Source organism: Nocardia sp. NPDC051900, assembly GCF_044452545.1.
GTDB classification, from domain to species: domain Bacteria; phylum Actinomycetota; class Actinomycetes; order Mycobacteriales; family Mycobacteriaceae; genus Nocardia; species Nocardia sichangensis.
In genome coordinates this window covers 373,942-486,646 of the sequence record NZ_JBITBU010000001.1, presented here as the reverse complement: position 1 = coordinate 486,646, position 112,705 = coordinate 373,942, and the positions used below count along the sequence as shown (strand labels likewise).

108 protein-coding genes and 1 pseudogene (1 of these 109 cut by a window edge) are annotated in these 112,705 nt (G+C 69.3%); 63 read left to right on the top strand and 46 right to left on the bottom strand.

Going from position 1 to position 112,705, the window contains the following annotated elements:
• Both obgE and proB read left to right on the top strand, forming a co-directional pair.
• On the top strand, positions 1–1,041 hold the 3' portion of the coding sequence (obgE, locus tag ACIA5H_RS02280) for a GTPase ObgE (protein ID WP_379254629.1). Its footprint begins 414 nt before the window's first position; 1,041 of the gene's 1,455 nt are visible here — the last part of the coding sequence; its start codon lies beyond the left edge, outside the window; its stop codon occupies positions 1,039–1,041.
• A 121-nt stretch (positions 1,042–1,162) separates the two neighbouring features.
• Entirely contained in the window at positions 1,163–2,305 is a 1,143-nt protein-coding gene (gene proB, locus ACIA5H_RS02275; protein ID WP_379254630.1) for a glutamate 5-kinase, read from the top strand.
• On the opposite strand, the gene ACIA5H_RS02270 is transcribed toward proB, so the two are convergent.
• The 4 genes from ACIA5H_RS02270 to ACIA5H_RS02255 all read right to left on the bottom strand — a co-directional run bounded on the left by ACIA5H_RS02270 (position 2,306) and on the right by ACIA5H_RS02255 (position 5,232).
• Positions 2,306–2,548, bottom strand: coding sequence for a hypothetical protein (locus tag ACIA5H_RS02270; RefSeq protein ID WP_397073290.1), 243 nt, complete (start codon positions 2,546–2,548; stop codon positions 2,306–2,308).
• A gap of 309 nt (positions 2,549–2,857) precedes the next feature.
• A complete protein-coding gene (locus ACIA5H_RS02265; RefSeq protein ID WP_397073288.1) occupies positions 2,858–4,063 on the bottom strand; it encodes a hypothetical protein in 1,206 nt (401 codons plus the stop codon).
• Positions 4,060–4,434, bottom strand: a complete 375-nt coding sequence (locus ACIA5H_RS02260) for a hypothetical protein (protein WP_355072299.1) — start codon at positions 4,432–4,434, stop codon at positions 4,060–4,062. Before ACIA5H_RS02260 ends, ACIA5H_RS02265 begins: the two co-directional genes overlap by 4 nt.
• Positions 4,435–4,527: 93 nt before the next feature.
• Entirely contained in the window at positions 4,528–5,232 is a 705-nt protein-coding gene (locus ACIA5H_RS02255; protein ID WP_355072300.1) for an ESX secretion-associated protein EspG, read from the bottom strand.
• Between the two features lie 241 nt (positions 5,233–5,473).
• On the opposite strand from ACIA5H_RS02255, the gene ACIA5H_RS02250 reads away from it, so the two are divergent.
• Positions 5,474–5,824: a hypothetical protein gene (locus ACIA5H_RS02250; RefSeq protein WP_379254635.1), complete on the top strand. Its 351-nt coding sequence runs from the start codon at positions 5,474–5,476 to the stop codon at positions 5,822–5,824.
• A gap of 40 nt (positions 5,825–5,864) precedes the next feature.
• Here ACIA5H_RS02250 and ACIA5H_RS02245 read toward each other — a convergent pair whose 3' ends face one another.
• From ACIA5H_RS02245 to ACIA5H_RS02220, 6 genes are all read right to left on the bottom strand, one after another.
• Entirely contained in the window at positions 5,865–6,959 is a 1,095-nt protein-coding gene (locus tag ACIA5H_RS02245; protein WP_379254636.1) for a methyltransferase, read from the bottom strand.
• A 39-nt stretch (positions 6,960–6,998) separates the two neighbouring features.
• Positions 6,999–7,781 carry a MerR family transcriptional regulator gene (locus ACIA5H_RS02240; RefSeq protein ID WP_379254637.1) on the bottom strand — a complete coding sequence of 261 codons (783 nt, stop codon included), beginning with the start codon at positions 7,779–7,781 and terminating at the stop codon, positions 6,999–7,001.
• A gap of 95 nt (positions 7,782–7,876) precedes the next feature.
• A complete protein-coding gene (locus tag ACIA5H_RS02235) occupies positions 7,877–9,382 on the bottom strand; it encodes a flavin-containing monooxygenase (RefSeq protein WP_397073284.1) in 1,506 nt (501 codons plus the stop codon).
• Positions 9,383–9,393: 11 nt separating this feature from the next.
• A complete protein-coding gene (locus tag ACIA5H_RS02230) occupies positions 9,394–10,314 on the bottom strand; it encodes a ferritin-like domain-containing protein (protein ID WP_397073426.1) in 921 nt (306 codons plus the stop codon).
• Between the two features lie 10 nt (positions 10,315–10,324).
• Positions 10,325–11,227 (bottom strand): SDR family NAD(P)-dependent oxidoreductase, encoded by a 903-nt coding sequence (locus ACIA5H_RS02225; protein WP_379254641.1) that lies wholly within the window; start codon positions 11,225–11,227, stop codon positions 10,325–10,327.
• Position 11,228: 1 nt separating this feature from the next.
• Positions 11,229–12,215 (bottom strand): alpha/beta hydrolase, encoded by a 987-nt coding sequence (locus ACIA5H_RS02220; protein WP_397073281.1) that lies wholly within the window; start codon positions 12,213–12,215, stop codon positions 11,229–11,231.
• Positions 12,216–12,297: 82 nt separating this feature from the next.
• Between ACIA5H_RS02220 and ACIA5H_RS02215 the strand changes: the two genes are divergently transcribed.
• The gene (locus ACIA5H_RS02215; protein WP_397073279.1) at positions 12,298–12,879 is read left to right on the top strand and encodes a GrpB family protein; all 582 of its coding nucleotides are present in this window, start codon (positions 12,298–12,300) and stop codon (positions 12,877–12,879) included.
• A 35-nt stretch (positions 12,880–12,914) separates the two neighbouring features.
• Here ACIA5H_RS02215 and ACIA5H_RS02210 read toward each other — a convergent pair whose 3' ends face one another.
• Both ACIA5H_RS02210 and ligD read right to left on the bottom strand, forming a co-directional pair.
• The gene (locus tag ACIA5H_RS02210) at positions 12,915–13,865 is read right to left on the bottom strand and encodes a D-isomer specific 2-hydroxyacid dehydrogenase family protein (RefSeq protein ID WP_397073277.1); all 951 of its coding nucleotides are present in this window, start codon (positions 13,863–13,865) and stop codon (positions 12,915–12,917) included.
• 78 nt (positions 13,866–13,943) lie between these two features.
• Entirely contained in the window at positions 13,944–14,912 is a 969-nt protein-coding gene (gene ligD / locus ACIA5H_RS02205; protein ID WP_379254648.1) for a non-homologous end-joining DNA ligase, read from the bottom strand.
• Between the two features lie 111 nt (positions 14,913–15,023).
• Between ligD and ACIA5H_RS02200 the strand changes: the two genes are divergently transcribed.
• The 3 genes from ACIA5H_RS02200 (at position 15,024) to ACIA5H_RS02190 (ending at position 16,376) form a co-directional block, all read left to right on the top strand.
• On the top strand, positions 15,024–15,266 hold the full coding sequence (locus ACIA5H_RS02200) for a hypothetical protein (protein ID WP_356966471.1): 243 nt from the start codon (positions 15,024–15,026) through the stop codon (positions 15,264–15,266).
• On the top strand, positions 15,263–15,571 hold the full coding sequence (locus tag ACIA5H_RS02195) for a hypothetical protein (RefSeq protein WP_355072321.1): 309 nt from the start codon (positions 15,263–15,265) through the stop codon (positions 15,569–15,571). The genes ACIA5H_RS02200 and ACIA5H_RS02195 overlap by 4 nt, the downstream gene beginning before the upstream one ends.
• A 67-nt stretch (positions 15,572–15,638) precedes the next feature.
• A complete protein-coding gene (locus tag ACIA5H_RS02190; RefSeq protein ID WP_397073273.1) occupies positions 15,639–16,376 on the top strand; it encodes a contact-dependent growth inhibition system immunity protein in 738 nt (245 codons plus the stop codon).
• 144 nt (positions 16,377–16,520) lie between these two features.
• On the opposite strand, the gene ACIA5H_RS02185 is transcribed toward ACIA5H_RS02190, so the two are convergent.
• Complete coding sequence (locus ACIA5H_RS02185) at positions 16,521–18,635, bottom strand: RecQ family ATP-dependent DNA helicase (RefSeq protein ID WP_397073271.1); 2,115 nt, start codon at positions 18,633–18,635, stop codon at positions 16,521–16,523.
• 145 nt (positions 18,636–18,780) lie between these two features.
• On the bottom strand, positions 18,781–19,707 hold the full coding sequence (locus ACIA5H_RS02180) for an alpha/beta fold hydrolase (RefSeq protein ID WP_397073269.1): 927 nt from the start codon (positions 19,705–19,707) through the stop codon (positions 18,781–18,783).
• 107 nt (positions 19,708–19,814) lie between these two features.
• On the opposite strand from ACIA5H_RS02180, the gene ACIA5H_RS02175 reads away from it, so the two are divergent.
• Entirely contained in the window at positions 19,815–20,297 is a 483-nt protein-coding gene (locus tag ACIA5H_RS02175; protein WP_397073267.1) for a hypothetical protein, read from the top strand.
• A 49-nt stretch (positions 20,298–20,346) separates the two neighbouring features.
• Here ACIA5H_RS02175 and ACIA5H_RS02170 read toward each other — a convergent pair whose 3' ends face one another.
• The 4 genes from ACIA5H_RS02170 to ACIA5H_RS02155 all read right to left on the bottom strand — a co-directional run bounded on the left by ACIA5H_RS02170 (position 20,347) and on the right by ACIA5H_RS02155 (position 25,044).
• The gene (locus ACIA5H_RS02170; RefSeq protein ID WP_397073265.1) at positions 20,347–21,570 is read right to left on the bottom strand and encodes an RtcB family protein; all 1,224 of its coding nucleotides are present in this window, start codon (positions 21,568–21,570) and stop codon (positions 20,347–20,349) included.
• A gap of 91 nt (positions 21,571–21,661) precedes the next feature.
• A complete protein-coding gene (locus ACIA5H_RS02165; protein WP_397073263.1) occupies positions 21,662–22,741 on the bottom strand; it encodes an amidohydrolase family protein in 1,080 nt (359 codons plus the stop codon).
• A 1-nt stretch (position 22,742) separates the two neighbouring features.
• On the bottom strand, positions 22,743–24,113 hold the full coding sequence (locus ACIA5H_RS02160) for a glutamine synthetase (RefSeq protein WP_397073261.1): 1,371 nt from the start codon (positions 24,111–24,113) through the stop codon (positions 22,743–22,745).
• Positions 24,114–24,165: 52 nt separating this feature from the next.
• Positions 24,166–25,044 carry a ribokinase gene (locus ACIA5H_RS02155; RefSeq protein ID WP_379254660.1) on the bottom strand — a complete coding sequence of 293 codons (879 nt, stop codon included), beginning with the start codon at positions 25,042–25,044 and terminating at the stop codon, positions 24,166–24,168.
• Positions 25,045–25,143: 99 nt separating this feature from the next.
• Here ACIA5H_RS02155 and ACIA5H_RS02150 point away from each other — a divergent pair, with 99 nt between their 5' ends.
• The 15 genes from ACIA5H_RS02150 (at position 25,144) to holA (ending at position 43,228) form a co-directional block, all read left to right on the top strand.
• The gene (locus tag ACIA5H_RS02150) at positions 25,144–26,409 is read left to right on the top strand and encodes a glutamate-5-semialdehyde dehydrogenase (protein WP_379254662.1); all 1,266 of its coding nucleotides are present in this window, start codon (positions 25,144–25,146) and stop codon (positions 26,407–26,409) included.
• 90 nt (positions 26,410–26,499) lie between these two features.
• Positions 26,500–27,381, top strand: coding sequence for an AAA family ATPase (locus ACIA5H_RS02145; protein WP_379254664.1), 882 nt, complete (start codon positions 26,500–26,502; stop codon positions 27,379–27,381).
• A gap of 3 nt (positions 27,382–27,384) precedes the next feature.
• Positions 27,385–28,812, top strand: coding sequence for a VWA domain-containing protein (locus ACIA5H_RS02140; RefSeq protein ID WP_397073257.1), 1,428 nt, complete (start codon positions 27,385–27,387; stop codon positions 28,810–28,812).
• 8 nt (positions 28,813–28,820) lie between these two features.
• Positions 28,821–29,162, top strand: coding sequence for an MmcQ/YjbR family DNA-binding protein (locus tag ACIA5H_RS02135; RefSeq protein ID WP_397073255.1), 342 nt, complete (start codon positions 28,821–28,823; stop codon positions 29,160–29,162).
• Positions 29,163–29,211: 49 nt separating this feature from the next.
• Positions 29,212–31,062, top strand: coding sequence for an HSP90 family protein (locus ACIA5H_RS02130; protein ID WP_397073253.1), 1,851 nt, complete (start codon positions 29,212–29,214; stop codon positions 31,060–31,062).
• A 2-nt stretch (positions 31,063–31,064) separates the two neighbouring features.
• Positions 31,065–33,017, top strand: coding sequence for a hypothetical protein (locus ACIA5H_RS02125; RefSeq protein WP_397073251.1), 1,953 nt, complete (start codon positions 31,065–31,067; stop codon positions 33,015–33,017).
• 115 nt (positions 33,018–33,132) lie between these two features.
• Positions 33,133–33,774 carry a nicotinate-nucleotide adenylyltransferase gene (gene nadD, locus ACIA5H_RS02120; protein ID WP_355072347.1) on the top strand — a complete coding sequence of 214 codons (642 nt, stop codon included), beginning with the start codon at positions 33,133–33,135 and terminating at the stop codon, positions 33,772–33,774.
• A 94-nt stretch (positions 33,775–33,868) separates the two neighbouring features.
• Positions 33,869–34,282 (top strand): ribosome silencing factor, encoded by a 414-nt coding sequence (rsfS, locus tag ACIA5H_RS02115; protein WP_397073249.1) that lies wholly within the window; start codon positions 33,869–33,871, stop codon positions 34,280–34,282.
• Positions 34,279–34,938, top strand: a complete 660-nt coding sequence (locus tag ACIA5H_RS02110; protein WP_397073247.1) for a histidine phosphatase family protein — start codon at positions 34,279–34,281, stop codon at positions 34,936–34,938. The genes rsfS and ACIA5H_RS02110 overlap by 4 nt, the downstream gene beginning before the upstream one ends.
• A 799-nt stretch (positions 34,939–35,737) precedes the next feature.
• Positions 35,738–36,433, top strand: coding sequence for a diglucosylglycerate octanoyltransferase (gene octT / locus ACIA5H_RS02105; protein WP_397073424.1), 696 nt, complete (start codon positions 35,738–35,740; stop codon positions 36,431–36,433).
• A gap of 3 nt (positions 36,434–36,436) precedes the next feature.
• Positions 36,437–37,279, top strand: coding sequence for a DegV family protein (locus ACIA5H_RS02100; RefSeq protein WP_379254671.1), 843 nt, complete (start codon positions 36,437–36,439; stop codon positions 37,277–37,279).
• 82 nt (positions 37,280–37,361) lie between these two features.
• Positions 37,362–37,847 (top strand): GNAT family N-acetyltransferase, encoded by a 486-nt coding sequence (locus ACIA5H_RS02095; protein ID WP_397073244.1) that lies wholly within the window; start codon positions 37,362–37,364, stop codon positions 37,845–37,847.
• A gap of 664 nt (positions 37,848–38,511) precedes the next feature.
• Positions 38,512–39,348 carry a helix-hairpin-helix domain-containing protein gene (locus ACIA5H_RS02090; RefSeq protein WP_397073242.1) on the top strand — a complete coding sequence of 279 codons (837 nt, stop codon included), beginning with the start codon at positions 38,512–38,514 and terminating at the stop codon, positions 39,346–39,348.
• Positions 39,345–42,107, top strand: a complete 2,763-nt coding sequence (locus ACIA5H_RS02085; protein ID WP_397073240.1) for a ComEC/Rec2 family competence protein — start codon at positions 39,345–39,347, stop codon at positions 42,105–42,107. Before ACIA5H_RS02090 ends, ACIA5H_RS02085 begins: the two co-directional genes overlap by 4 nt.
• Positions 42,108–42,256: 149 nt before the next feature.
• Positions 42,257–43,228 (top strand): DNA polymerase III subunit delta, encoded by a 972-nt coding sequence (gene holA, locus ACIA5H_RS02080; RefSeq protein ID WP_379254678.1) that lies wholly within the window; start codon positions 42,257–42,259, stop codon positions 43,226–43,228.
• Between the two features lie 235 nt (positions 43,229–43,463).
• Here holA and ACIA5H_RS02075 read toward each other — a convergent pair whose 3' ends face one another.
• A complete protein-coding gene (locus ACIA5H_RS02075; protein WP_379254679.1) occupies positions 43,464–44,534 on the bottom strand; it encodes an aldo/keto reductase in 1,071 nt (356 codons plus the stop codon).
• 125 nt (positions 44,535–44,659) lie between these two features.
• Between ACIA5H_RS02075 and ACIA5H_RS02070 the strand changes: the two genes are divergently transcribed.
• Positions 44,660–45,649, top strand: coding sequence for a helix-turn-helix domain-containing protein (locus ACIA5H_RS02070; RefSeq protein WP_397073238.1), 990 nt, complete (start codon positions 44,660–44,662; stop codon positions 45,647–45,649).
• A 6-nt stretch (positions 45,650–45,655) separates the two neighbouring features.
• Here the strand turns inward: ACIA5H_RS02070 and ACIA5H_RS02065 are convergent, their stop codons facing one another.
• The gene (locus ACIA5H_RS02065; protein WP_379254682.1) at positions 45,656–45,901 is read right to left on the bottom strand and encodes a hypothetical protein; all 246 of its coding nucleotides are present in this window, start codon (positions 45,899–45,901) and stop codon (positions 45,656–45,658) included.
• 175 nt (positions 45,902–46,076) lie between these two features.
• The gene (rpsT, locus tag ACIA5H_RS02060) at positions 46,077–46,337 is read right to left on the bottom strand and encodes a 30S ribosomal protein S20 (RefSeq protein ID WP_355072365.1); all 261 of its coding nucleotides are present in this window, start codon (positions 46,335–46,337) and stop codon (positions 46,077–46,079) included.
• Between the two features lie 535 nt (positions 46,338–46,872).
• Here rpsT and ACIA5H_RS02055 point away from each other — a divergent pair.
• Positions 46,873–47,661: an aquaporin gene (locus tag ACIA5H_RS02055; RefSeq protein ID WP_355072367.1), complete on the top strand. Its 789-nt coding sequence runs from the start codon at positions 46,873–46,875 to the stop codon at positions 47,659–47,661.
• Positions 47,662–47,715: 54 nt separating this feature from the next.
• Here ACIA5H_RS02055 and ACIA5H_RS02050 read toward each other — a convergent pair whose 3' ends face one another.
• Positions 47,716–48,120 (bottom strand): DUF5360 family protein, encoded by a 405-nt coding sequence (locus ACIA5H_RS02050; protein ID WP_355072368.1) that lies wholly within the window; start codon positions 48,118–48,120, stop codon positions 47,716–47,718.
• Positions 48,121–48,128: 8 nt separating this feature from the next.
• A complete protein-coding gene (locus ACIA5H_RS02045; RefSeq protein WP_356966427.1) occupies positions 48,129–48,683 on the bottom strand; it encodes a type II toxin-antitoxin system PemK/MazF family toxin in 555 nt (184 codons plus the stop codon).
• 666 nt (positions 48,684–49,349) lie between these two features.
• Between ACIA5H_RS02045 and lepA the strand changes: the two genes are divergently transcribed.
• Positions 49,350–51,227 carry a translation elongation factor 4 gene (gene lepA / locus ACIA5H_RS02040; RefSeq protein WP_397073234.1) on the top strand — a complete coding sequence of 626 codons (1,878 nt, stop codon included), beginning with the start codon at positions 49,350–49,352 and terminating at the stop codon, positions 51,225–51,227.
• Positions 51,228–51,231: 4 nt separating this feature from the next.
• Here lepA and ACIA5H_RS02035 read toward each other — a convergent pair whose 3' ends face one another.
• Both ACIA5H_RS02035 and ACIA5H_RS02030 read right to left on the bottom strand, forming a co-directional pair.
• Positions 51,232–52,488 carry a sensor histidine kinase gene (locus ACIA5H_RS02035; RefSeq protein WP_379254686.1) on the bottom strand — a complete coding sequence of 419 codons (1,257 nt, stop codon included), beginning with the start codon at positions 52,486–52,488 and terminating at the stop codon, positions 51,232–51,234.
• The gene (locus ACIA5H_RS02030) at positions 52,485–53,177 is read right to left on the bottom strand and encodes a response regulator transcription factor (RefSeq protein WP_397073231.1); all 693 of its coding nucleotides are present in this window, start codon (positions 53,175–53,177) and stop codon (positions 52,485–52,487) included. The genes ACIA5H_RS02035 and ACIA5H_RS02030 overlap by 4 nt, the downstream gene beginning before the upstream one ends.
• Before the next feature lie 568 nt (positions 53,178–53,745).
• Between ACIA5H_RS02030 and ACIA5H_RS02025 the strand changes: the two genes are divergently transcribed.
• The gene (locus ACIA5H_RS02025) at positions 53,746–55,977 is read left to right on the top strand and encodes a hypothetical protein (protein ID WP_397073229.1); all 2,232 of its coding nucleotides are present in this window, start codon (positions 53,746–53,748) and stop codon (positions 55,975–55,977) included.
• 81 nt (positions 55,978–56,058) lie between these two features.
• On the top strand, positions 56,059–57,864 hold the full coding sequence (locus ACIA5H_RS02020) for a dynamin family protein (protein WP_397073227.1): 1,806 nt from the start codon (positions 56,059–56,061) through the stop codon (positions 57,862–57,864).
• A gap of 18 nt (positions 57,865–57,882) precedes the next feature.
• Here the strand turns inward: ACIA5H_RS02020 and ACIA5H_RS02015 are convergent, their stop codons facing one another.
• Positions 57,883–59,865, bottom strand: a complete 1,983-nt coding sequence (locus tag ACIA5H_RS02015; protein WP_397073225.1) for a glycoside hydrolase family 15 protein — start codon at positions 59,863–59,865, stop codon at positions 57,883–57,885.
• A 110-nt stretch (positions 59,866–59,975) separates the two neighbouring features.
• Between ACIA5H_RS02015 and ACIA5H_RS02010 the strand changes: the two genes are divergently transcribed.
• A complete protein-coding gene (locus ACIA5H_RS02010; RefSeq protein ID WP_355072382.1) occupies positions 59,976–60,254 on the top strand; it encodes a hypothetical protein in 279 nt (92 codons plus the stop codon).
• A gap of 80 nt (positions 60,255–60,334) precedes the next feature.
• Here ACIA5H_RS02010 and ACIA5H_RS02005 read toward each other — a convergent pair whose 3' ends face one another.
• Positions 60,335–61,390: a M48 family metallopeptidase gene (locus tag ACIA5H_RS02005; RefSeq protein ID WP_397073223.1), complete on the bottom strand. Its 1,056-nt coding sequence runs from the start codon at positions 61,388–61,390 to the stop codon at positions 60,335–60,337.
• A gap of 69 nt (positions 61,391–61,459) precedes the next feature.
• Here ACIA5H_RS02005 and ACIA5H_RS02000 point away from each other — a divergent pair, with 69 nt between their 5' ends.
• From ACIA5H_RS02000 to ACIA5H_RS01965, 8 genes are all read left to right on the top strand, one after another.
• Positions 61,460–61,549 carry an Ms4533A family Cys-rich leader peptide gene (locus ACIA5H_RS02000; protein ID WP_321210233.1) on the top strand — a complete coding sequence of 30 codons (90 nt, stop codon included), beginning with the start codon at positions 61,460–61,462 and terminating at the stop codon, positions 61,547–61,549.
• A 206-nt stretch (positions 61,550–61,755) separates the two neighbouring features.
• A complete protein-coding gene (locus ACIA5H_RS01995) occupies positions 61,756–62,802 on the top strand; it encodes a sulfate ABC transporter substrate-binding protein (protein WP_355072386.1) in 1,047 nt (348 codons plus the stop codon).
• Between the two features lie 96 nt (positions 62,803–62,898).
• Complete coding sequence (gene cysT, locus ACIA5H_RS01990) at positions 62,899–63,732, top strand: sulfate ABC transporter permease subunit CysT (protein WP_379254765.1); 834 nt, start codon at positions 62,899–62,901, stop codon at positions 63,730–63,732.
• 67 nt (positions 63,733–63,799) lie between these two features.
• Positions 63,800–64,606 carry a sulfate ABC transporter permease subunit CysW gene (gene cysW / locus ACIA5H_RS01985; protein ID WP_355072388.1) on the top strand — a complete coding sequence of 269 codons (807 nt, stop codon included), beginning with the start codon at positions 63,800–63,802 and terminating at the stop codon, positions 64,604–64,606.
• Positions 64,603–65,598: a sulfate/molybdate ABC transporter ATP-binding protein gene (locus ACIA5H_RS01980; protein WP_379254699.1), complete on the top strand. Its 996-nt coding sequence runs from the start codon at positions 64,603–64,605 to the stop codon at positions 65,596–65,598. The genes cysW and ACIA5H_RS01980 overlap by 4 nt, the downstream gene beginning before the upstream one ends.
• A gap of 578 nt (positions 65,599–66,176) precedes the next feature.
• The gene (locus ACIA5H_RS01975; RefSeq protein ID WP_397073219.1) at positions 66,177–67,283 is read left to right on the top strand and encodes an Hsp70 family protein; all 1,107 of its coding nucleotides are present in this window, start codon (positions 66,177–66,179) and stop codon (positions 67,281–67,283) included.
• A 153-nt stretch (positions 67,284–67,436) separates the two neighbouring features.
• Positions 67,437–68,453: a diiron oxygenase gene (locus ACIA5H_RS01970; RefSeq protein WP_379254702.1), complete on the top strand. Its 1,017-nt coding sequence runs from the start codon at positions 67,437–67,439 to the stop codon at positions 68,451–68,453.
• A gap of 5 nt (positions 68,454–68,458) precedes the next feature.
• Positions 68,459–70,045 (top strand): FAD-dependent oxidoreductase, encoded by a 1,587-nt coding sequence (locus ACIA5H_RS01965; protein ID WP_397073216.1) that lies wholly within the window; start codon positions 68,459–68,461, stop codon positions 70,043–70,045.
• A gap of 62 nt (positions 70,046–70,107) precedes the next feature.
• On the opposite strand, the gene ACIA5H_RS01960 is transcribed toward ACIA5H_RS01965, so the two are convergent.
• Positions 70,108–70,869: an SDR family NAD(P)-dependent oxidoreductase gene (locus tag ACIA5H_RS01960; RefSeq protein ID WP_397073214.1), complete on the bottom strand. Its 762-nt coding sequence runs from the start codon at positions 70,867–70,869 to the stop codon at positions 70,108–70,110.
• Between the two features lie 536 nt (positions 70,870–71,405).
• On the opposite strand from ACIA5H_RS01960, the gene ACIA5H_RS01955 reads away from it, so the two are divergent.
• On the top strand, positions 71,406–73,538 hold the full coding sequence (locus tag ACIA5H_RS01955) for an Hsp70 family protein (RefSeq protein WP_397073212.1): 2,133 nt from the start codon (positions 71,406–71,408) through the stop codon (positions 73,536–73,538).
• A gap of 97 nt (positions 73,539–73,635) precedes the next feature.
• The gene (locus ACIA5H_RS01950; RefSeq protein ID WP_379254709.1) at positions 73,636–74,430 is read left to right on the top strand and encodes an HAD hydrolase family protein; all 795 of its coding nucleotides are present in this window, start codon (positions 73,636–73,638) and stop codon (positions 74,428–74,430) included.
• A 96-nt stretch (positions 74,431–74,526) separates the two neighbouring features.
• Here the strand turns inward: ACIA5H_RS01950 and ACIA5H_RS01945 are convergent, their stop codons facing one another.
• A complete protein-coding gene (locus tag ACIA5H_RS01945; RefSeq protein ID WP_379254710.1) occupies positions 74,527–74,937 on the bottom strand; it encodes a VOC family protein in 411 nt (136 codons plus the stop codon).
• Between the two features lie 98 nt (positions 74,938–75,035).
• On the opposite strand from ACIA5H_RS01945, the gene ACIA5H_RS01940 reads away from it, so the two are divergent.
• Positions 75,036–76,004: a helix-turn-helix transcriptional regulator gene (locus tag ACIA5H_RS01940; RefSeq protein ID WP_397073206.1), complete on the top strand. Its 969-nt coding sequence runs from the start codon at positions 75,036–75,038 to the stop codon at positions 76,002–76,004.
• A gap of 250 nt (positions 76,005–76,254) precedes the next feature.
• Here the strand turns inward: ACIA5H_RS01940 and ACIA5H_RS01935 are convergent, their stop codons facing one another.
• The 3 genes and pseudogenes from ACIA5H_RS01935 to ACIA5H_RS01925 form a co-directional block, all read right to left on the bottom strand.
• A complete protein-coding gene (locus tag ACIA5H_RS01935; RefSeq protein WP_397073420.1) occupies positions 76,255–76,938 on the bottom strand; it encodes an SGNH/GDSL hydrolase family protein in 684 nt (227 codons plus the stop codon).
• Positions 76,939–76,946: 8 nt separating this feature from the next.
• The gene (locus ACIA5H_RS01930) at positions 76,947–77,717 is read right to left on the bottom strand and encodes a hypothetical protein (RefSeq protein WP_397073434.1); all 771 of its coding nucleotides are present in this window, start codon (positions 77,715–77,717) and stop codon (positions 76,947–76,949) included.
• Between the two features lie 94 nt (positions 77,718–77,811).
• A pseudogene (locus tag ACIA5H_RS01925) lies at positions 77,812–78,360 on the bottom strand (MFS transporter); the annotation flags it as partial.
• A 101-nt stretch (positions 78,361–78,461) separates the two neighbouring features.
• On the opposite strand from ACIA5H_RS01925, the gene ACIA5H_RS01920 reads away from it, so the two are divergent.
• On the top strand, positions 78,462–79,094 hold the full coding sequence (locus ACIA5H_RS01920) for a TetR/AcrR family transcriptional regulator (protein ID WP_397073204.1): 633 nt from the start codon (positions 78,462–78,464) through the stop codon (positions 79,092–79,094).
• Here ACIA5H_RS01920 and ACIA5H_RS01915 read toward each other — a convergent pair.
• The 7 genes from ACIA5H_RS01915 to ACIA5H_RS01885 form a co-directional block, all read right to left on the bottom strand.
• A complete protein-coding gene (locus ACIA5H_RS01915; protein WP_397073202.1) occupies positions 79,091–79,777 on the bottom strand; it encodes a hypothetical protein in 687 nt (228 codons plus the stop codon). The two genes, ACIA5H_RS01920 and ACIA5H_RS01915, sit on opposite strands and share 4 nt — an antisense overlap.
• 67 nt (positions 79,778–79,844) lie before the next feature.
• On the bottom strand, positions 79,845–80,699 hold the full coding sequence (locus ACIA5H_RS01910) for a sirohydrochlorin chelatase (protein ID WP_397073200.1): 855 nt from the start codon (positions 80,697–80,699) through the stop codon (positions 79,845–79,847).
• Between the two features lies 1 nt (position 80,700).
• Positions 80,701–81,996, bottom strand: a complete 1,296-nt coding sequence (locus ACIA5H_RS01905) for a GTP-binding protein (protein ID WP_355072416.1) — start codon at positions 81,994–81,996, stop codon at positions 80,701–80,703.
• Position 81,997: 1 nt separating this feature from the next.
• Entirely contained in the window at positions 81,998–82,930 is a 933-nt protein-coding gene (gene cysD, locus ACIA5H_RS01900; protein ID WP_355072418.1) for a sulfate adenylyltransferase subunit CysD, read from the bottom strand.
• On the bottom strand, positions 82,927–83,643 hold the full coding sequence (locus tag ACIA5H_RS01895) for a phosphoadenylyl-sulfate reductase (RefSeq protein WP_379254722.1): 717 nt from the start codon (positions 83,641–83,643) through the stop codon (positions 82,927–82,929). The genes cysD and ACIA5H_RS01895 overlap by 4 nt, the downstream gene beginning before the upstream one ends.
• A gap of 20 nt (positions 83,644–83,663) precedes the next feature.
• Entirely contained in the window at positions 83,664–85,478 is a 1,815-nt protein-coding gene (locus ACIA5H_RS01890; RefSeq protein WP_397073196.1) for a nitrite/sulfite reductase, read from the bottom strand.
• Positions 85,479–85,603: 125 nt separating this feature from the next.
• Entirely contained in the window at positions 85,604–85,696 is a 93-nt protein-coding gene (locus ACIA5H_RS01885; protein ID WP_350356343.1) for an Ms4527A family Cys-rich leader peptide, read from the bottom strand.
• 213 nt (positions 85,697–85,909) lie between these two features.
• Between ACIA5H_RS01885 and ACIA5H_RS01880 the strand changes: the two genes are divergently transcribed.
• The 3 genes from ACIA5H_RS01880 (at position 85,910) to ACIA5H_RS01870 (ending at position 87,900) form a co-directional block, all read left to right on the top strand.
• Entirely contained in the window at positions 85,910–86,317 is a 408-nt protein-coding gene (locus tag ACIA5H_RS01880) for an SgcJ/EcaC family oxidoreductase (protein WP_355072423.1), read from the top strand.
• A gap of 59 nt (positions 86,318–86,376) precedes the next feature.
• Positions 86,377–87,585 (top strand): radical SAM family heme chaperone HemW, encoded by a 1,209-nt coding sequence (gene hemW / locus ACIA5H_RS01875; protein WP_379254726.1) that lies wholly within the window; start codon positions 86,377–86,379, stop codon positions 87,583–87,585.
• A 105-nt stretch (positions 87,586–87,690) separates the two neighbouring features.
• Positions 87,691–87,900, top strand: coding sequence for a hypothetical protein (locus ACIA5H_RS01870; RefSeq protein ID WP_355072425.1), 210 nt, complete (start codon positions 87,691–87,693; stop codon positions 87,898–87,900).
• Between the two features lie 3 nt (positions 87,901–87,903).
• On the opposite strand, the gene ACIA5H_RS01865 is transcribed toward ACIA5H_RS01870, so the two are convergent.
• Positions 87,904–88,863 carry a helix-turn-helix domain-containing protein gene (locus ACIA5H_RS01865; RefSeq protein ID WP_379254727.1) on the bottom strand — a complete coding sequence of 320 codons (960 nt, stop codon included), beginning with the start codon at positions 88,861–88,863 and terminating at the stop codon, positions 87,904–87,906.
• A 189-nt stretch (positions 88,864–89,052) separates the two neighbouring features.
• Between ACIA5H_RS01865 and ACIA5H_RS01860 the strand changes: the two genes are divergently transcribed.
• From ACIA5H_RS01860 to ACIA5H_RS01840, 5 genes are all read left to right on the top strand, one after another.
• Positions 89,053–89,874, top strand: a complete 822-nt coding sequence (locus ACIA5H_RS01860; protein ID WP_397073193.1) for an alpha/beta fold hydrolase — start codon at positions 89,053–89,055, stop codon at positions 89,872–89,874.
• Between the two features lie 14 nt (positions 89,875–89,888).
• Positions 89,889–90,692: an alpha/beta hydrolase gene (locus ACIA5H_RS01855; protein WP_356966377.1), complete on the top strand. Its 804-nt coding sequence runs from the start codon at positions 89,889–89,891 to the stop codon at positions 90,690–90,692.
• A 164-nt stretch (positions 90,693–90,856) separates the two neighbouring features.
• Positions 90,857–91,888 (top strand): heat-inducible transcriptional repressor HrcA, encoded by a 1,032-nt coding sequence (gene hrcA, locus ACIA5H_RS01850; protein WP_397073190.1) that lies wholly within the window; start codon positions 90,857–90,859, stop codon positions 91,886–91,888.
• 139 nt (positions 91,889–92,027) lie between these two features.
• Positions 92,028–93,179, top strand: a complete 1,152-nt coding sequence (gene dnaJ, locus ACIA5H_RS01845) for a molecular chaperone DnaJ (RefSeq protein ID WP_355072435.1) — start codon at positions 92,028–92,030, stop codon at positions 93,177–93,179.
• Complete coding sequence (locus ACIA5H_RS01840; protein ID WP_355072437.1) at positions 93,180–93,920, top strand: 16S rRNA (uracil(1498)-N(3))-methyltransferase; 741 nt, start codon at positions 93,180–93,182, stop codon at positions 93,918–93,920. It begins immediately after the preceding gene.
• Here the strand turns inward: ACIA5H_RS01840 and ACIA5H_RS01835 are convergent.
• The gene (locus ACIA5H_RS01835; protein WP_397073187.1) at positions 93,832–95,118 is read right to left on the bottom strand and encodes an MFS transporter; all 1,287 of its coding nucleotides are present in this window, start codon (positions 95,116–95,118) and stop codon (positions 93,832–93,834) included. The genes ACIA5H_RS01840 and ACIA5H_RS01835 overlap by 89 nt on opposite strands.
• Before the next feature lie 100 nt (positions 95,119–95,218).
• Between ACIA5H_RS01835 and ACIA5H_RS01830 the strand changes: the two genes are divergently transcribed.
• From ACIA5H_RS01830 to ACIA5H_RS01800, 7 genes are all read left to right on the top strand, one after another.
• The gene (locus ACIA5H_RS01830; RefSeq protein ID WP_397073185.1) at positions 95,219–96,121 is read left to right on the top strand and encodes a LysR family transcriptional regulator; all 903 of its coding nucleotides are present in this window, start codon (positions 95,219–95,221) and stop codon (positions 96,119–96,121) included.
• Between the two features lie 154 nt (positions 96,122–96,275).
• Positions 96,276–97,337 carry a PhoH family protein gene (locus ACIA5H_RS01825; RefSeq protein WP_039796813.1) on the top strand — a complete coding sequence of 354 codons (1,062 nt, stop codon included), beginning with the start codon at positions 96,276–96,278 and terminating at the stop codon, positions 97,335–97,337.
• A gap of 62 nt (positions 97,338–97,399) precedes the next feature.
• Positions 97,400–97,954, top strand: a complete 555-nt coding sequence (gene ybeY, locus ACIA5H_RS01820) for an rRNA maturation RNase YbeY (RefSeq protein WP_195077616.1) — start codon at positions 97,400–97,402, stop codon at positions 97,952–97,954.
• Positions 97,951–99,315, top strand: coding sequence for a hemolysin family protein (locus ACIA5H_RS01815; protein ID WP_355072443.1), 1,365 nt, complete (start codon positions 97,951–97,953; stop codon positions 99,313–99,315). The genes ybeY and ACIA5H_RS01815 overlap by 4 nt, the downstream gene beginning before the upstream one ends.
• Positions 99,312–99,698, top strand: a complete 387-nt coding sequence (locus ACIA5H_RS01810; protein WP_379254736.1) for a cytidine deaminase — start codon at positions 99,312–99,314, stop codon at positions 99,696–99,698. The genes ACIA5H_RS01815 and ACIA5H_RS01810 overlap by 4 nt, the downstream gene beginning before the upstream one ends.
• On the top strand, positions 99,691–100,608 hold the full coding sequence (era, locus tag ACIA5H_RS01805; RefSeq protein WP_355072447.1) for a GTPase Era: 918 nt from the start codon (positions 99,691–99,693) through the stop codon (positions 100,606–100,608). Before ACIA5H_RS01810 ends, era begins: the two co-directional genes overlap by 8 nt.
• A 190-nt stretch (positions 100,609–100,798) precedes the next feature.
• On the top strand, positions 100,799–102,367 hold the full coding sequence (locus ACIA5H_RS01800) for a serine hydrolase domain-containing protein (RefSeq protein WP_397073183.1): 1,569 nt from the start codon (positions 100,799–100,801) through the stop codon (positions 102,365–102,367).
• 60 nt (positions 102,368–102,427) lie between these two features.
• On the opposite strand, the gene ACIA5H_RS01795 is transcribed toward ACIA5H_RS01800, so the two are convergent.
• The 5 genes from ACIA5H_RS01795 to ACIA5H_RS01775 form a co-directional block, all read right to left on the bottom strand.
• The gene (locus ACIA5H_RS01795; protein WP_397073182.1) at positions 102,428–103,855 is read right to left on the bottom strand and encodes an amidase; all 1,428 of its coding nucleotides are present in this window, start codon (positions 103,853–103,855) and stop codon (positions 102,428–102,430) included.
• A gap of 260 nt (positions 103,856–104,115) precedes the next feature.
• Positions 104,116–104,574 carry a hypothetical protein gene (locus ACIA5H_RS01790; protein WP_356966361.1) on the bottom strand — a complete coding sequence of 153 codons (459 nt, stop codon included), beginning with the start codon at positions 104,572–104,574 and terminating at the stop codon, positions 104,116–104,118.
• Complete coding sequence (grpE, locus tag ACIA5H_RS01785) at positions 104,574–105,080, bottom strand: nucleotide exchange factor GrpE (protein ID WP_397073179.1); 507 nt, start codon at positions 105,078–105,080, stop codon at positions 104,574–104,576. The genes ACIA5H_RS01790 and grpE overlap by 1 nt, the downstream gene beginning before the upstream one ends.
• Positions 105,077–106,171, bottom strand: coding sequence for a tetratricopeptide repeat protein (locus tag ACIA5H_RS01780; protein ID WP_397073177.1), 1,095 nt, complete (start codon positions 106,169–106,171; stop codon positions 105,077–105,079). The genes grpE and ACIA5H_RS01780 overlap by 4 nt, the downstream gene beginning before the upstream one ends.
• Before the next feature lie 3 nt (positions 106,172–106,174).
• Positions 106,175–107,692 (bottom strand): Hsp70 family protein, encoded by a 1,518-nt coding sequence (locus ACIA5H_RS01775; RefSeq protein WP_379254745.1) that lies wholly within the window; start codon positions 107,690–107,692, stop codon positions 106,175–106,177.
• 638 nt (positions 107,693–108,330) lie between these two features.
• Between ACIA5H_RS01775 and ACIA5H_RS01770 the strand changes: the two genes are divergently transcribed.
• The 7 genes from ACIA5H_RS01770 to ACIA5H_RS01740 all read left to right on the top strand — a co-directional run bounded on the left by ACIA5H_RS01770 (position 108,331) and on the right by ACIA5H_RS01740 (position 112,460).
• Complete coding sequence (locus tag ACIA5H_RS01770) at positions 108,331–109,107, top strand: response regulator (RefSeq protein WP_397073175.1); 777 nt, start codon at positions 108,331–108,333, stop codon at positions 109,105–109,107.
• Positions 109,108–109,531: 424 nt separating this feature from the next.
• Complete coding sequence (locus ACIA5H_RS01765; RefSeq protein WP_397073173.1) at positions 109,532–109,705, top strand: hypothetical protein; 174 nt, start codon at positions 109,532–109,534, stop codon at positions 109,703–109,705.
• Between the two features lie 229 nt (positions 109,706–109,934).
• A complete protein-coding gene (locus ACIA5H_RS01760; RefSeq protein ID WP_355072464.1) occupies positions 109,935–110,198 on the top strand; it encodes a hypothetical protein in 264 nt (87 codons plus the stop codon).
• 80 nt (positions 110,199–110,278) lie between these two features.
• Positions 110,279–111,145, top strand: coding sequence for an alpha/beta hydrolase (locus tag ACIA5H_RS01755; protein ID WP_355072466.1), 867 nt, complete (start codon positions 110,279–110,281; stop codon positions 111,143–111,145).
• Positions 111,132–111,737, top strand: a complete 606-nt coding sequence (locus tag ACIA5H_RS01750; RefSeq protein ID WP_356966346.1) for a TetR/AcrR family transcriptional regulator — start codon at positions 111,132–111,134, stop codon at positions 111,735–111,737. The genes ACIA5H_RS01755 and ACIA5H_RS01750 overlap by 14 nt, the downstream gene beginning before the upstream one ends.
• Positions 111,738–111,849: 112 nt before the next feature.
• Entirely contained in the window at positions 111,850–112,263 is a 414-nt protein-coding gene (locus ACIA5H_RS01745; RefSeq protein ID WP_397073169.1) for a hypothetical protein, read from the top strand.
• A complete protein-coding gene (locus ACIA5H_RS01740; RefSeq protein WP_397073167.1) occupies positions 112,260–112,460 on the top strand; it encodes a DUF6186 family protein in 201 nt (66 codons plus the stop codon). The genes ACIA5H_RS01745 and ACIA5H_RS01740 overlap by 4 nt, the downstream gene beginning before the upstream one ends.
• The last annotated feature ends 245 nt before the right edge of the window (positions 112,461–112,705 follow it).

The window sequence follows — 112,705 nt, the reverse complement described above, 5'->3', positions numbered from 1 at the left end:
GGTTTCGCGCTGCTCGGCGAGGACGGCGAAGAACTCGACTTGGTGCTCGAACTGAAGTCGGTCGCCGATGTCGGGCTCGTCGGCTTCCCTTCGGCGGGCAAGTCCTCGCTGGTCTCGGTGCTCTCGGCGGCCAAGCCGAAGATCGCCGACTATCCGTTCACCACGCTGGTACCCAATCTCGGCGTCGTCGCCAGCGGTGAGACCACCTTCACGATCGCCGATGTGCCCGGACTGATCCCGGGCGCGAGCGAGGGCCGCGGACTCGGGCTGGACTTCCTGCGGCACCTGGAGCGCTGCGCGGTGCTCGCCCATGTGGTGGACTGCGCCACGCTGGAGCCGGGCCGCGACCCCGTGTCCGATGTCGACGCGCTCGAAGCCGAACTCGCCGCCTACCAGCCGGCGCTGAGCGCGGACGCCGGGCTCGGCGATCTGGCCGACCGCCCACGCGTGGTGATCTTGAACAAGATCGATGTGCCCGACGCGGCCGAACTGGCCGAGATGGTGACCGCGGAGTTCACCGAACGCGGCTGGCCGGTGTTCGAGATCTCCGCCGTGAGCCACGTGGGCCTGCGTCCGTTGACCTTCGCCCTCGCGGATCTGGTGCGCCGGTACCGCGAGGAGCATCCGCAGGCAGCGCCGAAGCGCCCGGTCATCCGCCCGATCGCGGTCGACGAGACCGGATTCAGCGTGCTCGCCGACCCGGAGGAGCCGGGCGGCTTCATCGTGCGCGGTACCCGGCCGGAGCGCTGGGTGCGGCAGACCCAATTCGACAACGACGAGGCTGTCGGCTATCTGGCCGACCGTCTGGCGCGCCTGGGCGTGGAAGACGAACTGGTGCGGCTGGGCGCGGAGCCGGGAGCGCCGGTGACCATCGGCGACGTGACGTTCGACTGGGAGCCGCAGATCTCGGCGGGCATCGACATGGTGCCCACCGGGCGCGGCACCGACATCCGGCTGGAACAGACCGACCGGGTCAGCGCGGCCGAGCGCAAGCACGCGTCCCGGGTGCGACGCGGTCTGGTACAGGAAGACGAGGAGTAGACGTGGACCACGGTCGAGTCGCCGTGCGCCCTCGGTGGGCGCCGTGTCCGGCGGACTCGATCGTTCGCGGCTGGGTCCCGACTACCGTGGATTCGATTGTGGTGCAGGGAGTTCGGTGGGGATGCAGGTGAGGTCTATCAGCGCCGAGGCGGATTCCTCGGGCCTGAGCGAGGCGCGGTTGGCGATCGCGGCGGCGCGCCGGGTCGTGGTGAAGATCGGTTCGTCCGCGCTGACCAGCTTGAAAGGCGGCCTTGATACCGCGCGGCTGGATCGGCTGGCCGACGCGGTGGAGGCGCGGATGCGCGCCGGATCCGATGTGGTGGTCGTATCCTCGGGCGCCATCGGCGCCGGCATCGCGCCGCTGGGCTTGACCAGCCGTCCGCGTGACCTGGCGACCAAGCAGGCCGCGGCGAGCGTCGGGCAGCTGGCCCTAGCGCACGCCTGGGGCACGTCGTTCGCCCGTTACGACCGTACGGTCGGGCAGGTGCTCCTGAGCGCCGACGACTTTTCCCGGCGTGAGCACCACCGCAACGCGCAGCGCACCCTCGATCGCCTGCGCTCGCTGGGGGCGGTGGCGGTGGTGAACGAGAACGACACGGTCGCGACGGAGGAGATCCGCTTCGGCGACAACGACCGGCTCGCCGCGCTGGTCGCCCACCTCGTCGGCGCCGACGCACTTGTGCTGCTGTCGGACGTGGCGGGCCTCTACGACGGTGACCCGCGCAAGGGTGCGGCCACGCTGATTCCCGAGGTGCGCAGCAGTGCCGACCTGGACGGCGTCATCGCGGGCAGCGGCGGCGCGCTCGGCACCGGCGGCATGGCGTCCAAGTTGTCGGCGGCGCGCCTGGCCGCGGACGCGGGCGTACCGGTTCTGCTCGCCGCCGCTTCTTCGGCGGATACCGCGTTGTCCACCGGCACCGTCGGCACCGCGTTCGCCGCGCGGCCGGTGCGGTTGTCCGCCCGCAAGTTCTGGGTCCGGCACGCCGCGGACAGCCGCGGCACGCTGCTCATCGATGACGGCGCGGTCCAAGCGGTGGCGCACCGCCGCAGGTCGCTGCTCGCTGCCGGGATCGTGGGCGTCCGTGGCCGCTTCTACGGCGGCGACGTGGTCGATCTGGTGGCTCCGGACAGTCGCGTTGTCGCCCGGGGCGTCGTCGAATACGACAGCACCGAACTGGCGGGCATGCTCGGCCGCTCCACCGCCGAACTCCCCGACACGATGCAGCGTCCCGTCATCCACGCCGACGACCTCGTAAAGGTTTGATCAGGCACCGTTCGACAGGTCACCGGTACGACCGACCGACTGACCCGGGAGCCAGGGGGCGGCGACCGCCAGCACCGCGGAATCGCGCAGCGCGACCACCGCGACGTGATGGTCGTGGTAGGCGATGACTCCTTGGTGGAAGTTCGGGGTCGTATTCCCTGCCAGACGGAACTCGATCACGGTGCCGCCGGTGCGGCGAGCAACCTCGTAGCAGACTTGGCGGAATGCGCGGAGCTCGGTCATGTCTGCGAAGTTATCCCGGTTCGTTCGTGATCGTGCGCGAGCGCGTTGCCATCGGTGCGTGTGGTCGTGCGTGGACGCGTATCGACTCGGCGTCCGCTGGGTGCATCGTCGGGGCTCACGCTGCTCGGGAGTGGCAGCTCGGGGTTCAGTTCTGAGTAGCCGCCGACGGGACGCGGCTCGGGCAGATCCGGACGAGTGACCGTGGTGCCTTGTGGCGGTCGAGGTGCCCGACCGCCACAAGGAGCGCTGTCGACGGTTTCCGAGGTACCGGGGTGTGGCTCGTGTTGCGGAGACTCCGGTGACGGGCCGTCAGGACGGGACGACGCCAGGTTGGTTGGTCGTCGGAATCTGCTGCTGGCTGCCGTCCACCGGCCCGGTGACGCCTGGCTGGCCGTTCGGGTCGGGCATCGGTACGGCTGGAACGGGAGCCGGTGCCGGTGCCTGCGGCGGGCTCGGCGGCAGCGCAGGGGCTGGGGCCGGGGTTGCGGGTGGCGGCGCGGACGAACTCGGCGGCTGCGTTGGTTCCGGGGTCGGAGGTGGGGGTGGTGGGCTCGGCGGCGGGGGTGGCGCGGATGAATTCGGCGGTTGCGTCGGTTCGGTAGTCGGCGGGGGAGGGGCCGACGAACTCGGCGGTTGCGTGGGCGCCGGGGTCTGTGGCGACGGAGCGGGACTCGGCGGAGCGGTCGTGGACGGCGCCTGCTGTGTCGGCTCGGGTGTCGGCGCGGGCTGTGGCGTCTGCGTGGACGGCGCTTGCTGCGGCGGCGGAGCCTGCTGGGTGGGCGGCGCCGAAGGCGTCTGCTGCGGATCCGGCTTCGGCGCGGGCGGCGTCGAATTATGCGACGGCGCGGGCGATTCCGGTGCGGCGGGCGCGGGTTGCGTTGTCCCCGGCGACCATTGGTTGTCCGGCGATGTCTGCTCGGGCGCCGAGTGTCGCGGCGTGCCGGGTGAGACCGCCTGCGGCGCGGACGGCGCCGTGGCGGCGGGTGGTGGCGCCGGCAGCGCGGGCACCGCGGATCCCGCCGTGGAATAGGCGGGTTTGTAGACCATGTTCATCGCTAGCACGGCCTCTTGGCGCAGCGCCTCCTGCGCCATTTGCGCGTCGATGACGTGTGCCGCCTCCAGCAACTGCGCGATCGCGCCGACCGGTCCGGAAGCGCCGGGCGGCACCACGGCGAGTTTCACCGCCTCGGCGGCCGCGGCGACCCCGCCGAGGCGGGCGCCCACTTGACCGAGCACCGCCGCCAGCTCGTCGGCCGACGCCGCGAAGCTGCGTGCGCAAGCCTGAGCGGCGTCAGCGGCGGCGCCTTTCCAGTCCGCCGCGTCCATCACGCGATCAACGCCGCCGTGGGTGAGTGGAAACGACGTGGTGAGCGTGCCCGCCGCGTCGAGCCAGATGGTCGACGCGTGCAGCACCTGCGCGGGATCGATCTGCTGTGCCTTCGCGTAGATCTCGTCGTGCCGCATCGACTCGAAATGCTCCATCGAGTTGATGTAGGTGGGATCGGAACCGGTCATCGGGGCAACCTCGTCCGGACCGCGCGCAGGGCGGCGGCGCTCGCGGCGTCGGCCTCTTCGAACAGTCCTCCGCTGATCAAGAACGCTTCCTTCATGCGGTAGGCCGCTTCGATGTAGTGGTCGAGCAGCGCCGCCGCGTCACGCGCTTTGTGGCTGAATCCCGCCTGCAACTGCTGGGCGGAGACGAATCCACCGAAACCGCCTAGATCCGCCGCGGATTCGAGACTCTGCTGTAGGTGGATCAGCCGATCGGCCTGCCGTTCGTACATTTCGGCGCATTGCCGAGCCGCCGCCGGATCGAACTGGACGGTCCCGGCCTGCGCGGCCTCCTTGAATCGGGCGATATCGGCTCGGCTGGTATCGATCGTCATCGCTCACCCCTGAGATCGGTCGGTCTGCCCCAGACTAACCGGAAGCCCAGCGCCGGGTCAGCAATAGTCGGCGGCAGCGGTCACCAAAGCGGGCTATATCGGTATGCGCTTTTGCAATTGGGTGGCGATCTGATCGGCGGAGGCGGGCGCGATGCGCACCTCGTCGCCCGCTTTGATCAGGTATCTTCCGTCGTCGCGCACATCGATCCAGGTGTAATGGATCGGCGGGGGCTGGGTCGGTCGATCGAGCCGCGATTCGATCCTGATGTGGCCCTCGGCGGTATGCGGCTCCAGCAGCAACTTGCGAATCCGCGGCGCTGCTTGCTGCCGCGCGGTCACGGTCTCTCGGTCGCGCACGGCGGCCCCGGACGCGACGCGAGCGGGTTCGCGGCCCGCGGGGGTCTTCGGCAGCAGGGCCGCGATCCGCCGGCCCAGTTTGGCGCTGTGCCCGATCGAAATGCGCACGCGACCACCGAAATCCGGAATCGCGCCTGGTTCCTGCACCGCGAGCACGGCGCGATCGTAGATGGCGGCGGCCAGCAACCGCAGTTCGCCGCCCGGCTGGTGTGTACCACCGATGGCAACGATCCTGGTATGCGGCCTGGCCAGAATGCGCAGGCAGGCCGAAAGGTCGGGGTCGGAGCCCAGCGGCAGCCGTTCGGCGAGGGCGATGCGCAACTTCTCGGCGTCGTCCTCGGTTCTGGGCGTCTCCAGGATGCGCAGCGGGTAGGGGTGGCGATCCAGGTCGGTCTCGCGCCAGATATGGGCGAACTCGTCCGGAGTGAAGGTCCATTCCACGGCCGAATCACATCCTCACCGAACCAGCCAATGCTGTTCGTAGCCTAGCGGTCTCGACGCCGGACGGGGGAACTCCCGCGGGGAGACGCCACGGCCTCGCCGGATGGGTTCGGTATCCGCCCTGGAGAAACAGTATTCGCGCGGCGGTGTCGTGCTCGACCGTCCCCTTCGATTCTGCTGAAATAGTGGAAGAGCACGGCAGCGACCGGGTAGGGCTGAGATCTGCCGAGGAGGTATTGCGGTGCACACCATGATGCGGCGAGTGGGCGCGGGAACCGTTCTGTTGTTCCTCGCGGGTGGCCTCGCCTGGGTCGGAGCCGGGTCCGCCGGAGCGGAGCCCGCGGGCTGCTATGTCGACCGTGGCGTCACGGACGCGGCCGCCTTGTGCCACAGCGGTGAGGGAGCATCGGTGCTGGAAGCCGAATGCCTCGGTTTCTTCCTGCCGTCGGAGCGCTCCGGGCCGGTGTTCGGCTACTACAGCGGCTTCGAGTCGCGGCAGACGCCGGTTGGCAAGCCGATGCGGGCCACCTGTGTGGCCGACGGCGCCGTGGGGATCGCCACGCTGGCGTTCGTCGTACCGGCCACGTCGTAGCGCCGTCGATCGGCAACGCTTTCGACGAGCGGGTTTTTCATCAGCTCGGCCTGGCCTCGAGCACGTTGTCCGGGGAAGCCGTTGGTACGCGCCGGGTCAGCGTGAATCCGTTCCTGCCGAGGAAGTCGCGGTACTCGGCCTCGGTGCGTTCCCGTCCGCCCGCGTTGACCAGCATCTCCAAGTCGATGTACTTGCTCGGGTGCGGTGCGGTGTGTTCGGGGACGACCAGTTCGACGATCAGCAACCGGGCGTCGGGTTCCATGGCCGCGCGCACGGTGCGGAGGATGCGACCGGCGTCCGGTTCGGCCCAGTCGTGCAGGATGTGCTTGAGGATGTAGGCGTCGCCGCCCCTGGGGACGCTGTCGAAGAAGGATCCGCTCTCCACCGCGCAGCGATCGGCGAGACCGAGCGCGGCGAGCCGAGCGGGGGCCGTGGCCACCACTTCGGGCACGTCGAACAGAATGCCACGCGATCGTGGTGCGCGGCGCAGGATCTCGGTGAGCATCGTCCCTTCGCCGCCGCCGACGTCGACCAGGGTCGCGTAGCGGCCGAAATCGTAGGCGGCGAACAGCGGCTCCATCGACAGGGTGCCGATGCTGGTCATCGCGCGGTCGAACAGTGCGCCGAGTTCCCGGTCGTGCTGGACGTATTCGAAGAACGGCATCCCGTCGAGCTTCACGCCGACCGGTTCGCCGGTGCGCACGGCGTCGACCAAGTGCGACCAGTGGTTGCGGTGCCCGGGCGAACCGAAGAACAGCACCGCGTCGCGCAACGACACGTCCGAGTCGCGGCACAGGGCTCGCGCCATCGGCGTCAGCGCGTACCGTCCGTCGCGCCGCTGGGTGAAGATGCCGTGGCTGATCAGCAGGCGCAGCAACCGCCGCAGCGCGTCCTCGTCGGCGCCGACCGCCGCCGCGAGGTCCGCGCCCGATCGCGGCCCCGCCGCGAGTGCGTCGGCCACGCCGAGCGCCGCGGCGGCGTGGATGGCCTGCGTGATCCATCCGGCGGCGATCAGCTCCATCAGCGCGAGGTGCCCGGGCACCAGCTTGCGGAACGCGAAGGCCAGGGCGGCGCGCACCGATTCGACGGCCCGTACCAGCGGCAGCGGCGGAATTCTCGGTCGGTCGGACGCCACGGCGACTCCATCCGTCGAAGGTCGGCACTCTGCGCTTGTCTAGGAGGGTACGTCGCGTCCGGATTCGCTGCGCTGTTTCTCTCGCTCGGCGGCGGAGGCGAGATAGTCGCCGAGTTCGCGGCGCAGCGTGACGTCCAGCGAGCGGGCGAGCGTGGCGTGCACCGAGGCGACCGCCAGCTCGCGCATCTTGTTGAGCATCGTTGTGGTCTCGGCGATTTCGCCGCTGGTGTCGGGCATCCAGCCGGGACCGTGCTCGTCGATGATGTGCTGTTTGGCGGCGGTGATCATGATGTGCGTGATGTCATCGATCCGGTCGGCCACCTTGGCGTAGATCTCGATGAGCGTGCGCAGTTCCAGACCGTACTCGTGCAGTTCGGCGAACGAGGTGAGCAACTGGGTCTCGGTGAACACCACCGTGTCGCCCTCCAGCCGGACCAGCCGCATCTCGCGCAGCCGGTCGACCAGCTCGTCGGCGTCGGCGCCGAGGATGGTGCCGATCAGCTCACGGGGCACCTCGAAGGTCTCGTCCTTGGCCCAGGACGCCGTCACGGCGTGTTGCAGGCCGAGTACCTCGGTCAGGTCCTTGCCGGTCTCCCAGCTGGTGATGAAGTCGGCGATGTGCGCGGTGGTGAAGCCGCGCTGTAGCAGCGCGTCGATCAAGCGCAGCCGCTCGAGGTGCGCGTCGTCGTAGATGCTGGCCCGGCCGTCCTTGCCGACCGGCGGCGGCAGCAGCCCGCGTTCCTGGTAGGCGCGCACGTTGCGGGTGGTGGTGCCCGCGGCGCGCGCGAGGTCATCGATCCGGTACTCCGGCGTCGACCTCACCTCCCTCGCTGACCACGGCGCCGAAGGACCGGCGGCGCGCTGTAGAACTCCCTGCGGACCGAGTCTATCGTCCGCGCCGCCGGTACCTCCGCCACTCAGGAAACCCGTGCCACTCGCTGTCGCCGCTGGTCGGCGTTCGATTCGACCACGAGGTAGTCGTCCAGATCGACCTTGCGCAATTGATGGACGTACTGGGTGGCGAAGCCCGGATACATGGTCGCGTTGAAGCCGTCCTCGGTGAGATACCAGCTGTGGCATCCCGAGTTCCAGGTGGTGGCCGACAGTCTGCGCTGGATGGCGGCGTTGTAGCGGTCCTGCCGGTCGCGCCGCACGTCCAGCATGCGCAGGTCCCGGTCCAGGATGACGCCGATCGCGCCGACGAGGTAGTCGATCTGGGCTTCCATGTAGACCAGCGCCGAGTTGTGTCCCGGGCCGGAATTGGGGCCGAACGTGAGATACAGGTTGGGATATCCGGAAACCGCGACGCTCTTGTAGGCGTAGGCCCCGCGCGACCACTCGTCCGCGAGAACCCGGCCACCGCGTCCGACCACCGGAACGGGCGTCCCGGTTTTGGAGACGTCGAATCCCGTCGCGAAGACGATGCAATCCGCTTGGTGCTCGATGCCTTCCGCGGTGCGGATGCCGTGCTCGGAGATCCGGGCGATCGGCCAGGTGATCAACTTGCAGTTGTCCCGCTGCAGGGCGGGGTAGTAGTCGTCGGTCATCAGCAGGCGTTTGCAGCCGGCCCTGAAGTCCGGAGTGAGCTGGCGGCGCAGCCATGGATCCTTGACCTGCCTGCGCAGCTGCGCCTTGCCGACCAGCTCGACCACCCTGGTCAGCGGCGTGTTCCAGACCACGCCCAGCGCTACCGACTCGTGGCCGTAGAACCAGGCGCGTCGCGCCAGTTGCTCGGCGGCGGGCAGCCGACGGTAGAGCTCCTTGGTCAAGCCGTTGGTCTGCCGATTGATCCGCGGCAGCACCCAGCCGGGCGTGCGCTGGAACACCTTCACCGAGGCGGCCTTGTCGACCAGTTCCGGGATGATCTGGACCGCGCTGGCGCCCGTGCCGACGACCGCGACCCGTTTGCCCGTGAAGTCGTAATCGTGATCCCAACGGGCGCTGTGGATCTTGTGACCTCGATAGGTCTCGATGCCGCGGATGTCCGGAAGACTGGCATTGGCCAGCGGGCCGGACGCCAGCACGACGGTGCGGGCGAGGATCGGGTCCGCGTGGCCGTCGATCGATATCTCCCACACTCCGGCCTGCTCGTCGAACACCATGCCGGAAACGTTGTGGCCGAACCGGATGTGCGGACCGAGCCGGAACTCCGCGGCCATCGCCTCGATGTAGCCGAGGATCTCGTTGCTCCCGGAGTAGGTGCGCGACCAGTTCGGGTTCGGCGCGAAACTGTAGGAGTACAGCCGCGACGGAATATCGCACGCCGCACCGGGATAGGTGTTGTCGCGCCAGGTTCCGCCGATCGCGGTGCCGCGCTCGAGAATCGCGAAATCACGGATTCCGCGTTGCTTCAGCCGGATGGCCGTGCCGATTCCGGCGAATCCGCCGCCGATGACGGCGACGTCGAGGGTATGCGTACTCATCGAATTCCCTGTCATGCCGCGGGCTCGTAGGTCAGTTCCTTCGACCAGGTCGGGTTGTTGCGCAGCAGCGTCTTCGGCACCAACCCGGTGATCTTCACCAGCGCGTCGGCCACGAGATGGTACGGGTGCCCGCGGTCGATCACCCAGCTGCCGTGCGTCTTGACGATCTGGTACATCGGCAGCCTGCGGGCGAATTCACTGCGTTCGCCGACGTTCGCGTACCGCTTGAGCGCGCCGTAGAGCTTCTCCTCGTCCACGCCCATCGCGACGATGTTGTCGCGCATCTTGTTCAGCAGCGGCACGTAGCTCAGCACGCCGATGATCAGCGAGGGCTTGGCCCAGCCGCCGACCAGGTCGATGAGCAGCTTGCGCATCTCCGCGTGACCCAACAGGTCCATCACGGCGAAATCGACCGCCAGATGGCGGGATTCGTCGGAGTTGATCTTCTTGAACACCTCCTGGCAGACCGGGTCCTCGATCTCGTCCATGATGAACTTGATCAGCGCGCCGTCGAGCGCGACCTCGAGCATCGGGATGACGGTGCCGAGGAACGACAGCGACATGTCGTCGGAGTACTTGTCCAGGAAATCGATCACCAGCTTGACGTTGACGTTCGGCTGCGGGATCTCGTCGCCGTCGAGCATGCCCCACCGACGCATCAGCGCCAGCTCGGCGTTGGCGTGCTTCTGCTCCTCGGCGTGGAAATAGCGGTAGATCTCGCGCAGCGTCTCGTTCGGCGCCTTCTTGGTCATCGCCGCGAAGCCGCGCGCGCCGACGTTCTCGATCCACATCAGATCGGCCATGAACGGCTTGAGCTTGGCGTGCAGTTCCGGCGTGATCGTCTCGGCGCCCGGAGCGTCCCAATCGATGTCGGCCAGTGCCCACTGGCGGTCCTTGATCTTGCGGAGCATGTCGTCGAAGTCCATCGCGATGGCGGCCATGTCAGACTCCTGTCTTGTCGGTGACCGACGTGCGGTCGGTGGTGGTCGAGTCCTCTTGTGGCAGCAGCCGCTCCAGGAGCCCGAGGGCAAAGGTGTATTGCGCGGGGAAGTACCGCTTGAGCAGCCAGACGACGTGCGCGTCCAGCTGGGGCAGGACGTAGAGCTGCCCGCGGTCGTGCGCGTCGAGGGCGGTGCGCGCGACGCGCTCGGGGGAGAATCCCGTCCAGCGCATGAGGAAGTCGGCCAGCTGCGCCGATTCCTTGGTGATCCGGCCGTCGCGCGCGACGTTCGTGCGGACGAACGTCGGGCACAGGACGGTGACCGCGACTCCGGAGCCGCTCAGCTCGGCGGCCATGGTCTCCGATAACGACATCACGCCCGCCTTGGACACGTTGTAGGCGGCCATCGAGGGCGCGGCGGCGAATCCGGCGGCCGAGGCGACGTTGATAATGCCGCCGCGCCCGGCCGTGCGCAGACGCGGAGCGAACACTTCACAGCCGTGCACGACGCCCCAGAGGTTGATGCCCAGGGCCCACTGCCAGTCGTCGAAACCGATGTTTCCCACGGCTTTTCCGCCGATGCCGACGCCGGCGTTGTTGATCACCAGGCTGACCGGGCGGTCGAAAATCGTTTCGGCGAAGCGGGCCAGCAACTCCACGTCTTCCCGTTGCGCCACGTCGCAGCGGAAGGCATGCGCGGCGCCCGGGTGATCGCGTTCGATCAGTGCGACCGTCTCGTCGGCGCGCGCCTCATCGATGTCGGCGCAGATCACCCGTCCGCCGCGGGCCGCGATCTCCAGCGCGAACGCCCGGCCGATGCCGCTGCCCGCGCCGGTGACCACGGCTCGCGCGCCGTGCGTGCGCCGGGTGCGGCCCAGTGCCATCAACTTGTCCAATCCGAACATCTCAGCTCACCTTTTCCGTGCCGGAGGTAGCGACCAGCGCCGCGCGCAGGAAGTCGGCGGCGCGGGCGAGAGCCTGGTCGGCTTCGGGCACCACCATGGGAAGGGCCTGGAAGACATGCAGTTGTCCCGGCCAGATCTCGAGTTCGCAGCTGCCGCCCGCGCGCCGGACCATTTCGCACAGCGCCTGTGCGTCGGCGCCGAGCATCTCCGTGCCGCCGACCTGCACCAGGATCGGCGGCAGCGCGAGACCGTGCGGGATGGCCAGCCGCAGGCGCGCCGCGTCGGCGGCGTGGCCGCTGGTGTAGGCCGCGGGCAGCTTGCTCGCGGCGGCGGCCGAGATCAGCGGATCGGTCCGGACGCGTTCCCGCTCGGCCGCCAGGCTCAGGGTGAGGTCGAGCAGCGGGGAGAACATCGCCACGGCCGCGGGCTGCGGCCGTCGGTGCCGTCCGTTCTCGACCAGCAGGTCCAGTGCGAGATGCCCACCCGCGGAGTCGCAGGCGATCACCAGGTCTTCCGGGGCGATGCCACGGCCGAGCAGCCAGCGGTAGCCCGCTTCGACGTCGTCGGCCGCGGCCGGGAACCGGTGTTCGGGCGCCAGACGATAGTCGGAGAGGAAGACCGGGAGTCCCGTCTCGGCCGACAGCCGGGCCGCGAGCCCGCGATGGGTGCGAGCCGAGCAGATCACGTAGCCGCTGCCGTGGATGTAGTAGACGGCCCGCGTTCCGAACGGCACCCCCGCCGCCCGAACCCATTCACCGCGCACCGCGCCCGACCGGACCTGAGTGACGGAAGTGCCTGCCGGAACCGGACCGCCGACGGCCATCAGGGTGGCGATGAGCTTACGCGCGAACCAGACACCCGGCGGATTCATCGGAACCGCGCAGTTCAGCGGACGCAGGGTGAGCCTGGTAGCTGCCGCGGCCACAGTGGCGCGTGCCGAGGGCGCGGTGGGAACACCGGGGACCGAGGTCCTCGTCGACCTTGTCATGCGCTAAGAATCAGTGATGAATGTGCCAGTTGTCAATGGCACATTTCTAGAAGGCTGATGCGTGTGCCGGTTACCGTGACGTATGGCGACGTTGGATGACGACGACATAGCGGCGGCGACGGTCGGCGACTTGCGGCCCTACGCGGCCGGGGTGGTGCTCGAGGAATACAACCCGGCGTGGCCGGTCTGGTACGCGGAAGAAGAAGCCGCGATACGTGCGGCGCTCGGCGATGTGGCGCTGCGAATAGAGCACACGGGGTCCACGTCGGTTCCCGGTCTCGCGGCCAAGGCGGTCATCGACATCCTGTTGCTTGTTTTGGATGCCGCCGCCGAAGTCGCCTATCTATCAGCCCTCGAGGCTGCCGGGTATGAGCTGCGTATCCGGCAACCGGACTGGTACCAGCATCGCTGTTTCGTTCGTCGGGTGGACAGCGGTGCGCGGTGGAACGTGAATCTGCATGTGCTCTCGCCGGAATCGGGAGGGCCCGAGATGGAGCGGATCCTGGCCTTCCGCGACTGGTTGCGCACGCATGAGGACGATCGTGCGTATTACGAACGGACCAAACGAGAGCTGGCGCAGCGCGAATGGAAGTTCGTGCAGCACTACGCCAACGCCAAGAGCGGAGTCATCGAGGAAATCCTCGGTCGAGCGTTGTTCGGCTGACACACTCGAATGTTGTTGCGCGCGAAGTGCCTCCGTCAGTACCCGAGCGCGGGATCGATCGGTGCGAGCAGCGGGCGGCGTTCGACGAAGCGCTCGACGTTCGCCTGGACGTGGTCGGCGAAGGCCGCCAAGCGGAGTTGGGGCGGATTCGAATCATGCGGGGTGATAATGGCATTCGGCAGCGACCAGAGCGGATGGCCCGCCGGGAGCGGCTCGGGGTCGGTGACGTCGAGTCCGGCGCCGCCGATCGCGCCGGAGCGCAGCGCGTCGACCAGTGCGTCGGTGTCGACGAGGCTGCCGCGCGCGACGTTGACGATCCAGGAGGACGGTTTGAGCCGCGCGAGTACGTCCGCGCCGATGAGATGCCTGGTGGCGGGCGTGGCGGGCGCGGCGACCACCACGTGATCGGTGTGCGGCCAGACCCGGCCGAGATGCTCGGCGGAGATCGTCTCGACCGACGGCGGGATGCCTGCGCCGGTGACCGGCCGTCCGCTGCGGTTCACCGCGATGATGTGCGCGCCGAGCGGCACCAGCATCGGGATCAGCGCGCGGCCGATGCCGCCCGCGCCGACGATCGTGACGGTCTTGCCGCGCAGCGTGCCGACGTGCGGAAAGAAGTCCTGCTGCCGCCAGTCCGCCGCGCGCAAGTGCTCGGGCAGGTAGCGGACGCCCGCGAGCAGCAGCATGAGCGCGTGCTCGGCTACACTCGCCGCGAAAGCGCCCGCGGCTGAGGTGAATCGCACACCGGGATGCCTGGCGATGACGCCCGCGGTGAACCATTCCTCGATACCGGCGGCCGGGAGCTGCACCCATTCCACGCCTGCGGGCAGTCGCTCCGGGAACTCGTCCGGGCCGCCGACCCAGATCAACCCTTGCGCCTCGTCGAGATCGGAGACGGCGGCGCCCGCCTCCACCACGGCCTTCTCCACCAGCGTGGGGGGAGGATCGGCGGGGGCGATCGCGATCGTTACTGCAGGCCGGTTCATGGTTGGACCTCCTTCGGAGCAGTAGGACGTGGTCGCGAGCGGGTGGACCTTGCGACCGTAGCACCGCCGGGCGCGGCGCTAGGCCTCGCTCTGCTCGTCGTCGAGCTCCACGTCCACCTTGTCCCGCTCGGCCCACTCCAGGAGAGGATCCAGGTGGAACACCGCGTCATCCATGCCCGCGTGCAGATCGCCGAGTTCGGCGAAGCGAGCGGGGACGGAGGACATGGTGAAGTCGCGCGGATCGATGTCGGGAATCTCGTCCCAGCGTACCGGGGTGGAGACCGTCGCGGCGGGGACGCCGCGCACCGAGTAGGCGGCGGCGATGGTGTGATCGCGCGCGTTCTGGTTGTAGTCGACGAACAGCAGCTTCGGGTCGCGATCGCGCCGCCACCACGTGGTGGTCACGTCATCGGGTGCGCGGCGCTCGACCTCGCGGGCGAACGCCAGCGCCGCCCGGCGCACCTCCTGGAAACCCCAGTGCGGCGCGATCCGGACGTACACGTGCAGGCCTTTGCCGCCGGAGGTCTTCGGCCATCCGACGGCGCCGATCTCGTCGAGGATCTCTTGCACCACCGTCGCGACCCGCTGCACCCGCGACCACGGGCAGTCCGGCATCGGGTCGAGGTCGATGCGCCACTCGTCCGGACGCTCGGTATCGGCGGCGCGGGAATTCCACGGATGGAACTCGACGGTCGACATCTGCACCGCCCAGATGACGTCGGCGAGCTTCTCGACGCACAACTCGTCGGCGTGCCGTCCATAGCGCGGGAAGTACACCCGCACAGTCGGAATCCACTCCGGCGCGCCCGCGGGAAGCCGCTTCTGATGCACCTTTTCGCCCGCGAGTCCTTTGGGGAACCGGTGCAGCATGCAGGGCCTGCCGCGCAACGCGTTGACGATGCCGTCCCCGACGCTCAGGTAGTACCGCACCAAGTCGAGCTTGGTCGCGCCGGACTCCGGGAAGTAGACGCGGTCGGGGTTGGAGACTTTGAGCGTGTGATCGCCGACCTCTAGCTCGATCGCCGACCCGGTGGATTTGCTGGCCACGGGTCGACTGTAGTGGCCGAGCCGAAGGAAATCCGCGCACGATCGCGCGCCGCCGCGACGGATGTCCCGTACCGGTCCGCGGCGCTGCACCGCTCTGGTATGCATACGGGTATGAGCAAGGCGACGCGCGTGACCGTCACGCTGGATCCACAGGTGGCCGAGTGGGCCAGAGCGGCCGCCGATCGCCAGAACCGCAGCCTGTCGGCGGTGATCAACGCCGCGCTGCGCACCACGCTCGTGCACGACAGCCTCACCGCGCTGACCATCGACGAGGAAGCCGAACTGGCCGCCGCCTACGACGACGTGGCGATCACCCAGGCCGCCGCCGACGACGACGCCGACGGCGCCGCATGAGACGCGGTGAGGTCTGGCGCTACGCCCCGACCCTCAGCGACGGCACCCCCTTCCCGCGGCGCATGACAGTGGTGCTGGTGTCCGATTCGGCGGTGATCACTTCGCGCTATCGCTGGTTGCAAGTCGTTCCACTGCGCGACGCCGACCCGGGCCACGTGCTGGCCACCCACACCGAGCACGGCTGGGCCGACACCCTCAAACTGCACCGCGCCTACCGGCCCTGGCTCACCGAACACCTCGGCGTGCTCTCCTTGGAGGAAACGGAATCCCTGGACGCGCGCTTGCGGGCGACGTTGAGTCTGTGACTTCGGCCGCGACTTCGTCGCGACGTTTTCGTGGGCACGGAGACGTCGGTGCGGGCAGGATGCCGGGATGAGGTCTTCGGGTGACGACGAGTCGCTGATCTTGAGGCTGATCAACGAGTTCTGGGTGGCGGTGGAGCGAGGGAGCCCTCGTGAGATGGCCGCCTTGATGTGCGCCGAGGAAGCCGAGCAGTTCTTGGACAATGTGCCCGATCCCGACTATGACGACCCTACTGGTGAGCCGATCGGTGAGCTTACCTTCGAGGTTTCGGGCATCCGCCTCTTCGGAGATGTCGCCTTCGCGCGAATCATTCATTCACCGGACAACGTCGCTACTCTCTTTTTCCGGTACGAAACCGGGAGATGGACGGTATGCGCGGACGCTGATGAGGATCTGTCGTTGGAGCAGCTCGAGGACGACGTGTGGCCCACCTTGCCTGCGGATGCGAGCGGTCTGACGCGTACTGCGCATGAGTTGCGGCGCAAGCCGATCGGGCGTCTGACCGACGAGGAAGTTCGTTGTCTTCTGCAGCAGAACGAAGGCGTCGATGTCCTACTGCCGCGTGTGTTACACCAGTTGCAATGGAATCCGCTGGCCGGAGGCGATCTTTTTCCTGGTGACCTGCTGGTCGCGACGCTGCGAGTCGGCCAGGAACATTGGCGGCGGGACCCGGTCGCGGTCACTCGCATACGAATCGTCATCGACAAGGTCCGTGACCTGGGTGATTTGACCGAACACGGTGCACCGCACGAAGAGATCTGGAACCGCATCACAGATTTCCTGATCGATCTGCCCGGCAACAACTAGCCGCTACGGCCCGTTGGACGTTCAGCGAGCGACGCTTACGAACCGCGTTGCGGGCGTGCCCGATGGATGCCGGTGGAGCGTGTTCGACGGCGTGCGGCTTCTTCGTGGGTCAGGAGACCCGCACGCGTTCGCTGGGTGTCGTCGTTATGTCGGTGTGGCCAAGGCGAAGGGGAGGATGGCGGCGGCGCCGGCTGCTCGGAGGGAGTGGGCGGCGACGGTGAAGGTCCAGCCGGTGTCGGTGATGGCGTCCACCAGCAAGATCGGACCCGGTACTCGGGTCAGGTCGGGGATCTCCCAGGAATCGAAGAGTCCGGCGACGCGATGCGCGGAGTTCGCCGCCGAGACGGGCGGTCGGTCCGGGCGGGTGCGCAGCGTGCCGAGGTCGTGCAGGCGGCCGACTTCGGCGAGGCGGGCGGCGAGGGTGGCGGTGAGCACGGGGTGGCGTGGCGATTCCAGGGCGAGCACCGAGGTCGGGCGGGCGGCCCAATCCCACTCGCGCAGAACGGCGACGCAGGCGTCGAAGACCGCGTCGGGAACCGGGTCGTCCGGGCCGTCGAGCAGCGTGCGCAGTCGCTGCCCCCAGCCGAGGTCGGTCAGCCTGCCGAGAACACGACCGGTCTCGGCTCCGCCGGAGATCTTGCCGGACAAAGGGATTCCCAGCTTGGCCATACCAGTGGGCCACTGCTTGCGCGGCGCGAGATCGAGGCCGGGACGATCGAGCCGGGCCTTGGTCGCGGCCACCGCGTCGGCGGCGACAGTGCGGTCGGGGCGGTGGCCGGTGCAGTTGTCGCAGCGGCCGCAGCCGGGCGAATCCGTGGACAAACCCGGGTCGTCGAGCTGGCGGCGCAGGAATTCCATGCGGCAACCGGCGGTCGATTGATAGTCGATCATGGCCTGCTGCTCGGCCTCGCGGGCGATGGACAGGCGCTCGTACCGTTCGGTGTCATAGGTCCACGGCCGGCCCGTGGCGATCCAGCCGCCGCGCACGCGGCGCACCGCGCCGTCCACGTCGAGCACCTTCAACACCATCTCCAGCCGGGAGCGGTTCAACTCCACCAGCGGTTCCAACGCCGCGGTGGACAACGCCCGGTCGGAGTCCAGCGCATCGAGAACGGCACGCACGATGTGCTCGCGGGGAAAGGCGACGGAGGCGAAGTAGCTCCAGATCCGCGCGTCCTCGGGGCCGGGAAGCAGGATCACCTCGGCCCGGTCGGTGCCGCGCCCCGCGCGTCCCACTTGCTGGTAGTAGGCGATGGGCGAGGACGGCGCACCGATGTGCACCACGAATCCCAGATCGGGCTTGTCGAAGCCCATGCCGAGCGCGGAGGTGGCTATGAGCGCCTTCACCTCGTTGTTCAGCAGCGCCGCTTCGAGCGCCTCGCGTTCGGTCGGGTCGGTCTGGCCCGTATAGGCGGCGACGGTGTGGCCGTGTGAGTTCAGCACGTCGGCCAGATCGTGCGCGGCGGCGACGGTGAGCGTGTAGACGATGCCGGAGCCGGGCAGCCGGTCGAGGTGCCCGCCGAGCCAGGCGGTGCGCTCCACGGCATCGTCGAAGCGAACCACCGACAGGTGCAGCGACTCGCGATCCAGCGTGCCGCGCAGCACCAGGGTGTCGGTGCCGATCTGGGTGGCGACATCGGTGACCACCCGGTCGTTGGCCGTCGCGGTGGTGGCGAGCACCGGGACGTCCGAGCCCAGGTCGGCGATCAGCGTCCGGATGCGCCGGTAGTCCGGCCGGAAGTCGTGGCCCCAGTCCGACACGCAGTGCGCTTCATCGATCACCACCAGCCCGGCGTCGGCCGCGAGCCGGGGCAACACCTGATCCCGGAAATCCGGGTTGTTCAATCGCTCCGGGCTGACCAGCAGCACGTCGACCGCACCGGCGGCGACCTGTGCGTGGATCTCGTCCCACTCGGTGACATTGCCCGAGTTGATGGTCGCGGCGACCACTCCCGCGCGCTGTGCCGCCGCGACCTGGTTGCGCATCAGCGCGAGCAGCGGCGACACGATCACCGTGGGCCCGCGCCCGGCCCTGCGCAGCAGCTTGGCGGCGATGAAGTACACCGCCGACTTGCCCCAGCCGGTGCGCTGCACGACCAGCGCCCTGCGCCGCCGTACGACGAGCGCTTCGATCGCGGTCCACTGATCCTCCCGCAGCGCGGCGCCCGCCCCGGCCAGCTCGCGCAGCAGCTGTTCGGCGTGCTCGCGCAGGTCGGGGGCCGAGAGGTCGATCGGAGACGCGTCGGTGGCCGTGGTCATGCGGTCCATCGTGCCCGACGCCACCGACAGGCGGCGTCGGGGCGCCGGTGTGGCGATCGGTCAGCCGCGCGCGGCGCCTTCCGGCCACACGATCTCGCCGTGGCGGGTGCGCATCCTCGGCGTGAGGCCGCGACGACGGCCGTGATCAGGCGGATCGCGCGGTAGCGGCCGCCAACTCGGCCAGCCGGGCACGGACCAGATCCGGACGTTCCTCGAGAATGAAGTGGCCGCAGCCCCGCACCGGTTCCAGGCGGTAGTCGTCGGCGCGCGCGGTCTCCTCGGCGGCGAGCGAAGGATGGACCGCCGCGTCCTCGACTCCGAACAGGGTGCGGATCGGAATCTTCGCTCGACGTCGTTCGCCGTGTCCGGCCGAGCGCGGAACTTCGCGCAGCAGGAAAGTGCGGTAGGTGTCGGTCGCCGTGCGGGCACAGACGGGGTCGCGGAAACGGTCCGCGTAGACGCGAATCGCCTCGGGTCCGAACTTCTCGCGATCGCGTACGGCGCCGGCGAAGACGAGGTCCAGGAAGCGGGTGCGCTGGTGCAGGTAGATGCCGAACGCCGCGACGGCGGGTTGATAGAGCAGGAACCGCCACGCGTGCGGGAGGAAAGTGCGCGGTGTCTGCCACGGGTGGGCGATGTTGAGCGCCAGCAGCGCGTCGAATCGCTCCGGCTCGCGCAGCACGAGCAGGTGGGCGATGTAACCGCCCCAGTCGTGGCCGACCAGCAGCACGCGCTTCAGGCCGAGCGCGTCCAGCAATGCGAGCAGGTCGGAGGCGACGTCGTCCTTGGCCCACCGGTGCGGCGCGGGACCGGACCAGCCGTAGCCGGGTAGGTCGGGCGCGATGATCCGCAGTCCGTCCGGCGGGTCGGCGAGCAGGTGACGATAGGCGTAATGATGTTCGGGCCAGCCGTGCAAGGCCAACACGGGGCGGCCATCCGCCGGCCCCGCCTCGGTGACGTGGAAACGCACCCCGCGAGCGGTGACATAGGAACGCCGCACGCCGGGGATCTCCGGCGGGCCGGCCGCCGCGTCCGCAGGAGCGGGTGAGAAGAACGAGGGCCGCCAGGGCATATCCGATGGTATCCAGTACGCCGCCGAGACATCCAGAGCGAAACAGCTCCCGGCGATGGACAATGAAGCCCTGAATCCCCGGTGCGGGGACCGGGGAGGAGGCAGTGGTGTCGAGCCACATTCAGCCGCCCGCGGGGTGGGCTCCGCCGGGCGCCGAGTTCCGGACCAGCAACAACGTCTGGCGCACTGTGACGGGCACGCTCGTCGGCTTGTCGGTGACGCCGATCGGGATCGGCCTGGCCGCTCATGGCGGGCTCGGCACCCGGCAGTGGGTGATCCTCGGGGACGAGGGCGACCGCTGGAGCTCGAACGCCCAGATGATCGGTGGTGCGTTGCTGTTGTTCCTGGTGGCGCTGCTGGCCGCGTACTCACCCGTCGGCACTGTGACAGCGGGCCTGGTGTGGGGTCTGCTGCCGGGCGCGGTGCAGTTGTTCTTCCCTCACGACCTCTGGCGTCTGATCGAGCAGACGCCGGGGCTGTCGGAGGAATGGCGCCTGGCCCTCTACAACTGGGTGCTGAACGGATGGGGGCTGGTGCTCGGCCTGTTGCTCATCGGAGCCGGGCTCGCCGCCACCTTGCGGCGGCGCTGACCGCGGCCGCACGCCGGGCGAGTCGGTCCGCCCCGCGCGCAGCCGACGTTCAGCCCTTGACGCAGAGCACCTGGTGCAGCGTCGCGACCACGTCGACCAGGTCCCGTTGTGCCTCGATGACCTCGTCGATGTCCTTGTACGCGGCCGGGATCTCGTCCACCACGCCCGCATCCTTGCGCGACTCGACGCCCTCGGTCTGGGCGATGAGGTCGGCCACGGTGAACTGCCTCTTGGCCGCGTTGCGGCTCATCCGCCGTCCCGCGCCGTGCGAGGCGGACTGGAAAGAAGCCGGATTCCCCTTGCCGCGTACGACATACGAGCGGGTACCCATCGAGCCGGGGATCAGCGCGAGATCGCCTTCCCCCGCGCGCACGGCCCCCTTGCGGGTCACCAGCATGGGCACGCCGTCGACGATCTCCTCCGCCACATAATTGTGGTGACAGCTTATGGGCTGCTCGAAACGCACTCCGCGATCGGCGAATTCGGCGGCGACCGCACGGCAGACCAGGGCGAGCATCACCGCGCGGTTGCGCGCCGCGTACTCCTGCGCCCAGGTGAGGTCGCGCCGGTACGCCCGCATCTCCGGCGTGCCGGAGACGAAGACCGCCAGGTCGCGGTCGGGCAGATCGACGTTGTGCGGCAGCGTGCGCGCGATCGAGATGTGCCGCTCGGCGAGTTCCTTGCCGATGTTGCGGCTGCCGGAGTGCAACAGGATCCACACCCGGTCGTCCTGGTCCAGGCAGACCTCGATGAAGTGGTTGCCACCGCCGAGCGTGCCCATCTGCTTGTGCGCCTTGGACTCTCGTGCCTGAACCCGGCTGTCCAGCGCGCCGAACGAACCCCAGAACCGGTCCCAGCCCGCGCGCAGCGTCGCCGTGCTCGCGCCGAGGCCCGCGACCTGGCCGCCGAGCCGGGTGACGTCGACGGCGTCGTGATGCGCCTGGAAGCCGACCGGCACCGCCGCCTCGATGCGCGACCGCAGCGAACGCAGGTTGTCGGGCAGATCCGCCGCGGTGAGGTCGGTGCGCACGCTCTCCATGCCGCACCCGATGTCCACGCCGACCGCGGCGGGGGCCACCGCGTCCTTCATCGCGATCACGGAGCCGACCGTGGCCCCCTTGCCGAGGTGCACGTCCGGCATCACGCGGACGCCGTGGACCCATTTCAGCGCGGCGATGTTGCGCAGCTGCTGGAGCGCGGCCTGCTCGACCTCGTGCTCGTCGGCCCACATCAGCGTCTGCGCCTTGGTGCCGCGCAGCTCGACGGGAAACATGGTGTCGATCCTTCCGTTGGTTATGCCATCAACGGTAGGTACCGAGGACACCCGGCGCACTCGAATATTCGACCGCCCGGAATGGTGGCGGTCAGCCGGCCGCTTGCTCGAACCGTGCGCGATAGACGCGCTCGGCGTTCCCGTGGGCGATGGCGCTGACCAGGGCTTCGGCGTCGGCGGTGGTGATCGCGTCGTCGGCGAGCCACTCGTCGACGAGCTTGCCGAGACCGCGCCGCCAGAGCAGGGCGCCCAGGTAGTGCAGCTCTGGGAGCCCGTAGCCGTCGGAGGAGTAACACAGCGCCCGGAACGGAGCCAGCTCCAGCGTCTCGGCCAGCACGGCCCCGGCCCGCTGTCCCACATAAGGGATGGTCAGGCCCAGATCCAGATGGACGTGCTCGAAGACGTGCGCGAGGTAGGCGGCATGGCGGTGGAAGGGCCAGCAGTGCAGCAGCATCACCGACAGCCCGGTGCCCGCGGTCCGGCGCAGGAAGTCGGTGAGCAGCAGCGGGTCGCCGTGCCGCAGGCGCAGGTCCGGGTCACCGAATCCGGTGTGGAATTGCAGCGGAAGACCGAGTTCGGCGCCGATGCGCGCGCCGAGGCCGACCAGCCAGCCGAGGACGTCCGGATCGGTGAGCCGGTGCTCGGGCGCGAAACTGGTCGGCGGGTGATCCCGCGGCGGGAAGTCCAGACCGCACCGGTACGCCACGATCGTCTTCAACCCGACGGCGCCGACCGCCCGAGCGCGCAGCTCCTCCTCGATCCGCTCGTACACCCCGGACACCGCGCCGACCTGCGCGACGACTTGCTCGGCCACTTGCTCCAGCCGCACCACCTCACGCACCTCCCCGCCGGCCAGCTCGATGAAATCCGCTGTTCCACCACCGATTCCGGTGTCCAGAAACCATCGGGTCACCCCGGTGGCGCGCAGCAGCCGGGCGGACACCTCGCGCGCGCCGAGCCGGGCGCGATGACGCAGGTAGACGTCCGGGCCGACGTGGGCGGGCAGATCGAGCGCGGGGGCACACCAGCGGCGCACGGCGAGCCCGATCGCGGAATCGAAACTGCAGTGCGCGCCTTCCCCGAGCAAGCGCTCGAAACCGGGCCGATCCAGGTTCTCGGTGTACACCCCGTGGCAGTGGTGGTCGGTGAGCCGGACACCGTCGGTGAGCATGTCAGAACCGCCAGCGGGTCAGGGCGACCAGCTCTTCGGCGCTCGCGGCGGCGTACCGCTCGGCCTCCGCGCGGCGCACGGTGAGCAGCGCGTCGTGTAATTCGACGCCCATGGCGTCGGCGAGCACCGTGGACGCGGCGAGGTGATCGGCGGCTTCGGACGGGGTGGTCGGCAGGCGGCGCACATTCGATACCATGCGTGCCTCGGCGTCGAAAGTCGCTGGATCACCGGTGATTTCGACCGGAAGGCGCAACTGTTCGGCGACACCGGCGAGCCCGGCGGCGATCACCGACCCGACGATCAGGTACGGATTGCCGGTCGCGTCGAAACATTTGATCTCGGCGTTGGCCGCCCACGCCTCGGTGCCGCGCACCCCGGTGACGAACCGCAGCGCGGCCTCTCTCGTCTCGTGGCCCCAGCACTGCCAGACTCCCGCCCAGCGCGACGGCTCCGACCGCAGGAAGCTCGCCGGATTGCCCGCGCCGACCGCGACCAGCGCGGGCAGTTCGCGCAGCACTCCCGCCAGGAACGCCTCGCCGGTCCGCCGCATGCCGTGCGGGCCGTCGCCGCCCGCGAACAGCGGTCCGTCCTCGTCGGTCACCGACAGGTGCAGGTGCGCTCCGGAACCGGCGCCGCCCGGTTCGATGCACGGGGCGAGCAGCGCGCGACGGCCGTGCCGCGCGCTCACCTGCCGGATCGTGTGCCGGACCAGCACGGCCTCGTCGGCGGCGGTGACCGGCTCGGACGGTTCGACCGACAACTCCAGTTGCGCGAGCGCGTATTCGGGATGGAACTGGGCGACGGTGACGCCTTGGCGCTCGAGCGCGGCGACCAGGTCGGCGGCGTAGTCGGCCACCTGCCCGAGCCGCACCAGTCCGTAGGCGGGGCCGTGGATCGCGGGTGTGAAGTCGTCGGTGTCGTCGGCGCGGCCCACCGCCCATTCGGTCTCGAACGCCATGGACAACCGCAGTCCGGCGGCCTGCGCCGCAGCCGTCTGGCGTGCCGCGAAGTGGCGCTGGCAAGCGGCGAAGCGGGTGCCGTCCTGGGTGTATTTGTCCGTGGGCGCCCACGCCCAGCCGGGCTGGCAGGCCAGTTCGGTGAGCATGCTCAGATCGGGGACGAGTCGCAGATCGCCGTCGGGCCCGCCGAGATAGCGCCCGATCGCCATCAGGTCGTCGAAGGCGAAGGTCTCGAAGCACGGCGATACTCCGACGCCGTACCGGGACGCTCGGTCCAGCCGCTGGCTGGGGACGGTTTTCACGCGCGTGATGCCCGCGTTGTCCACGAAGCTCAGCGCGACCATGGCCGCGTCCAGCCGCTCGATCGGCGCGGTGTCGCCCTCGGCGGGGATGCGATCCGGCGTGGTGGCCATGCCCATCACGATATCGGCTCGGGCGCAGCGGGAGCCGCCGCGGCGCGAGTCGTCACTCCGCGGCGAGGGCTGCGGTGATCTCCTCGCGGGCCGGGATCGAACTGCTCGCGCCCAACCGGGTCGTCGCCAGCGCCCCGGCCGCGCAAGCCCAGGTCAGCGCCCATTCCGGCCCCCGATGCCAGGCTGCGGCCAGCGCACCGGTGAAGGCGTCGCCCGCGCCGGTGGTGTCGACGACTTCGACCCGCGGGCTGGGCCGGGACAGGCGGGCGCCGTCCGGTCCGCGATAGTCCGCGCCCGCCGCCCCGCGGGTGACGACCACGTGCGCGACGGTGTCCAGGTCCGCGCCCAGTTGCTCGGCCTCGCCGGAATTCACCACGGCGACATCGATATTCGTCCAGAGATCGGTCGGCAGCGGACGGGCGGGCGAGGGGTTCACCAGCACGGTGGTGTCGTGCGCGCGGGCGTGGCGGGCCGCGGCGGCGATCGTTTCGACCGGAATCTCCAGCTGGCACAACAAGATATCGGCGGCCGCGATCGCCGCCAGGTCGTCCTCGGTCAGCTCGGTCATCCGCGTGTTGGCGCCTCCGACGACGATGATGCTGTTCTCGCCGTCGTCGTCCACCACGATCGTGGCGATGCCGCTCGGCCCGGCGACCGTGCGCAGCCGGTCGGTGAACACCGCGGCGTTCGTGAGCGCCGCGCGCAGTTCACCGGCGAAGACGTCGTCGCCGACCGCCCCGAGGAAGCGGACCTCGCCGCCCGCCCGCCGCGCAGCGATCGCCTGATTCGCGCCTTTCCCGCCGGGCACCATGGCGAAGCCGTTGCCGAGGACCGTCTCACCGGGGACCGGCCTGCGTGCGGTCGTAGTGATCAGGTCCATGTTGACGCTGCCGAGCACCACGATCGCGGGAGCGTCCGATTCGACCGTCATATCGCCGGACGGTAGTCGCCCGGCCCGGGTCGCGCACGTGACCGCGCCCGCGTCGCGGCGGGTGGGATCGGCGGTGTAACCGGTGCGTAGGCTGTACCCATGACGGTAGGAACGACCACCCAGCCTGATGTTCGCGAGGTGGTACACGAGGCCGCGCGCAAGGCCAGGGTCGCGTCGCGAGCCCTCGCCCAGTTGACGACGGCGCGGAAGAACGACGCCCTGCACGCCGCCGCCGACGCGCTGCTGGCCGCCGCCGATCGGGTGCTGGCCGCCAATGCCGAGGACATCGCCGCGGCGCGGGCCGCGGGCACCGAGGAGTCACTGCTGGACCGGCTGCGGCTGACCAAGCCCCGCATCGACGGCATCGCCTCCGGGTTGCGTCAGGTGGCGGGACTGCCCGATCCGGTGGGTGTGGTGGTGCGCGGCTCGACGCTGCCGAACGGCTTGGAGATCCGGCAGGTGCGAGTGCCGCTCGGCGTGGTCGGCATGGTGTACGAGGCCAGGCCGAACGTCACCGTCGACGCGTTCGGGCTCGCGCTCAAGTCCGGTAACGCCGCCCTGCTGCGCGGCTCGTCCTCGGCGGCCCGCTCCAATGCCGCGCTCGTCGCGGTGCTGCGCGAATCGCTTGCCGCGCAAGACATCCCGGCCGACGCCGTGCAGTTGCTGCCGAGCGAGGACCGTTCCAGCGTCACGCATCTGATCCAGGCCCGCGGCCTGGTCGACGTGGTCATTCCGCGCGGCGGCGCCGGGTTGATCAACGCCGTCGTGCGTGACGCGCAGGTGCCGACCATCGAGACCGGTACCGGCAACTGCCACGTCTACGTGCACGCCGCCGCCGACCTGGACATGGCCGAGCGGATCCTGATCAACGCCAAGACCCGCCGTCCCAGCGTGTGCAACGCCGCCGAGACCGTGCTGATCGACGCCGGGATCGCGGACACGGCGCTGCCCCGGCTCACCGAAGCGCTGGAGCGTTCCGGCGTCACCATCCACGGCGACCTGCCCGGCCAGGTTCCGGCCACCGAGGCCGACTGGGGCGAGGAATACCTCACCCTGGACATCGCGCTCAAAGTGGTCGACGGCCTGGACGCGGCGGTGGAGCACATCAACACCTGGGGCACCGGCCACACCGAGGCCATCGTCACCGGCGACCTCGCCGCGGCCCGCGAGTTCACCAGCCGGGTCGACGCCGCCGCCGTGATGGTGAACGCCTCCACCGCGTTCACCGACGGCGAGCAGTTCGGCTTCGGCGCCGAGATCGGCATCTCCACCCAGAAGTTGCACGCTCGCGGCCCGATGGCGCTGCCGGAGCTGACCTCCACGAAGTGGATCGTCTGGGGCGAAGGACAGATCCGGCCCGTCTGACCCGCGTGCGCGGCGGCCACGGCCGATGCCGAGTCGGCATCGGCGACGCGCTGCCGTAGCGTGGGGGACGGTTCGGAAGGAAGGTGCCGGGTGGTGTCGCAGAGCGCAGTACAGGAGCCGATCTTCACGTCGGTGGACGACGTGATCGAACGGTTGGCCAGCACGGGCTACCTGGCGGACAAGGCCACCGCCACCTCGGTGTTTCTCGCCGATCGGTTGGGCAAGCCGTTGCTGATCGAAGGACCGGCGGGTGTCGGCAAGACCGAGCTGGCGCGCGCGGTCGCGCAGACCTCGGGCGCCGAGCTGGTGCGATTGCAGTGCTACGAGGGCGTCGACGAGGCCCGCGCGCTGTACGAGTGGAACCACGCCAAGCAGATCCTGCGTATCCAGGCCTCCAGCGAGAACGACTGGGAAGAGACGAAGGCCGACGTCTTCACCGAGGAGTTCCTGCTCTCGCGCCCGCTGCTGACCGCGATCCGGCGCACCGATCCCACGGTGCTGCTGATCGACGAGACCGACAAGGCCGACGTCGAGATCGAGGGCCTGCTGCTCGAGGTGCTCAGCGACTTCGCGGTGACGGTACCGGAACTGGGCACGATCACCGCCAGCCGCAAACCGTTCGTGGTGCTCACCTCGAACGCCACCCGCGAGCTGTCCGAGGCGCTCAAGCGTCGCTGCCTGTACCTGCATCTGGATTTCCCGGACGAGGAGCTGGAGCGGCGCATCCTGGCCAGCCGGGTGCCCGAACTGTCGGCGGCCGTCGCCGCGCAGCTGGTGCGGATCGTGCACGTGCTGCGCGGCATGCAGTTGAAGAAGCTGCCCTCGGTCGCGGAATCGATCGACTGGGGTCGCACGCTGCTGGCGCTCGGCCTGCGTGATCTGGACGACACCACCGTCCGAGCGACGCTCGGTGTGGTCCTCAAACACCAGAGCGACCACCAGCGCGCGCTGGCCGAACTGAAGCTGGCCTGAGCCATGGCGACCGGTCCGGTCCCCGCCGATGTCGCGGCACTGAGCGCGCCACACGGTATCCCGGGACATCTGGTCGGCTTCGTGGAGGCGCTACGGGCGCGCGGGATACCGGTCGGACCGTCGGAGACGGTGGACGCGGGCCGCGTGGTGACCGTGCTCGACCTGATGGACCGTGAGGTCCTGCGGGAGGGGCTGGCGTGCGCGTTGTTGCGGCGCACCACCCACCGCGCGACCTTCGACGGGCTGTTCGACCTGTGGTTCCCCGTCGCCGTCGGGCAGCGCGCCGCGAGCCAGGACGAGCTGGAGATCCCGCACACGCCCTCGGGAGACGTGGACATCCCGGCGCTGCGCGAACTGCTCGCGGAGTTGCTGGCGCAGGAGTCGGCGACCCCGCAACTGGAGGCGCTGGCCGCGCAGTTGGTCGAGCAACTCGGCCAGTACCAGTCCGCCCGCGGTCCGTCTTTCTCGTCGTACCAGGCGCTGAAAGAGGTGCAGCCGCAGACGTTGCTGGCGAAGATCCTCGCGGGCATGGCCCTCGGGCCGGACACGAGCGAGTTCGACTCCGAGATCGCCCGTCGCGCCGCCCGGCAGCGCATCGCGGGCTTCCGCGCGACGGTCGAGGCCGAGACCAGGCGGCGGGTCGCCGAACGGATCGGCCGCGAACGCGTGGCGAGCTACGGCGTCGCCCGGCAAGCCGAGGAGGTCGACTTCCTGCGCGCCTCCGAGGCCGAACTCTCCGAACTCAAGCGCAGTACCCAGCGGTTGGCCCGCATCCTGGCTTCGCGTCTGGCCGCGCGTCGCAGGCACGCCCACCGCGGAGCCATCGACCTTCGCCGCACTCTGCGCGCGTCCATGTCCACGGGCGGCGTGCCCATCGACCTGGTGAACCGCAAGCCGCGACCGGGCCGCCCCGAACTGGTTCTGCTGTGCGATGTCTCGGGCTCGGTGGCCGGCTTCAGCAACTTCACGCTGCTGCTGGTGAGCGCGCTGCGCGAACAGTTCTCCCGGGTGCGCATCTTCGCGTTCGTCGACCAGATCGACGAGGTGACCCGGTTCTTCGATCCGCACACCCAGCTGGACCGGTCGATGACCCGGATCTTCGGTGAGGCGAACGTCGTCGGCCTGGACGGGCACTCCGACTACGGCAACGCGCTGGCCGGGTTCGCCAGGGACTTCCCGGACGCCGTCACCAGCCGCAGCTCGCTGCTGATCCTCGGCGACGCCCGCACGAACTACCGTGACCCGGAGCTGAACACCCTGCGGTCGCTGGTCGAGGTGGCCAAGCACGCGCACTGGCTCAATCCCGAACCGCGCAACCAATGGGGTTCCGGCGATTCCGCGGCGGACAAGTACCGCGACGTGATCGAGATGCACGAATGTCGTTCGGCCAAACAGCTCACCGCGGTGGTTTCGCGGCTGCTACCGGTGTAGGAGACGGCATGGACGACGCCGCGCTGCTGAGCTATTGCCTGGCCAAGCCCGGCGCCTGGCAGGACGAACCGTGGGAGGGCGACGTCGTCGCCAAGGTCGGCGACAAGATCTTCGCCTTCCTCGGCGCGACATCGGTCGGCCTCAAATGCGGGCGGACCCGCGAGGAGGCCGACGAACTGGTCCGGGTGTACCCGGGGGACGTGGCGTCGTCGGCCTATATCGGGCGGTACGGCTGGAACGTCATCCAGTTCGGCGGCGCGGTCTCGGATAACGAACTCTACGAGCTGGTCGATCTCTCCTACGAGGCCGTCGTGCGCAAGCTGCCGAAGAGTAAGCGCCCGACCGCCTGAAAGGGTTCGTTAAGGGGATCTTTGGCTTGCGCCGACAAGATCGGCGGCCATGGGGAACAGAACGCCGGACGATCCGGCGGCGGTGCACAACAACTATTCGTTTCAGGTCGATTTGCGCGGGATAGTCGATCTGCTCTCTCATCACCTCTATTCGAGTCCGCGGGTCTATCTGCGCGAGCTGTTGCAGAACGCCGTCGACGCGGTCACCGCACGTGTTCGGCTCGATCCGCTGGCTCCCACCGGAATTCGGCTCTCCGTGGACGAGTCCGGGCTGCGGATCAGCGATCCCGGTGTCGGCCTGACCGAGGCCGAGGTGCACCGGTTCCTCGCCACCATCGGCCGCTCGTCCAAGCGCGACGACATCGAAGGCGCACGACGGGAGTTCCTCGGACAGTTCGGGATCGGGCTGCTGGCCTGTTTCACGGTCGCGGAGACCATCCGGGTCGTCACCCGATCGGCCGCCGACCCGACCGCCTCGCCGGTCGAGTGGCTGGCCCGCGCCGACGGCACCTACTCGGTGCGCTCACTCGATCGAGGCGAGTACGCGGAACCGGGCACGACGGTGTGGCTCACCCCGCGCGGCGGAGCCGGGGAGTGGTTCCGGCCGCAGCGGGTGACCGACCTGGCACGCGAATTCGGGTCGCTGCTGCCCTACGAGGTGACGGTGGAGTCGGACGGTGCTGTGACGACGGTCACCGAAGGCGTTCCGGTCTGGCGCCGCGCGTATCCGTCGGCGGAGCGGCGCAGGGCCGCCCTGCTCGACTACGGTCACCGGACGCTGGGCTTCGCCCCGCTCGACGCCATCGAGCTCGATGCCGGTGCGGCAGGCGTCAGCGGTGTGGCCTATGTCCTGTCCCAGCCGGGCAACCCGTCCGACAGCAGTGCGCATCGGGTGTACCTGAAGGGCATGCTCCTGGGCGACGGTGTGCGCGGCGTGCTGCCGGATTGGGCGTTCTTCGTGCGCTGCGTGCTCGACACCGACACGCTGCGCCCCACCGCGTCGCGGGAGGGCCTCTACGAGGACGAGCGGCTCGCCGTCGTGCGCGAGGTGCTCGGAGACCGGATCCGGGACTGGCTCACCGAGATCGCCGCCGAACAGCCGCAGCGGTTGGCCGCGTTCCTGTCCGTGCACGCACTCGGCGTGAAGGCGATGGCGAGCCATTCCGTCGAACTACTGCGAATCATGCTGCCCCATCTGCACTTCGAGACCACCGACGGGCGCGTGCCGCTCACCGAGTTCGCCCGCGACCACCGCACCGTCCGGGTGACGGCGACGGTCGAGGAGTTCCGTCAGGTGGCGGCCACGGCCGCCGCGCAGGGCATCGGCGTCGTCAACGGCGGCTACGCCTACGACCGGGAGTTGATCGCGCGGTTGCCGCGGCTGCTGCCCGGCGTCGAAGTGGTCGACCTGGACGTAGACGCGATCGCCGCGGCGCTCGACCCGGTCGACCCAGGCGACGAACTGGCGCTGGCCCCGGTGCTCGAACTGGCGCGATCCGTGCTCGACCCGCTGTCGTGCGACGTCATCGTGCGCGCCTTCCATCCGGTCACGGTGCCCGCGCTCTATCTCGACGGCCGCGCCGCACGCAACGAACGCGCCAGAGCGCAGACGGCCGGGGACGCCGACGACCTGTGGACCGAGATCCTCGGCGCCCTGGCAGTCGCGACACCGCGCGCCCGGCTCGTGCTCAACCACCACAGCCCGATCGTGCGCAGGCTGTCGCGCATCGACGATCCCGGCTTCCGGAAGACGGCGGTGGAATCGCTCTACGGGCAGGCCCTGTTGATGACCCACCGTCCGCTGAGCGCGGCCGACACGGCGCTGCTCAATCGCGCCTTCGGCGAATTCCTCGGCTGGGCCACCCAACGTGCCGCCGACCGCGGTGAAGAGACGGAGTGAGCATGGACGCCGCCGAGATCGGCGCGGCGCTGGCGCAGGTCTACGCGCTACCGCACGGCCGGACGCGCACCGAGCGACTGGAGACCCTGGCCGCGGCCGCGCGAACCGGATCGGATCGCGCGCTGGAAGGCAGGGTGCTGCTGGAGCTCGCGCAGTCGTACACCTACGCGGGCGAACGCGATCTGGTGCCCGTCGCCTACGGCAGGTTGCTGCGGATCTACGACGACCACCCCGCCGAGCTGGGCTCGATGACGCACTCGGTGCACTGGTATCTGAAATGGGTGACCTGGGGCATGGTCGGCAACCCCGCGCTGCCGCTGTCCACGATCGATCGCTGGTTCGACGAACTGGACAGCCGCTACCGGCAGCGCGGCTACAGTCCGCGCCCGGTGCTGGCCCTGCGCTCCGAACTCGCTCGCGAGACCGGTGACACCGCGGCCGCCGCCGCGTGGCTGGAACAGGCGATGGCCGCCCCGCGCGACAGCATGTCCGACTGCGATGCCTGCGAGCGCGGCGAATGGGGCGTGACGAGCGTGTCTCTGGGTGACGACGAGGGCGCACTCGCGCACTGGAAGCCCGTGCTGGACGGCGAACTGACCTGCGCCGAGGAGCCGCACCGCGTTCTGGCGCAGGCACTGCTCCCGCTGGTGCGCACCGGCCGCGTCGCGGCGGCACGTGGCGCGCACCTGACCGGGTATCCGCTGGTCCGGCACACCGAGGACCTGCGTCCGTCGGTGGCCTCGCACATAGAATTCTGCGCGCTGACCGGCAACGAGGCACGCGGGCTGGAAATTCTCACCGAGCACGCGAACTGGCTGGCCGATTCCGGAGCCGACGCGGGCGCGCGCCTGGCCTTCGCCACCGGCGTGTGCGTGCTGCTGCGCAGGCTGGTGGCGCTGCGGCTGGGTGATCTTCCGCTGGCGGGGGGGACGGTGGAATCGGTGCGCGCCCGGTTGGAGGTCGAGATCGGCGCGTTGTGTGCCCGCTACGACGCCCGTAACGGCAACAGCTCGGTCAGCCTGCGCACCGCCGCCCGGCTCGCGGCCGAACCGCTACTGGACCGGTTGCCGCTCGGTTTGCGCAGCACACTGCCACGCGCCGCGAGCGCGCCGGACAGCGTCCGGGCGGCCGACGACTTCTGCGGCGACCGAGCGACGGAGGTCCGCAGGCTGGCCGAACTCGGTGCCGCCCGGCTCGCCGATACGCCCGAGGAGGCGGAAGCGCACCTGCGGGAAGCGCTGGCGCTCGGTACGCAGGTGCTGGCCGGGGAGGAGGCCGCCCGGCTGGGCGCGCAGCTGGTCATCGCCATCGCGAGCCAGCCGGACCGCGAACTCGATCTGGCCGATGCCGCGGTGCGCGCCGCGGCACGCTGGGAAGGGCTGTCCGAACCGGATGTACTGCATCACACCGTGGTCGCCGCACGCGCGTTCCATCGCGCGGAGCGCCACGGCGAGGCCGTCGCCCTGTTCGAACAGGCGCTGCTCAGCGGCGTGATTCCGTATCCGTCCGGCGAACTGGCGGTGGTGCGCGCGCAGTTCGGCCGATCGCTGAACGCACTGAACCGCCACCGCGAGGCCGCGCGGCAGTTCCTGGAGGCGGCACGACTCGTCGAACGCGACCCGGAGCGGACGAAGCTGCACGCCGAGCTGGCGTGGTCGGCCGCCACCGCGCTCGAGTACTGCGGGCAGGACGACGAGGCGGTGGCCGCCTACCAGCGCGCCGCGCGGCTGTGGGCGGGGCTGGGCGCGGTGGCGGAGCGGGCGCGTTGCCTGCGGGCGGCGGCCTGGCTGCGCGTGTGCGGCGAAGCCGATCCCGAATCCGGGCTCACCTCGATGCGGACGCTGATCGCCGAGCTGGCACCGCTGGCGGGCCGGTCGGCCGAGGCGGCGGATGAACTCGCGCGCACCCGCGAGCAGCTGGCCCGGATGCGCGAGATCGGCGACGCCACCGCCTGAAGCGCCGCCGGGCCCGTGTGACGGGGCATAGTGCGGGCGGGTGTCCCCAGTTCGCTGCCCGCCCCCGCTTACCGGCCCCGTGCGGGCCGCGAGCGACCCGTTAAGCTCGGCAGTCATGCACGAGACAGGTCGGCGCGGCCGCAAGCTCGGGGTGATGGGCGGCACGTTCGACCCCATCCACCACGGGCATCTGGTCGCCGCCAGCGAGGTCGCGCACCGGTTCGACCTGGACGAAGTGATCTTCGTCCCGACCGGGCAGCCCTGGCAGAAATCGCACAAGCAGGTCAGCCCGGCCGAGGATCGGTACCTGATGACCGTCATCGCGACCGCGTCCAACCCACGGTTCTCGGTGAGCCGTGCGGACATCGAGCGCGGCAAGGTCACCTATACCGTCGACACCCTGCGGGAGATGCGGTCGGCCCATCCCGGCGCCGAGCTGTACTTCATCACCGGTGCGGACGCGCTGGCCAGCATCCTCACATGGCAGGATTGGGCAGAACTGTTCGAACTGGCGAAGTTCGTCGGGGTGAGCCGTCCGGGGTACGAGCTGAACATCGATCATCTCGAGGAGCATCTGCGGGATCTCCCGCCGGATGCGGTGACCATGGTCGAGGTCCCCGCGCTGGCGATCTCGTCGAGCGAATGCCGTCGCCGCGCCGCCGAGAATCGGCCGGTGTGGTACCTCGTCCCCGACGGCGTGGTGCAGTACATATCGAAGCGGCACCTGTATGTGCCCGGAGCAGCGGAAGGTAGCTGAGCGTGAGCGAGCGCAGCGAAGGTGCGGGCATGAGCGAGCGAACGATCCCCACGGCCGCGAGTGCCGTCCCGCCGAGCGCCTGGGGGGTGCAGGCATGACCGCGTCGACCGAGTCGGTGGAGATCGCGCAGGTCGCCGCGCTGGCCGCCGACGAGAAGCTGGCGTCCGACGTGGTGGTGCTCGATGTGTCGGAGCAGCTGGTGATCACCGACTGCTTCGTGATCGCGTCCGCGCCCAACGAGCGTCAGGTCAACGCCATCGTCGACAACGTGGAGGAGAAGCTCCGCGCGGCCGGGCACAAGCCGGTCCGGCGCGAGGGCACCCGCGAAGGCCGCTGGGCGCTGCTGGACTACGTCGACGTCGTCGTGCACATCCAGCACAACGACGAGCGCAATTTCTATGCGCTGGAACGCCTGTGGAAGGACTGCCCCGTGGTGCCGGTCGCCGGTCTCACCGGGGCCGCGCCGAATTCGCGCGCCGCGGCGACGGAGGACGAGGCGCGATCGTGAGCAGACATGCCGGCGTGCGCACCCTCATCCTGTTGCGCCACGGGCAGACCGAATGGAACGCCACCGACCGCATGCAAGGCCAGATCGACACCGATCTCACCGAACTCGGTCGCAGACAGGCCAAAGAGGCGGCACGCGAACTGGTTTCGCGCAACGCCATCGCTATCCACGCTTCGGATCTGCGCCGTGCCTTCGACACCGCGACGGCTCTGGCCGAACACACCGGGCTCACCGTCGTGCCCGACGTCAGGTTGCGGGAGACCAATCTCGGCGACTGGGAGGGATTGACCCACCTGGAGGTCGACGCCGACTATCCGGGCGCGCGCATGGCGTGGCGGCTGGACGCGCGCTACACCCCGCCCAACGGCGAGAGCAAACTCGAGGTCGGGGCGCGGTCGCTGCCGGTGGTGCAGGAGTTGCTGGTCGAGCGGCAGGACTGGCCGGGCCGGACTATCATCCTGGTGGCGCACGGCGGGCTGATCGCCGCCCTCACGGCTGCGCTGCTCGACCTGCCGCCGCAGAACTGGCCGATCCTGGGAGGACTGGCCAATACCAGCTGGGTGCAGCTCAGCAGTCACGGCCCGAGCATCGAACAGCCCGGTTGGCGTCTGGATGTGTGGAACGCAGCGGCGAAGGTAGCACCGGATGTCCTCTGAAGAGCCGATCAGATCGGTCCCGGACGAACTGTTCCGTAAGGTCTCGGCGAAGGCCGAACGACAGTTGCCCGACGCTTTGTTCGGCGGTCCGCCACCGGCTTCCCGCGAATCCGCGGCTACATCCGACGAAGCTTCCGGCGCGGCAGGCGATTCCGGCGGCGGGTCCGAGTCCGGAGAGGAATCCGACTCGGAGGACGACGGATCCGGTGACATCGTCACCAGCGCCGAGCCGCGGGTGCACGTCGGCGGCGGCGATGCCTCGCCCGTCGGTGCCGCGGACGACGCTCCGGAACTGATTGCCGAGTCGGCGGAAACGCTCGGCGAATCGGTCTCCTCGACGGGGGACGGGTCCACTGCAACGTTCGGCGAACCGGTTGGCCCGGCGGCGGACGGTTCCGCGGCCTCTGCGATCGCGGAACCGGTTGGCACACGGGCGGATGGATTCGCCGGAGGACTCGGCAAATCGGTCGCGGTGACGGAAGGGGCCGCGGCCGACACAATCGCCGAATCGGATGCCACGGTGGCGGCTGGGTTCGCAGCGGTGCTCGACGAACCGGTTGTCTCGGCGGGTAATGGGTCCGCTGCGGCGCTCGGCGAACCTGTTGCTCCGGCAAGAGAGGGGTCCGCGGCCGACGCGATTTCCGCATCGCCCGCGCCGACAGACGCCGTGATCGAGTCCGCGACGCCCGGATCCGCTGTGCCAGGAGAACCTGAACTCGCTGCGCCCGAGTTCGCCGCTGTCGCTCCGGAATCCGCGGGCGCCGACGAACCCGCCGAAACGCGCGAAGCCGGGCGCCCGGTGCTGCTGGTGATCGCCGACTCCCTGTCCTACTTCGGGCCCAAGGGCGGACTGCCTGCCGACCATCCGCGTATCTGGCCGAACCTCGTTGCGGCCGAACTGGATTGGGACGTCGAATTGGTCGCCCGGATCGGCTGGACCTGCCGCGACGCCTATTGGGCCCTGATCGGCGATCCTCGGGTGTGGGCGGCGGTGCCGCGCGCCGGTGCGGTGGTCTTCGCCGTCGGCGGCATGGACACGCTGCCCTCGCCATTGCCCACCGCGCTGCGCGAACTGATCCGCTACGTGCGCCCGCCCGCGCTGCGCCGCGTCGTCCGCGCCACTTACAACTGGCTGCAGCCCAAGCTGTCAAAACTCGGCAGGCCCGTGGCGCTTCCGCCGAAGGTGAGTGTCGACTATCTGGAACAGGGCCGCACGGCGCTGGCGCAGTTGCGCCCTGACCTGCCGGTCGTCGCGGTGCTGCCCTCGGTGCACGACTGCGAGGCCTACGGCCGCGTGCACTCCGGGCGGCCACGGGCGGTGGAGGCGCTGCGCTCTTGGTCGAACCGGACTTCGGTGCCGCTGGTCGACCTGGGGGAAGCGGTGCGCGACAACATCTTCTCCGGCGAGGCGAATCCGGACGGCATCCACTGGGGCTGGGACGGTCACACGGCGGTGGCCAACGCGATGGTCAAGACCCTGCAGGAGGTTCGGTAGTCCGTGGCAGTCGTGGTCGTCACCGATTCGTCCGCCAGCCTCCCTGCCGAACATGTCGACGAGCTGGATATCGCCGTCGTCCCGCTGCACGTCCTGGTCGGTGACCGGGCGATGCGGGAAGGCGTCGACCCGGTCGAGATCGACTATGCCTCCGACACCGTGACCACTTCGGCCGCCTCGCCCGGCGAGCTGCGGGAGGTGTACGAGCGGGCCTTGGAGCGCAGCGGCGGTGACGGCGTCGTCGCGGTGCACCTTTCCCGGCGGCTGTCGGGCACATGGGAGGCCGGTCGGCAGGCCGTGCGCGACATGGACGCCGCCGACCGCGTCCGGCTGGTCGACTCGCTCGGAGCCGGGTTGGCCACCGGGCTGCCCGTGCTGGCCGCCGCCCGGCGTGCCGAGTCGGGAGCGCCGCTGGACGTGGTGTACGACGCGGCGGTGGCGGCCGCCGCGCGCGCCCGCACGTTCATCCTGGTCAATCGCACCGAGCAATTGCGGCGCGGCGGCAGGCTGTCGTCGGCGGCGACGTTCTTCGGCAGCGAGCTGGTCACCAAGCCGCTGCTGCAGATCGTCGAGGGACGGCTGGAGCTGCGGGAGAAGGTCAGGACGCGCTCCAAGGCGTACGCGAAACTCGTCGCCGCGGCAGTCGACGCGGCGGGCGAGGACGGCGCCGCGGTGGCCGTGCAGCATCTGGGCGCCGAGGACGCCGCCCAGACCATCGCGGGCCAGTTGCGGGAACTCGTTCCCGGCCTGGAAGAACTCATCGTCGCCGAGTTCGGGCCCGCGCTGGCGGTGCATCTCGGGTTGGGGGCGCTCGGCGTGCTCGTCGTCCCCGGCGGGTGTCGCTGAGCGTGTGCGGGTCTTCGGGCGGACAACGATCTCGGTGATCCGAATGCGAGCGCGTCGCCCGGCGTACGGCTAGCGTCGGAGCATGAGTTCCGCGAATCCGCCGGTCCGTCCTCCGCTCACCGTGGCCGCCGTGGACTGGGACCATCCGGACGCGGTGACGTTGCGCGCGGAGATGGCGGCCGAGGTCGGGCCGTGCTACGCGCATCTGGCCAGGCAACTGCCCACGAACCCGAACGCGGTGGATTCCGCCACTGTGCACAGCACTTTCGTGGCGTACTCCGATGGTCCGGTCGGTCACGCCGCGCTGCGGTGGAACGGGGAGGAACTCGAGGTCAAGCGGATGTTCGTCCGCCCCGCGCATCGCGGCTCGGGCGCGGCGGCGCTATTGCTCACCGCCGCCGAGGATGCCGCCCGCGCCGCTGGACGCCCCCGACTGATCCTGCAAACCGGTCACCTGCAACCGGAGGCCGTCCGCTTCTACGAACGCAGCGGTTACCACCGAGTTCCGATCTTCTCGCCGTACGAAGTGCTTCCCCTGTCGAACTGCTTCGCCAAGGATCTGGGCTGAGGGAGGCACAGAGCCACGGCGTGTCCCGGCATAGCCGCCACTGTTCCCCGGCGAGTTGTGCACAGGGCCGCGGTTGTCAACAGGTTCGTCGAATCCGCTGGTCGGACGGGTCTTTTCGGCGTCTGCCCGCACTACCGTCGCGGCCATGTCACGACAGGACGAACGCGAGCGGGTACGGCGGCGATTGGGTGAGCTGACCGCCCGGGTCGGCGCGAGCATGACGGCCGGTGTCGGCACCGGGAGGGCCGGGCCCGATGCGGAGCACGGACCGTCTGGATGGGAGACGGCGCGGTCTGCGCGTAGCGTGCCCGTGGGGGAAACGGGGCAGCCGGATCGTCCGAGCCGCACCGCCATGGCCGTCCCATACCGGGGTCGATCGAGCACGGTCGCACGCCCATCGACTGCGGACGAAAATGCCTCGCGTCCAGTGGGTCTCGGGTGGCAGACGGGCCGGACGCCGCCTGTCGTCCGCCCCGGTCCCACAGCTGGGGAGACGCGGCCCGCACCCGATGCCGAGAAGGTGGCGGATGCCCGCCCCGCCGAATCCGAGGATGACGAAGGCGACCGCCGGTCGGCACCCGTGAGAAACCACTCCGATAGTGCAGCGCAAACCGGTGAGGCCCGGCCCGCGAGCCGTCCTGCTGCCGCGGGGAAATGGGATCTCGTGCGGCTGCCCGGCCATCCCGCGCCCGACCGGGAGTCCGAAGACGATGTCGGCCGAGTTCGGTCGCCCGGCTGGCTGGAGGAGCCGGTGCCCGGCGCGAATCGGCTGCACCGCCTCGTGCCCGAACGGTTCCGGGGTCTGCGGCTCGATCCGGGGCGTTACGGGGTCCGTACGCTCGCGCTTGTCGGCCTTGCCGCGATGGTCGTCGCCGGGGTGGTCGTGTTCCGCGAACGCCCGATCGCTCACACGGTGCCGCCGTTGCCGATCGGACAGAGCGTCGCCTTGGCGACAACCAGTGCTGCCACCATGAGCGCGGGCGGAGCGCCACCGCGGGCAGTCGATCCCGGCCCGCCGACGACGGAATTGGTCGTCAGCGTGGTCGGCCTGGTCCACCGCAGCGGTTTGGTTCGTCTCCCCGACGGTTCGCGTGTCGCCGACGCGCTCGCCGCGGCGGGCGGCCCGAGTGAAGGCGCGGACACCACCGGCCTGAATCTGGCGCAGCGGCTGTCGGATGGCGATCAAGTGCAGGTCGGTCCGGCCGCGCCGAGTTCGGGCGCGTCGCAGCAGGGCAGCGGCACGATCGGCGCAGGCGGGCGCCCATCCACCGGGTCCGCCGCCGCGCCGAGCCGTCCGTCGAGCCCGGCGAGCCGGATCGACCTCAACACGGCCTCCGAAGCCGAACTCGATGCTCTCCCCGGTGTCGGGCCCGTCACCGCACGCGCGATCGTCAACTGGCGTACCACCAACGGTCGCTTCAGCACGATCGAGCAGCTCGGTGAAGTCGACGGCATCGGCCCCGCCCGCTTGGCGCGGCTGCGTGATCTGGTGCGGGTATGAACGCCGCCGGGTTGCTCGAACTGGTTCGCCGGAAGCTGGGTGCCGATACGGAATCGTCCATGGCCCGCCCGCGCGCCGGAGCCGTTCGAGGTTCGGGGGAGGGCGTCGCGTCGGAGGAGCCCGGCGTCGTTCAGGCACTCGACGCTCGCCTGCTGCCCGCCGCTTTGTGCTGCTGGGGTGCGACCATCGTGGCGGTGGCGGCGGGGTGGCGGGCCGGGATCGCGCTGGCGATCGCGTTGACGGTCTCGGCCATCGGGTTGTGGGTGTTGCTGTTGTGGGTGACCGCGCACCGCGGCGAACGCCGACGAGCGGTGGCGGTGGTTGCCCTCGCCGCCGTGGTGCTCGGCGCGGGGTTCGCGGCCGCGGCGGCATGGCGGGAACATCGCGTGGCGACCCATCCGCTGCGGGCTTCGGCCGGGCAGTCGGTGCGTGTGGTGGTCATTCCGACAGACGATCCGAAACCGCTGCGCGCCAAGGTCTCCGGCGCGGATCGTCAATGGGTGGTCCGGGCGGATCTGCGCGAGTACGGCCGCGGCGGGGTGACGGTACGTGCCGGTGGCGCGGTGGTCGTCCTGGCTTCCGGTCCGGAGTGGGGTGACTTGTCACCGGGCGGGCCGGTCGAGTTCCGCGCCAGGGTGGAGATGCCGCGCCGATCCGACCTCACCGTCGTCACGCTGCATGCGCAGGGCGCGCCCACTACCGCCGGACCGCTGCCGTGGTGGCAGCGCGCCGCCGATACGGTGCGCGCCGACTTCGCGGCGTCGGCGCCGCGAGCCCTGCCGGCCGACGCCGCAGGGCTGCTGCCGGCGCTGGTCGTCGGCGATACCTCGGCGTTGCCCGAACAGGTGCGCGAGGATTTCAAGATCGCTGGGCTGCAACACCTGACAGTGGTCAGCGGCGCGAATTTCACGATCTTGCTCTCGGTGGTGTTGCTCGTCGTACGCCTGCTGACGCTCGGACCGCGCGGTGCTACGGCCGTCGCCGCCGTGGCGCTGCTGATGTTCATCGTCGTCACTAGGCCGGACCCGAGTGTGCTGCGCGCCGGTGCGATGGGCGCGATCACCCTGCTCGCCGTGCTCACCGGCCGTCGTAAACAGGCGCTGCCCGCGTTGTGCGCCGCGATCATCGCGTTGCTAGCCCTTTGGCCGGGGCTCGCCGTCGACGCGGGGTTCGCGTTGTCGGTCGTCGCGACGGGTGGCCTGATCCTGTTGGCGCCGAGCTGGGCCGACTGGTTGCGCGCCAGGGGATGGTGGCGGGTGCCCGCCGAGACAGTGGCCGTGTCCGCCGGGGCGTTCGTGGTCACGACGCCGATCATGATCGCGCTCACCGGACAGCTCAGCCTGGTCGCCGTCCTCGCGAACGTGCTGGTCGCACCGGTCGTCGCGCCGATCACCGTCGCGGGGGCAACCGGTGCCGCGCTGTCGAGCCTGTGGTCGCCGCCGGCCGAGTTGGCGCTGCGCTGCGCGGCACCGCCGCTGTGGTGGCTGTTGTGGGTGGCCCGCCACGCGGCCGCGCTGCCCGGCGCGTCCGTCGCGGTCCCGGGTGGCCTGGCGGGAGGTCTGATCGCGAGTGCCGTCGTGGTGGGCGTGGTCGCGGCATTGCGCGCTCGCCCGGTGCGGCGGATCGCCGCCGCGGTCGTGGTCGGCGTCGCGGTGGTCCTGGTCCCGGTGCGGCTCTGGCACCCAGGTTGGCCGCCGACCGGCTGGGTCCTCGCGGCGTGCGACGTCGGCCAAGGTGATGGCCTCGCGCTGTCGGTCGGTCCCGGCGCCGCCGTGGTCATCGATGCCGGGCCGGATCCGCGTCCGATCCGGACCTGCCTGGATCGTTTGCGCGTCTCGCGCATCCCGCTGCTGATCCTCACCCATCCGCACGCGGATCACATCGACGGGCTCGCAGGCGCGCTGCACGGCCGCACGGTCGACGCGATCGCCGTCGGCGTCCACGAGCTCGACGTGCTCGCGCCACCCGCACACGATCGGTCGACGCCCGAAGCGGGGCTCGGGTGCGCTTCCGTGCCCGCCACCGCACCGGCCGCGGAGGTGCACCGGCTCAGCGGGTTCGCGAAAGGTCATGCCCGGGAAGACCGAATCGTTTCGTTCGGCCGAGGAGATGCGCGAAGCCGGTTGCCGGGCAGCCACGATCGCGCCGCTTCCGTGCTGGGACACGCGCAAATCGACTGTCGACCAGTCGGATACGGGGTGCGGAGCCAGGCGCGTCCATCGGGTGACGCGCATGCCGCTGCCTCCGGTCTCACCCAGGTCGCGGCCATCGCCAGGAGCGCGGGAGTGCCGCTGCTGGAATTGTCGGCCGGACATGTTCTGAGTTTCGGGTCGATCGAACTGGAGGTGCTAGCACCGGCAAGGAACGGTCCGCGACCGGTCCGGGGCGCGGAAACCGAGGGCGCCAACGACCGTTCGGTGGTCGTCACCGCTCGCACGCCCGCCGGCAGGATTCTGCTCACCGGGGACATCGAGGCCACCGCGCAGCGGGCTCTGATGCACGCCGGAATTCCCATCCAGGCGGAGATCCTCAAACTTCCGCACCACGGATCACGCACCACCACAAAGGAATTCCTCGACGCGGTGCGTCCGCGTCTGGTGCTGGTGAGCGTCGGCGCGGACAACGCCTTCGGGCATCCCGCCCCCACCGTCCTCGCGGACTTGTCGGCCCTCGGCGCGACGGTGGTACGCACGGACCTGGACGGCGACATCGTGGTCTCGGCCGGAGGCGGCCACTTGCGTATGACGAGTTCGCGATGACCGGCGGATCACGCGTGCCGCGACTGCCCCTGGCCGGGGTGGGGTGTCGGTCGTTGACCGTAGGATCGGGCTGTGGACGAGCGCGGCGAATGGAGCAAGGCGGCAGAGCCATCGAGCACGACGCCCTCCGGCGACGAGGAGGCGCCGTCGTGAGCGAGCGGCCTGCGCCCGTGCATCTGGTGCTCGGGGAAGAGGAACTGCTGATCGAGCGGGCGCTGGGCGCGCTCACCGCGCAGGTGAGGGCGTTGGCTCCGGACCCGGCCGCGGTGCCGGTCGATCGCCTGCGCGCGGGGGACGCGAGTACCGCCGAGCTGGCCGAACTGCTGAGCCCCTCGTTGTTCGCCGAGGACCGGGTGATCATCCTCGAGGCGGCGGCCGAGGCGGGTAAGGACGCGGTCGCGGTGATCACCGAGGCATCGCAGAGCCCGCCCGAGGGTGTGTTGCTGGTCGTTGTGCACTCCGGTGGCGGACGGGCCAAGGCGCTGGCCGCCGCGCTGCAGAAAGCCGGTGCCGTCACCCACGACTGTGCCAAATTGACCAAGGCCGCCGAGCGCGTCGAGTTCGTGCGCGGTGAGTTCCGCAACGCCGGAGTGCGGGTGTCGGGCGAGGTCGTCCAAGTGGTGCTGGAATCGGTGGGCTCGGACCTGCGTGAGCTGGCCGCGGCGTGCGGGCAGCTGGCCGCGGACACCGGAGGGAAGATCGATGTCGCGGCCGTGCGCCGCTACTACTCGGGCAAGGCCGAGGTCTCCGGGTTCGACGTGGCCGAGCTCGCGGTGGCCGGGGATCGCCCCGGTGCGATGGAGGCGCTGCGCTGGGCGAACGACCGCGGCGTTCCGCATGTCCTGCTCGCCGACGCGCTCGCCGACTCGGTGCACACCATCGCGCGCGTCGGTTCGGCCGGGCGCGGCGACCCGTTCAAGCTGGCCCAGCAGCTCGGCATGCCGCCGTGGAAGGTGAAGAAAGCGCAAGCCCAGGCCCGCAACTGGACCCCCGCGACCATCGGCTCCGCCCTCCAGGTGGTCGCGACCCTCAACGCCGACGTGAAAGGCGGCGCCGCCGACGCGGGCTACGCGCTGGAACACGCCCTCACCCGAATCCTCGATCTGCACGGCGCGAGCTGATCCGGGTCCGGTCGACCCGTTCCAACCCGTTCGCCGGAGCACACGCTTCAGAGGGTTCAGCCTCGGTCCTGGTTCCCGCTGGGTCAACGCCATGCGGGGCTGGTCACCACCCAACTCGGCAGGGTACCCATGCACGGCGGACGGCAGCTCGCCGGAGACCGGCCGCGCCGCCGATCAGGTGCGATCCGATGCGGCGGTGCGGGTCTCGCTTCGCACCGCCGCATCGGATCGACGCTCAGACGCGCCCTTCGATCTTCAGGTCACCGAAGGTGACGCTCTGGGTCATGGGGCGGTTGAGGAATTCGTGCGGGAATCCGAGATCCACCGCACTGGCCTGGTCCAGCCTCGCGAGCTGGGTGGCGTCGAATTCCACGTCGAGGGCGCCGAGGTTGTCCTCCAGTTGCGCCGCCGTGCGCGCGCCGATGATCGGCGAGGTGACTCCGGGCTCGCGCAGCGTCCAGGCCAGCGCGACCTGCGAGGGTGTCTTGCCGATCTCGTCCGCGACCTGCTTCACGACGTCGGCGATGGCGAGGCCGCGTTCGGTGAGCGAGCCGTTGGCGGCGGCCACGTTCTTGCGGCTGCCTTCGGGCGAACCGTCCGCCTGGTGGTCGAGGTCGGCGCGGCTGTACTTGCCGGTGAGCACACCGCTGGCCAGTGGTGACCACGGAATCACACCGAGGCCCAGTTCGCGCGCCATCGGGATGAGGTCGCGCTCGACGGTCCGCTCGATCAGGCTGTATTCGATCTGCAGCGCGATCAGCGGCGACCAGCCGCGCAGGTCCGCGATGGTCTGCATCCGGGCGATCTGCCAGGCGGGCGCGTCGGAGATGCCGACGTAGAGCACTTTGCCCGAGCGCACCAGATCGTCCATACCGCGCAGAATCTCCTCGACGGGGGTCAGGAAATCCCAGGCGTGCAAGTAGAGCAGGTCGATGTAGTCGGTGTTCAGCCTGCGCAGGCTGGCCTCCACCGAGCCGACCATGCTCTTGCGGTGGTTGCCACCGGAATTCGGGTCGCCAGGACGGCGCAGCATGGTGTATTTGGTGGCCAGCACCAAGCTTTCGCGGTTGTCCGCGGTGAATTCGCCGAGCAGTTGCTCGGAGGTGCCGTTGGTGTACTGGTTGGCCGTATCGATGAAGTTGCCGCCGCGCTCGACATAGGTGTCGAAGATCTTGCGGGCCTCGTCCCGGTCCGCGCCCCAGCCCCAATCGGCGCCGAAGGTCATGGTTCCCAGGGACAGGGGTGACACCCGAAGGCCCGAGCGGCCGAGCAGCCGGTAGGTGTCGAGGGTGCGAGCTCCGGACATGTCCAGCTCCTTGTGTTTTCGCGATGTCTCGTTGCCGGAAGCCAGTCTTCAGCGCCGCGCGAGGACCAGTAAGGGAAGCTTCATCCTGGGAAAGCCAGTCCTAGGCAGCCGTAGGATCGACGGTGATGAGCACCGTGCACCCCACACAGCGCCGCGACCTCACCTCCGGTGGCGGCAGCCCGCGTAATCACGCCGGACCCGGGAGCGGCGCTGATTCGACCCAGCGCCGCGACCTCGGGTCCAGCGGCGGGAGTTCGCGCACGCGCGCGGGGTCCGGCAGCGGCGCGGATCGAGTGCAGGAGATGGCCGCCTTCTTGCGGGCTCGCCGGGAGCGGCTGACGCCGGAGGATCTCGGCTTGCCGCAGCGCAAGCAGGCGCGCCGGACGCCGGGGCTGCGCCGGGAAGAGGTGGCCGAACTGGCAGGCGTGAGCACCGACTACATCGTGCGGCTGGAGCAGGGGCGGGGCCTGCGGCCGTCGGTGGACGTGCTGAACGCGCTGGCGGGGGCCCTGTGCTTGAACGACGACGAGCGCGCCTACCTGTTCGATCTGGCGCGACAGCGGCAGCCGGACAGCGGCAAGCCGAGCACGGTGCCCGCGCCCGCACTGGCCATGCTGGTGCGCGATCTGTCCCCGCTGCCCGCGATGCTGGTCAACCACCGCTACGACATCCTGGCCTGGAATCGGGAGATGGCGGCGTTGATCACGGACTTCGGCGCGCTGCCGGAGCGGCAGCGCAACTCCATGTGGTTGTGCCTGCTCGACCCGGGCATGCGAGATTTCTATGTCGAGCGGGAGCGCATCATCCGGGAGGGCATCGCGGATCTGCGCGCGGCATGGGCCGCGCATCCGGAGGACCGGGCGCTGGCCGACCTGATCGCCGAGTTCACCGCCCACAGCGCGGAGTTCGAGCAGGCATGGGCCCGCCACGACGTCCGCGTGCAGGGTCGGGGGAACAAGCCGCTGCGGCATCCGGTGGTGGGTCCGCTGGTCGTCAGCTACGAGGTGCTCATGCCCGTGCAGGATCCCGACCAGCGGATCGTCATCTACCGCGCCGCCGACGCGGACTCCCAGACGGCGCTCGACCGGCTCACCGCCGACCTTGATACGCGGTGATCGGGGCTATTCCGTGGAGGTCAGAACCAGCTCGCCGTCGTCGTCCGCGTCTTCGTAGCGGCCTTCCCACTCCTCGTAGGCGGGCACGTCCTCGTCCCGCGTGACGATCCACTCCAACGAGTAACCGCCGTCGTCGTCGGGAACCAGCACATTCTCGATCTTCAGTCCGAATCCGAGCACCTCGGCCGCGCGGATCACGTCCGGCAGGTCCTCGGCGCGAACGACCGTCTGATTGGCATACACGGTTACCATGCGCGGAATGGTAGCTGGAACCTCCGACACAGCGCGGGCCGAATCTCGAAACAGCAGCTGAAACGGCGTGGGAGCCAGATTGCTGTCCGGGCACGACAAAAGCCGCCGTGGTCATCGAGGCCACGACGGCTGCGTCACACCACGAGTGCGGTACCGGCGCGCGGTACCGGGTGAATCAGAGCTTGTTGTAAGCCAGCGACAGGGCCGACTTCTTGTTGGCGGCCTGGTTGGCATGGATGACGCCCTTCGAGGCGGCCTTGTCCAGCTTCCGGCTGGCGAACTGCAGGCGCGCGGCGGCGGCTTCCTTGTCACCCGCGGCAGCGGCCTCGCGGAAGCTGCGGATGGCGGTGCGCAGCGCGGACTTGACCGACTGGTTGCGCTTGCGCGCTTCCTCGTTGGTGCGGATCCGCTTCAGCTGGGACTTGATGTTGGCCACGCCGGTTCCTCGTGTTCCTGTCTGGTAGGTCTGTCCTGGGAAAGTTCATCGAGCGCGCGACATACCCGAATGGAACGGGTAGCGCAGCGCCGAAGGTCGAGGTTACCAGTCACCGTTCGGCACGCGAAATCCGACACCGGACCCGGCCCGGTCGATACCGGACACGGCACCGCGCTGGGCTTCCCTGGCGACCGGCGAGTTCCACCCGCGATCCGGCTGCGGGGATCGGCACGACGGTCTCCGGGCGAGAGTACGCCCGCGTCGAAGCGTGGACCGGCGCGTGGTCGGGCTCACGGCCGGCCGGCGCACGCAGGCACCGAGCAGCACGTGTCTGTCGGGGTGGGCCGCCACTACGCGATACGCCGCCGCTGAAGGGCCTCTTCTCGGGCGGCGGTTCGACCGGCCCGAAGTCGTTGTAGAGATCACACGACTCGCGTAGCGTCCTCCTAGCAACCGTTGCTTTCGAGCGGCTGGCGTTGCCGAAGCGGTACCACGACTCGTCCGAGTACATGTCTGGAACGCGGAAGGTGGACAGATGTCTCCAACGGCCCAGGAAGTAGTCGAAGAGGCTGTCGAGAACAAACCGGTTCCCGAGAGCAAGAAATGGGGCGCGGAGGCGCTCGGCACCTTCGTCCTGGTGATCGGCGGTGTCGGCACCGCGGTGCTGGCGGGGGAGAAGGTCGGTCCGCTGGGCATCGCGCTCGCCTTCGGCCTGTCGCTGATGTTTCTCGTCTATTCGATCGGGCCGATTTCGGGCTGCCACGTGAACCCGGCGGTGACCGTGGGGCATCTGCTGCTCGGCCGGATCAGCGGCGTGTCCGCGGCGGGGTACGTGATCTCGCAGCTGATCGGCGGGCTCCTCGCCGGTCTCGTGTTGTTCGCGCTGGCCAAGAACCTGCCGTCGTACGACCGGTCGGTCGACGGCCTCGCCGCGAACGGGTGGGGCAAGCACAGTCCATCGGCGATTCGGGGGCCGCTGGGCGAGGTGGTGGTGCAGAACGGGTTCGGCATCGCCGCCACGATCATCGTCGAGGTGATGCTCACGGCGCTGCTGGTCTTCGTCGTGCTGTCCTCCACCGATCAGCTCTCCGACGTGCCGCTGGCCGGCCTGTCCATCGGCGCCACGCTGGCGGTGATCAACCTGGTGGCGATTCCGGTGGACTACGCCTCGGTGAACCCGGCACGCAGCCTCGCCGTGGCGCCCTACCAGGACGGCGCGATGGGGCAGGTCTGGGCGTTCATCGTGTTCCCGCTGATCGGCGGCGCACTCGGCGCGCTGCTGTACGGCCTGCTGTTCGGCCGTTCCCGCGAAATGATCTCCTGACGAAGGCGTTCGGCCCCGGTCACTCGGCCGGGGTCGATCACTGTGGCTGGGCGGTCAGCTCGCGGTGCGCTCCTGCGGTGCGGTGCACACCAAGGTGACCAGCGCCGGGATCGGGAAGAGCAGCAGGAAGAGGTTGGGCACCCACCACAGCGGACTGAAATCGCCGCGCAGTGTCCAGAACGCGATGGCTTGCAGCCCCGCCACACTGGTCAGGGTCAGCGAGACGGTCATCAGGGTGCGCCAACCGGGCGAGCGGCACAGGCTCGCCAAGCCGGTGGCGCTCGCGGCGAGGTCGAGTACGACGAACGAGTAGTTCCAGTCGCTGAGGATCGGGTCGGTGTAATCCTTGTATGCCCATTCGGGCGGAATCACCTGGGCGAACGCGATCGCCCAGTAGAGCAGGAAACCGACGTCGGTGATCAGCATGGCGATCTTGGTCGGTCCGAGCACGCGTGCCATGGCCTGCCTCAGTGCCAGGCGTATTCGGCGCAGAGCCGGTGGGCGACCAGATCGAAGGTCTTGCGGGGCAGGATCGCGCCTTCGCGGCGGATGCCCGCCTCCGGCACGTCGAGCACCCGATCGAGCCGCACCCAGCTGGGGCGGTTGTCGTGGTCCCAGGACCCGCTGCCGATGCCGATCCAGTTGCGGTCGTAGGCGCGCTCCGGGTTCGACGACAGCATCAGCCCCAGCAGCGTGCGACGGTCCCGGCCCACCACCAGCACCGGCCGGTCCTTGCCGTTGCTCGGGTCTTCTTCGAACGGCACCCAGGTCCAGACGATCTCCCCGGGATCGGCACGGCCGTCCAGTTGCGGCGAGTAGACGATCTGCCGCGCCCGCTCGGCGGTCGGGACCGGCGTCGACGCGGCGGGCCGCACCGTGACGCCCACGGCCGTGCGCCGCTGGGCCAGCGACCACACCAGCCGGTCGACCAGCCGGGGACCCTGCTGCTTGACGATCTTGGGCCCCTGTTGCTTAGCGATGAGACCGATCTGCTTGCCGAGGGTGTTCCAACTTCGGGCCATCCCAGGAGAATAACGGCGCACCCGCCGCATATCACCCGCGTGGGAACCGTTGTGTCGCGGGGGCCATTCGTCTGCGAGCGAGCTATGGAAGCGGATGTGCCCGCCGATCCGGGACCGATCGGACATGTCCGGCTCCCTGCCCCGTTGGCAAGGTACGCCGAGACCGAGCGCGATGAACGCAGCGGAGGACGGCGCGGCGCGCCCGACGGTGGCGACGGTGCGGGCGGTGACATCTTCGAAGCGTGGCCTCAGCGCATTCTTCGCGCAATGCGCAGGCAGACAGTAATCGTGACCATGAGCGGTCGCGCGGGGCGCAGCGTCGCACCGCGACCATCGCGGCGCACTTCATGTCCGACTGCCCGAAGCGTCTGCGACATATCCACTGGCTCATCCCCAGCCGTCACCGGCTCAGCTGCGTCCGTCCATTCGCCCCGGGTAAAGGAAGGATCCGCAGCTCGATCACACTCTCGACCCGCCAGGGTGCGAGTCTTACGAGCACCGTTCGCGGCCCGGCTCGTGTCCGAGTGGGGGAAGCGCATGCGACGTAGTCGCGAGTCTCGCCCGCTCGGGCGCGAGCCATGAGGGGGCCGCGAACACGCAGCGCCGAAGGCGCTGCAAAAACTGGCAGAGCACCATGGGACGATAGACGGCAGTTTGCCGATACCCATGAGGAGTGGAGTGCCCGCCAGCTTCGCCGACACGACGTTCACCGATCCCGCCCGGATCCGGAACTTCTGCATCATCGCGCACATCGACCACGGCAAGTCGACGCTGGCCGACCGGATGCTGCAACTGACCGGTGTGGTCGAAGAGCGGCAGATGCGTGCGCAGTATCTGGACCGGATGGACATCGAGCGCGAGCGCGGCATCACCATCAAGGCCCAGAACGTGCGGCTGCCCTGGACCCCCCGGACGGGGGAGCACGCGGGCACCGATTTCGTGCTGCACCTCATCGACACACCCGGCCACGTCGACTTCACCTACGAGGTGTCGCGCGCCCTGGAGGCGTGCGAGGGTGCGATCCTGCTGGTCGACGCCGCGCAGGGCATCGAGGCGCAGACGCTGGCCAACCTGTACCTGGCGCTGGAGAAGGATCTGACGATCATCCCGGTGCTGAACAAGATCGACCTGCCCGCCGCGGACCCGGAGCGCTACGCCGCCGAGCTGGCGCACATCGTCGGCTGCGATCCGTCGGACGTGCTGCGCGTCTCCGGCAAGACGGGCGAGGGCGTGGCCGATCTGCTCGACCAGGTGATCGCCCAGGTGCCGCCGCCGGTCGGCGAGGCGGACGCGCCCGCCCGCGCGATGATCTTCGACTCGGTCTACGACACCTACCGCGGCGTGGTCACCTACGTCCGTGTGGTGGACGGCAAGCTGACTCCGCGCGAGAAGATCAAGATGATGTCCACCGGCGCGACCCACGAGCTGCTGGAGATCGGCATCGTCTCGCCCGAGCCGAAACCGACCCAGGGGCTCGGCGTCGGCGAGGTCGGCTACCTGATCACCGGCGTGAAGGACGTGCGCCAATCCAAGGTCGGCGACACGGTGACCGGCGCGCGCGGCGGCGCGACCGAACCGCTCACCGGCTATCGCGAGCCGCGCCCGATGGTGTACTCCGGTCTGTATCCGGTGGACGGCTCCGACTACCCGGACCTGCGCGACGCGTTGGAGAAGTTGCAGCTCAACGACGCCGCCCTGACCTACACGCCGGAGACCTCGGTCGCGCTCGGGTTCGGCTTCCGCTGCGGCTTCCTCGGCCTGCTGCACATGGAGATCACGCGCGAACGCCTGCAGCGCGAGTTCGACCTCGACCTCATCTCGACGGCCCCGAACGTGGTGTACCGGGTGGAGATGGAGGACGGCGCCGAGCACGTCGTCACCAATCCCTCGTACTGGCCCGAAGGCAAGGTTCGCAATGTCTACGAGCCGGTGGTGAAGTGCACCATCATCGCGCCGAGCGAGTTCATCGGCTCGATCATGGAGCTGTGCCAGTCCCGCCGCGGCGAGCTCGGCGGCATGGACTACCTGTCCGAGACCCGCGTCGAGCTGCGCTACACCATGCCGATGGCGGAGATCATCTTCGACTTCTTCGATTCGCTGAAGTCACGCACCCGCGGTTACGCGAGCCTCGACTACGAGGAGGCGGGCGAGCAGGAATCGCAGCTGGTGAAGGTGGACATCCTGTTGCAGGGCGAGGCGGTGGACGCGTTCAGCGCGATCGTGCACCGCGACGCCGCCCAGGCCTACGGCCACAAGATGACCACCAAGCTGCGCGAGCTGATCCCCCGCCAGCAGTTCGAGGTGCCCATCCAGGCCGCGATCGGGTCGAAGATCATCGCCCGCGAGAACATCCGCGCCATCCGCAAGGACGTGCTGGCCAAGTGCTACGGCGGTGACATCAGCCGCAAGCGCAAGCTGCTGGAGAAGCAGAAGGAAGGCAAGAAGCGGATGAAGACGATCGGCCGCGTCGACGTCCCGCAGGAAGCCTTCGTGGCCGCGCTGTCCTCGGACGCCGCTTCGGACAAGCCGAAGGACAAGAAGTAGGCGGCTAGCCCGCCGCGCGCAGCCGTACGCGCAGGCGGGCGCCGCCCATCGGGCTCTCGTCGAGTTCGGCGGTGCCGGAATGCAATTCGGCTTGCTGACGGACCAGGGCCAGGCCGAGGCCCGAGCCGGGGGAACCGGGGCCCTTGACGAAGCGGTCGAAGGCGTCGCCGCGCAACGCCTCGGGGACGCCGCGACCGTCGTCGTCCACGTAGATCTCCACGATGTCCTCCGGGCCGGATCGTGCGCTGACGGTGACGGTTCCGGCCTTGCCGTGTTGCACGGCGTTGGCGACGGCATTCGTGACGATGAGCATGATGCCGCCCGGTAGACCGTTCACCGTGATCGGTGGGCATTCGGCGAGTTCGACCCGCACCTCGGGATGCCCGCGCCGCGCGTCGTGCACCGCGCGGTCGAGGGTGTCGCAGAGGTCGAACGGCTCGAAGACGTCCGGTTCGGTGAGTTCGCCGACCGCGAGGCGTTCCAGATCGGTCAGCGTGTTCTCGATCTGCCGCTCGGCGAAGAGGATCTCGGACAGGATCACGCCGCGCTGCTGTTCCGGAATCTCCTTGGTGGCAAGTACTTGCAGGTCGGTGCGCAGCGCGGTGAGCGGCGTGCGCAACTCGTGCGCGCAGACCGCGGCGAAGTCGCGTGCGCCGGTCAGCGCCCGTTGGGTGGCGCGGTGGGCGGCTTCCAGCCGGGCGAGCATGCGGGTGATCGCGTCGGAGAGTTCCTCGGCTTCCCGCGCGCCGCGGCCGGACAGCGGCGGCAGTTTCTCCAACGTGTCGATGCGGTGGGTGGCGTCGGCGAGACGACGCAACGGGCGTGCGGCGAACCCGGCGAGGAACCAGCCGAGCAGGGCGGCCAGCAACGCGCCCGCCACGCCGATGCCGAGCCCGATGCGCTGGCTGCGATGTATAGCCGCCTCCACGACGTCGCGGTCGGGATCGAGCGCGACCAGCACGCCGGGCAGCCCGTCGACCCGGGCGATCGCCGCGTCCGCGGGCGCCACGGGTCCGCGCGCGTCCGCGGGCCCCTGCTCGGGAGACAGCGTGGCCGCGGACGGCGGAACAGGTTGCGCGGGCGCGGCTTCACGCGGCGCGGCGACCCGCACCGCCATCGACGAGACGGTCTCGTCCAGCTGACGTTCACCGGTGGCGCCGAGCAGGGTGGCGAAGGTGATGGTCAAGGTGAGCGCGACCAGTGCCGCGACCACCCCCGACACGACCGCTACCCGGGTGCGCAGCGACGGCGATCCGCTCATGGCTCCTCCCGGAGGACGAAGCCGACGCCGCGCACGGTGTGGAGTATCCGGGGTACGCCGTCCGCCTCCAGCTTGCGCCGCAGGTAGGAGACGAAGACGTCGACGACATTGGTGTCGGTGGGGAAGTCGTAACCCCACACTGCGGACAGGATCTGCTCGCGGTCGAGCACGATCCCGATGTGCTCGGCGAGCAGGGCGAGCACCTCGAATTCACGTTTCGTCAACTCCACCGGCCTGCCCCCGGCCAGCACGCGGCGTCCGGCGGGGTCGATCCGCACCTGCCCGACCGTGCGCGCCTGGTCGGGGCGGTCCAGCGGTTTACGCCTGCGTCGCAGCAGCGCGTTCAACCGCGCGACCAGCTCGCCGAGATCGAACGGCTTGGTGAGGTAGTCGTCGGCTCCGCGTTCCAGGCAGGCGATCCGGTCGCTGACCGCGGTGCGCGCGCTGAGCACACAGATCGGGATGTCGTCGCCCATCGCCCGCAGCGCGGTGACCACGCCGACACCGTCGAGTTCGGGCATGTTGACGTCGAGCACCATCGCGTCGGGCGTGGTGGCGCGGACCATGCTCAGGGCCTCGGCGCCGTCGGTCGCGGTGACGACCTCGAAATCGGAGAGCTCCAGTCCCCGCCGCAGCGACGCGAGGACGCGAACCTCGTCGTCCACGACCAAGATTCGATGTCCGGCCATGAGGTCAATCTAATCCCACAGTCTGAGATCGTGGTGTCGGCTGCGCCCGTTGTGCGCGATGCGCGGGATTGGAAAGTGAGGCATTGGCCACGGCGCAAACTTGTAACGGACGTGTCGGACGGTGTGCAGACGTGGATCGTCGCGATGCTGCCGAGTGGAAGTCGATATGGGCCGATAGTCGTCCGGTCGATACGTTCGCGTCCCGGCCAACTCGGCGTCCATGCCGCCGAACGGCTGATTCGTCGAATTCCTCGATGGAGAGCAAATCCTCGGCACTCCGTCGGCAACTCTCAGAGTTCCTTCAATTCTTGCCGCCGCGCACTCGCCACGTTTCGATCAGGCCTGGTGACGGTGTCTATTCGAGACTGTGCGCGGTCGGGGAGGCCGCCGGAAATGGGGCTTCCGATCCGGCAAATCGGATGGCAGGGTTGTGTTGCCCGCCACAGTCGCATTCTCTCCAGTCCTGGAGAATGTGACAGGGGAGTATTCCCGAAATACTGTTGGGTGATCTTCACTCTCGGTCGGACCGGCGTGGTGAGGATGCTGAACAACCGAGAGTGGAGCTTTCATGACGCGTGATCTGCCCTTCGACGGCGACACCGAAGAGGCCGACCGCGCGGGGGACACCGCCTACCGTGTGGCCACCGGCGTCGCAAGGGTCGCGCGGGCGGGCGCCTATGTCACCGGCGGTGCGCTGGTGGCCGCCAACGGCGGCGGCGTCCCCGCACAGCCCGGCGAATCCCGTCTCGACAGCTGGCACACCGGCTGGGCGCACAGCACCGATCCCGATCCCGACCAGCCGAGCCCGGTGATCACCTTCCCGGACCCGGTCGTCGAGCCCGCGCCGTTCTCGCATGGCTCGAATGTCCCGGTGGCGCACGGAAACCCGGTGCCAGGACCGGGCAATCCCGCGCCCGGGTTCGCCCTGCCCGGCCCCGGCGCGGGCCCCGCCGGGGCGCTGCCCACGCTCCCCGGCGAGTACAGCGGCACCGACGCCGGCATGCCACTGCCGACGCTGGCCGGCGAGTCCGGCGCGCAGGGGATGCAGCTGCCGACGCTGCCCGGCGAGTCGGGCGGCCACGGGACGCAGCTGCCCGGACACTCCGGCGGCGGCGTCCCCGGGCTCGGCGGGATCCCCGGCATGGACGGGGATGCCGGGAGCGGACTGTCCATCCCGGGGACCGACGGTCACGTGTCCAACGGTTTCTCGCTGCCCGGCGTCCGGTCCGACGCCGCGAACGATCTCGACGCGCCCGGCGGGCACGGGTTCGGCCTGCCCGGCCACGGACTCGGCCAAGCCGGGCACGGCTTCGGCCTGCCCGGCGCGAACGGCTTCACCGCGCCCGGCTCCACCGTCTTCGACCTGCCCGGCAACAGCGGCGCCGGTGCGGCGCACGCGGCGGGCGATCCGTTCGACGGCGTCGGTCAGGGCGGCGATCTCGGAATGTTCGTCGGCACCCAGTGGTCGGTCGACTTCGGGGTCGGCCCGAACGGGATCTACTTCACCTCCGAGATGAAGGTCGACGCCGCCGTCGGGCACGTCGGCGATCAGCTCGACGAATTCACCGACTATCTGGCCGACGGCATCCATCTGCCGGACGGCACCGCCAGCGCGGCCGCCCAGCCGAACGCGCTGAGCCAAGGCCCTTCCGGACTGCTCGGTGGGCTCACGTCATCGGGCGCGTCCGCCACGCAGTCGTCGGCGGCGTCCGGCGTCGCGCAGTCCGCGTCGGCGGCCGGTGCGCCGACGGCATCGAGCGTCGCGCAGCCGCTGGCGGCCTCGGCGTCCGTCGCCCCCGTGAGCGCGGTCGCGCCGGTGGCCCCTGCCGCCACGGCGACCGCGCCCGCACCCGCGGCGGTCGCCGCGGCACCGGTGGTCGCGGCCACCCCGCTGCAGACCACGATCCAGCCCGACGCCGCCTCGACCCCGATCGCGAATGTGTTCGCCGCTCCGGAGGGCCCATCCGTGCTGACCGCTCCCGCGGCGGCCGTCCCCGCGCTGTTCGACGCGGTACGGCCGGCGCCCGTGGTGAAGCCGGCCCCCGGGACCGACCCGCATCCGTCCCACCCGGCCCAGTCGCCCGCGTCGACCGTCACCGCGCCGACGACGATCGTCAAGACCACGCCGACGCCGAGCGTTCCCGGCGACGTGACCGTCCCGTCCGCGCCGAAGACGCCGGACCACGACGTCACGAAGCTCCCGGGCGCCACCACGGTGCCGCACGGAGGCGTCACCACCGCTCCGGACGTGCCGCCCACCAAGGTCCCTGGCGCGACGGTCACCCAGACCCCGGCGCCGACGCATGCGCCGACCACCCCGGGTGACGACGCGACCTCGCCGGGTGGCGTCACGGGTCGCCCGAGCACCGGTGGCACCTCCAACAGCACCCACCCGACCAACGACGTGCCGACCCACGAACTGCCCACCGGCGACGTACCGACGGTGAGCAGGCCTTCGCAGCCGACGTACGAGGCGCCGGACCAGCCGACCTACAGCGCACCCGCACAGGCGCCCACCGTCGAGCCGCACGCCCCGTCCGCGCCGACCTACACCGCCCCCGTACCCACCCAGGCGCCGATCAAGCCGCAGGTGATCGACCCGAAGCCGCACGGCATCTCGGCGCCGCTGGCGCTCGACCACCCGGCCGACACCGTCTACCCGGTCGCCGACTACACCTACGACCACTCCGCACTGGCGCTGTCCTCGGGTGGCAGCCTCTCGGGTGCACTGCTGCCGGAGTCGGGCATAGTGGAAACGCACCATTACGTGTCCGATGCGTCGGACATCTCCCTGATCTAGCAGGGGCGTAGCGGGTTCCGACGACTGCGGAGTGGTCGCAGGGGGCACCTGAACGAAAGTCATCGAGAGTAAGGAGGAGGGTTGTCTGCCGCTGCCGGGCTGAAGGCTGCGACCGTGAAACATCCGGACGCGATGGCCCCGCTCATTCGGATACTCGACGAGCTGCGGGAGACGGCCCGATCCGCGGGACGCGACGACCTCGGCAGCCGACTGAGCATGGTTCGTGCCAGGGTGAGCGATCCCCGGGTACGGCTCGTGGTCGTCGGTCGTCCGAAGAACGGCATGAGCACGCTGGTCAACAGCCTGGTCGGTGCCTCGGTCAGTGCGACGAACAGCGATCTGAGCGTCCCGGTGATCGTCGAGTACGGGCCGGAGCCGACCGCGACGCTGGTGCGGCAGACCGAGCACGGCCGCACCGAACGTCAGTCGGTCGACCCGCTCGATCCCGGTCCCGCGCTGGCCACCCAGGGCGTCGTCCGTGCCGAGTTCACCCAGCCCAGTCCGCTGCTCGCCGACGGTGTCGTGGTGATGGACGCGCCGGGCGCGCTGGGCGACAACCGCACCACCTGGTCGATGATCGCCGCGGCCGACGCCGTGCTCTACGTCGGCGACGCCGGCACCGAGCTGACCGCGGAGCAGATCGCCGAGTTGCAGCGCATCCAGCAGATCTGCCCGACCGTGATCTGCGTGCTGAACAAGATCGACGTGTTCCCGCATTGGTCGCGCACCCAGCAGCGCAACCGGGAACTGCTGGACTCGGCGGGACTCGGCTTCGCGGTGGCCCCGGTCTCCGGGGAACTGCACCGGCAGGCCGGGTTGACCGGTGACTACCAGCGCGACATCGAATCCGGCGTGCCGCAGCTGATCGATCATCTGCGCGACTACGTGGTCGCCCGCGCGGACACGGTGGCGCTGGAAGCCGCGGTCGGGGACATCCGCCTGGTCTGCGATCACCTCGCGCTGACCCTGCGCACCGAAGCCGAGGCGCTGCGCGACCCGCGACGCCGCGCCGAGATCACCGACCAGCTCGCCCGCGCGCGCGACGAGGCCGATCAGCTGCGCCAGCGCACCGCGAACTGGCAGGTCACGCTGGTCGACGGCGCGACGGAGCTGATGGCCGACATCGAGCACGATCTGCGCCACCGGCTGCGCAGCCTGATCCGCGACGCCGAGGCCGAGATCGCCCAGACCGATCCGGCGCGCCGCTGGAAGGATTTCGCCGCGGATCTGGACGCGCGCATCTGCGAGGCGGTCGAGGAGAACTTCGCCGTGGCGCACTACCGCTCGATGGAGTTGTCCGAGCAGGTGGCCGCCAAGTTCCCGGCCGACAACCGGACCCCGCCGCTGCCGGACCTGCGCTTGTCCAACCCTGGTGAGGTGCTCGAGGCGGTGCAGCCGCTGGAGCCCCTCGAGAGCGCGAAAGGCGGGGTCACCCAGCAATTCCTGACCGGTCTGCGCGGTTCCTACGGCGGCATCCTGATGGTCGGTCTGGCCACCAGCCTCCTGGGCATGTCGCTGGTGAACTGGTACTCGGCGGGTGCGGGCGTGCTGCTGGGCGTGAACGCGCTGTGGGACGACCGCAAGAGCCGCAAGGTGCGCCGCCGGGCCGAGGCCAAGGTAGCGGTGGCTCGCCTGATGGACGACGTGATCTTCCAGGTCGGCAAGGAGTCGCGCAACCGCTTGCGCGCCGTGCAGCGAGTGCTGCGCGACCACTTCACCGACATCGCGACCGAGGTTTCGCGCGCCGCGGACGACGCGCTGCGCTCGGCCGAGGAGAACTACGGGAAGTACGGCGACCGCAGGCCGGAGCGGATCGCCGACCTCGAGGCGCGGCTCGGCAAACTGCACGCGCTGCGCGAGGAGGCCGACGGACTGGTTCCGGCGTAGACCGTTTCCCGGCGTTGGTCAGACCGGATGGCCCTGCGGGGTGTTCGCGGGCTGGAAGCGGCCCGCGTGCCGGGAGCTCTCGGCACGGATGACGTGGGTCACGGCGTTGATCAGCGCGAGGTGGGTGAACGCCTGGGGGAAGTTACCGAGGTGGCGGCCACTGCGCGGATCGATCTCCTCGGCGTACAACCGCAGGGGGCTGGCGAAGCCGAGCAGTCGTTCGCACAGGTGCCGCGCCCGCTGGATCTCCCCGATCTCGACCAGCGCGGAGACCAGCCAGAACGAGCAGATGGTGAACGCTCCTTCCGTGCCGCTCAGGCCGTCGTCGGTGGTTTCGGTCCGGTACCGCAGCACCAAGCCGTTCTCGGTGAGCCGGTCGGCGATGGCCAGCACGGTCGCGCGCACGCGCTCGTCCTCGGGCGGCAGGAAGCGGGTGAGCACCACCAGCAGCAGCGAGGCGTCCAGCGTGTCGCCGCCGTAGACCTGGGTGAACACGCCTTCTGAGGTGACGCCGTTGGCCAGGACGTCGGCCTTGATCTCCTCCGCGATCGCGTACCACTCTTCGGCGTGCTCGTACTGGCCGTGCAACTCGGCGAGCTTCGCGCCGCGGTCCAGCGCCACCCAGCACATCACCTTGGACGAGGTGAAGTGCTGCGGCTCGCCGCGCACCTCCCAGATGCCCCGATCGGGCTCCTTCCAGTGCTCGATGGCGGCGTGCACCTGTCGGACCAGTAGCGGCCACAGCGTCTCCGGCACCTGCTGGCGCGACTTCACGTGCAGGTAGACCGCGTCGAGCATGGTGCCCCAGATGTCGTGCTGATCCTGGCTGTAGGCATTGTTGCCGATGCGCACCGGACGGGACTGGTCGTAGCCGCCCAAGTGATCGAGGATGATCTCGTCGAGCTGCCGCTCGCCCCCGATGCCGTAGAGCACCTGCAGCGGGACGGGCTCGCCGTCCTCGCCGGTCGTCGCGTCGTTGAGAAAGGCGAAGAAGTCGTCGGCCTCCCGGTCCAGGCCCAGCGTGTACAGGCCCCACAGCGCGAAGCTGGCATCCCGCACCCAGCTGTAGCGGTAATCCCAATTGCGTTCTCCGCCAGGGGTTTCCGGCAGCGAGGTGGTGGCGGCGGCCATCAGGGCGCCGGTCGGAGCGTAGGTGAGGCCTTTGAGGGTGAGCGCGCTGCGCTGCAAGTAGTTGCGCCACGGGTGATCGGGGAACTTGCCGAGCGTGATCCACTGGCGCCAGCATTCGGTGGTCTGCCACATCTTCTCGGCGGCCTCGCCGAAGGTGCGCGGCGCGGGCAGTTCCGACCAGGTGAGCGCGACGAAGACCTCGTCGCCCTCTTTCATCCTGGTGCGGGCGCGCGCCTCGCGCCCCTCGAGTCCGAGACGCAGATCGGTGGTGAGCACCAGGCTCGGCCCGGCGCTGGGCTCGTCGCCGCGCACCGCGGTCGCCTCCTCGTACACCTTGCCGGTGTACTCCCACCGTGCGCTCGCCCGGTGGTAGTCGAACGCGGGCTCGCAGCTCACCTCCAGCTCCACGGTGCCGTTCACGCATTTCACCGTGCGCAGCAGCAGATGCTCGGCATCCCAGTCCATCGGGGTGCGCCGGTGGGTCTTGCTGCGCTGATCGTTGTTGTGCCAGGGGCCGAGCACCAGTGCGTCGCGCACGATCAGCCAGCCGGTGCCGGTCTGCCAGGTGGTCTCCAGGATCATCCCGCCGGGCAGGTAGCGGCGGGCGGCGGGCACGTTGACCCCGTACGGCCCGACCCGGAAGTGCCCCGCGCTGCGGTCGAGGAGCGCCCCGAAGATGCTCGGCGAATCCGGCCGAGGAACACACATCCATTCCACCGCGCCGTTGCTGGCGACCAGGCAACTCGTCTCGCAGTCGGACAGGAAGGCGTAGTCATCGATCGGCGGGTAGGCGCCGTGGCGGTGGGTTTCGGCCAAGTTCGTCGGCAGGCCGTCGGAGTCGTTGAGGGTGAGGTCATCGGAGGACGCCATACCCCATCTTCGGGCCGATGTACGCCCGTCGTCCACTGCGCGATTCCTCCGTCCACCGATGTGGCCGACGGCCTCGTGGAACCGGCCGGCGTACCGACTAGGCTGGAGCCGTGCATCGCATCGCAGGTTGGTGGGACGGCTTCGAGCTGTGGGTGGCGGGACTGCCGTTCATCCCGCAGTTCCTCGTGGTGCTCGTGGGCATGGTCCCGATCAGCTTCGCCATCGCCTACGGGCTCGATCGCGTGCTGCGCGCTGTGCTGCGCGTCTTGGATCGCCGCTACGGCGCCCATCCCGCACCGCCCCGCCCCGCCCCGGCCGCTGCGGCGGCGGTGCTCGAACCCGGGCAGGCCGCCGCGGATCGCACTCCCGTGCAGAGCGGGGCGCGCTGATGCCTCGTTCGCGGGTTCAGCTCGCCCTCATCGCGCTGCTCGTGCTGATCGTCGTCGCCTGGTTGATCACCCGCTGACGGTCAGTTCCCGCCGCCGCGCCAGTCGCCGAACCGCTTGCCGAGCTTCGCGACGGTGTCGCCGACCTCGTGGGCGACCGTGCTCGCCGCCGCGCCGACATCCCGGCCCAGCGTGCGCACGGTACGGATGAGCGGATCGTCGGACTGGTCGAAGTTCGTGCGATAGGTGCGGGCGGCGGCCTTCATCTCGTCGGTGATCCGGGTGGCGCGATCCTGGTCACGGCGCGGATAGTCGCCCGAGAGCACGCGGTCGTAGTCGCCGCTCTGGATCCAGCGGCGCAGTTCGGCCGCGCGCAGCACGGAGAACGGGTGGCTCTGTAACTCCAGGTTGAGCAGCTTCAGCACGCCGTCGCGCAGATCGCCGGACCGCTCGTAGTCGTCGGCCTGGGCCAGGAATGCCCCGTGATTCATCTCCTTCACCAAGGCGCCCCCGGCCGTCTTCATGTGCACGCGTACCGAAGCGTCGACATCCTGGCCGCACAGCAGCCCGGCCCGGTCGCCGGACAGCTCGGACTTGCGGCTCCACTCCATCAGGGCCGCGACGATGCCGCGCAGAGCCCACCCACCGACCGGCAACCAGCCGACGCTCGCCGAGACCCGCAGTAGGTGCATGAGCATCGTCCGGTACACCGCGTGGCCGGACAGCGCGTGCCCGAGTTCGTGGCCCACTACGAAACGCAGCTCCTCGGTGTCCATCAGTTCGAGCAACCCGGTGGTCAGCACGATGAACGGCCGGTCCATGCCGATGGTGAAGGCATTCACCTGTGGGCTCTGCAACACGAACAGCTCGGGCGTCGTGGGGGCGTCCAGGATTCGCACACAGTCCTCGCGCAGGTGGTGCAGGGTGCGGAATTGTCGCTCGTCCACCCGTACCGCGGTGGCCAGATACAGCAGCCGGTGCTGGCGTTCTTGCAGCAAACCCGACAATGTGCGCAGCACCACGTCGAACCCCGCCAGTGACCGCAGGGTAACCAGGGCGGTGCGGTCGGCCGGGTGCTCCCACGTGCGGGTGCTGATGCCGGGGAATGTCGTGCGGACGCGATCCGGACTGGTGGTCATCGGATGAAACCCCCCTCTTCCTGGGCTCTTCGATTCGAACTCCGCCTTGTGCTCTGCTACAGTCTGCCCGTGTCTTCGAGCGCAGTCCCGCAGGTCCGCCATGAATTGGCGTTGATTGCTGTCGGTGACCTCGCGGTCGCGGACGTCTACTGTCGCTGATCGCGACCGGGCACATCCGCGTCTCGTTTGTCAGCAGACTGGCGCGCTTCTTGCAGATGTGCTTTCGCTTCCCGACGGCCCGTTGTGGGCCGGTAGTCGCGCCGCTGCCGTATCGCTCGATCGGCGGGTCTGCTGAATCGATAAGTTTGTCGCCGCCACCGATGTGTTACCGGAGAACTGGCGGTCCGCACGAAAGGTCCACCCCGATGGCTCGCAAATCCTGGCTTTCGCCGCGCCGACGCTACAGCGCCGTTGCCCTAGCCGCCCTAGCGGCGGTCGCGCTGACCGCGTGCGGCGGCGGAGCCAGCGACACGGTCGGGGCGGGCGCTTCCGACGGCAGCGGCGGCACCCTGAACCTCTACGCCTACGCCGTGCCGAAGCCCGGTTTCGACAAGGTGATCCCCGAGTTCAACAAGACCGAGCAGGGCAAGAACGTCCAGATCCAGCAGTCCTACGGCGCCTCCGGCGACCAGTCCCGCAAGGTGAAGGACGGCGCCGAGGCCGACGTCGTGAACTTCTCGGTCGAGCCGGACATCACCCGCCTCGTCGACGCGGGCCTGGTGGACGCGAGCTGGAACGCCGACGCCACCAAGGGCATCCCGTTCGGCTCGGTGGTCGCGATCGTCGTGCGCAAGGGCAACCCGAAGGGCATCAAGGACTGGGACGACCTGCTGAAGCCGGGCGTCGAGGTGGTCACTCCGAACCCGTTCAGCTCCGGTTCGGCCAAGTGGAACCTGCTCGCGCCGTACGCGGCCAAGAGCGACGGCGGCAAGAACCCGCAGGCGGGCCTGGACTACCTGAGCAAGCTGGTCTCCAAGGAGCACGTGAAGGTGCAGCCGAAGTCCGGCCGCGAGGCGACCGAGACGTTCCTGCAGGGCACCGGTGACGTTCTGCTGAGTTACGAGAACGAGGCGATCTTCTCCGAGCGCAACGGCGATCAGATCGAGCACTTCGTCCCGCCGGTCACGTTCAAGATCGAGAACCCGGTCGCGGTGCTGAAGAACAGCAAGAACCAGCAGAAGGCCGTCGCCTTCCGCGACTTCCTGTTCACCACCGCGGGCCAGAAGGCCTGGGCCGCCGCCGGTTTCCGCCCGGTCGACCCGAAGGTCGCCGCCGACTACGCCAAGGACTTCCCGACCCCGCAGAAGCTGTGGACGATCGCCGACCTCGGCGGCTGGAAGACCGTGGACAAGGAACTGTTCACCCCGAACACGGGTTCGGTAGCGGTGATCTATGACAACGCCACCAAGTGACCGGGTGACCCCCGTTACACGGGATACTGGACGATCGTGACTACGAGCAGTAACGCCGGGACCGCGCAGGCAGCTGGTCCCGGCGTCTCCGAACCCGTGCGTCCCGATCGCCGCTGGAACTGGTCGTGGCTGCGCGTGACCGGCTCGGTGGGTCCGCTCGGCATCGCCACCGCGGTGCTGTGGCTGAGCATCATCGTGCTGCTGCCACTCGCGGCGCTCACCGTGACCAGCTTCGAGGACGGGTGGTCCGGTTTCTGGGACGCCGTCACCGCGCCCGCCGCGCTGGACTCGCTGCGCATCACCGTGCTGGTCTCGGTGGTGGTGGCGGTGGTCAACGTGGTCATGGGCACGCTGATCGCCTGGGTGCTGGTCCGCGACCGGTTTCCCGGCAAGGGTGTGGTCAACGCGCTGATCGACCTGCCGTTCGCGCTGCCGACCATCGTCGCCAGTATCGTGCTGCTCTCGCTGTACGGTCCGCAGAGTCCGATCGACATCCACCTGAACGCCACCCAGCCGGGCCTGGTGGTCGCGCTGGCGTTCGTCACGCTGCCGTTCGTGGTGCGTTCGGTGCAGCCGGTGCTGATCGAGGCCGACCGCGAGGTGGAACAGGCGGCGCTCTCGCTGGGCGCGAACAACTGGACCACCTTCCGCAGGATCGTGCTGCCCGCGCTGGCTCCCGCCATCATCAGCGGCGGCGGACTGGCCTTCGCCCGCGCGATCGGCGAGTACGGTTCGGTGGTGCTGATCGGCGGCGCGATCCCGCGCAAGACCGAGATGGCCTCCCAGTACATCCAGAAGCAGATCGAGATCGATCGGCCGGTGAACGCGGCGGCCGTGTCGGTCGCGCTGCTGGCCATCTCGTTCGCGACGCTGCTGGTTCTGCGGCTGCTCGCCGAACGCAGCGCGCGCAAGGAGCAGGCGAGCCGATGACAAACAATCGCGCAGCGCTCCCCGTGTCGCCGGGGCGCGGGCATTCCCCTGGGACGGAGCAGGGTCGATGAAACTGCATCCGCTGACCCGCATCTCGTTGCGGACGGTGGCGCTCGGCTACTTGTTCGTACTGCTGGTGCTGCCGCTGATCATCATCCTGTGGCGCACGTTCGAGCGGGGGATCGGCGCGTTCGTCGACTCGATCACCACGCCCGCGGCGATCTCGGCGTTCCAGCTCTCCCTCCTGATCGTCGCGATCACCGTTCCGGTGAACGTGGTCTTCGGCATCGTGACGGCGCTCGCGCTGGTGCGTGGAAAGTTCCCGGGCCGCAACCTGGTTCAGGGCATCGTGGACTTGCCGTTCGCGGTGTCGCCCGTGGTGGTCGGCGTCTCGCTGATCCTGCTCTGGGGCGCGGGCGGCTGGTTCGGCGGTCTCGAAGACCTGGGCTTCAAGGTCATCTTCAACCTACCGGGCATGGTGATCGCCACCATCTTCGTGACGCTGCCGTTCGTGGTGCGCGAGGTCGAGCCGGTGCTGCACGAGATCGGCGACGACCAGGAGCAGGCCGCGGCCACCCTGGGCGCGTCCAAGTGGCAGACCTTTTGGCGGATCACGCTTCCCGCGATCCGGTGGGGCCTGACCTACGGCGTGGTGCTCACCGTGGCCCGCGCGCTCGGCGAGTTCGGCGCCGTGATCATGGTGTCCTCCGCGCTGCCGGGCAAGTCGCAGACGCTGACGTTGCTCGTGCACGGCCGGTACATCAACGACCACAACACCTTCGGCGCGTACTCCGCCGCCACCTTGCTGATGGGCATCGCCCTCGTCACCCTTCTGCTGATGACCCTCCTCGAACGTAAGCGGGGCACAAAGTGATCACCGTGACCAACGCGAACAAGAACTACGGCACGTTCGCAGCCCTCGACGACGTCAGTCTGGACATCCCCTCGGGCGAACTCACCGCGCTGCTCGGCCCGTCGGGTTCGGGCAAGTCGACGCTGCTGCGCTCGATCGCCGGGCTGGAGTCGCTGGACACCGGCGTGGTCAGCATCGCGGGGCGCGACGTCACCCGGGTGCCGCCGCAGAAGCGCGACATCGGCTTCGTGTTCCAGCACTACGCGGCGTTCAAGCACATGACCGTGCGCGACAACGTGGCGTTCGGCCTGAAGATCCGCAAGCGTCCGAAGCACGAGATCAGCAAGCGCGTCGACGAATTGCTCGGCATCGTGGGACTGGACGGCTTCCAGCACCGCTACCCGGCCCAGCTGTCGGGTGGCCAGCGCCAGCGTATGGCGCTGGCCCGCGCGCTCGCCGTCGATCCGCAGGTGCTGCTGCTGGACGAGCCGTTCGGCGCGCTGGACGCCAAGGTCCGCGCCGACCTGCGGACCTGGCTGCGCAGGCTGCACGAGGAGGTCCACGTGACCACCGTGCTGGTCACCCACGACCAGGAGGAGGCGCTCGACGTCGCCGACCGGATCGCGGTGATGAACAAGGGCCGCATCGAGCAGATCGGCACTCCGGAGGACGTGTACGACCGGCCGGCCAACGAGTTCGTCATGTCGTTCCTCGGCGCGGTGGCCCGGCTCAACGGACATCTGGTGCGGCCACACGACATTCGCGTCGGCCGGGATCCCGGCATGGCGCTCGCCGAGCACGAGGGCACCGCCGCTTCCGCGGGCGTCACCAGGGCGACGGTCGAGCGCGTGGTGCACCTCGGCTTCGAGGTGCGCGTGGAACTGCGCAACGCAGCGACCGGCGACCTGTTCGCCGCGCAGGTCACCCGCGGTGACGCCGAGGCGCTGCGACTGTCGGACGGCGAGACGGTGTACGTCCGCGCCACTCGGATCCCGGAACTGCCCGCGCACTAAGGGTTTTCGCGAACCGGTCACATACCCGGCGGCATAGGGAGTGTGGCGCTGAGAAGTTGCCAAACTTTCTCCCGTTGCCGTGTCCACTGCTATCCGGCTGCGCTGCGGAACGGTTGCCGACGAGGAGGCGAGGTGTGCGCCAGGCGGCGGTCGTAGCGGCGTCGGGCCGGACCCGGCATGCGATGCGAATATCGGCGACTGTCGCCGGGTGCGGCGCCCCGTCCATTCGGCGAATTGTCGGCACGGATCCGTCAAGGGGAGTCTCCCCATGTCGAGCGCTGTCGCTCGGCGCCGTGCGCGTAAGAACCCGGATTCCGGCAAACATCCACCGGGCATGATCTATCCCCGCGTGTCGCAAGGAAATCCGACTGGACGGCATGTGTAGTGCTGGTTGGCCTGGTGAGGGCGTCGTAGCCCGTGGATTCGGATGCGGCGAGCACAGGCGGCTTGCGGACAATCGGTTGTCCGGACTTGGCACGAAGATCGCGGAGTGGTTGCCTAAACGGCGTTCGAAGCAAATCGGCACGGCGATCGGGTGGATTGCGATGGCGGTTGGTCTCGGGTTGAGCATCGGTACGGTGAACACGGTTTCCGTTCTCGCGGAGGAAGGTTCGGCCAAGGCTCCGCCGGGGCGACGCAAAACGCAGCGGGCGCAGACCATCACGCGCCGCACCACGCTGACCTTCGACAGCACCGGCGTGGCCAGGGTGGGCATGATTCCCCGGCACGGCCGCGCGGTCACCGAATTCGCCGATCTCACGCAGCGTTCCAGCACGTGGGCGCGGGTGGGCAACCGCGCGCTCGCCCCGGCGGACCTCGTCGCGACGGTGGCGAAGTGCCTGATCGACGAGGTGCGGCAGGACCATCCCGGCTGCGGAAACGGGCTCGGCATCGCGGTGGCCTATCCGGCCCGCTATGCCGACGAGCAGGTGGACGCGTTGCGCGCGGCGCTGGACGGCGTGGAACTGACGCAGGTGGCGCTGGTGGCCGAACCCGTCGCGGCGGCGGCCTGGCTGGAGGCCGACCGTGGTCCGCTCATGCCGGGTCTCGCCCTCGTCTACGACCTCGGCGGTGCCGGGCTCGACGTCACGCTGGTCCGGGTGGGTGCGGGATGTCCGCGCAATCCGATCGTCGGGGTCTCGCTGCGTTCCACCGAGTTCGGCGGACGCGCGTTCGGGGCGTTGATCGCCGAGCAAGCCGGGCCGGGCCCGCACTCGTCGTCGGTCGCCGAGTCGGTCGCCGACACGATCGCGGGCGAACTGCGCGTCAAGCATGTCCGGGAGTCGCTGGAACTCGTCTACCGCTGCTTGCGGGTCGCGGACGTCACCATGGCCGACGTCGACCGCGTGCTGGTGGTCGGCGGGGCGGCGCGACCGGCGGAGGTGGCCGAGGTCTTGGCGGCGGAATTGGCCAGGCCGGTGATCGTCGCCGCCGATCCCGGGCGGACCACCGCCGACGGCGCCGCGATCCTCGGACGGAGGGCGGCGGCCGCGGCCGAGGCGGCGGCCGAGCTGCGCCGGGTCAGGCGCAGGCGCGTCCGTCGTCGTGCCGCCACGCGGGCCCTGATGCTGTCGCGCCGGACCAGGCGCAGGCTGGGCCGGGTGGTCGTCGTCACGAGTATGTCGGCCGTATTCGGTTTCGGGACTTCGATCCTGGCGGTCGGTGACGGGGTGTTGGTGAGTTAGGCCCCGGCACGGACCGCGATGAACAGGGGCCGTCCGGCGGTGCGCGTGATGAGGGCGCGCATCGCCGGGCGGCCCTAGCAACTGCTGGGTTGACGTAACTCTCCGTTGGTGTAACTATGGGATACAGTTAAACGGTTCCATCGAGGAGAGGCAGTGACGACGATGTCCGCAGCCGTGACACCAGCCGTCGATCCCGATCTTGAAAAGGCGCAGGAGTACGCCGCGAAGCTGCTGCTGCTCTCCGAGGGATCGGTCAACAAGCACTTCGATCCCTTCGAAGACATCGACTGGGACAACCCCGACTTCGCCGCCGACGCCGGCGAGGAGCGCTGGATTCTGCCCGTGTCCGCCGACACGGTGGCGCGCCACCCCTGGTATCAGGCGTTGTCGACCGAGCAGAAGATCGCGGTCGGCAAGTACCGGCAGGCGAACATCGCCAAGGTCGGCCTGCAGTTCGAGTCGATCCTGATCAGCGGCATGGTCATCCACAACTTCGGCCTGCCCAACGGCTCGCCGGAGTTCCGGTACTGCTCCCACGAGATGATCGAGGAGCACAACCACACCCTGATGTTCCAGGAGATGGTCAACCGGATCGGCTTGGACGTGCCCGGCATGGGCCCGCTGGTCAGCAAGTTCAAGTACCTGGGCGCGCCCGTGGCGGCCTGGTTCCCGAATCTGTTCTTCATGGCCGTGCTGGCCGGTGAGGAGCCGATCGACCACATCCAGAAGCAGATCTTGCGCTCGGGCGAAGAGGTGCACCCGATCATGCGCGGCGTGATGGCCATTCACGTCGCCGAAGAGGCGCGGCACATCTCCTTCGCGCACGAGTTCCTGAAGAACCATGTGCCGGAAGCGAAGCCGGCGCAGAAGTTCATCCTCTCGCTGGCCATGCCGATCGTCATGCGGATTCTCGGCCGCTCGATCGTCACGCCGCCGCGGTCGTTCTTCGCCGAGTTCGACATCCCGGAGAAGGTCCGCAAGGAGCTGTTCTACGGCTCGCCGGAGGCCAAGCAGGTCTTCAGCGATTACTTCTGTGACGTGCGCGCCCTGGCCAAGGACATCGGATTGATGAACCCGGTCGCCAAGGCGGTCTGGAAGGCGCTCGGCATCGACGGTCCCAGCACTCGGTACCGGTCGGAACCGCTGCGCGCCGCGAACAAGGTCGCCTGAGTCGCATGCCGTACGTCGTCACCCAATCCTGTTGCAGCGACGCGTCCTGCGTGTACGCCTGCCCGGTCAACTGCATCCATCCCACGCCCGACGAACCGGACTTCCGGACGGCGGAGATGCTGTACGTCGACCCGCAGGCGTGCGTGGACTGCGGCGCCTGCGCCACCGCGTGCCCGGTCGACGCCATCGTGTCATCGAAGAAGCTGACCGCTGAGCAGAAGCCGTTCATCGAGATCAACGCCGATTTCTACCGGCAGGCGCGACCGCGCCCCCTGCTGGCGCGACCGGTGCCCGCGGCACGGATCCACACCGAGCGCACGCCGCTGCGGGTGGCGATCGTTGGGTCGGGTCCTTCGGCGATGTACGCCGCCGACGAACTGCTGACCCAGCCCGAGGTGTCGGTGACGGTGTTCGACCGGCTGCCGGTGCCATACGGGCTGGCCAGGCACGGCGTCGCACCGGACCACGACAAGACCCGCAAGGTCGGCGAGCTGTTCGACGTCATCGCGGCGCAGCCGGGGTTCCGTTCGTACTTGAACGTGGATGTGGGCGCCCACGTTTCGCATGCCGAGCTGCTCGAGCACTTCCACGCCGTGATCTACGCCGTCGGCGCGTCGTCGGATCGCAAGCTCGGCATCCCGGGTGAGGGCTTGGCGGGCAATGTCTCGGCCACCGACTTCGTCGCCTGGTACAACGGTCATCCCGACTACGTCGACCGTGCCTTCGACCTGTCCGGCCGGCGTGCCGTGATCGTCGGCAACGGCAATGTCGCGCTCGACGTCGCGCGCGTCCTCACCAGCGACCCGGCGACGCTGACCGGCACCGACATCGCGCCCTACGCATTGCGGGCGTTGCGCGAGAGCAAGGTCGAGGAGGTGGTCGTGCTCGGGCGGCGCGGTCCGCTCGAATCCGCTTTCACAGTGCCGGAGTTCGTCGGCTTGCTCGGATGCGACGTGGACATCGTGATCGAGGGTGAGCTGCCCGAACTCGGCGCGGAACTGCCGTTCCATGTCGAACAGAAGCTGCGGCTGCTGCACAGTGTGCGCACCCGGCCGGTGGGGCAACGCAAGCGCATCGTGTTCCGCTATCTGGCCGCGCCCACCGAGATCCTCGGCACCGATCGGGTGACCGGTCTCGCAATCGGCCGCACCGAGCTGGTCACCGATCCGGACGGCCGCATCAGCGCCGTCGGGGCCGGGCAGACCGATCGGCTCGACGCGGGCCTGGTGCTCACCTCGGTCGGCTACCGCGGCGTGGCGGTGCCGGGCCTTCCGTTCGACGAGCAGGCCGCGGTGATCCCGAACCAGGACGGCCGGGTGCTGGAGCGCTCGGGCGGCGCCGTGGTCACCGGCACCTATGTGACCGGCTGGATCAAGCGCGGGCCCACCGGCTTCATCGGGACCAACAAGTCCTGCGCGCAGGAGACGGTGCGGCAGTTGGCCGCCGACTTCAACGCGGGCCGCCTGACCGAACCCGTCGGCAGCGCGGCGGAACTCGATCGGCTGGTGCGGCTGCGGCAGCCCGCGGTGCGGGCCGGGGGAGCGGTGGAAGCTCGCCCAGGCCGGGTCCGCCGCTTGCTGGCGCGCGCCTGACGAACCCCGCCTCGGGATACCCCGGCCGCGCCGGTATCCCGAGGCGGTCCCACGTCCAGAGGTCACCGTGCGGTGAAGCCGCCGTCGATGGCGAGTGCCGCACCCGTGACGAAACTGGCTTCACCGCTGAGCAAATAGGCGCAGAACGAGGCGATCTCCTCCGGCGTCGCGATGCGGCCGAGCGGGTGCAGCGCCGCGATGGCAGCCACTCCTTCGGGCGTCGCGCCCATCGAATTACGGAACGCCGGGGTGTCGACCGCCCCGGAGACCAGTGCGTTCACCCGCACTCCCTGATCGGCGGCTTCGAGCGCCACCGCACGCGTCAAGCCGACCACTCCGTGTTTGGCGGCGACGTACGGCGCCACCGAGCCCATGCCCACCACACCCAGATTCGACGCGTTGTTCAGGATCGCGCCGCCGCCGGAGGCCGACAGCGCGGGAACCTGATGCCGCAGGCCGTAGAACACGCTGGTGAGATTGAGCTCGAGATCGGCGCGCCAATCCGCCTCGTCGATCTCCGCGACCGGGCCGAAGGCGTGCACCGCGCCCGCGTTGTTGAACGCGGCGTCCAGGCGGCCGAATTCGGATACCGCGGCGTCGGTCAACCGGGCCACGTCCTGTTCCACCGTGACGTCGGTCGGCACGAACAGCGCGCGCCCGCCGGCCGCGCGGATGTCGGCGGCCACCTGCTCACCCGCGTCCTTGCCGCGTGCGCCGAGCACGACCGCGGCGCCTTCGCCCGCGACCCGCAGCGCGACGGCCTTGCCCACGCCCGAGGTCGCGCCGGTGACCAAGACGACCTGCTCCGCGAACCGTGTTGCCATCGTTCGATTTCCTCTCACTCTCGCGATCGCACCTCCGTGGTGTGACCCGATGTCGAGTCAAGCCGGACGCGAACGAGGGTGCTGGCGGTAATCGGACATCTAGTTGATGTGTCAATTGAATGCCGTCTCGTGGTGGCGTGCCGAGATGCACGGATTTGGCAAGGGTTTGGTTACCTACCGGTGGGTGTCCGTCGAGCGGTGTGCTTTCGGTGGGGCAAACCGGCGAGCGGTCGGATTTTCTCCTCATATCGAGATCGCTGTATGGTAGCGGAAATGCTGTGGGCTCAGTCTGATTCGTGATGTCGAGCGGGCTGGACGCGGCCGTCCACTCGTATCTACCTGGCAATTCGGACGATTATTGCTATCGGTCGAACATTCCGTATCAATTGCGCATCCACGTCGATGCGAAACAGCTAACCTGTGGTGGCTGTTTGGAAGACGACCGCGGCCACAGGGGAACGCCATGTGATGGACGTGGTCACGGTGCGTTGACGGGATAGCGAATGACTACAGGTCTGGGTTTCAGCATCGGTGCAGTGAATTCCGTGACGGCTTCGGTCAGCGCGGATCGGCCACGACCGGCGGTGCGGTCTCGCCGCACCGCGGTGACCTTCGACAGCGCGGGTGGACTGCGCCTCGGCGGGATTCCGCAATTCAGCATGGCGGTCACGGATTTCGCCGATCTGAGCCGTGATCCGGAGGCCGTGATCGTCGGCGGCCGCATCTGGTCGCCGGCCAATCTCGTCGCCGCGGTGGTCAACGAGCTCAGGGCGGTCGAGCCGGACGCGTCCGAGGCGGGCGTCGTGACCACCTACCCGGCGGTGTATTCCGACAAGCAGATCGCGTTGTTGCGCCAGGCGCTGGACCTATCCGGGGCGAGCGACGTGCTGCTGGTGCCCGAGCCCGTCGCGGCGGCGGAATGGCTGGAACACGAGCACGGCCCGCTGGATACCGATTTCGTCTTGATCTACGACCTCGGCGGCACCAGCCTCGATGTGAGTGTCGTGCGCGTCGGGCCCGACTGGGACAACCATCCGATGATCGGGAAGCCGACGCGCTCCCACGATTTCGGCGGCAGGCCGCTGGGATCGATGATCGCGCGGTACGCCCCGGACGTCTCGCGCGCCGGACTGTCGATGACATCGATCGTCGACATCGACGGACTGCGTACCGCGCATGTGCAGGACTCGCTCCAATTGGTCCGCGACTGTGTGCGGGAAGCGGGCATCACGCTCTCCGATATCGGGCGTGTACTGCTGGTGGGAGGGGCGTCGCGGCCTGCGGAGGTAGCGCGCACGCTCGCCGAACTCGGCCGGCCCGTGCTGATTTCGGCCGATCCGGGGCAGACGATCGCCGCGGGCGCCGCGCTGATGGCGGCGCGCACCATGGCGCTCGGTGCGTCGGACCGCCGCGCCGCCGCGCCTCGCGTGGCGGTGTTCTCCAGTGCCGCGGTGGTCTCCGCGGTGGCCATGTCGGCCGTGACCGTCTTCGGCGGATCCATGGTTCCCGAGCTGGCGCCGATGCTCGAGCATCTTCCCCAAATCAGTTTCCCGACCGATAGTCTGCTGGTCGACGTCGGAAGCGAGCACCTCGCCGACGCCTGGTCCCGGATGGCCGTGCCCGCCGCATCGAACTCGGGCCGGGCGCTGCCCTCGCTGCTATCGCAGCCGACTTCCGCGTATACCCGATTCATCACACCTGTTCCGCGCAGCACCGGTTACGGTCCGTCGGTGGCCGAGTCCAGGATCGGCTCGCACCGGGATCCGCGAAACTGCTGCGCCCCTGGGGGCCTGCGCTACCGGGGATATGGCGATCCCGCCTATTTCGTGAATCCATTGCCGTTCGCTCCGGTGGTTCGTCCCGTGCCCGGAGACATCGTGCAGCCGCCCGTTCCCGGACCGGCTCCTGGTCTGCCGCTGCCGGGGCAGGCACCCGGGTCTGATCTGCCCGGACAGCCGCCCGCGCCGGGGCAGGTATCCGCTCCCTGGTCGGGCACGCCGGGCTCCGCCGGTCCGGTATCGCAGAACGGCTCGAAGCCTGCGGAGGGGACGGCGCCGGGGAGTTCTGCGGGCAGTCCGTCGACCGGAAGGTCGGACTCGCCGGGCGGCGGTACGGCAACGGGCGAGCACGGCGAACCCTCCGCATCGAATTCGTCCTCTTCCGGGCCGGCGAGCCCCGGGAGTTCCTCGTCCGTGGGGACCGACGGAACATCCACCTCGTCCGGCGGGAGCGCGTCGAGCGGTGGCTCGACGAACGATTCCACCGCGCACGAATCCTCCGACGACTCGCCGGGCGGGTCGACCGGTGGATCGTCGTGGGGAGGGTCCTCCGGGCACTCCACGACGCACGGATCGTCTTCGGCTGGGCCGGCCGGTAACTCGTCGTCGGACGGGTCGGCCGGTATTCCGTCGACCCATGGCTCGTCCGCCGGCGGCTCGGCTGACACTTCGTCGGCCCACGGCTCGGGGGCGTCGGCCGGTAATTCATCGAGCGGGCGGCCGGGCGGCGCGTCGTCGGCGGGCGGCCACTCGGGTGGGAACCCCTCGGGCGCTTCGTCGTTCGGCGGCTCGCCGGGCCGATCCGGCTCGATCGGTGGGTCGGCAGGCGGGTCGTCCAGAGGAGGCGCCGGAGGTGCGGGCGGTGTCGGCGGCGGAGGGCGCGGTCGATAGCGGCCCAGTCCCGGACGGTGAATTGCCCGGTGGCGGTGCGGGTCTGGTCGCGCCGGATTCGACGGCGGGTGCGGCGGCCGCGAGGCACAATGGGTTGATGGCATCCGGGGGTCCCCAGCTGATCGCGCTGGACGTAGACGGGACGCTGCTGGATACGGGAACACCGATCAGTGCGCGGGTGGTCGCGGCGGTGCGCGCGGCCGTGGCGGCGGGTGCGCATGTCGTGATCACCACGGGACGCACGCTGCTGACCACACGTCCGGTGCTCACCGAACTCGGTCTGCGCGACGGACATGCCCTCTGCTCGAACGGCGCAGTGCAGATCGACGTGGCCAGGGGCGAACCGGTGGCGATCCAGGCGTTCGACCCTGCGCCCGCGATCACCGCGCTGCGCGCGCTGTTTCCCGCGATGATCTTCGCCGTGGAGAAGGTCGGCATCGGCACCTGGGCCACCGGAGCGAGTCCCGGCGAATTCTCGCTCGGCGAGTATCTGCTCGTCGACCATCACGCGTTGAGCAGCGAACCGACCCCGCGACTGAACGGCTGGCTGCCGGATGGTTCGCTGGAGGAGATGTTGCTGGCGCTGCGGTCCTTGCGTGTGCCCGGCGCGAGCTGGGTGCACGGCGAGTTCGGGCCGTGGCTCACCGTCTGCCGTCAGGGCGTGTCGAAGGGTTGGGCGCTGGAACAGCTCCGCATCGCACTCGGTGTCCCGGACGAAGCGACGCTGGCCATCGGCGACGGCTACAACGATCGGGAAATGCTGCGCTGGGCGGCGCACTCGGTCGCGATGGCGAACGCGCCCACGGACGTTCGCGACCTGGCGGACGAAGTGACCGGCCACGTCTTGGACGACGGCGTCGCCACCGTCCTGGAACGCTGGTTCCGTCCCTGATCTTCCGATCGGGTCCGCTTCGAGCGGGACGCGCCCGGAGTGCGCGGCGTGGTGTCCGTCGAGAGGATACGGGCAGCACGCCGCCGTACTACTGCATTACGCGGGACCGGTCTCCGCGAGTATCTGGAGGTAGTGCGGGTTGGACATGAGGCCGAGGACGTTGCCGAACGGGTCCACAACGGCGGCGGTGACGAAGCCCTCTCCGTTGCCGCGCGGGGTGATGGGATCGTAGACGGTCGCGCCGAGTTCCAGCAGCCGGTCGAATGTCGCCCGCACGTCGTCGACGTGCCAGTTGACGATCGCGCCGCCGGGGGCGTTGCGCGCTCCGGCGGGCGCGTAGGCGCGGTTCACGATGCCGAATTCGTGCTGGTAGTCGCCGATGCGGAACTCGTAGTAGCCGTTGGGCACCTGGTAGTAGGGCTCGGCGCCGAAGAACCGCGCGTACCAGTCCTTGGCGGCCTCGAGGTCGTCGGCGTAGAAGGTGCTCGTCGCCATTCCGCGCAGCATGGTGGTCTCCTTCGAATCGTTCTCATCCGTACTCGTAGATCCATCATCCGAGTAAAAGTGCGCACCGAATGAGCACTTTTGACGGAAGAATTGGGCGTATGCGAGCGGACCGATTGGTGGCGATCCTGCTGATGATGCAGACCCGAGGGCGGGTGACGGCCGCGCAGGTCGCGGCGGAGCTCGAGACCTCGGTCGCCACCGCGCGCCGGGATCTCGAGGCGCTGTCGGCCGCAGGGGTGCCGGTGTATCCGCAGCCGGGGCGTGGCGGCGGCTGGTCGCTGGTGGGCGGTGCGCGCACGGATCTGACCGGGCTGACGGCGGGCGAGGCGCGGGCGCTGTTCCTCTTGGCGGGTCCCTCCGCGGGCGCGGTGCCGGAAGCCAAGTCGGCGCTGCGCAAGCTGGTGCGCGCGCTGCCGCAGACCTTTCGCGGCGAAGCGGAGGCGGCGGCCGATGCGGTGGTGATCGATCCCGCGCGCTGGGGTGCGACCGATCGCGAGCTGCCCCCGCTGGTGTCGCTGCTGCAACGCGCTGTCGTGCAGCGGGAAAAGGTCCGGCTGCGCTATGCGAACCGGACCGGAAAGCGGTCCGAGCGTCTCGTCGATCCCTGGGGCCTGGCCGACAAGGACGGTGTCTGGTACCTGATAGCCGGAACCGAGCGGGGTCAGCGGACTTTTCGCGTCGATCGGATCTCCGAGGCGTCTTGCACCGGTCAACCGGCCCACCGCCCAGCGGATTTCGATCTCGCCGGCGCCTGGGAACAGGTGGTCGAGGAGATGGAGCAGCGGCGCGCGACCCTCGCCGCCACCGTGTTGATCTCCGAGCGTCTGTTGCCGATCCTGCATGACCAGCAGGGGCGGAACTGTGTTGTGGACGGTCCGGTTGCCGACGGCCGCATCCAGGTTCGCGTCACCGCTCCCACCGCCTGGATGCTGGCCCAGCAGCTGGCGGGCTGGGGCGCCTCGATCGAGGTCCTCGGCCCGCCCGAGGTCCGCGCCGAATTGGCCGGCCTCGGCGCCGAACTGGTCGAACGGTACGGATCGGACGGCCGGTCCGGCGCGGCACCATGACACTGTCCTGGGTAGATCGCAGGCATCGAATGCGGGTTGCTCCGCCGTCGCAGCGGACCCGGGTTCGGTCGCTGCCCGCGAGGGCCTGGCCGGAGACGGGGCGTGTCGTCCTCGAATACCGCCGTGATCCTGGAACGGAGCGGTGGCGTCGTTCGCCTCGATCGGCGCCCACAGCGCATTGCACTCGGTTGTCCGCCTTTCGAGATGTGGTGGAGGCACCCGACCGCCGGCGCCTCCGCCACGTGTCCGGTCAGCGCGACACGAGAACGTGTCCGGCCAGCGTGCGCACCATGTCCGAGGCGAGTACGGCGTGACCGCTCATGCTGAAGTGGATGAGGTCGGCGCTCATCAGGTCGGGCCGCAGGCGCAGCGGGTGGTCCCATAGTTCCAGCAGGAGCGCGTCGTAGCGGGCGGCCAGTTCGCGGACCAGGTCGTTGAGCGCGGCCATCCGGTCGCGCATCGGACGCATCGGCGCCATGCGCTCGATTTCCCAGACGTCGGCGAGGGTGAAGGTCACGATCTGCGCTCCGGTGCGGGCCAGCGTTCCGAACAGCGTGTCCAGGTTGGAACGCAATTCGGCGAGGTCGCCGCCCGGCAGGAACAGGTCGTTGCCGCCGCAGCTGAGATGCACGAGATCCGGACGGAATTCGAGTACGGAGGGCAACTGCTCGGCGATGACCTGGGCGGAGGTGGCGCCGATCCGGCCGGTGTTCAGGTAAGCCAGATCCGGGCGAACCGAAGTGAGCACGGCCGCGACGCGGTCGGCCCAGCCCGCGAATTCGTAACCCGGGCTCGGATCGCCGACGCCCTGCGCGATGGAGTCGCCGAGCACCGCGTAGCGCTGCCACGGGGCGGCGGCGAGCAGACGCCGCTGTTCCGCGGGCGGCAGCAGCAGCGGATCGTTCTCTTCGGTACGAATATCGTTGTCGCTCACGCTGATTCCTAGTTGTCGACGGAGAAGGACGGAGTGCGGGCCGGTAGCGCCGCCAGGCAAGCGGCCACGGCGGCGATGCCCGCGCACACGGCGAAGACGATGTGGAACGCGCCGAGTGGATCGTCGGGACGCGCCGCGAACACGGCGGCGAGCACGGCCACGCCGAGCGCCCCGCCTACTTGCCGCGCGGTCAGATTCATGCCGGTGCCTGCGGCGAACTGCTGCGGCGGAAGAGCACCGGCCGCCGCGGTGCCCAGCACCGTGACGACGAAACCGATGCCGCCGCCGCCGAGCACACCGGCCGGAATCCACGCCGACCACAGGGCTGGAGTGGCGCCGAAGGCATCCGTGCTCATCCACGCGGTGCACGCCACGAACATCAGCGCACCGAGCACGCCGAGCCACCGCCTGGCCGTCGCCGAGCCGATCCGGCCCGCGACGGTCGCTGTCACCATCGACGCGACCGCTCCGATGGTCATGGCTCCTGCGGAGCCGAGCACCGAGTAGTCCCAGATCGCGTCCAGGAACAGCGGTCCCGACAGCAGCCAGGCGAACATGGCCGCGCCGAAGACGAACGAGGTGGCGTTGGCCAGCGCGTAGGACTTGCTGCGCCACAGGTCGACCGCGATCGCGGGTTCGTGATGGCGCGCCGAACGGATGAGGGCGGCCACGACCAGCAGTCCGCCGCCGATCAGCGCGGTCAGTGTCCCCGCCGAGGTCCACCCCCAGCGCTGCCCTTCGGTGACGCCCGCGACCAGCCCGCCCAGCCCGAGCGCCAACCGCGAGGGTGCCGAGCGGATCCGGCAGCGCACCGCCGGATCGACGGTCGTCGGGGGCCGGAACGCGCGCCGCCGCCATGATGAGCAGCAGGGCCACCGGAACGTTGATGACGAAAACCGCCCGCCAGTCGAATCCTTCGACCAGCGCGCCACCGAGTGCGGGACCGACGACCGCGGCGAACCCGCCCGCGGCCGACCAGGCTCCGATGGCCGCGCCGATCTTCTCCCGCGGCGTGGCGGCGAGCACCAAGCCGAGAGCGGACGGCACCATCAGCGCCGCCGCGCCGCCTTGCAGCACCCGGCCCGCGATGAGCCAGCCCGCTGTCGGGGCGAGCCCGCACAGCAGGGAGGTGAGGGCGAAACCGGCCAGCGCGCCGAGGAACAGCCTGCGGCGGCCGAGCGCGTCGGCGAGACGTCCGGCCGGGGTGAGCAACGCGGCGAAAGCGACCGCGTAGCCGCTGACGACCCAGGTCAGCGCGGCGGTCGCCGTGCCGGGGTAGTCCCTGGCGATCGACGGGAAGGCGATATTGACGACGGAGAGATCGAGAAAGGCGATGAAGGCGGCGCCGCAGGCGATCAGCAAGGTGCGCGTGGCCGCGGTCGCGGTCGGTGGGCTGTCGAGCCGCACGGACGCGTCGGTCATGGGGAAGTCCTTAGTAGATGATACAAAACGCACGATCGTTCGTTCAATTAAAATACGACCATACGTTCGTATGTGCAATAGCGAAGTGGGAGAATGACCTCATGACCGAGTCCGTCACCACACGTGACCAGCCGCGCGGCACCGATCAGCGCCTGGCCAAGGGCGCGCGGGCGCGTGCGTCGATCGCCCGCCACGCCGCCGACGTAGCGTCTGTCGAGGGCCTCACCGGCCTCAGCATCGGCCGCTTGGCCACCGACCTGGGACTCAGCAAGAGCGGCATCGCCACCCTTTTCGGCAGCAAGGAGAGCCTGCAGATCGCGGCGGTGAAGTCCGCGCGGCAGGTCTTCATCGATGAAGTCATCACGCCGAGCCTGAGCGAGCCGGCCGGACTACCGCGCCTGCGCGCCCTGGTCGAGCGCTGGCTGGGTCAGGTGGCCGACCCGGCATTCCCCGGCGGGTGCTTCCGCGTCGCGACCCTCGCCGAGTTCGACAGCAGGCCGGGACCCGTGCGTGACGCCATCGCCGAAGACCGCGGGGACTGGCTCGCGTTCCTGATCAAGGAGATTCGCCGGGCACAGGACCAGGGCCATTTCGGTGCGCGCAGCGCCGACGCCGTCGCGTTCGAACTGGACGCGGTGATCGCCGCGGCGCACACGGCGCGGCAGATGGGTGACGAGTGGGGCGTCACTACCGCGCGCCACCTCGTGGCGGATCTGCTCGGCCCGGGCGACTAGTCGGCCGGTGAACCGTTGACCAGGTAGTCCAGGTAGGAACCCGGGACCGGGGACAGCTCCACGCCTTCGGCGTCCACGATGTGCGGCCGGATGGTGCCGGTGGGCGTGATCTCGGGGCTTTCGATCAGCACCGTGGTCGCTACCGGAAGGGCGAAGAACTGCACCGCGAACGGCATGGCGGTGGCCAGCTCCAGCAGGGTGGTGTAGTACGACGACCGGTGCGCGTGGTCTTCGAAGCATTCCACCGACCAACCGGAGGACTCGGAGTCGTCCGGCTCGGTGCGCGCCAGCACCAGGACCGGTGATTCGAGTCCGCACGACGAGATGGTGACTCGCTGGTCCTCGCCGGGAAAGTCGAGGCGATCGGTGAGGCCGACCCCGGCCGCCACTTCGCGCTGGTACCACACATCGCGCAGGGTGCGGTCGATCTGCTCGGCCCAGGTCTGCGCGTCGGTGCGTTCGGCCAGCCCCAATGTGCCGTCGTCGCGACCGCGCACCCGGACCAGATTCCAGCCGATCCGGATCGTCTCGCCGGGGTGGTAGCGCGTGCCCGCCGCGACGGTGGACTCCAGATACGACAGCAGCCAGTTCTCCATGCCGGGCAGCCGCGGCTCGGTGAAGAGAATGGTGAACTCGGGATGTCCGTGGCTGGCGCAGGAGGTGGTGCGGAACGACTCGGCCATGCCACGTTCCTAGCACGCGACAGCGTCACGCGGGCGCGCCCGCCCGGGAACCGCCGCGAACGCCCGGTCAGGCCGAGAGCGCGCGAGTATCCGCGATCGCCGCGTGATAGCGATCCAGGATGACCTCGGTGAGGGCCGGATGCGCGCCGAGCACATCGGCGTGGATCGCCTCCGGCGCCGCGTCGACGAGGCGATCGGTCAGTAATCCGGGTGCGAGGAACCAGGGAGCGACCAGCACGTGCTCGGCGCCGCGAGCGTGCAGTCGCGAAATCGCCTCGGTGACCGACGGTTCGGTGGTCGCGAAGCAGATCTCGGTGCGCCAGCCGGTGCGGTCGGCCAGGCGGGTGGCCACCTCGGCGGTCCGGGCGTTGGCCGCCGCCGACGACGATCCGACCGCCGCGACCGCGACGCCAAGGCGCCGATCCGTGAAGCGGCGCCCGGCGCCGGCGGCGAGGACACGGTCGCGCAGCGCACCGACCAGTCCGGCGTCCACGCCGAGCACGTCGGCCTGGGTCAGGCGCAACCCGAGATGGCGCGCGCGGGCCGCGGCGAGCAGGCCGGGCAGATCGACCCTGGCGTGGAAGGCGCTGCCGAGCAGCAGCGGCGTCACCACCGCGTGCGTGTGCCCGTCAGCGGCGACGGCATCCACCACCTGTTCGACCGACGGGGCGGTGAGATCGAGGAACGCCGTCCTGACGTCGAGGTCCGGACGAGCGGCGGCGACGGCGCCGACCACCTCCGCGACGGTTGCAGCCGACCGCGGATCGCGGCTGCCGTGGGCCACCGCGATCAGCGCGGGCGGTCGCGCCGGGCTGCCGTCGAGCCCAGGGGCGCTCCGGGAAGTCGCGCAGCCCGGACCGCCCGCCGGGGCGACAGCGCCCAGGACCGGCGGGGCGCCGAACACGGCTCGCGACACCGCCATGTCAGGCCCCGGTACCGACCTCGACGGCGGTCAGCACGTCACCGACCAGACCGGCCGCCAGCGTGTTGCCGCCCGCCGGATCGATCAGCAGGAAGCTGCCGGTGTGCCGGTTGGCTCGGTAGTCGTCGGCCGCGATCGGCTCGGCGACCCGCACCGAGATGCGCCCGATGTCGTTGAGCTCCAGCGACTCCGGGTTCGGGTCGGCCGCGAGGCGCTGCTCGTCGAAGCGCTCCAGCAGCGCGCCGACGATCGCCTGGGTGGTCCGGGTGCCGTGCTTGAGCAGCAGCCGCGCACCGGGGCGCAGCGGCTTGTCACCCAGCCAGCACACGGTGGCGTCGAAGGTGTCGATCGGCTCGGGCGCGTCGGCGGCCGCGGCGATGATGTCGCCCCGCGAGATGTCGACCTCGTCGGCCAGGATCAGCGTGACGCTGCGTCCGGCCTGCGCCACCGCCAGCTCGCCGTCGGGGGTGTCGATCCGCTCCACGGTCGTGCGGATGCCCGACGGCAGCACCACGACCTCGTCGCCGGGAGCGACCGCGCCCGCCGCGATCTGTCCCGCGTAGCCCCGGTAGTCCGGGTGCTCGGCGGTGCGCGGCCGGATCACGTACTGCACCGGGAACCGCAGGCCCAGCTCGTGATCGCCGGTGCTGTCGGCGTCGACCGGCACCGATTCCAGGTGCTCGATCAGCGACGGACCGTCGTAGTACGGGGTGTTGTCCGACCGGGTGGCGATGTTGTCGCCGTGCAGCGCCGAGACCGGGATCTCCAGCACGTCCTCGCTCGACCAGCCCAGCGTGCTGGTGAGCTCGTTGAACTCCGCGGAGATGGCGGCGAACACCGCGGCGGCGTCGTCCACCAGATCGATCTTGTTCACCGCGAGCACCAGCTTCGGCACACCGAGCAGCGCGAGCACGGCGGCGTGCCTGCGGGTTTGCTCGATGACGCCCTTGCGCGCGTCGACGAGCAGGATCACCAGCTGCGCGGTGGACGCGCCGGACACGGTGTTGCGGGTGTACTGCACGTGCCCGGGGGTGTCCGCGAGCACGAACGAGCGGCGCGGAGTGGCGAAGTAGCGGTAGGCGACATCGATGGTGATGCCCTGTTCGCGTTCCGCGCGCAACCCGTCCACGAGCAGCGAGAGATCCGGGGTGGCGAGACCTTTGTCCACCGACGCGCGGGTGACGGCGTCGATCTGGTCGGCCAGAACGGATTTCGTGTCGTAGAGCAGGCGTCCGACCAGAGTGGACTTGCCGTCGTCGACAGAACCGGCGGTGGCCAGCCTCAATAGGTCGGACATGTCAGAAATAACCCTCTCGTTTGCGGTCTTCCATCGCGGCTTCGGAGACGCGGTCGTCGCCGCGGGTCGCGCCACGTTCGGTCAGTCGGGACGCAGCGACCTCGGCGAGAATCGCCTCGTTGTCGGCCGCGTCGGAAAGCACGGCGCCGGTGGAGGATCCGTCGCCCACGGTGCGGTACCGCACCGACCTGGTCTCCAGCACCTCGTCCTCACGCGGGCCGCCCCACACGCCGGGCGTCATCCACATGCCGTCGCGCAGGTACACCGGACGCTCGTGCGCGTAGTAGATGCTCGCCAGGTCGATGTCCTCGCGGGCGATGTAGCGCCAGATGTCCAGCTCGGTCCAGTTGCTCAGCGGGAACACGCGCACGTGCTCGCCCGGCGCGTGGCGCCCGTTGTACAGGTTCCACAGCTCGGGGCGCTGTCGCTTCGGGTCCCACTGCCCGAAGGCGTTGCGCAGCGAGAAGATCCGCTCCTTGGCGCGCGAGCGCTCCTCGTCGCGACGGCCGCCGCCGAACACGGCGTCGAACCGATGCTCGCTGATCGCGTCCAGCAGCGGGACGGTCTGCAGCGGGTTGCGGATGCCGTCGGGGCGCTCGGTGAGCCTGCCGTCGGCCAGGTAGTCCTCCACCTTCGCCACGTGCAGGCGCAAGCCGTAGCGCTCGACCACCTTGTCCCGGAACTCGAGCACCTCGGGCAGGTTGTGCCCGGTGTCCACGTGCAGCAGCGCGAACGGCAGCGGCGCGGGCCAGAACGCCTTGAGCGCAAGATGCAGCAGCACGGTGGAGTCCTTGCCGCCGGAGAACAGGATCACCGGCCGCTCGAACTCGCCCGCCACCTCGCGGAAGATGTGGATCGCCTCGGATTCCAGCGCGGCGAGAGTGTCGAAATCGGTAATACCGAGCGAACGTTCGCTACGAATCGTTTCAGTCATGATTGGTGCAACCCGCATTCGGTCTTGGCGAGGCCGGCCCAACGGCCGCTTCTCGGATCGGCTCCCGGCTCCGGCTTCCGTGTGCACGGAGCGCAGCCGATGGACGGATACCCCTCCTCCACCAGGGGATTGACGAGGATGCCGTGCTTTTCGATGTAGTCCTGCATCTCGTCGTCCGACCACGGCGCGATCGGGTTGATCTTCACCAGGCCGAACGCCTCGTCGAACGAGATCAGCGGCGCGTTCGCCCGGGTCGGCGCCTCCACCCGGCGGATGCCGGTGACCCAGGCGTTGTAGCCCGCGAGCGACTTCTGCAACGGGACGACCTTGCGCAACCGGCAGCACTCGTTGGGCTCGCGGGCGAACAGATCCTTGCCCAGCAGCCGATCCTGTTCGGCAACGGAGTGTTCCGGCCGGACGTTGACCACGTTCACCCCGTACACGGCCTCCACCGCGTCCCGGGTGCCGATGGTCTCGGCGAAGTGGTAGCCGGTGTCCAGGAAGAGCACGTCGACGCCGGCGCGCACGCCCGCGGCCAGGTGCACCAGCACGCCGTCCTGCATGTTGGAGGCCACGATGTAGTTCGTGCCGAAGGTGTCCTCGGTCCACCGCAGGAGTTCGGTCGCCGAGGCGCCGTCGAGTTCGGCGGCGCCGCGCGCGGCGATGGCGCGGAGCTCGTCCTCGGACAGCTTTTCCGCGAGTTCGGTTGTCACAATTGATCTCCCGTCGACACTTATCTCAGGTCGGCCTCGTCGGCGCGGACCGCCCACTGGGCGAACCGTTCGCCGTCCGAACGTTGCTTGACGAAGTTGCGCACCACCCGGTCGATGTAGTCGCCGAGTTCCCCGGTGGTCACTTTGTGCTGGCGCAGCTTGCGCCCGAACGCGCTGTCGAAGCCGAGGCTGCCGCCGAGGTGAACCTGGAATCCCTCCACCTGATTCCCGGTGCCGTCGTCGACCAGCTGGCCCTTGAACCCGATGTCGGCGATCTGCGAGCGGGCGCAGGAGTTCGGGCAACCGTTGATGTTGATCGTGATCGGGACATCCAGCTGCGCGTTCAGATCCGCCAGCCGTTCCTCCAGCTCCGGCACCAGCGCCTGGGAGCGCTTGCGCGTCTCGGCGAAGGAGAGTTTGCAGAACTCGATACCGGTGCAGGCCATCAGATTCCGCCGCCAGAGCGAGGGCCGCGCCTGCAGGCCGAGGGGTTCCAGCTCGTCGATCAGCGCGTCGACCTTGTCGTCGGGAACGTCGAGCACGATCAGCTTCTGGTACGGGGTGAACCGGACGCGATCGGAGCCGATCCGCTCGACCGCGTCGGCGACCTTGGTCAGGACGGTGCCCGACACCCGGCCCGCGATGGGGGAGAAGCCGACCGCGTTGAGTCCGTTGCGCAGCCGCTGCACGCCGACGTGGTCGATCGGCTTGGTCGGCTGCTCGGGCGCGGGGCCGTCGATCAACTTGCGCTTCAGGTACTCGTCCTCCAGCACCTGGCGGAACTTCTCGATGCCCCAGTCCTTGATCAGGAACTTCAGGCGCGCCTTGGTGCGCAGGCGGCGGTAGCCGTAGTCGCGGAACACCGATACGACGGCTTCCCACACGTCCGGCACCTCGTCCAGCGGCACCCACACGCCCACCCGCTTGGCGAGCATCGGGTTGGTGGACAGCCCGCCGCCGACCCACAGGTCCAGACCGGGGCCGTGCTCGGGATGCACGACACCGACGAACGCGACGTCGTTGATCTCGTGCACCACGTCCTGCTGGCCGGAGATCGCGGTCTTGAACTTGCGCGGCAGGTTGGAGTACTCCTTCTTGCCGATGTAGCGGCGCACGATCTCCTCGATCGCGGGCGTCGGGTCGATGACCTCGTCCAGCGACTCGCCGGCCAGCGGAGACCCGAGCACCACGCGCGGGCAGTCGCCGCACGCCTCGGTGGTCTTCAGGCCGACCGCCTCGATCCGCTTCCAGATCTCCGGGACGTTCTCCACCTCGATCCAGTGGTACTGCACGTTCTCCCGGTCGGACAGATCCGCGGTGTCGCGGGCGAACTCGGTGGAGATCCCGCCCAGCGTGCGCAGTTGCGCGACGTTCAGCGCGCCGGCGTCGCAGCGGATGCGCATCATGAAGTACTTGGCCTCGAGCAGATCGATGTTCTCGTCACCGGTCCAGGTGCCGTCGTAGCCCTGCTCGCGCTGGGTGTACAGACCCCACCAGCGGAACCGGCCGCGCAGGTCGCCTTTGTCGATGCCGTCGAAGCCGGTCTTGGCGTAGATGTTCTCGATGCGGGCGCGGACGTTGAGGGGGTTGTCGTCCTTCTTGGACTGCTCGTTCGGGTTCAGCGGCTCGCGGTAACCCAGCGCCCACTGACCCTCGGCCTTGCGGCGCACGGGCTTGCCGGTGCGCACGCGCGGTCCGGTCGTGGTCGCCTCGGGACGCGGCCGATCCGGGCGGACCCGGCGTTCGGAGGCCGGGCGTTCGGGGCGCGCGCGGCGCTCCGGCTGGGATTCGGGCGTGGGCTGATCGGTCGGACCGGCGTCGGTGCTCGACGTCATGGGGTCGCTCCTGCGGGGTGGGTGGTACATCCTGCTGAGGGGCGCGAGGGGCTGACTCACGCCTGCGGTGTCAGCGGGCCGATGAAGTCGGGATCGCCGGGGACCCGGGGATCGGGCGCGCTGAACTACCGGAGGGAACCGGGCAGACAGCAGGCGCTACAGACGCGCTTGTAATCGACGTGGCGACGGGCCACCAGTCGAATCTCCAAAGCGCGCATGCGGCCAATTGTGCCACGTCAGCGATGGCCTTCCGACCCTGCGTCCGGTATTTCCCGGGAATCTGCGGGAAATCCCCTGGACGTTCCGCTCAGTTTGTGACGGCAGTCATAGTTGCGAGCCCCAACCAGGCGCGTGATACGGCGACCGCACCGTCTGTGACACTGCGCACCTCGCTTGACCTCGAGTGAAGTGGAGGTTGGACGCTCGGCGTCATGAGTACCACAACTGTCGACGCCACCGGCGAGCTCGAAGCCATCCGCGCGGTGGTCGCGAGCGTCCAGCACGCCCAGCGCAACGAGCTCGTCGACGAATTCGTCGCGCTGTTCCGGGAGGACGCGATCTGGACTACCGGACACGGCAAACGTCTCTTCGGACGGGCGGCCATAGCGGAGTTCACCGCGCAGGTGCTGCCCGGTGCCACCGCACACGGCACGGCGACCTACGAGGTCGAGCACGTGCTGTTCATCCGCCCGGACGTGGCGGCGGTGAAGGTGCGCCAGCGCTATTTCACCGACGCGGGCGTTCTGGAGAGCGAAGGCAGCCCGATGTACGTGATGTCCAAGGAGGACGGCCGCTGGTTGCTCACCGCGAACCAGAACACTCCGGTCGTGGCGGACTGAAGGGCCGGTAGCGGAGTCCCGGCCGTCGGCGCGGTCGCGGCGACGTTCACACTGGACAGGTGAGTTCTTCCGCCGCTACCGCGAGCACCGACACCTCCGCGCCGGTGCTACGCGACTTCGGCGACGGGCCGTTCGGGATCTACGTGCACGTGCCGTTCTGCGCCACGCGGTGCGGCTACTGCGACTTCAACACCTACACCGCGGGGGAGCTCGGCAGTTCGGCCTCCCCGCAGTCGTGGCTGGCGGCGTTGCGCGGCGAGCTGGCGACCGCCGCGCAACAGTTCGCGGCGTTGCCCACCGCGACGCCGGAAGTCTCCACCGTCTTCGTCGGCGGAGGGACGCCCTCCCTGCTGGGCGGCGACGGGCTCGCCTCGGTGCTGGACGCCGTGCGCGCCGAGTTCACCTTCGCCGCCGGGGCCGAGGTCACCACGGAGTCCAATCCGGAATCCACCTCGCCGGAATTCTTCGAGCGCATCCGGGCGGCCGGGTTCACCAGGGTGTCGCTGGGCATGCAGTCCGCCGCGGCGCACGTGTTGAAAGTGCTCGATCGCACGCACACCCCCGGCCGCGCGGTGGCCGCCGCGCTGGAGGCGCGTGCCGCTGGATTCGAGCACGTCAACCTCGATCTGATCTACGGAACACCGGGTGAGCGCGACGCCGATCTGGACGCCAGCCTCGACGCGGTGCTCGGCGCGGGCGTCGACCACGTATCGGCGTATTCGCTGATCGTGGAGGACGGCACCGCGCTGGCCAGGCGGGTGCGCCGCGGCGAGTTGCCCGCGCCGGACGACGACGTGCTCGCCGCACGTTACGAGCGCATCGACGCCCGACTGCGCTCGGCCGGATTCGGTTGGTACGAGGTGTCGAACTGGGCCGTGGGCGACGCCGCGGTCTGCAGGCACAACCTCGGTTACTGGGACGGCGGCGACTGGCTCGGCGCAGGACCGGGCGCGCACAGTCATGTCGGCGGCGTGCGGTGGTGGAACGTGAAGCACCCCGCTCGATACGCCGATCGAGTCGGCGCGGGCGGGCTGCCCGCCGCGGGCTGGGAGGCGCTGAGCGCGGACGAGCGCTACACCGAGCGGGTCATGCTCGCCGTCCGGCTGCGCACCGGCCTGCCGCTGGCCGAGCTGGCGTCCTCCGCGCGCACCGCCGTCGATCGCGTGGTCGCTGATGGCCTCGCCGTGCGCACCGCGGACGACCGGCTCGTCCTCACCGACCGCGGCCGTCTGCTCGCGGACGGCGTCGTCCGTGAACTGCTCGACTGATCCCGTGCCGGATCACGGTCGGGTCAACGCGATGCACTTTATGTCTCGTTCCGGTAACTCGGTGCGCACCGGCCGCGTAGTCTGCGATCAACCCCAAGGAGACTCATGGCTTCGGCACCACGTATGACCCTTATCCATGAACCAGGCGAGTTCGCGGAGGCGCGAGCAGCGGAGAAAGCGGAAAACGCGCGCCAGTGCGCCGTCGCCGCCCGCACTGTCGCCAGCTACGCGGAGAACGCCGCCGACTGTGAGTCGCTGCTGGCGATGCTCGGTCTCGATGCGCTCGCGGGCAAACAGGCGAAAACCTGCGGCTGACCATTACGCCTCGTCCGGGGCGAGGGCGGTGCTGCGCCATTCCCGTGGCGTGAGCCCGTAGGCGGCGCGGAAGCGCCGGGCGAAATGTGACGGATCGCGGAAGCCCCAGCGGCGCGCGATCATCGCGATCGTCCGATGCTTCTGGTCCGGACGAGTCAGATCGCCGTGTACCCGCTCGAGACGCTGGCTGATGATTCCCTGCTCGAGGCTGCACTCCGTGTTCGCGTAGATCTTGTAGAGCTGCCGGACCGACATGTTGTGCGCCTTGGCGATCTGTTCCGCGCCGAGACCAGGATCCGCCAGATTGCGCCGGATATAGGCGCGAATCCGGGACAGCAGGATGTCGGAGGGGACGACGGAGCCGTCGTCGGCGCACGCCGACAACAACAGTGCCCGGATCAGCTCGATGCTGGCGCAACCCGACAGGGCTGCCGCGGGGTCGGCGCTGAGCGCGTCCGCGTCGGCGGTCAGTTGGACGATGTGGTTGGCCACCAGCCGGTAGTGCGGGCTGTCCTGCACTCTGGCGGCGGCCTGACCGATCAGATCGGCGGGCAGGCCGAGCTGATCGAGCGGCACGTGCAGGCAGGTCGACGCCCCGTCGCCGCGCCGGCTGAAGTCGTAGGGCGCGTTCAGATCCATGACGTGCAGATCGCCCGGTCGCACGACGCGACGGACGTCACCCTGCTCGTACCGTCCGTCGCCCGCCTGCTGCACCGCGACCGCCAGTACCGGCGCGGGGGAGGTCCTGACCTGCTTCGGCGTCCGGATCAGCTGGATGCCCGAGGTGCTGGCACGCACGATGCGCGCCTCGCCGAACCACCACACGTCGAACGTGGCGTGCACACGCTCGTCCGGCCCGTCCAGTACGACATGGGACGGGACCGATGCCTCTTGTACTGCCGCGGCCACCGCGTCCGCCCGCTCGTGCGGCGCGATGGTGTCCGAATTGAACACGACCGTCATCACAGCCTCCGTCGCAAATGAGACAGATTCGGCAATCCTCGCATGGAACCCGCCGACCGGGCCGTGCATTCTGAGCCGAAGATCGTGCACGCAGAGTCGTTTCTCCGGCGGCCGCCCGTCATACGCTGTCGGTCGACCAAGATCGATCCCCGGTTCACCCGACATCCGTACAGATCGAAGGGAACTGTCATGCCGACGATCACCACCACCGATGGCGTCGAGATCTACTACAAGGACTGGGGTACCGGACGTCCGGTGGTATTCAGCCACGGCTGGCCGCTGAACGGGGACGCCTGGGACAACCAGATGAAACTGGTGGCGAGCAACGGCTATCGCGCCATCGCCCACGATCGGCGCGCGCACGGACGCTCGAGCGACGTGTGGGACGGGCACGACATGGACCATTACGCCGACGACCTCGCCGCGGTGCTGAACGAGCTGGACATCAAGGACGCGATTCTGGTCGGGCACTCGACCGGCGGCGGCGAGGTGACCAGGTATCTGTCCCGGCACGGCGCCTCGCGGGTGGTCAAGGCGGTGCTGCTCGGCGCGGTCCCGCCGTTGATGCTGAAGACCGCGAGCAATCCGGAAGGGACGCCGATCGAGGCGTTCGACGACATCCGCGCGGGCGTGGCCGCCGACCGCTCGCAGTTCTGGAAGGATCTGGCGATCCCGTTCTACGGCGCCAACCGCACCGGATCGAAGGTCTCACAAGGACTGCGCGACCACTTCTGGCTGATGGGCATGCAGGTGGGGCTCAAGGGCGCGTTCGACTGCGTCAAGGCGTTCTCCGAGACCGATTTCACCGCCGAGCTGCCGAGCATCGAGATCCCGGTGCTGGTGGCGCACGGCGACGACGACCAGATCGTGCCGCTCGCCGCCGCGGGCGCCAAGACGGCGAAATTGCTGCCGAGGGCCGAGTTGAAGGTGTACCCCGGCGCTCCGCACGGCCTGTGCGGCGACTACGAGAAGGCGTTCGACGCCGATCTGCTGGACTTCCTGAAGAGCTGAGGAGCCGAGACCCGATGCCGAACAAACGTTACCTGCGCCGTGCCGTGGCCGCGCTGGCCCTCCTGCTCGCCGCCACTACAGCGGCCGGGCCGGCGCGAGCGCAATCGCTGCCCACCGTCGTGCTCGTCCACGGCGCCTTCGCCGACACCACCAGCTGGGACGGTGTCGCCGCCGTGCTGCGCGAGCGCGGCTACCGCGTGGTGACGCCGGAGAATCCGCTGCGCGGGCCCGCCTACGACGCGGCCGCCGTGCAGCGCACGCTGGACACGATCAGCGGTCCCGTCGTGCTGGCGGGGCACTCCTACGGCGGCTTCGTGATCAGCAACGTGCACGATCCGAAGGTCGAATCGCTGGTGTACATCGCGGCTTTCGCGCCGGTGGAAGGCGAGGTGGCGCAGGCCGAGCTCGACCCGATCCGCTTCCCGGGCAGCCAGCTGCTGCCGCCCGCGCTGCAGGTGAAGCTCGTCGACGACGTCACGGGTGTGGCCGGGAAGAACCTGGACGCGTATGTCGCACCCGCCAGCTTCCATGACGTCTTCGCCCAGGACGTCGGCCCGGAGACCGCGGCCGACATGATCGTCCATCAGCGCTCCATCGCCGTGAAGGCCAATCTGGAACCGTCCGGGCCGCCCGCGTGGTCCGGCACTCCGAGTTGGTATCTGGTCTCCGCCGACGACCGGGTCATCCCGCCGTCCTCCCAGCGCTTCATGGCCCAGCGCATGGCGGCTCGAACCGGTGAGATCGAGGCCTCGCACGCCTCGCTGGTCTCCCGGCCCGACGCCGTGGCCGCGGTGATCGACGCCGCCGTTCCGCGCTGAGCGTCGCGCAGCTCGTCACGCCCCGTTGCAGGCGAGAGATCCGGTTACCGACAATTAGACTGGATCGACGGACGAACCCGTGGTCGGCCCGCGATGCGCGGCGGTCACGGGACGTCGGCGCCGGGTACGGCGTGATGGGAGACGAGAGCGAGGAGGTGCGGCCGATGTCGAGCACCGAGGATCGGCGCTTCGAGGTCTTGCGCGCCATCGTCGCGGACTATGTCGCGACCAAGGAGCCGATCGGGTCGAAGACGCTGGTCGAGCGGCACAACCTGGGTGTTTCCAGCGCGACGGTGCGCAACGACATGGCAGTGCTCGAGGCCGAGGGCTACATCACCCAGCCGCACACGAGTTCCGGCCGCATCCCCACCGACAAGGGCTATCGGCAGTTCGTGGACCGGATCTCCGAGGTGAAGCCGCTGTCGTCGGCGGAGCGCAGGGCGATCCTCGAGTTCCTGGAGTCCGGTGTCGACCTCGACGACGTGCTGCGCCGGGGCGTCCGCTTGCTCGCTCAGCTGACCAGGCAGGTCGCCGTCGTGCAGTATCCGACGGTGTCGGCGTCCACGGTGCGGCACATCGAGGTGGTGGCGCTCAATCCCGCCCGCCTGCTGCTGGTGGTGATCACCGACACCGGCCGGGTCGACCAGCGCCTGGTGGAGCTCGGCGCGCTGGTCGACGACGAGGATCTGGCCGCGCTGCGCGGCATGCTCGGCGGCGCGATGGACGGCAAACGCCTGGCCGCGGCCTCCGCGGCGGTGGCCGAGCTGCCCGAGCACGCTCCGGTGCGGCTGCGCGACGTGCTGGTGCGGGTGTCCACGGTGCTGGTGGAGACCCTGGTGGAGCACCCGGAGGAGCGATTGGTGCTCGGCGGCACCGCCAACCTCACCCGCAACGCCGCCGACTTCGGTTTCCCCGGCTCGCTGCGTTCGGTTCTGGAGGCGCTCGAGGAGCAGGTGATCGTGCTCAAGCTGCTCGCCGCGGCCCAGCAACCGGGGACGGTGACGGTGCGGATCGGGGAAGAGACGCAGGTCGAGCAGATGCGCGGCACGTCGGTGGTGTCGACCGGCTACGGCGCGGCGGGCGCCGTGCTCGGCGGTATGGGGGTGCTCGGGCCCACCCGGATGGACTACCCGGGCACGATCGCATCGGTGGCGGCCGTCGCCCGATACATCGGCGAGGTACTCGCCGAGCGCTGACGCGACGACGCCACTGCTACGCTCGATCTTTCGGCCGGATAAAGTTGAGTGCACAAGACTAATGCTGTTGTCGGCGCGCTTCACAGCGGCGCGGGCACCGGCGGCACTGTCGAGAACGACCAAGGACTAGAGAACTCAAGTGGCACGGGACTACTACGGACTGCTCGGCGTCGCGAAGAACGCGACCGACCAGGAGATCAAGCGGGCATACCGCAAGCTGGCGCGTGAGCTCCACCCCGACGTCAACCCCGACGAGGCGGCGCAGGCCAAGTTCAAGGAAGTGTCGGCCGCCTACGAGGTGCTGTCGGATCCGGAGAAGCGGCGCATCGTCGACATGGGCGGCGACCCGCTGGAATCCGGCGGTGGCGGGGCCGGATTCAATGGCGCGGGCTTCGGCGGGCTCGGCGACGTGTTCGAGGCGTTCTTCGGCGGCATGAGCGGATCGGCCGGTGCGCGCAAGCCGCGCGGTCGCGTCCAGCCCGGCGCCGACTCGCTGATCCGCACCCGGCTCAGCTTGGCCGAGTGCGCGGTCGGCGTGACCAAGCACCTGACCGTGGACACCGCGATCCTGTGCGACATCTGCCAGGGCTCCGGTACCAACGGCAAGTCCAAGCCGGTGCGCTGCGAAACCTGCGGCGGCGCGGGTGAGGTCCAGTCCGTGCAGCGGTCCTTCCTCGGCCAGGTGCTGACCTCGCGCCCGTGCCCCACCTGCCGCGGCGCGGGCGAGACCATCCCGGACCCGTGCCACAAATGCGGTGGCGACGGCCGGGTGCGGGCGCGCCGCGAGATCGCGGCCCCGATCCCCGCGGGCGTCGCGAACGGCATGCGGGTGCGGCTGGCCGCGCAGGGCGAGGTCGGCCCCGGCGGCGGTCACGCGGGCGACCTCTACGTCGAGATCGTGGAGCAGCCGCACGACGTATTCGTCCGGGACGGGGACGATCTGCACTGCACCATCCGGGTGCCGATGGTGGACGCGGCGCTCGGCACCACCGTCGTGATCGACACCATCCTGGACGGCCCGACCGAGTTGAGTATTCCGGCGGGCACCCAGCCCGGCGAGATCTCGGTGCTGCGCGGGCACGGCATGCCGCGGCTGCGCTCGAGCGCGCGCGGCGACCTGCTGGCGCATCTGGACATCGTGATCCCGGCCAAGCTGGACAGCAAGCAGACCGAACTGTTGCGCAAGTACAAGGGACTGCGCGAGCGGGAACGCGCCGAAGTGATGTCGGCGCAATCCGAGCACAACAGCGGCCTGTTCGCGCGACTGCGCGCGTCCTTCAGCGGGCGCTAGGTGGCCGCGACGGTCTTCTACCTCGACGAGGTGCCCGAGCCGGGCGCGGTCGCGGTGCTCGACGGCCCGGAGGGCAGGCACGCCGCCACGGTGCGCCGCATCCGGGTCGGCGAGCCGATCACCCTCTCCGACGGGCGCGGGGTACTGGCCGCATCGGAAGTCGTTGCCGCGCAACGCGACCGGCTCGAGCTCGCGGTGCGCGAGCGGGTGCTCGCGGCACCTCAGACGCCGCCGGTGACCGTCGTGCAGGCGCTGCCGAAATCCGATCGCTCGGAACTGGCGGTCGAGCTGATGACGGAGGCGGGCGCGGACGTCGTCGTTCCCTGGCAGGCCGCGCGCTGCGTCGCGAACTGGGAGGGCAAAGCGGCCAAGGGAGTCGAGAAGTGGCGGGCCGCGGCCCGCTCGGCCGCCAGGCAGTCCCGCCGGGCCTACATTCCGCAAGTCGCCGACCTGCACCGCACCCAGGACTTGCTGGAGCTGGTCCGCGCGGCGAAGGCCCGCGGTGCGATCGTCGCGGCGCTGCACGAATCCGGCGCCGCCCGTTTCACCGAATTGCCCTTCGCCGAGGCCGCCGAAATCGTCCTCGTCGTCGGTCCGGAAGGCGGGCTGGACGACGCCGAGCTCACGGCGTTGGCCGAAGCGGGCGCGGACATCACCTTGCTCGGCCCGACCGTGCTGCGTACATCCACCGCGGCAGCGGTCGCTCTCGGGGCGCTCGGCGCACTGACGCCGCGTTGGTGAGGTCTCGCGTCGACGTCCGATGCGATACCCACAGCAGCAGTGCCGCGATGACCATCAGCGATCCGATGCCGCAGACCAGCCCGAGCCACCCGGAGCGGGCGTAGGCGATGCCCGCCGTTCCGCCGACGAGCGCGCTGCCGAGGTAGTAGGCGAACAGATACAGCGACGACGCCGCGCCCCGGTTGCCTTCGGCCATCGCCCCCACCCACGCGCTCGCCGCGGTGTGCGCCCCGAAGAAACCCGCGGTGAAGAGCAATACGCCGAGCAGAACAGTGCCGATGTGGTCGGGAATCGTCACCACGAGCCCGATCGCCATGACGGCCAGCGACATCGCGAGCACCCGGGATCGGCCGATCCGATCGGTCAGCAGGCCGGATGCCGCCGAGGCCGCCGTTCCGGCCAGATAGAGCACGAACACCAGCCCCACCAGTGCTTCCGGCAGCCCGAACGGCGCGCTGGTCAGCCGGTAGCCGAGATAGTTGTACATCGAGACGAACCCGCCCATGAGCACGAACGCCAGTCCGAACAGAGCGAGCAGTCCACGGTGACGCAAGGGGCTGCCGAGGTCGCCGAGGACCGTCCGGATTCCGGCGGGACGAGGCACGAAGCCGCGCGAGGGCGGCAGCCGGCGGACGAACCACACGGTGCAGGCCGCGGCGGCGATCGAGGCCACCGCCTGCGCCCACCGCCAGGACGCCACGTCCAACGTGAACGCCGGGATCAACCGCCCGGCCAGCCCGCCGATAGTGGTACCCGCGACGTAGATGCCCATCGCGGCGCCCAGCCCGTCCCCGCTGATCTCCTCTGCCAGATAGGCCATCGCCACCGCGGGCACACCGGCCAGCGCGATGCCTTGCAGCGCGCGTCCGGCCAGCAGCAGATCCAGCGAAGGGCTCAGCGGCAGCAGCAGTCCGAGCACCGCCGCCGCGACGGCGGAACCGATCATCACCTTGGTCCGGCCGATCCGCGACGAGAGCGCGCTCACCGGGATGATGGCCAGCGCGAGGAACCCGGTGGTGAGCGACACCGCCAGTGCCGCCAGCGCGGGCGTCGCGCCGAACGCGGCCGAGAGACTCGGCAGCAGTGCCTGGGCGCTGTACATCGAGGCGAATGTCGTCAGACCGGCCGCGAACAGCGCGATGGTGATCCTGCGTTCGTGGGCGACGTCCCTCGCCGCTTCGATCCGTGTCGTGGTCATCGGGTCCTCCTTTCGTCCAGCATCGCCAGGCGGTATTCCGGAAGGAAATGAATAATGAGAAGTGAGTTCATTCCCTGAGCGCATATAGAAAGGTCGGGCAGTGCTTGGCGAGGATCTGGAGTGGTTCACGACACTCGCCGAACTCGAACGGGTCGGCGCCGCCGCGGAGCGGTTGCACCTGGCGCAGCCGACGTTGTCGCGCATGCTGGCCCGCTTGGAGCGCAGGGTGGGAGTCGAACTGTTCGACCGGCGCGGGAAGCGGATCGTCCTGAACGAATACGGTCGCATCTACTACGAGCACGCCCGCCGCGCGCAATCCGAACTGGACGCGGCGGAACAGGTCCTCGCCGATCGAGCCAACCCGGCCGGGGGCGTCGTGCGGCTGGCGTTCCAGCACTCTTTCGGCGGCTCGCTGGTGCCGCAGCTGATCAGCGGCTTCCGGCGCATCTCCGGCCGGATCACGATCACGCTGTGGCAGGGAGCGGCGGCCGCGGTGACCGAGCGAGTGCTCGCGGGTGAAAGCGATCTGGGCATCGTCTCGCCGCGCCCGGCCGTCGCAGGCGTGGGCTGGCGCGCCGTGCTGCGACAGCCGCTGGTACTCGCGGTGCCGCCGGAACACCGGTTGGCCGGACGGCGGCAGGTCCGCCTCGCGGAGGTGGCCGACGCGGAGTTCGTCACCATGCACCACGGATTCGGGATGCGGCGCATCTTCGACGAACTGTGCGCCGCCGCGGACATCCGGCCGCGGATCGCGTTCGAGTCGAGCGATCTCGTCACGGTGGCCGGGCTGGTCTCGGCGGGGTTGGGAGTGGCGATCCTGCCGCGCGAAGATCCACTGTCCGCGGGCCCGCTGTCCGGCCCGGTGACGGTCCCGCTCGCGGACGCGGGCGCCGCGCGCGCGGTCGGGCTGATCTGGCCCGCCGCTACCACACCACCGGACGCGGTGCGACGCTTTCGTGATTTCACCGAGGATTGGGCGCGGCGACGTGGGGGAATCCCGTGAGGAGCCGGTTTTGCCCACGGCTTATTCACTGGGCGGTGTCGGTGGGGCGGGTTAAACTTTCTCCATACAGCAGCAGTCGAGACCGGAAAGCAGGCTATAGCCACTTTTGAGAACACAAGGCGAGATCGGCGACCCCACCACCCCAGCGGCAGGCATCGGCGCCGGCGACAACGGTTCGGGTCCCGCAGCGCGCACCGTGCGCTCGAGCATCGAACTCGCTCCTGAATCCGTGTTCCCCTTCCTCGGTTCGGCCGACCAGAATCTTCGCGAACTGGAGACGCTGCTCGACGCGGACATCCACGTCCGCGGGAATTCCGTGACCCTCACCGGCAAGGCGGCCGACGTCGCGCTCGCCGAGCGGGTCATCGAGCAGCTGGTCGCGCTGACCGGGCGCAACCGCGTGGTGACGCCCGAGGCGGTGCGGCACACCGTTTCGATGCTCACCGAGGGCTCCAGCGAGTCCCCCGCGGAGGTGCTCAGCCTGGACATCCTGTCCCGGCGGGGCAAGACCATCCGGCCCAAGACGCTGAACCAGAAGCGTTACGTCGACGCGATCGACGCGAACACGATCGTGTTCGGCATCGGCCCCGCCGGTACCGGCAAGACCTATCTGGCGATGGCCAAGGCGGTCCAGGCGCTGCAGACCAAGCAGGTCAACCGGATCATTCTCACCCGCCCCGCGGTCGAGGCGGGCGAGCGGCTCGGCTTCCTGCCCGGCACGCTGAACGAGAAGATCGACCCGTACTTGCGCCCGCTCTACGACGCGCTGCACGACATGATGGACCCGGAGGCCATTCCCAAGCTGATGGCGGCCGGTGTCATCGAGGTCGCGCCGCTGGCCTACATGCGCGGACGCACGCTGAACGACTCCTTCATCATCCTCGACGAGGCGCAGAACACCACCGCCGAGCAGATGAAGATGTTCCTCACCCGCCTCGGGTTCGGCTCGAAGATCGTGGTGACCGGCGACGTGACGCAGGTCGATCTGCCGACTGGCGCCCGGTCCGGTCTGCGCGCCGCCAGCGAGATCCTCACCGAGATCGAGGACATCCACTTCGCGGAGCTGACCAGTAGCGACGTGGTTCGCCACCGGCTGGTCTCGGACATCGTCGACGCCTACGACCGCTTCGAGGCCCAGTCGCGTCCGCAGGTCGCCCCGCATTACGGCGGCAACCGAGCGCAGCGCCGCGCGGCGAGCCGGTCGGACCGGCGGTAACTCGTCTCGCCGGGCGGGGCTCCGCTCCGCCGACACGATCGACGGGATCGTAGGCTGTTCGGGTGAGTATCGAGATCGCCAACGAGTCGGGTATCGACGTGCCCGAAGAAGAGCTGGTCAGCGTCGCGCGGTTCGTGATCGCCCGGATGGACGTGCACCCCGCCGCGGAGCTGTCGATGGTGCTCGTCGATCTCGACACCATGGCCGACCTGCACATGCGCTGGATGGACCTACCCGGCCCGACCGACGTCATGTCCTTCCCCATGGACGAACTCGAGCCGGGCGGGCGGCCCGACAGCCCCGAACCAGGCCCATCCATGCTCGGCGACATCGTGCTGTGCCCGGAGTTCGCCGCCGGTCAGGCCCGTAAGGCGGGGCACTCCCTGGATCACGAACTCGCTCTGCTCACCGTGCACGGCGTGCTGCACCTGCTCGGCTACGACCACGCCGAGCCGGACGAGGAGAAAGAGATGTTCGCGTTGCAGGCCCGGCTGCTCGAGGAGTGGTACGAGAGCCTGCGGGAGGCGCAGCGGCGCGCCGAACTGGCCGAACGCGACGCGCGGTTGCTGGGTAAGGCGGGTTTCACCACACCGGGTGAGTCCCTGGGTCCCGCGTGAATGCCCTGACCCTCGTCCTGCTCGCGGTCCTGCTCATCTCCGTGGGTGGGGTCTTCGCCGGGGTCGATTCCGCCCTGAACACGATCTCGCCCGCCCGCGTCGAGGACTTGGTGCGAGCCGACCGGCCCGGCGCCGTGCGGCTGAGCCGGGTTGTCGACGACCGGGCCCGCTACGTGAATCTCATGGTGCTGCTTCGCATCCTGTGCGAGATCGGCGCGACGGTGCTGCTGGCGGCGGGACTGATGACGGTCTGGGGCAGGAACTGGGCGCTGCTGATCACCGCGCTGGTGATGGTGCTGGTGTCCTACGTGGTGATCGGTGTCGGCCCGCGCACGCTGGGCAGGCAGCACGCGTATTCCATCGCCCTGGCCGCGGCCCTGCCCCTGCAGTTCATCGGCGCGCTGCTCGGCCCGATCAGCAGGCTGCTGATCCTCATCGGTAACGCGATCACTCCCGGTAAGGGTTTTCGCAACGGGCCCTTCGCTTCCGAGATCGAGTTGCGCGAAGTGGTCGAGATGGCCGGTGAGCGCGGAGTGGTGGCCGACGACGAACGGCGGATGATCCAGTCGGTCTTCGAACTCGGCGACACAGCGGCGCGTGCGGTGATGGTGCCGCGCACGGAGATGGTCTGGATCGAAGCGGACAAGACCGCGGCGCAGGCCATGTCGCTGGCGGTGCGTTCCGGGCATTCGCGGATCCCGGTGGTCGGCGAGAACGTCGACGACATTCGCGGCGTGGTGTATCTGAAAGACCTCGTGCCGTTCGCCGAACGCAGCCGCAAGGTACGGGTGCGTGAGGTGATGCGTCCCGCGGTGTTCATGCCCGACTCCAAACCGCTGGACAGCCTGCTCGACGAGATGCAACGCAGGCGCAACCACATGGCGTTGCTGGTGGACGAGTACGGCGGCATCGCGGGTCTGGTGACCATCGAGGACGTGCTGGAGGAGATCGTCGGAGAGATCGCCGACGAGTACGACGTCGACGAGACCCCGCCCGTCGAGGATCTCGGCGACGGGCGCTACCGCGTGTCGGCCCGGCTGCCGGTGGAGGATCTCGGCGAGCTGTTCGGATTGGAGATCGAGGAGGAGGACGTCGACACCGTCGGCGGCCTGCTCGCGCACGAACTGGGCCGGGTGCCGCTGCCCGGTTCGAAGATCGAGGCGCACGGGTTGGTGCTGCGCGGTGAAGGCGGACCGGACGCGCGCGGCCGGATGCGGGTGAACACCGTGGTGGTACGCAAAGCGCGCGAGAAGGTCCCCGCGGGCAAGACCAACGGGGACAATCCCAATGGCAAGCGCAAGGCGAACGGATCGGAGCGGGATATCGCGGCCGATCGCGACGAGGACGGAGACACCGAATGACCGAACTGGACGCCGAGGACAACAAGCTGGTCGTGCTGGCCCGTGGTGCGCTCGGCCGCACCGGCGGGGCGAGTGGAGCCGCGATCCGCGATACCGACGGTCGCACCTACGCCGCGGGCGAGGTCACGCTGACCGCGTTGCGGTTGACGGCGCTGCAAGCCGCCGTGGCCGCGGCGTTGTCCAGCGGCGCGGAGGGCTTCGAGGCGGCCGTGGTGGTCGGCGGGCGGTTGTCCGACTTCGGTGTGACGGCGGTGCGGGAGGTTTCGGCGGAGGCGCGGATCATCTTCACCGATCGTGACGGCGCGGTGTTCGAGATCGTCGACGACTCCGCGGACGCGGCCGACGCGGTGAGCGCCGACTCCGGCGAGGTCCGCGGTGGCTGACGCGCGGGAGAAGGGCGAATTCCGTTCCGGGTTCGTCTGTTTCGTCGGTCGGCCGAACACCGGCAAGTCGACCTTGACCAACGCCCTGGTCGGCGCGAAGATCGCGATCACCTCGTCGCGCCCGCAGACCACCAGGCACACGATTCGCGGCATCGTGCACCGCGAGCACGCTCAGCTGATCCTGGTCGATACACCGGGCTTGCACCGCCCGCGCACCTTGCTCGGCCAGCGCCTCAACGACCTTGTGCGCGATACGTATTCGGAAGTCGACGTGATCGCGCTGTGCATCCCGGCCGACGAGAAGATCGGTCCGGGTGACCGCTGGATCGTGCAGCAGATCAAGCAGATGGCGCCGAAGACGACGCTGCTCGGCGTGGTCACCAAGATCGACAAGGTGAGCCGCGAGCAGATCGCCGAGCAATTGCTCGCCGTGGCCCAGTTGCTCGGCCCCGAGGCCGACGTGGTGCCGGTCTCGGCGGTCAAGGGTGAGCAGGTGGAAGTCCTCGTCGACGTCATCGCCTCGAAGATGCCGGAGGGCCCGGCTTTCTACCCCGACGGCGAGCTCACCGACGAGCCCGAGGAAACGTTGATGGCCGAGCTCATTCGCGAGGCCGCGCTCGAGGGTGTGCGCGACGAGTTGCCGCACTCGCTGGCCGTCGTCATCGAGGAGGTCCTGCCCTACGAAGAGCGCGAGGACATGCTCGACGTGCACGCCTTGCTCTACGTCGAGCGGCCCAGCCAGAAGGCCATTGTCATCGGCAAGGGCGGTTCCCGGCTGAAAGAGGTCGGCACCAACGCCCGCAAGCAGATCGAACACATCCTCGGCACCCGGATCTACTTGAATTTGCACGTGAAGGTGGCCAAGGACTGGCAGCGCGACCCGAAACAGCTGGGCAAACTGGGTTTCTGACCGGTTCGGGCGTCGGCGGGCGTGCGTGGAAGTCCTGGAGGCGTCTTCGTTGGCGTGGGGCGTCCGGTCGGCTGCCGATGATTCCGGGTAATCCACCGATGTGTCGGCTGTACTCGAGGCGAGTGCCGTGTCAGTGGTCGTGTCAGAACGGCGTCAGCTCGGTATCAGCCGGGCTCGCGACAGTAGTCACATGAACAGCACAGCAATCGCGACTTCCACCACCACCCTCTCCGACCAGGACAAGAGCACGCTGCGGACCGCCGCGTACGGCGCGTTGTCGCTGATGGCCGCCACCGGCACGCCGCACGTGGCCGCGACGAACGGCTCCATCGCCCTGACGTCGGCGACCGGCCTGGTCGGGCACGTGCTCGCCGCGAAGTCCAAGGACATCCAGTTGAAGGGCAAGACCGTCGCCGAACTCGCCGACCAGGTACTGCCTGCCCTGACCTCGGCCGTGCACCTGCTCGAGCGGCACGATCCGGCCGAGGCCGACAACTTCCGCGGCACCGTCCGCATCGCCGTCGACGCAGCCGCCCAGCCTCACCACGGCGAGCCCGGCCCCGCCACGGCCGAGATGGCCCGCAAGATCATCGCGGCGCTCGATGCCGCCGGGGTGGCCGGTGCCGACAGCGGAACGGTTGCCGCCGGGCCGGATCGACCGCAACTCCAGAAGGCCCTCGATGAGATCGTCGCTTCTGGTTTCGCCGGAATCACGCTGCGCGTGCACGACGAGCGGGGCGAGTGGGTCGGCAGCGCCGGGGTGAGCAGGCTGGGCGACATCGCGAAGCCGCCGACCGACGGGCACGTCCGGATCGGCAGCAACACAAAGACTTTCACCGCGACTCTGGTCCTGCAACTGGTGGCCGAGGGCAAGATCGGATTGGACGACCCGGCGGCCCACTACCTGCCCGAGTTCGAACTCGATTCGCGGATCACGGTGCGGATGCTGTTGCAGCACACCAGCGGGGTGTTCAACTTCACCGGCGAGTACTACGAAGACGGGACCGTCGTGCCGGGAATCCCCGCTACCACCGCGGGCAAAGAGTGGGTGGACAAGCGTTTCGAGACCTACCAGCCCGAAGAGCTGGTGCGGCTGGCGTTGTCCAAGCCCGCGCGGTTCGAACCGGGCACGGGCTGGAGCTATTCCAACACCAACTACGTGCTGGCCAGGTTGCTGATCGAGAAGGTCACCGGCCGCCCGGTCGCCCAGGAGATGCAGCGGCTGATCTTCGGGCCGCTCGGGCTGTCGGGCACCGTGGCCCCGACCACCCAGACCGAGCTCCCCGAGCCGCACGCCCACGCCTACTACCGATACGAGGACGCCGGGCAGGAGAAGACGGTCGACGTCACCAGCCACAACCCCTCCTGGATCTCCAGCGGCGGTGACATGATCTCGACCACCCAGGACCTGCGAACCTTCATTTCCGCGCTGACGAGCGGCAAGCTGCTGCCTGCCGAGTTGCTGGCCGAGATGTGCGCACCGCACCCGACAGGCATCCCGAACATGGGCTACGGCCTCGGTGTATTCGTGCAGGACACCGGTCTCGGCGGCACGGTCGTCACCCACAACGGCGGCGCGGCGGGTCACGCGGCGCTGATGTACAGCACACCCGACGGCAAGAAGACCCTGACCGCCACCCTGAACTACGCGGACGACGCCGCCCTGTCCCTGGCCGTGCCGTTCCAGCAAGCGACACAGAGGCTCGTCGACGAGGTGTTCTGCGGCGGCCAGGCCGATCCGGCGCAGCCGACGGACTGAACTTCCCGCTGCGCATGCCGAAACGCCCGGACACGGACGCCGAGTTGTCGATGGTCCGGGTCACCACCACGGGACGGGGCGGTGGCGGTGCCACTGGAGTTCGGATTCGAGTTGGGCGGCCAAGGAGATCAGGAGGGGTTCGGAGTTTGCTGTGCCCATCAGTTGGGCGCCTACGGGGAGGCCGGTGTCGGTGAAGCCTGCGGGGACGTTGATGCTGGGCCAGCCGAGGACGTTCCATGGCCAGGTGTAGGGGCAGGCCGCGGTGATGAGGTTGTTGGTGGCGTTGACGCCGATGCCGTCGATTTCCTCGGCGCGGGGCGGTGGGGTGGCGGTGGTCGGGGCGAGGACCACGTCGTAGTCGCGGAAGAAGTGGCCGATTCGCTTGTGCAGCAGAGGTTCCAGCTGCCGTGCCGCGTAGAGGGCGGGGCCGTCGAGCGCGCGTCCGATTCGGGCGTTGGCGGTGGTGCGCGGATCGACTTCCAGACCGGGCATGCGGTCGTACGCCCGCCGGACCCCGGCGAGTGAACGCGGGAGGAAGGAAGCGCCGATCAGGATGCCGTAGTGCAGGTCGGCCACGGTCACGGTGTGTCCGAGCGCGCGCAGTGTGTCGGCGGTGCGGCGCACCGATCGCTCGACCTCGGGATCAAGCGCGGTCCTGGTCGCGGTGAAGGGGATACGCAGCGACAGGGCGATTCGCAGCTTTCCCGGATCCCGGCCGACGGCGTCCGACGCGGTGATCGGCTCCGGGGTGTGCAGATCTCCCTCATGCGGACCGGCCGCCGCATCCAGCAGTAGCGCCGCGTCGGCGACGGTACGCGCCAGCGGACCGTTCACGGTGAGCCCGTAGAACGCTTCGGCTTCCGGCCAGGTGGAGATTCGTCCGCGCTGCGGCTTGATGCCGACCAGGTTCGTCCAGGCCGCAGGGATGCGGATCGAGCCCGCGCCGTCGGAACCCAGAGCGGCGGGGACCAATCCGGCGGCGACGGCGGCCGAAGCTCCGCCGGAGGACCCGCCCGGCGTCCTGCCGCGATCCCACGGATTGCGGGTGTGCCCGAACCACGCGGCACTCGTGAACGGCCACTGTCCGAGTTCACAGGTGTTCGTCTTGCCGACGATCACCGCGCCCGCCGCACGCATGCGCCGGACCGATTCCGCGTCCTCGGTCTTCGGTGCGAAGTCGCCGCCGCAGCCGAACGCGGTCGGCTCGCCCGCGACATCAGTGTCGTCCTTCACCGCGACGGGCACGCCCAGCAGCGGCAGTCGTTCTCCCGCGGCCAGCCGCCGGTCGGCGTCGGCGGCCTCCGCCAGGGCCCGCTCGCGGCGCACGATCCGGAAGGCATTGAGCGTGCCCTGCGCCGCCTCGATCCGGTCCAGTGCGCCGCCGACCGCCGCGGTCGAGGTGATCGCGCCGCTCGCGATCGCGGCCGCCAGTTCGGCCAGGCCCAGTTCCCGCGTGCCGGATACGTGGGCAGGATCGGACACCGTCATGTGAGCTCCGTCTCGTCGTGATCTACAGACGGTAGCGTCATATTGGTCAATCGTCCAGATTGTCGCAGGGGGCGAGCGACCCGTCCGGTTTCGATCGTGCACCGAACGGCGACCTGTGCGATCGAACCTACCTGCTCGGCCGGGTCTTCCAGATGACCCACCACAGGGGACGCGGAATCGGTCCGGCGCCTGCGTGCCGCCGCGGAGAAGATCGGCGGCAGCGGGCCTGTGCTCTCGGCCGAGAGGTCCGAGTACTCATGTCACGGAATGTGCTTGCACTCACCGTAGGGCACGCCCTGGGTGAGGTCCGGCCGGCCGAACATCCGGCCGACCAGAGCGTTGAACGCCGCCACCGACAGCCGGTCCATGTCGTTGCAAAGGAAGTCGTTCTTGGTGCCCGAGACGTCCTTGGACTTCAGGGATTTCGCCCACTTCTGCGGCGTTCCCCCGCACCCGACATGCACCTGGTAGTCGCCGCCCTTGTCGAGCTCGAAGGAGTAGTCGACCTTGGAGTGGCCGCCGAGCCGGACCGGAAGCTTGGTCCGCGCCCATCCCGATTTCGACGTCTTGGCCTGAACCCAGACTCCTACCGGCGACGCGCTGTTGATGCAGCCGATCGTGCCGCTCACGGTGGTGGACGCCGATGCGCTCGGCAGTCCGAGGGCGAGGAACGCCGTGGAAGCGGAGACGAGAACGGCTACGCGGAGGGTCTTGCGCATCATTCGAACCTTTCGATGGGGGGAACGGCGGACTCCGATCGCGCGGGGCGCGCCGCGACGACGACTTGTTCCGGCCGCAGCAGGCGTTCACCCATGAGGTATCCGTGCCGGACGACCTGCAGCACCGTGCCCGGCGATCGGCCGGAAGCCTCGGCGACGGCGACGGCTTCGTGAACGTCGGGATCGAAGTCGGCCGTGGCGGGCACGCGCCGGACGCCACGACGTTCGAGCAGTTCGTGCAGTTCGTCGACGATGCTGCCGAGCGCGGCGTCGTCGTCGTTCAGCGCAGTCACGCGATCGACGAGTCTGAGCAGCTCGCGAAACAGCGGGGCCAGGAGTTGTTCGGAGAGCCCGCCGCGTGCGAGTGCGAGCTGCTCGTGCAGGTCGTCGAACGCCCGATTCTTCGCCTTGTCCTCCAGCAACCTGCGCTGGAAGAGATCACGCAATTGCGCGATCTCCCCGGCCAGCGCGGTCAGCGGATCACCCGCGTCCGGAGCCGCACTCATATGCCGCGCTTGGCGATGTCGTATCGCTTCGAGTTGTGCTTCCAGACCGGCATCCGGTGGGTCAGCGTGTAGCCGGCGATGACGCCCGCGACGATCAGCAGGCCGATGCCCTTCGCCGGAATCAGCGCCAGGCCGATCACCAGGGCCACCGCCCACGCGCCCGCACCGCTGTGGAACCACTTGGCCACGGCGGCCCGCTCGGCGAGTTCGATGTTCTCTTGCAGCGAGGCGCGCAGCGGCGCGTCGTCGAACCGGAGTTTCAGTGCGCGGCCCGACATTTCGTGCGTCACGGCGATCTGGGCTTCGGAGGTGATGCAGTACGCCCCGCTGCGGAGCTCCGACCACATCCCCAGGTTGACCTGCTCCAGCGCGAGCGCGAGGTAGTACTGGAAGATCTGCTCGTTCGGATGGTGCCGGACCACGTCCTCCATCAGTTCCAGCGCCTGGTCGTTCTTGTGCTGCTGGAGGTAGACGTTGGCGATGGCGGTGCGGTACAGCGGCTCGCCGGGCGCGAGACGCAGAGCCGTCTCGTATTCGCCGAGCGCTTCGTTCAGCGCCCCGGTGGCGAGAAACGCTTCGGCGTAGTCGAAGTGGTATTCCGGGCTGTCGGGCTTGAGGCTGATGGCCTCCCGGAATTCGAAGCCGGCGTCCTTGTAGTTGCCCATGACGAACGACGAGTTCGCCCGCACCGCCCACGCTTCGTGGTTCGCGCCGTTGACCGAGATCGCCTCGCGGGCGCAGTAGTACGCGGAGGGAGCGTTGCCGCGCTCGAAATACTCGCGTGCGAGGCTCAGCCAGTCCCGGCCGCCCTGTACCACGGGCGCGGGCTGATTGCTCGCCGGACGGTACTGCCTGGCCTGCTGGTCGAATTGCCGCCGCTGGTTCGGGTCGAGCAGCACGCGCTCGGCCTGACCGAGGTGCCGTACCCGGGCTTCGGCCTGCGCGCGTTTGACGGGATCCGACTGGCCCGCGCGCTTGTTCCACATTCTGCGCTGCTCGCGGATGGCCGTCTTGATGGCATCCGGGTCGGCGGTCTCGGCGAGGCCGAGGATTTCGTAGTAGTTGACGAATTCTTCGGTTGTCGTGGTCATGCTTCAATTCACCTCGAGGTCTTCGTTCTTAGTGCGTGCGACGCGGATTTCGCCCTCGCTGAGGTTGGCGACGTTGTCGACCTCGAACGTGCCGAGCGATTTGTCCGCGGTGAGGTCGGTGATCTCGACCTGAATGGTCTGGTCTATGTCGTAGTGGAATGTGATCTGGACCGGAGCATTCGCCGGATAGGGCGGAATGGCGAAGAGCTGCCCGCCGTCGGGCCACTTTCCTTCGGTGACGAACCGGACGTAGTCGAGATCCTCGTCGTCGCCCTGCGTGACGCAGATCCGCAGTTCGGTCTGGCCGTCGGCGACGGTGCCGAACACTTTGCTCGCCTTGGCTGGGATCTTGGTGTTGCGGGGGATCACGATGTTGTTCTTCGGTTCCCGGTTGTCGTTCAGGGCGACCGTGCCCAGCGCCTGCGAGGTGACGTCGAGGATGACCGGCTTCGGCGCCGTGCTCGAGGACGTCTCCGCTTCGGCGCGGATCGCCGCGCCGAGCGCCACGAGTTCGTCGGGGTTGCCCGCACGCAACGGCGGCTTGCCGGTCAGTTCCTCCAGCATCGCCGCCACCATGGGCATGCGCGTGGAGCCGCCGACGAGCAAGACGTGATCGAGGTCGGCGAAGCTCAGGCCCAATTCCTCCACGAGGGAATGGGTCAGGTCGCGCGACTGGTTCAGCAGGTCGCTGGTGAGGTCCTCGAACGTTTCCCGCGTGACGGTGAGCGTGTGTGTGACGCCGTTGTGGCTGAGCACGACTCGCGTTGACCCGGCGGAGCTCAGGGTGCGTTTGGCGAGTTCTGCTTTCTCGCGCAGATCGGCTTGGGTCTCGAACGCGTCGTCGAGATCGCCGCCGCCTCGGGCCATGTACTCCTCGTTGAGGTGGCGCATGAGCCGGTTGTCCCATTCGAAGCCGCCCAGTTCGTGCAGCCCATCGGTGCCGAGCACGTCGAACACGCCGTCGCGGATCCGCATCACGGTGACGTCGAACGTGCCGCCGCCCAGGTCGTACACCATGACGGTGCCGCTGCGGCCGAGGTCGAGCCCGAAGGCCAACCCGGCCGCGGTCGGCTCGTTCACCACGCGCAGCACGTTGAGTCCGGCGATCGTTCCCGCGTCCCTGGTCGCCCGGCGGCGCGCGTCGTCGAAGAACGCCGGGACCGTGATCACCGCGTCGGTGACCTGCCCCTGCCCCAGGATCAATTCGGCGTCGTCTTTCAGCCGTTTGAGAATCATCGCCGAGACTTCCTCGGCCGAATAGGCGCGATCGTCGGAGGTGACGAATCGCCAGTCCGGATTGCCCATCTGCCGCTTGACGAACTGCACGACATCCAGCGGCGCGGTCGCCGCGGACCGTTTGGCCATCGAGCCGACGAGCACGCTGTCGGAGTCGAAGAAGACCACCGAAGGCGTGATCCGCTCGCCGTCCCGGTTGACCAGGATCTCCGGTTTCCCGCCCGCGCCGACGACGGCGACCGCTGAATACGTGGTACCGAGATCGATACCGACGGTGTGTGCCACTGATTGCCCTCCCGATGCGTCTGGTGACGATGCACGCGAATTGATACTGCGAAAATTCGAGGCCGGAACGATTTTCCCTGCGATCTCATCGGATAAGCCGCACGACGGGCGCCGGACGGTCGGCGAGAACGATCAGGGATTCGGTGCCTTCCATTCGTATTTGCACATCTGGCACTGGTATTTCTGCCACCCCTGACGATCCTTCTCGCCGATATCCATTCCGGTCTTCTTGCCGCACTGTGGACACACTTCGGCCATTGCTGGTCCTTCCGGTAGGGGGAACGGTGCGACAGGCTCGGGTGGCGCACCGGATTGAAAGCATATAAGTCGCCGTGGGTGATTGATCAGCGAATTTCGCGGTGATTTCCGACCCGTATTCCGGCCGGTGGGCCGATTTTTGCCGGTACCGAGGTGTGTCGCTGGAATATTGCTCGAACGCTCGTTCTCCGGCAAGATCTTGCGGTGTCCGAGTCGTCCGCCGAGCAATCGAAAAGCGATGAGGTCATCGACACGTCGGCGATCGGTAGTCTTCGAGCGCCGGATCGCCGGCTGCGGCACTCTTCAACCGGCCGGGCGAGCAAGATCTTGCTGTGCGATACGCATTACGAAACCTACTGGTTCGATAGACATTTGGAGTCTTGCCGACGAGTGTCGGCAGCGATGAAGATCGCGCTATGGAACCGAACTTACGAGTGCTTGTCGCCTCGCCGTTGGGCGGAATCATCGCCCCTGTGCTGTCGCAGTACTTTCCGGCGTCGACCGTCGCGGTCGCCTCCGACGTCGACGAGGTGCGCGGTCGAATCGTGGGACGTTTCCGGTTCGATGTGGTCATCTCGGATCTGATCTGGAACAAACCCGAAATGGAATACCGGTTCGACGGTTTGGATGTTCTGGACTTGCTCCGGGAAACCAAACGGCAGAGCGAGGTCCTGCTCGCGGCTCAAGGACACAGCATGGAGAGCGATCATCTCGACGAGGCGCGGCTGCGCGCGGACGAGATCGCCGAGTTCTACGACAAGTCCTCCGGCGTGCCCGCGCTGCTGGATGCCATTCAGCGCGCCGCGACCGGCCGCAGCGACCAGGTCGCGCCGCCGCCGCAAGGGCCGCCCGCGTTGTGCGCGCTGTTCACCGAACAGCGTGGCGAGACGGCGGGCCGGCTGGCGGGTGCGATCGCGGCCAAGTCGGCGTGGGACTACAACTCTCTCGCCCAGGTCGCTCGTGTTGGTCTCAACACCGCCAACAAGGCGACCAATACTTATATCGGCCCGATCATCCTCGCTCGGAAGGAGTTGCCGGAGGGCACGCCGTTGACCCAGGGCGCGGTTTTTCGCTGGTGCGGTGAGCACGCGCACTACCTCATCAGCTGGTGCCGCCGAAATGGGCACGCCGATGTCCTCGGTCCGCGATTCACCTGACGGCACAGCCCGCTTTCGGCGCTCCCGGTCCGGCATCAGCGCCCTGCCCGTTCCGCTCGGTGGCGCGACGGCGGTATCCGCCGCAGGGAACGACGGCGACGGCGTCGGCTCGATGACGTCTCCGAGCGGTGCGGCGACGAGGAGTCGCATGAATCGGTTCCCCTCTCATGGTCCCCCGGGTGGAGAGTTCTCTGTCGCGTCGGCGGTGCTGGAACAGGAATCAAGTATGGACCTCGGAGAGACGGTCGCGGGGGGATCGTCGATGTAGGATCTGGCACTCCGAAAAGCCCGCCGGGTGCGTAATAGCTTGGTCGACAGCCGTTTCGCCGATGCTTGCCGCGGTACCGCGCTAGGTCGCAATATCTTGCTCGCAGGCTCCGTGCGTATTCAGCGTGAGTGAAGCCTTCTCAGTCAGAATGAACTCGTGAGCCAACTATCCACGCTCTCCGTCCCGGAAATCGCCACCGAGCGCCGCGACGGACTGGCCACCGCGGTCACGCTCGCGGGAGCCTTGGCGCTGTTGCCGGGTGCCGGTGCGCAGGGCCGCTGGAACGAACTGGGCGGGGGAGAGTTCCTGGCGATGCTCGAGCGGTCTTGACGCCTCCCATCGGCAAGATCTTGCTGGCACGTATCCATCTCGAGCCGAATGGAACCCGGGTGCCGTGACAGCCGGTCAGACCTGGTACGGCACCCGGATTGCGATCGGCTCGGCGGCAGGCGAATGCTTGGCTGGCGAGGTGCGATGCGCCGAGTGCCAGCATTCCAACCGGGACGACCACCTGTTCTGCCGCAGATGTGGCGTGCGTTCACGCCGAAGGTACGACGCGGTGGCAGCGGAGGCGGTGGAGGAATTGCGGTCTTCCCTGAGCGATCTGCTCGACCGGATCAGCCGGTGTGACATCGATCTGGCGCAACGGCAGTTGGTCGAGGAGACGACTCGGCGGGCGGCGGCCGAGGCGGCGAAGGAGCGGCCGAATCGGATCGTGCTCACGGGGGTGCTGTACGCGGTCGGGGAGTCGGTGGCGGGCGTCGCCTCTCTGGCGACCGCGGTGACGGCGTCGAAGGACGCGGTCAAGGCGGTGTTCAGCTGATCCGCCGCGCGCTGCGGGTCTAGACATACATACGGTATGTATGTAACAGTGGTCGGGAACCGAGACCACTGGGAGGACCCATGGCAACCAGCACAGCACTAGGCCGCACCCACGATGTGGACCTGCCCGGCGGCCGTATCCGCTACCACGAGACGGGTGCGGGCGCCCCTGTCGTCTTCGTGCACGGCTTGCTCGTCAACGCGGACCTCTGGCGCAAGGTGGTGCCCGCTGTCGCAGCGGCCGGGTACCGCTGCCTGACGCCGGACTGGCCGCTCGGCTCGCACGAGATCCCGGTGCCGGACGCGGAACTGACTCCGGCCGGTGTCGCCGATCTCATCGCCGCGTTCCTCGAACGCCTCGACCTCACCGACGTCACCTTGGTCGCCAACGACACCGGCGGAGCGATCACGCAGGTGTTGCTGACCCGCGACCGCTCCCGCGTCGGCCGGGTGGTGCTCGCCTCGGTGGACAGCTACGAGGGCTTCCTGCCGCAGCCGTTCACCACGCTGCCGCTGCTGGCCAGGATCCCCGGCTCGCTGCGCCCGCTGACCGAGTTGCTGCGCATCCGCGCGCTGCACCGGCTGCCGGTGGCCTTCGGCTGGGTCACCAAACGGCCGGTCCCGCCGGAGATCGTCGACTCCTACCTGCTGCCGAGCCGCGACTCCGCCGCGATCCGGAAAGATCTGCGGCGCTTTCTGAAATCGGCGCATCGCCGATACACCCTGGAAGCCGCCCGTCATTTCGCCGAAGTCGACATTCCGGTACTGCTGGCCTGGGCGCGGGAGGATCGGTTGTTCCCCGTGTCGTTCGCCGAACGCCTGGCTCGCGACCTGCCGGACGCGACGCTGAAGCTCATCGACGACTCCTACACCTTCCTGCCGGAAGATCAGCCCGAGTTGCTCGCCGAATCGATTCTGGAGTTCACTCGGCTGCATGCCACGCCGTAGCCAGGAAGACCGCTCCCGAGCGACCAGAGCCGCGCTCGAACAGGCGGGACGCCGCCTGTTCACCGAGCGCGGCTTCGCGGGCACCTCCGCCGAGGAGTTGGTCACCGAGGCCGGCGTCACCCGGGGCGCGCTGCACCACCACTACGGCGACAAGCGCGGACTGTTCCTCGCGGTGCTGGAGCAGATCGAGGCGGAGATCACCGAGGAGATCGAAAACGCCATCGCCGCCGTAGATTCCGACGATGTGATGGCCGGGATGGCGGCGGGTCTCGCGCTGTTCCTGGAGATCTGCCAGCGTCCGGCGATGCTGCGCATCGCCCTCACCGACGCCCCCGCCGTGCTCGGTTGGCAGGCCTGGCGCGAATTCGAATCCGCCCACGGCCTAGGCCTGATCACCGCGCAACTCGAACGTGCCCGCGCCGCCGGGTTGATCGCCGACGCCCCCGTTCCCGTGCTGGCCCAGCTCGTCGTGAGCGTGGTCAGCGAGGCGTCCCTGATCGTCGCGCACGCCGAAGACCCCGACCTCGCCCGCGCCCAGACCCAGCAATCGGTGCTGCTGTTGATCTCGGGGCTGCTGCGCGCCGACGGGTGAACGCGGCCGACCGCGCGGTACCACGGGGGAGCGATGTCGCCTCGCTGGAAATCCGCGCGCAGGTCGCAACCGCCTGCCCCGTTCTGGGCAACCGGGGTCTTATCCTGCGCATGTGACAGAGCAACCAGCGCGCTCGGCGCATCGGTTTCGACGGCGTGCGACGCCGCTGGCGGCGTGGTTCGTGCTGGCGGCGTGCGGTGCCGCGACCAGGCCGTTCAGCTGGCAGGCAACCGCGATGGTGGCGGCGGCGGCACTCGCGGGGATGGTGCTTGCCTTCCGCGTGCGAATCGAGCGACCCCCGTCCACCGCCCGGCTCAGGCGCGGCACAGCCGTGTGGTCGGCACTGCTGGTCGCGGCGTCGGCATGGGAGGTCTACGCCCTTCTGCGGCAGCCCGCCCTGAACCGGCCGAGCCACGAACACCCGACACTGTCCACGCTGCTGGACCCGGCGCTCGAACAATGGCCGCTGCGATTCGCCGGATGGCTGTTGTGGCTGGCGGCCGGATGGTGGCTGGTATCGCGATGAGCGACCGAGCTGTCATCCTCCTCGGGTTCGGCCTGCTCCTTGCGGCCGCGCTCGTCGCGGTGGCGGGCACGCGGCTGCGCCGGGACCGGGTCGCGTCGTTGGGCGAGACGATCGGCTACCTGACCGGTTCACGGTTGACGAAAATCGCCGCCGTACTCGTGTGGGCCTGGCTCGGCTGGCACTTCCTGGCCCGATGAAAAGCCAGTCCAGAACCGGCCACGCCAAGCGGGGCATTCGGGCCGAGCCGACAGCCAGCTGTTACGACCCGCGCGCATCGGGTAGCGAGCGTCGCCGCCAACGTGCCCAGGCCACCTCAACCACGTCTTTCGAGCGAAGCGAGACCGAGCCTGTCCCGTTCGCGGCCCGGGGGGGGGGGGGGGGGGGGGGGGGGGCGGGGCGCGGGGGGGCGGGGGGGGGGGGGGGCGGCGCCCGCCCCCACCCC

What these genes read in the sequence shown, in the direction of transcription:
- proB (WP_379254630.1), top strand. Translation starts at nt 1,163, where the DNA reads ATGCAGGTGAGGTCTATCAGCGCCGAGGCGGATTCCTCGGGCCTGAGC.
- ACIA5H_RS02270 (WP_397073290.1), bottom strand. Translation starts at nt 2,548, where the DNA reads ATGACCGAGCTCCGCGCATTCCGCCAAGTCTGCTACGAGGTTGCTCGC.
- ACIA5H_RS02265 (WP_397073288.1), bottom strand. Translation starts at nt 4,063, where the DNA reads ATGACCGGTTCCGATCCCACCTACATCAACTCGATGGAGCATTTCGAG.
- ACIA5H_RS02260 (WP_355072299.1), bottom strand. Translation starts at nt 4,434, where the DNA reads ATGACGATCGATACCAGCCGAGCCGATATCGCCCGATTCAAGGAGGCC.
- ACIA5H_RS02235 (WP_397073284.1), bottom strand. Translation starts at nt 9,382, where the DNA reads ATGAGTACGCATACCCTCGACGTCGCCGTCATCGGCGGCGGATTCGCC.
- ACIA5H_RS02225 (WP_379254641.1), bottom strand. Translation starts at nt 11,227, where the DNA reads ATGTTCGGATTGGACAAGTTGATGGCACTGGGCCGCACCCGGCGCACG.
- ACIA5H_RS02220 (WP_397073281.1), bottom strand. Translation starts at nt 12,215, where the DNA reads ATGACAAGGTCGACGAGGACCTCGGTCCCCGGTGTTCCCACCGCGCCC.
- ACIA5H_RS02215 (WP_397073279.1), top strand. Translation starts at nt 12,298, where the DNA reads ATGGCGACGTTGGATGACGACGACATAGCGGCGGCGACGGTCGGCGAC.
- ACIA5H_RS02210 (WP_397073277.1), bottom strand. Translation starts at nt 13,865, where the DNA reads ATGAACCGGCCTGCAGTAACGATCGCGATCGCCCCCGCCGATCCTCCC.
- ACIA5H_RS02200 (WP_356966471.1), top strand. Translation starts at nt 15,024, where the DNA reads ATGAGCAAGGCGACGCGCGTGACCGTCACGCTGGATCCACAGGTGGCC.
- ACIA5H_RS02195 (WP_355072321.1), top strand. Translation starts at nt 15,263, where the DNA reads ATGAGACGCGGTGAGGTCTGGCGCTACGCCCCGACCCTCAGCGACGGC.
- ACIA5H_RS02190 (WP_397073273.1), top strand. Translation starts at nt 15,639, where the DNA reads ATGAGGTCTTCGGGTGACGACGAGTCGCTGATCTTGAGGCTGATCAAC.
- ACIA5H_RS02185 (WP_397073271.1), bottom strand. Translation starts at nt 18,635, where the DNA reads ATGACCACGGCCACCGACGCGTCTCCGATCGACCTCTCGGCCCCCGAC.
- ACIA5H_RS02180 (WP_397073269.1), bottom strand. Translation starts at nt 19,707, where the DNA reads ATGCCCTGGCGGCCCTCGTTCTTCTCACCCGCTCCTGCGGACGCGGCG.
- ACIA5H_RS02170 (WP_397073265.1), bottom strand. Translation starts at nt 21,570, where the DNA reads ATGTTTCCCGTCGAGCTGCGCGGCACCAAGGCGCAGACGCTGATGTGG.
- ACIA5H_RS02165 (WP_397073263.1), bottom strand. Translation starts at nt 22,741, where the DNA reads ATGCTCACCGACGGTGTCCGGCTCACCGACCACCACTGCCACGGGGTG.
- ACIA5H_RS02160 (WP_397073261.1), bottom strand. Translation starts at nt 24,113, where the DNA reads ATGGCCACCACGCCGGATCGCATCCCCGCCGAGGGCGACACCGCGCCG.
- ACIA5H_RS02155 (WP_379254660.1), bottom strand. Translation starts at nt 25,044, where the DNA reads ATGACGGTCGAATCGGACGCTCCCGCGATCGTGGTGCTCGGCAGCGTC.
- ACIA5H_RS02150 (WP_379254662.1), top strand. Translation starts at nt 25,144, where the DNA reads ATGACGGTAGGAACGACCACCCAGCCTGATGTTCGCGAGGTGGTACAC.
- ACIA5H_RS02140 (WP_397073257.1), top strand. Translation starts at nt 27,385, where the DNA reads ATGGCGACCGGTCCGGTCCCCGCCGATGTCGCGGCACTGAGCGCGCCA.
- ACIA5H_RS02135 (WP_397073255.1), top strand. Translation starts at nt 28,821, where the DNA reads ATGGACGACGCCGCGCTGCTGAGCTATTGCCTGGCCAAGCCCGGCGCC.
- ACIA5H_RS02130 (WP_397073253.1), top strand. Translation starts at nt 29,212, where the DNA reads ATGGGGAACAGAACGCCGGACGATCCGGCGGCGGTGCACAACAACTAT.
- ACIA5H_RS02125 (WP_397073251.1), top strand. Translation starts at nt 31,065, where the DNA reads ATGGACGCCGCCGAGATCGGCGCGGCGCTGGCGCAGGTCTACGCGCTA.
- nadD (WP_355072347.1), top strand. Translation starts at nt 33,133, where the DNA reads ATGCACGAGACAGGTCGGCGCGGCCGCAAGCTCGGGGTGATGGGCGGC.
- rsfS (WP_397073249.1), top strand. Translation starts at nt 33,869, where the DNA reads ATGACCGCGTCGACCGAGTCGGTGGAGATCGCGCAGGTCGCCGCGCTG.
- ACIA5H_RS02095 (WP_397073244.1), top strand. Translation starts at nt 37,362, where the DNA reads ATGAGTTCCGCGAATCCGCCGGTCCGTCCTCCGCTCACCGTGGCCGCC.
- ACIA5H_RS02085 (WP_397073240.1), top strand. Translation starts at nt 39,345, where the DNA reads ATGAACGCCGCCGGGTTGCTCGAACTGGTTCGCCGGAAGCTGGGTGCC.
- ACIA5H_RS02075 (WP_379254679.1), bottom strand. Translation starts at nt 44,534, where the DNA reads ATGTCCGGAGCTCGCACCCTCGACACCTACCGGCTGCTCGGCCGCTCG.
- ACIA5H_RS02070 (WP_397073238.1), top strand. Translation starts at nt 44,660, where the DNA reads ATGAGCACCGTGCACCCCACACAGCGCCGCGACCTCACCTCCGGTGGC.
- ACIA5H_RS02065 (WP_379254682.1), bottom strand. Translation starts at nt 45,901, where the DNA reads ATGGTAACCGTGTATGCCAATCAGACGGTCGTTCGCGCCGAGGACCTG.
- ACIA5H_RS02055 (WP_355072367.1), top strand. Translation starts at nt 46,873, where the DNA reads ATGTCTCCAACGGCCCAGGAAGTAGTCGAAGAGGCTGTCGAGAACAAA.
- ACIA5H_RS02050 (WP_355072368.1), bottom strand. Translation starts at nt 48,120, where the DNA reads ATGGCACGCGTGCTCGGACCGACCAAGATCGCCATGCTGATCACCGAC.
- ACIA5H_RS02045 (WP_356966427.1), bottom strand. Translation starts at nt 48,683, where the DNA reads ATGGCCCGAAGTTGGAACACCCTCGGCAAGCAGATCGGTCTCATCGCT.
- lepA (WP_397073234.1), top strand. Translation starts at nt 49,350, where the DNA reads ATGAGGAGTGGAGTGCCCGCCAGCTTCGCCGACACGACGTTCACCGAT.
- ACIA5H_RS02035 (WP_379254686.1), bottom strand. Translation starts at nt 52,488, where the DNA reads ATGAGCGGATCGCCGTCGCTGCGCACCCGGGTAGCGGTCGTGTCGGGG.
- ACIA5H_RS02030 (WP_397073231.1), bottom strand. Translation starts at nt 53,177, where the DNA reads ATGGCCGGACATCGAATCTTGGTCGTGGACGACGAGGTTCGCGTCCTC.
- ACIA5H_RS02025 (WP_397073229.1), top strand. Translation starts at nt 53,746, where the DNA reads ATGACGCGTGATCTGCCCTTCGACGGCGACACCGAAGAGGCCGACCGC.
- ACIA5H_RS02015 (WP_397073225.1), bottom strand. Translation starts at nt 59,865, where the DNA reads ATGGCGTCCTCCGATGACCTCACCCTCAACGACTCCGACGGCCTGCCG.
- ACIA5H_RS02005 (WP_397073223.1), bottom strand. Translation starts at nt 61,390, where the DNA reads ATGACCACCAGTCCGGATCGCGTCCGCACGACATTCCCCGGCATCAGC.
- ACIA5H_RS01995 (WP_355072386.1), top strand. Translation starts at nt 61,756, where the DNA reads ATGGCTCGCAAATCCTGGCTTTCGCCGCGCCGACGCTACAGCGCCGTT.
- cysW (WP_355072388.1), top strand. Translation starts at nt 63,800, where the DNA reads ATGAAACTGCATCCGCTGACCCGCATCTCGTTGCGGACGGTGGCGCTC.
- ACIA5H_RS01965 (WP_397073216.1), top strand. Translation starts at nt 68,459, where the DNA reads ATGCCGTACGTCGTCACCCAATCCTGTTGCAGCGACGCGTCCTGCGTG.
- ACIA5H_RS01960 (WP_397073214.1), bottom strand. Translation starts at nt 70,869, where the DNA reads ATGGCAACACGGTTCGCGGAGCAGGTCGTCTTGGTCACCGGCGCGACC.
- ACIA5H_RS01950 (WP_379254709.1), top strand. Translation starts at nt 73,636, where the DNA reads ATGGCATCCGGGGGTCCCCAGCTGATCGCGCTGGACGTAGACGGGACG.
- ACIA5H_RS01945 (WP_379254710.1), bottom strand. Translation starts at nt 74,937, where the DNA reads ATGCTGCGCGGAATGGCGACGAGCACCTTCTACGCCGACGACCTCGAG.
- ACIA5H_RS01940 (WP_397073206.1), top strand. Translation starts at nt 75,036, where the DNA reads ATGCGAGCGGACCGATTGGTGGCGATCCTGCTGATGATGCAGACCCGA.
- ACIA5H_RS01920 (WP_397073204.1), top strand. Translation starts at nt 78,462, where the DNA reads ATGACCGAGTCCGTCACCACACGTGACCAGCCGCGCGGCACCGATCAG.
- ACIA5H_RS01915 (WP_397073202.1), bottom strand. Translation starts at nt 79,777, where the DNA reads ATGGCCGAGTCGTTCCGCACCACCTCCTGCGCCAGCCACGGACATCCC.
- ACIA5H_RS01910 (WP_397073200.1), bottom strand. Translation starts at nt 80,699, where the DNA reads ATGGCGGTGTCGCGAGCCGTGTTCGGCGCCCCGCCGGTCCTGGGCGCT.
- ACIA5H_RS01905 (WP_355072416.1), bottom strand. Translation starts at nt 81,996, where the DNA reads ATGTCCGACCTATTGAGGCTGGCCACCGCCGGTTCTGTCGACGACGGC.
- cysD (WP_355072418.1), bottom strand. Translation starts at nt 82,930, where the DNA reads ATGACTGAAACGATTCGTAGCGAACGTTCGCTCGGTATTACCGATTTC.
- ACIA5H_RS01890 (WP_397073196.1), bottom strand. Translation starts at nt 85,478, where the DNA reads ATGACGTCGAGCACCGACGCCGGTCCGACCGATCAGCCCACGCCCGAA.
- ACIA5H_RS01885 (WP_350356343.1), bottom strand. Translation starts at nt 85,696, where the DNA reads ATGCGCGCTTTGGAGATTCGACTGGTGGCCCGTCGCCACGTCGATTAC.
- ACIA5H_RS01880 (WP_355072423.1), top strand. Translation starts at nt 85,910, where the DNA reads ATGAGTACCACAACTGTCGACGCCACCGGCGAGCTCGAAGCCATCCGC.
- ACIA5H_RS01870 (WP_355072425.1), top strand. Translation starts at nt 87,691, where the DNA reads ATGGCTTCGGCACCACGTATGACCCTTATCCATGAACCAGGCGAGTTC.
- ACIA5H_RS01865 (WP_379254727.1), bottom strand. Translation starts at nt 88,863, where the DNA reads ATGACGGTCGTGTTCAATTCGGACACCATCGCGCCGCACGAGCGGGCG.
- ACIA5H_RS01860 (WP_397073193.1), top strand. Translation starts at nt 89,053, where the DNA reads ATGCCGACGATCACCACCACCGATGGCGTCGAGATCTACTACAAGGAC.
- ACIA5H_RS01855 (WP_356966377.1), top strand. Translation starts at nt 89,889, where the DNA reads ATGCCGAACAAACGTTACCTGCGCCGTGCCGTGGCCGCGCTGGCCCTC.
- hrcA (WP_397073190.1), top strand. Translation starts at nt 90,857, where the DNA reads ATGTCGAGCACCGAGGATCGGCGCTTCGAGGTCTTGCGCGCCATCGTC.
- ACIA5H_RS01835 (WP_397073187.1), bottom strand. Translation starts at nt 95,118, where the DNA reads ATGACCACGACACGGATCGAAGCGGCGAGGGACGTCGCCCACGAACGC.
- ACIA5H_RS01810 (WP_379254736.1), top strand. Translation starts at nt 99,312, where the DNA reads ATGACCGAACTGGACGCCGAGGACAACAAGCTGGTCGTGCTGGCCCGT.
- ACIA5H_RS01800 (WP_397073183.1), top strand. Translation starts at nt 100,799, where the DNA reads ATGAACAGCACAGCAATCGCGACTTCCACCACCACCCTCTCCGACCAG.
- ACIA5H_RS01795 (WP_397073182.1), bottom strand. Translation starts at nt 103,855, where the DNA reads ATGACGGTGTCCGATCCTGCCCACGTATCCGGCACGCGGGAACTGGGC.
- ACIA5H_RS01790 (WP_356966361.1), bottom strand. Translation starts at nt 104,574, where the DNA reads ATGCGCAAGACCCTCCGCGTAGCCGTTCTCGTCTCCGCTTCCACGGCG.
- grpE (WP_397073179.1), bottom strand. Translation starts at nt 105,080, where the DNA reads ATGAGTGCGGCTCCGGACGCGGGTGATCCGCTGACCGCGCTGGCCGGG.
- ACIA5H_RS01780 (WP_397073177.1), bottom strand. Translation starts at nt 106,171, where the DNA reads ATGACCACGACAACCGAAGAATTCGTCAACTACTACGAAATCCTCGGC.
- ACIA5H_RS01755 (WP_355072466.1), top strand. Translation starts at nt 110,279, where the DNA reads ATGGCAACCAGCACAGCACTAGGCCGCACCCACGATGTGGACCTGCCC.
- ACIA5H_RS01750 (WP_356966346.1), top strand. Translation starts at nt 111,132, where the DNA reads ATGCCACGCCGTAGCCAGGAAGACCGCTCCCGAGCGACCAGAGCCGCG.
- ACIA5H_RS01740 (WP_397073167.1), top strand. Translation starts at nt 112,260, where the DNA reads ATGAGCGACCGAGCTGTCATCCTCCTCGGGTTCGGCCTGCTCCTTGCG.